Annotated in this window: 111 protein-coding genes, 1 tRNA gene, 1 pseudogene and 1 riboswitch (1 of these 114 only partly in view); of the genes and pseudogenes, 62 read left to right on the forward strand and 51 right to left on the reverse strand. The window is 70.9% G+C overall.

What is annotated here, in order from left to right; genetic code table 11:
- The 10 genes and pseudogenes from OP04_RS36020 to OP04_RS48740 all read left to right on the forward strand — a co-directional run.
- Positions 1–302: the end of an SAF domain-containing protein gene (locus OP04_RS36020; RefSeq protein ID WP_033344420.1), read on the forward strand. 373 nt of this gene lie to the left of the window's left edge; the window shows 302 of its 675 coding nt (coding positions 374–675); its start codon lies off the left edge, out of view; it ends in the stop codon at positions 300–302.
- A gap of 2 nt (positions 303–304) precedes the next feature.
- Positions 305–1,072: pseudogene (locus tag OP04_RS52370) on the forward strand (ParA family protein); the annotation flags it as partial.
- A gap of 445 nt (positions 1,073–1,517) precedes the next feature.
- Positions 1,518–3,074: a CpaF family protein gene (locus tag OP04_RS36030; protein ID WP_033344421.1), complete on the forward strand. Its 1,557-nt coding sequence runs from the start codon at positions 1,518–1,520 to the stop codon at positions 3,072–3,074.
- 31 nt (positions 3,075–3,105) lie between these two features.
- Positions 3,106–4,014: a type II secretion system F family protein gene (locus OP04_RS36035; RefSeq protein ID WP_033344422.1), complete on the forward strand. Its 909-nt coding sequence runs from the start codon at positions 3,106–3,108 to the stop codon at positions 4,012–4,014.
- Complete coding sequence (locus OP04_RS36040) at positions 4,011–4,901, forward strand: type II secretion system F family protein (protein WP_033344423.1); 891 nt, start codon at positions 4,011–4,013, stop codon at positions 4,899–4,901. Before OP04_RS36035 ends, OP04_RS36040 begins: the two co-directional genes overlap by 4 nt.
- A gap of 27 nt (positions 4,902–4,928) precedes the next feature.
- Positions 4,929–5,144 carry a hypothetical protein gene (locus OP04_RS36045; protein ID WP_051799616.1) on the forward strand — a complete coding sequence of 72 codons (216 nt, stop codon included), beginning with the start codon at positions 4,929–4,931 and terminating at the stop codon, positions 5,142–5,144.
- Between the two features lie 9 nt (positions 5,145–5,153).
- Positions 5,154–5,591 (forward strand): TadE family protein, encoded by a 438-nt coding sequence (locus tag OP04_RS36050; RefSeq protein WP_033344424.1) that lies wholly within the window; start codon positions 5,154–5,156, stop codon positions 5,589–5,591.
- Positions 5,591–6,034 (forward strand): TadE/TadG family type IV pilus assembly protein, encoded by a 444-nt coding sequence (locus OP04_RS36055; RefSeq protein WP_033344425.1) that lies wholly within the window; start codon positions 5,591–5,593, stop codon positions 6,032–6,034. The genes OP04_RS36050 and OP04_RS36055 overlap by 1 nt, the downstream gene beginning before the upstream one ends.
- Positions 6,031–6,462 (forward strand): pilus assembly protein TadG-related protein, encoded by a 432-nt coding sequence (locus OP04_RS36060; protein ID WP_033344426.1) that lies wholly within the window; start codon positions 6,031–6,033, stop codon positions 6,460–6,462. The genes OP04_RS36055 and OP04_RS36060 overlap by 4 nt, the downstream gene beginning before the upstream one ends.
- Positions 6,463–6,492: 30 nt before the next feature.
- The gene (locus OP04_RS48740; RefSeq protein ID WP_051799617.1) at positions 6,493–7,878 is read left to right on the forward strand and encodes a LysM peptidoglycan-binding domain-containing protein; all 1,386 of its coding nucleotides are present in this window, start codon (positions 6,493–6,495) and stop codon (positions 7,876–7,878) included.
- 276 nt (positions 7,879–8,154) lie between these two features.
- On the opposite strand, the gene OP04_RS36070 is transcribed toward OP04_RS48740, so the two are convergent.
- Positions 8,155–9,735 carry a hypothetical protein gene (locus tag OP04_RS36070; protein ID WP_033344427.1) on the reverse strand — a complete coding sequence of 527 codons (1,581 nt, stop codon included), beginning with the start codon at positions 9,733–9,735 and terminating at the stop codon, positions 8,155–8,157.
- A gap of 12 nt (positions 9,736–9,747) precedes the next feature.
- Positions 9,748–10,344, reverse strand: coding sequence for a hypothetical protein (locus OP04_RS36075; protein WP_033344428.1), 597 nt, complete (start codon positions 10,342–10,344; stop codon positions 9,748–9,750).
- Positions 10,345–10,596: 252 nt separating this feature from the next.
- Here OP04_RS36075 and OP04_RS36080 point away from each other — a divergent pair, with 252 nt between their 5' ends.
- From OP04_RS36080 to OP04_RS36095, 4 genes are read left to right on the forward strand one after another with little or no spacing between them, the layout of a single operon-like run.
- Positions 10,597–13,263 (forward strand): nitrate- and nitrite sensing domain-containing protein, encoded by a 2,667-nt coding sequence (locus OP04_RS36080; protein WP_051799618.1) that lies wholly within the window; start codon positions 10,597–10,599, stop codon positions 13,261–13,263.
- 12 nt (positions 13,264–13,275) lie between these two features.
- Complete coding sequence (locus OP04_RS36085) at positions 13,276–13,686, forward strand: roadblock/LC7 domain-containing protein (protein ID WP_033344574.1); 411 nt, start codon at positions 13,276–13,278, stop codon at positions 13,684–13,686.
- Between the two features lie 10 nt (positions 13,687–13,696).
- Entirely contained in the window at positions 13,697–14,080 is a 384-nt protein-coding gene (locus OP04_RS36090) for a DUF742 domain-containing protein (protein ID WP_033344429.1), read from the forward strand.
- On the forward strand, positions 14,061–14,660 hold the full coding sequence (locus OP04_RS36095; protein WP_033344430.1) for a GTP-binding protein: 600 nt from the start codon (positions 14,061–14,063) through the stop codon (positions 14,658–14,660). The genes OP04_RS36090 and OP04_RS36095 overlap by 20 nt, the downstream gene beginning before the upstream one ends.
- Here the strand turns inward: OP04_RS36095 and OP04_RS36100 are convergent.
- Complete coding sequence (locus tag OP04_RS36100) at positions 14,635–16,218, reverse strand: BTAD domain-containing putative transcriptional regulator (protein WP_051799619.1); 1,584 nt, start codon at positions 16,216–16,218, stop codon at positions 14,635–14,637. The two genes, OP04_RS36095 and OP04_RS36100, sit on opposite strands and share 26 nt — an antisense overlap.
- Before the next feature lie 174 nt (positions 16,219–16,392).
- Between OP04_RS36100 and OP04_RS36105 the strand changes: the two genes are divergently transcribed.
- Positions 16,393–17,178, forward strand: a complete 786-nt coding sequence (locus OP04_RS36105; RefSeq protein WP_033344431.1) for a hypothetical protein — start codon at positions 16,393–16,395, stop codon at positions 17,176–17,178.
- Positions 17,179–17,305: 127 nt separating this feature from the next.
- Complete coding sequence (locus OP04_RS36110; RefSeq protein WP_157240830.1) at positions 17,306–18,169, forward strand: hypothetical protein; 864 nt, start codon at positions 17,306–17,308, stop codon at positions 18,167–18,169.
- Here the strand turns inward: OP04_RS36110 and OP04_RS36115 are convergent.
- The 4 genes from OP04_RS36115 to OP04_RS36130 are packed head-to-tail and all read right to left on the reverse strand — an operon-like array spanning position 18,153 to position 21,529.
- Positions 18,153–18,761, reverse strand: coding sequence for a LutC/YkgG family protein (locus OP04_RS36115; protein ID WP_085067047.1), 609 nt, complete (start codon positions 18,759–18,761; stop codon positions 18,153–18,155). The two genes, OP04_RS36110 and OP04_RS36115, sit on opposite strands and share 17 nt — an antisense overlap.
- Positions 18,758–20,161 (reverse strand): LutB/LldF family L-lactate oxidation iron-sulfur protein, encoded by a 1,404-nt coding sequence (locus OP04_RS36120; protein WP_033344433.1) that lies wholly within the window; start codon positions 20,159–20,161, stop codon positions 18,758–18,760. The genes OP04_RS36115 and OP04_RS36120 overlap by 4 nt, the downstream gene beginning before the upstream one ends.
- Positions 20,158–20,889 carry a (Fe-S)-binding protein gene (locus tag OP04_RS36125; RefSeq protein ID WP_033344434.1) on the reverse strand — a complete coding sequence of 244 codons (732 nt, stop codon included), beginning with the start codon at positions 20,887–20,889 and terminating at the stop codon, positions 20,158–20,160. Before OP04_RS36125 ends, OP04_RS36120 begins: the two co-directional genes overlap by 4 nt.
- A gap of 4 nt (positions 20,890–20,893) precedes the next feature.
- On the reverse strand, positions 20,894–21,529 hold the full coding sequence (locus tag OP04_RS36130) for a GntR family transcriptional regulator (RefSeq protein ID WP_033344577.1): 636 nt from the start codon (positions 21,527–21,529) through the stop codon (positions 20,894–20,896).
- A 73-nt stretch (positions 21,530–21,602) separates the two neighbouring features.
- Here OP04_RS36130 and OP04_RS36135 point away from each other — a divergent pair, with 73 nt between their 5' ends.
- The 5 genes from OP04_RS36135 to OP04_RS54985 all read left to right on the forward strand — a co-directional run bounded on the left by OP04_RS36135 (position 21,603) and on the right by OP04_RS54985 (position 28,480).
- Positions 21,603–22,601 carry an aldo/keto reductase gene (locus OP04_RS36135; RefSeq protein ID WP_033344435.1) on the forward strand — a complete coding sequence of 333 codons (999 nt, stop codon included), beginning with the start codon at positions 21,603–21,605 and terminating at the stop codon, positions 22,599–22,601.
- 89 nt (positions 22,602–22,690) lie between these two features.
- Positions 22,691–23,752 carry a lactonase family protein gene (locus OP04_RS36140; protein WP_157240832.1) on the forward strand — a complete coding sequence of 354 codons (1,062 nt, stop codon included), beginning with the start codon at positions 22,691–22,693 and terminating at the stop codon, positions 23,750–23,752.
- Positions 23,753–24,047: 295 nt separating this feature from the next.
- On the forward strand, positions 24,048–25,748 hold the full coding sequence (locus tag OP04_RS36145) for a substrate-binding domain-containing protein (protein ID WP_033344437.1): 1,701 nt from the start codon (positions 24,048–24,050) through the stop codon (positions 25,746–25,748).
- Positions 25,749–25,877: 129 nt separating this feature from the next.
- A complete protein-coding gene (locus OP04_RS36150) occupies positions 25,878–27,365 on the forward strand; it encodes a sugar transferase (protein ID WP_033344438.1) in 1,488 nt (495 codons plus the stop codon).
- 977 nt (positions 27,366–28,342) lie between these two features.
- Entirely contained in the window at positions 28,343–28,480 is a 138-nt protein-coding gene (locus OP04_RS54985; RefSeq protein ID WP_198154106.1) for a hypothetical protein, read from the forward strand.
- 293 nt (positions 28,481–28,773) lie between these two features.
- Here the strand turns inward: OP04_RS54985 and OP04_RS36155 are convergent, their stop codons facing one another.
- Together OP04_RS36155 and OP04_RS36160 are read right to left on the reverse strand one after the other, a co-directional pair.
- Positions 28,774–29,286 carry a MarR family winged helix-turn-helix transcriptional regulator gene (locus OP04_RS36155; protein WP_085067048.1) on the reverse strand — a complete coding sequence of 171 codons (513 nt, stop codon included), beginning with the start codon at positions 29,284–29,286 and terminating at the stop codon, positions 28,774–28,776.
- A 38-nt stretch (positions 29,287–29,324) separates the two neighbouring features.
- The gene (locus OP04_RS36160) at positions 29,325–30,536 is read right to left on the reverse strand and encodes an ROK family transcriptional regulator (RefSeq protein ID WP_232323870.1); all 1,212 of its coding nucleotides are present in this window, start codon (positions 30,534–30,536) and stop codon (positions 29,325–29,327) included.
- Between the two features lie 75 nt (positions 30,537–30,611).
- Here OP04_RS36160 and xylA point away from each other — a divergent pair, with 75 nt between their 5' ends.
- Together xylA and xylB are read left to right on the forward strand one after the other, a co-directional pair.
- Positions 30,612–31,799 carry a xylose isomerase gene (gene xylA, locus OP04_RS36165; RefSeq protein ID WP_033344439.1) on the forward strand — a complete coding sequence of 396 codons (1,188 nt, stop codon included), beginning with the start codon at positions 30,612–30,614 and terminating at the stop codon, positions 31,797–31,799.
- 3 nt (positions 31,800–31,802) lie between these two features.
- Positions 31,803–33,191 carry a xylulokinase gene (gene xylB, locus OP04_RS36170; protein ID WP_033344440.1) on the forward strand — a complete coding sequence of 463 codons (1,389 nt, stop codon included), beginning with the start codon at positions 31,803–31,805 and terminating at the stop codon, positions 33,189–33,191.
- Positions 33,192–33,241: 50 nt separating this feature from the next.
- Here the strand turns inward: xylB and OP04_RS36175 are convergent, their stop codons facing one another.
- Positions 33,242–33,442 (reverse strand): DUF397 domain-containing protein, encoded by a 201-nt coding sequence (locus tag OP04_RS36175; protein WP_033344441.1) that lies wholly within the window; start codon positions 33,440–33,442, stop codon positions 33,242–33,244.
- An 89-nt stretch (positions 33,443–33,531) separates the two neighbouring features.
- Positions 33,532–34,389 carry a helix-turn-helix domain-containing protein gene (locus OP04_RS36180; protein WP_033344442.1) on the reverse strand — a complete coding sequence of 286 codons (858 nt, stop codon included), beginning with the start codon at positions 34,387–34,389 and terminating at the stop codon, positions 33,532–33,534.
- Between the two features lie 161 nt (positions 34,390–34,550).
- Between OP04_RS36180 and OP04_RS36185 the strand changes: the two genes are divergently transcribed.
- The gene (locus OP04_RS36185; RefSeq protein WP_033344443.1) at positions 34,551–35,123 is read left to right on the forward strand and encodes a GNAT family N-acetyltransferase; all 573 of its coding nucleotides are present in this window, start codon (positions 34,551–34,553) and stop codon (positions 35,121–35,123) included.
- A gap of 121 nt (positions 35,124–35,244) precedes the next feature.
- Entirely contained in the window at positions 35,245–36,672 is a 1,428-nt protein-coding gene (locus OP04_RS36190; RefSeq protein ID WP_051799621.1) for an MFS transporter, read from the forward strand.
- 52 nt (positions 36,673–36,724) lie between these two features.
- On the opposite strand, the gene OP04_RS36195 is transcribed toward OP04_RS36190, so the two are convergent.
- From OP04_RS36195 to OP04_RS36215, 5 genes are all read right to left on the reverse strand, one after another.
- Positions 36,725–38,374: a glycoside hydrolase family 13 protein gene (locus OP04_RS36195; protein WP_033344444.1), complete on the reverse strand. Its 1,650-nt coding sequence runs from the start codon at positions 38,372–38,374 to the stop codon at positions 36,725–36,727.
- Positions 38,371–39,414, reverse strand: coding sequence for a LacI family DNA-binding transcriptional regulator (locus tag OP04_RS36200; RefSeq protein WP_033344445.1), 1,044 nt, complete (start codon positions 39,412–39,414; stop codon positions 38,371–38,373). Before OP04_RS36200 ends, OP04_RS36195 begins: the two co-directional genes overlap by 4 nt.
- Before the next feature lie 81 nt (positions 39,415–39,495).
- Entirely contained in the window at positions 39,496–40,461 is a 966-nt protein-coding gene (locus OP04_RS36205; protein WP_033344446.1) for a carbohydrate ABC transporter permease, read from the reverse strand.
- A 1-nt stretch (position 40,462) separates the two neighbouring features.
- Entirely contained in the window at positions 40,463–41,518 is a 1,056-nt protein-coding gene (locus OP04_RS36210) for a carbohydrate ABC transporter permease (protein ID WP_033344447.1), read from the reverse strand.
- Positions 41,519–41,622: 104 nt separating this feature from the next.
- A complete protein-coding gene (locus OP04_RS36215; protein ID WP_033344448.1) occupies positions 41,623–42,963 on the reverse strand; it encodes an ABC transporter substrate-binding protein in 1,341 nt (446 codons plus the stop codon).
- A gap of 263 nt (positions 42,964–43,226) precedes the next feature.
- On the opposite strand from OP04_RS36215, the gene OP04_RS36220 reads away from it, so the two are divergent.
- Both OP04_RS36220 and OP04_RS36225 read left to right on the forward strand, forming a co-directional pair.
- Complete coding sequence (locus OP04_RS36220) at positions 43,227–43,958, forward strand: HD domain-containing protein (protein ID WP_033344449.1); 732 nt, start codon at positions 43,227–43,229, stop codon at positions 43,956–43,958.
- A gap of 29 nt (positions 43,959–43,987) precedes the next feature.
- Positions 43,988–44,482 (forward strand): TspO/MBR family protein, encoded by a 495-nt coding sequence (locus OP04_RS36225; RefSeq protein WP_033344450.1) that lies wholly within the window; start codon positions 43,988–43,990, stop codon positions 44,480–44,482.
- Between the two features lie 1,195 nt (positions 44,483–45,677).
- On the opposite strand, the gene OP04_RS36230 is transcribed toward OP04_RS36225, so the two are convergent.
- The 5 genes from OP04_RS36230 to OP04_RS36245 form a co-directional block, all read right to left on the reverse strand.
- Positions 45,678–46,577 (reverse strand): MHYT domain-containing protein, encoded by a 900-nt coding sequence (locus tag OP04_RS36230; RefSeq protein ID WP_063746773.1) that lies wholly within the window; start codon positions 46,575–46,577, stop codon positions 45,678–45,680.
- A gap of 274 nt (positions 46,578–46,851) precedes the next feature.
- Complete coding sequence (locus tag OP04_RS54990; RefSeq protein WP_198154107.1) at positions 46,852–47,004, reverse strand: GPGG-motif small membrane protein; 153 nt, start codon at positions 47,002–47,004, stop codon at positions 46,852–46,854.
- A gap of 93 nt (positions 47,005–47,097) precedes the next feature.
- A complete protein-coding gene (locus OP04_RS36235) occupies positions 47,098–47,853 on the reverse strand; it encodes a metallophosphoesterase family protein (RefSeq protein WP_033344451.1) in 756 nt (251 codons plus the stop codon).
- Positions 47,850–48,119 carry a hypothetical protein gene (locus OP04_RS36240; protein ID WP_033344452.1) on the reverse strand — a complete coding sequence of 90 codons (270 nt, stop codon included), beginning with the start codon at positions 48,117–48,119 and terminating at the stop codon, positions 47,850–47,852. The genes OP04_RS36235 and OP04_RS36240 overlap by 4 nt, the downstream gene beginning before the upstream one ends.
- Positions 48,120–48,127: 8 nt before the next feature.
- Positions 48,128–48,742, reverse strand: coding sequence for a nucleotidyltransferase family protein (locus OP04_RS36245; protein ID WP_051799622.1), 615 nt, complete (start codon positions 48,740–48,742; stop codon positions 48,128–48,130).
- A gap of 256 nt (positions 48,743–48,998) precedes the next feature.
- On the opposite strand from OP04_RS36245, the gene OP04_RS36250 reads away from it, so the two are divergent.
- The 4 genes from OP04_RS36250 (at position 48,999) to OP04_RS36265 (ending at position 53,011) form a co-directional block, all read left to right on the forward strand.
- Positions 48,999–49,700, forward strand: a complete 702-nt coding sequence (locus OP04_RS36250) for a dTMP kinase (RefSeq protein ID WP_085067050.1) — start codon at positions 48,999–49,001, stop codon at positions 49,698–49,700.
- 150 nt (positions 49,701–49,850) lie between these two features.
- The gene (locus OP04_RS36255; RefSeq protein WP_033344453.1) at positions 49,851–50,750 is read left to right on the forward strand and encodes a MurR/RpiR family transcriptional regulator; all 900 of its coding nucleotides are present in this window, start codon (positions 49,851–49,853) and stop codon (positions 50,748–50,750) included.
- 512 nt (positions 50,751–51,262) lie between these two features.
- Entirely contained in the window at positions 51,263–52,204 is a 942-nt protein-coding gene (locus OP04_RS36260; RefSeq protein ID WP_408606822.1) for a sigma-70 family RNA polymerase sigma factor, read from the forward strand.
- A 186-nt stretch (positions 52,205–52,390) separates the two neighbouring features.
- Positions 52,391–53,011 carry a DUF6642 family protein gene (locus tag OP04_RS36265; RefSeq protein WP_033344455.1) on the forward strand — a complete coding sequence of 207 codons (621 nt, stop codon included), beginning with the start codon at positions 52,391–52,393 and terminating at the stop codon, positions 53,009–53,011.
- Positions 53,012–53,067: 56 nt separating this feature from the next.
- Here the strand turns inward: OP04_RS36265 and OP04_RS36270 are convergent, their stop codons facing one another.
- Positions 53,068–54,087: a C40 family peptidase gene (locus tag OP04_RS36270; protein WP_033344456.1), complete on the reverse strand. Its 1,020-nt coding sequence runs from the start codon at positions 54,085–54,087 to the stop codon at positions 53,068–53,070.
- Between the two features lie 9 nt (positions 54,088–54,096).
- Positions 54,097–54,236, reverse strand: a riboswitch (cyclic di-AMP (ydaO/yuaA leader).
- A 750-nt stretch (positions 54,237–54,986) separates the two neighbouring features.
- On the opposite strand from OP04_RS36270, the gene OP04_RS36275 reads away from it, so the two are divergent.
- Positions 54,987–55,460, forward strand: a complete 474-nt coding sequence (locus OP04_RS36275) for a DUF6232 family protein (protein ID WP_051799623.1) — start codon at positions 54,987–54,989, stop codon at positions 55,458–55,460.
- A gap of 131 nt (positions 55,461–55,591) precedes the next feature.
- Here OP04_RS36275 and OP04_RS36280 read toward each other — a convergent pair whose 3' ends face one another.
- Together OP04_RS36280 and OP04_RS36285 are read right to left on the reverse strand one after the other, a co-directional pair.
- Complete coding sequence (locus tag OP04_RS36280; protein ID WP_033344458.1) at positions 55,592–56,413, reverse strand: helix-turn-helix domain-containing protein; 822 nt, start codon at positions 56,411–56,413, stop codon at positions 55,592–55,594.
- A gap of 125 nt (positions 56,414–56,538) precedes the next feature.
- Positions 56,539–57,405: a helix-turn-helix domain-containing protein gene (locus OP04_RS36285; protein WP_033344459.1), complete on the reverse strand. Its 867-nt coding sequence runs from the start codon at positions 57,403–57,405 to the stop codon at positions 56,539–56,541.
- A gap of 586 nt (positions 57,406–57,991) precedes the next feature.
- On the opposite strand from OP04_RS36285, the gene OP04_RS36290 reads away from it, so the two are divergent.
- Positions 57,992–58,189, forward strand: coding sequence for a DUF397 domain-containing protein (locus OP04_RS36290; protein WP_033344460.1), 198 nt, complete (start codon positions 57,992–57,994; stop codon positions 58,187–58,189).
- Positions 58,190–58,265: 76 nt separating this feature from the next.
- Here the strand turns inward: OP04_RS36290 and OP04_RS36295 are convergent, their stop codons facing one another.
- Both OP04_RS36295 and OP04_RS56010 read right to left on the reverse strand, forming a co-directional pair.
- Positions 58,266–58,613 (reverse strand): DUF3817 domain-containing protein, encoded by a 348-nt coding sequence (locus tag OP04_RS36295; protein WP_033344461.1) that lies wholly within the window; start codon positions 58,611–58,613, stop codon positions 58,266–58,268.
- Between the two features lie 46 nt (positions 58,614–58,659).
- A complete protein-coding gene (locus OP04_RS56010; protein WP_051799624.1) occupies positions 58,660–59,025 on the reverse strand; it encodes a hypothetical protein in 366 nt (121 codons plus the stop codon).
- Positions 59,026–59,122: 97 nt separating this feature from the next.
- Here OP04_RS56010 and OP04_RS36305 point away from each other — a divergent pair, with 97 nt between their 5' ends.
- The 4 genes from OP04_RS36305 (at position 59,123) to OP04_RS36320 (ending at position 61,917) form a co-directional block, all read left to right on the forward strand.
- Positions 59,123–59,863, forward strand: coding sequence for a MerR family transcriptional regulator (locus OP04_RS36305; protein ID WP_033344462.1), 741 nt, complete (start codon positions 59,123–59,125; stop codon positions 59,861–59,863).
- A 157-nt stretch (positions 59,864–60,020) separates the two neighbouring features.
- On the forward strand, positions 60,021–60,314 hold the full coding sequence (locus tag OP04_RS36310) for a DUF6158 family protein (RefSeq protein WP_033344585.1): 294 nt from the start codon (positions 60,021–60,023) through the stop codon (positions 60,312–60,314).
- A 377-nt stretch (positions 60,315–60,691) separates the two neighbouring features.
- On the forward strand, positions 60,692–61,003 hold the full coding sequence (locus OP04_RS36315) for an STAS domain-containing protein (protein ID WP_051799625.1): 312 nt from the start codon (positions 60,692–60,694) through the stop codon (positions 61,001–61,003).
- Positions 61,003–61,917 (forward strand): anti-sigma factor RsbA family regulatory protein, encoded by a 915-nt coding sequence (locus OP04_RS36320; RefSeq protein ID WP_033344464.1) that lies wholly within the window; start codon positions 61,003–61,005, stop codon positions 61,915–61,917. The genes OP04_RS36315 and OP04_RS36320 overlap by 1 nt, the downstream gene beginning before the upstream one ends.
- A gap of 66 nt (positions 61,918–61,983) precedes the next feature.
- Here OP04_RS36320 and OP04_RS36325 read toward each other — a convergent pair whose 3' ends face one another.
- The gene (locus tag OP04_RS36325) at positions 61,984–63,060 is read right to left on the reverse strand and encodes a 3-deoxy-7-phosphoheptulonate synthase (RefSeq protein WP_033344465.1); all 1,077 of its coding nucleotides are present in this window, start codon (positions 63,058–63,060) and stop codon (positions 61,984–61,986) included.
- Between the two features lie 283 nt (positions 63,061–63,343).
- On the opposite strand from OP04_RS36325, the gene OP04_RS36330 reads away from it, so the two are divergent.
- Positions 63,344–63,532, forward strand: coding sequence for a hypothetical protein (locus tag OP04_RS36330; RefSeq protein ID WP_033344466.1), 189 nt, complete (start codon positions 63,344–63,346; stop codon positions 63,530–63,532).
- 294 nt (positions 63,533–63,826) lie between these two features.
- On the opposite strand, the gene OP04_RS36335 is transcribed toward OP04_RS36330, so the two are convergent.
- A complete protein-coding gene (locus OP04_RS36335; protein WP_033344467.1) occupies positions 63,827–64,456 on the reverse strand; it encodes an MBL fold metallo-hydrolase in 630 nt (209 codons plus the stop codon).
- The gene (locus tag OP04_RS36340) at positions 64,456–65,544 is read right to left on the reverse strand and encodes an S-(hydroxymethyl)mycothiol dehydrogenase (protein WP_033344468.1); all 1,089 of its coding nucleotides are present in this window, start codon (positions 65,542–65,544) and stop codon (positions 64,456–64,458) included. The genes OP04_RS36335 and OP04_RS36340 overlap by 1 nt, the downstream gene beginning before the upstream one ends.
- Before the next feature lie 123 nt (positions 65,545–65,667).
- Between OP04_RS36340 and OP04_RS56595 the strand changes: the two genes are divergently transcribed.
- The 4 genes from OP04_RS56595 (at position 65,668) to OP04_RS36360 (ending at position 69,032) form a co-directional block, all read left to right on the forward strand.
- Positions 65,668–66,669: an ABC transporter ATP-binding protein gene (locus OP04_RS56595; protein WP_033344469.1), complete on the forward strand. Its 1,002-nt coding sequence runs from the start codon at positions 65,668–65,670 to the stop codon at positions 66,667–66,669.
- A 62-nt stretch (positions 66,670–66,731) separates the two neighbouring features.
- Entirely contained in the window at positions 66,732–67,463 is a 732-nt protein-coding gene (locus OP04_RS36350; protein ID WP_063746777.1) for an ABC transporter permease, read from the forward strand.
- Between the two features lie 55 nt (positions 67,464–67,518).
- On the forward strand, positions 67,519–68,256 hold the full coding sequence (locus tag OP04_RS36355) for an ABC transporter permease (protein WP_063746779.1): 738 nt from the start codon (positions 67,519–67,521) through the stop codon (positions 68,254–68,256).
- A gap of 50 nt (positions 68,257–68,306) precedes the next feature.
- On the forward strand, positions 68,307–69,032 hold the full coding sequence (locus OP04_RS36360) for a GAF and ANTAR domain-containing protein (RefSeq protein WP_033344471.1): 726 nt from the start codon (positions 68,307–68,309) through the stop codon (positions 69,030–69,032).
- 102 nt (positions 69,033–69,134) lie between these two features.
- On the opposite strand, the gene OP04_RS36365 is transcribed toward OP04_RS36360, so the two are convergent.
- From OP04_RS36365 to OP04_RS36415, 11 genes are all read right to left on the reverse strand, one after another.
- Positions 69,135–69,431: an antibiotic biosynthesis monooxygenase family protein gene (locus OP04_RS36365; RefSeq protein ID WP_033344472.1), complete on the reverse strand. Its 297-nt coding sequence runs from the start codon at positions 69,429–69,431 to the stop codon at positions 69,135–69,137.
- 127 nt (positions 69,432–69,558) lie between these two features.
- Positions 69,559–70,305: a DUF998 domain-containing protein gene (locus OP04_RS36370; protein WP_232323871.1), complete on the reverse strand. Its 747-nt coding sequence runs from the start codon at positions 70,303–70,305 to the stop codon at positions 69,559–69,561.
- A 711-nt stretch (positions 70,306–71,016) separates the two neighbouring features.
- On the reverse strand, positions 71,017–72,663 hold the full coding sequence (locus tag OP04_RS36375; RefSeq protein ID WP_051799630.1) for an MDR family MFS transporter: 1,647 nt from the start codon (positions 72,661–72,663) through the stop codon (positions 71,017–71,019).
- Positions 72,664–72,763: 100 nt separating this feature from the next.
- Positions 72,764–73,612, reverse strand: a complete 849-nt coding sequence (locus tag OP04_RS36380; RefSeq protein WP_033344473.1) for a sigma-70 family RNA polymerase sigma factor — start codon at positions 73,610–73,612, stop codon at positions 72,764–72,766.
- Positions 73,613–74,107: 495 nt separating this feature from the next.
- On the reverse strand, positions 74,108–74,707 hold the full coding sequence (locus OP04_RS36385) for a class I SAM-dependent methyltransferase (RefSeq protein WP_033344474.1): 600 nt from the start codon (positions 74,705–74,707) through the stop codon (positions 74,108–74,110).
- A 78-nt stretch (positions 74,708–74,785) separates the two neighbouring features.
- Complete coding sequence (locus OP04_RS36390) at positions 74,786–76,252, reverse strand: MFS transporter (protein ID WP_033344475.1); 1,467 nt, start codon at positions 76,250–76,252, stop codon at positions 74,786–74,788.
- Positions 76,253–76,263: 11 nt separating this feature from the next.
- A complete protein-coding gene (locus OP04_RS36395) occupies positions 76,264–76,974 on the reverse strand; it encodes a YqeB family protein (protein ID WP_033344476.1) in 711 nt (236 codons plus the stop codon).
- A gap of 160 nt (positions 76,975–77,134) precedes the next feature.
- The gene (locus OP04_RS36400; RefSeq protein WP_033344477.1) at positions 77,135–77,548 is read right to left on the reverse strand and encodes a PIN domain nuclease; all 414 of its coding nucleotides are present in this window, start codon (positions 77,546–77,548) and stop codon (positions 77,135–77,137) included.
- Positions 77,539–77,757 carry a type II toxin-antitoxin system VapB family antitoxin gene (gene vapB, locus OP04_RS36405; protein WP_033344478.1) on the reverse strand — a complete coding sequence of 73 codons (219 nt, stop codon included), beginning with the start codon at positions 77,755–77,757 and terminating at the stop codon, positions 77,539–77,541. Before vapB ends, OP04_RS36400 begins: the two co-directional genes overlap by 10 nt.
- Before the next feature lie 27 nt (positions 77,758–77,784).
- Complete coding sequence (locus OP04_RS36410) at positions 77,785–79,560, reverse strand: DEAD/DEAH box helicase family protein (protein ID WP_051799631.1); 1,776 nt, start codon at positions 79,558–79,560, stop codon at positions 77,785–77,787.
- On the reverse strand, positions 79,561–81,441 hold the full coding sequence (locus tag OP04_RS36415) for a site-specific DNA-methyltransferase (RefSeq protein ID WP_033344479.1): 1,881 nt from the start codon (positions 81,439–81,441) through the stop codon (positions 79,561–79,563). It lies immediately after the preceding gene.
- Between the two features lie 116 nt (positions 81,442–81,557).
- On the opposite strand from OP04_RS36415, the gene OP04_RS36420 reads away from it, so the two are divergent.
- The 4 genes from OP04_RS36420 (at position 81,558) to OP04_RS36435 (ending at position 83,604) form a co-directional block, all read left to right on the forward strand.
- Entirely contained in the window at positions 81,558–81,833 is a 276-nt protein-coding gene (locus OP04_RS36420) for an SCO0607 family lipoprotein (RefSeq protein WP_033344480.1), read from the forward strand.
- 103 nt (positions 81,834–81,936) lie between these two features.
- Positions 81,937–82,359 (forward strand): nuclear transport factor 2 family protein, encoded by a 423-nt coding sequence (locus OP04_RS36425; RefSeq protein ID WP_033344481.1) that lies wholly within the window; start codon positions 81,937–81,939, stop codon positions 82,357–82,359.
- 46 nt (positions 82,360–82,405) lie between these two features.
- Positions 82,406–83,329, forward strand: coding sequence for a helix-turn-helix domain-containing protein (locus OP04_RS36430; RefSeq protein WP_033344482.1), 924 nt, complete (start codon positions 82,406–82,408; stop codon positions 83,327–83,329).
- A 95-nt stretch (positions 83,330–83,424) separates the two neighbouring features.
- Positions 83,425–83,604: a hypothetical protein gene (locus OP04_RS36435; protein WP_033344483.1), complete on the forward strand. Its 180-nt coding sequence runs from the start codon at positions 83,425–83,427 to the stop codon at positions 83,602–83,604.
- Positions 83,605–83,749: 145 nt separating this feature from the next.
- On the opposite strand, the gene OP04_RS36440 is transcribed toward OP04_RS36435, so the two are convergent.
- From OP04_RS36440 to ssb, 3 genes are all read right to left on the reverse strand, one after another.
- Positions 83,750–85,294, reverse strand: a complete 1,545-nt coding sequence (locus OP04_RS36440; RefSeq protein WP_033344484.1) for a cobyric acid synthase — start codon at positions 85,292–85,294, stop codon at positions 83,750–83,752.
- A 160-nt stretch (positions 85,295–85,454) separates the two neighbouring features.
- Positions 85,455–86,432 (reverse strand): cobalamin biosynthesis protein, encoded by a 978-nt coding sequence (locus OP04_RS36445; RefSeq protein ID WP_051799658.1) that lies wholly within the window; start codon positions 86,430–86,432, stop codon positions 85,455–85,457.
- Positions 86,433–86,904: 472 nt separating this feature from the next.
- Entirely contained in the window at positions 86,905–87,510 is a 606-nt protein-coding gene (ssb, locus tag OP04_RS52375; RefSeq protein WP_085067053.1) for a single-stranded DNA-binding protein, read from the reverse strand.
- Between the two features lie 138 nt (positions 87,511–87,648).
- Between ssb and OP04_RS36455 the strand changes: the two genes are divergently transcribed.
- Positions 87,649–88,713, forward strand: coding sequence for an alpha/beta hydrolase (locus OP04_RS36455; RefSeq protein ID WP_033344485.1), 1,065 nt, complete (start codon positions 87,649–87,651; stop codon positions 88,711–88,713).
- 555 nt (positions 88,714–89,268) lie between these two features.
- Positions 89,269–89,345, forward strand: a tRNA-Arg gene (locus OP04_RS36465).
- On the opposite strand, the gene OP04_RS36470 is transcribed toward OP04_RS36465, so the two are convergent.
- Together OP04_RS36470 and OP04_RS36475 are read right to left on the reverse strand one after the other, a co-directional pair.
- Positions 89,346–89,654 (reverse strand): transcriptional regulator, encoded by a 309-nt coding sequence (locus OP04_RS36470; protein WP_033344487.1) that lies wholly within the window; start codon positions 89,652–89,654, stop codon positions 89,346–89,348. It lies immediately after the preceding tRNA gene.
- Positions 89,651–90,130 (reverse strand): hypothetical protein, encoded by a 480-nt coding sequence (locus OP04_RS36475; RefSeq protein WP_033344488.1) that lies wholly within the window; start codon positions 90,128–90,130, stop codon positions 89,651–89,653. The genes OP04_RS36470 and OP04_RS36475 overlap by 4 nt, the downstream gene beginning before the upstream one ends.
- A 389-nt stretch (positions 90,131–90,519) precedes the next feature.
- On the opposite strand from OP04_RS36475, the gene OP04_RS36480 reads away from it, so the two are divergent.
- The 5 genes from OP04_RS36480 (at position 90,520) to OP04_RS36500 (ending at position 95,550) form a co-directional block, all read left to right on the forward strand.
- The gene (locus OP04_RS36480) at positions 90,520–91,182 is read left to right on the forward strand and encodes a YceI family protein (protein ID WP_033344489.1); all 663 of its coding nucleotides are present in this window, start codon (positions 90,520–90,522) and stop codon (positions 91,180–91,182) included.
- A 100-nt stretch (positions 91,183–91,282) separates the two neighbouring features.
- Complete coding sequence (locus tag OP04_RS36485) at positions 91,283–92,389, forward strand: M48 family metallopeptidase (protein ID WP_033344490.1); 1,107 nt, start codon at positions 91,283–91,285, stop codon at positions 92,387–92,389.
- 9 nt (positions 92,390–92,398) lie between these two features.
- Positions 92,399–93,763 (forward strand): dipeptidase, encoded by a 1,365-nt coding sequence (locus tag OP04_RS36490; RefSeq protein ID WP_033344491.1) that lies wholly within the window; start codon positions 92,399–92,401, stop codon positions 93,761–93,763.
- An 18-nt stretch (positions 93,764–93,781) separates the two neighbouring features.
- Complete coding sequence (locus tag OP04_RS36495; RefSeq protein WP_033344492.1) at positions 93,782–93,991, forward strand: hypothetical protein; 210 nt, start codon at positions 93,782–93,784, stop codon at positions 93,989–93,991.
- Between the two features lie 29 nt (positions 93,992–94,020).
- Entirely contained in the window at positions 94,021–95,550 is a 1,530-nt protein-coding gene (locus OP04_RS36500) for an ATP-dependent DNA ligase (RefSeq protein ID WP_033344493.1), read from the forward strand.
- A gap of 223 nt (positions 95,551–95,773) precedes the next feature.
- On the opposite strand, the gene OP04_RS36505 is transcribed toward OP04_RS36500, so the two are convergent.
- Positions 95,774–96,595, reverse strand: a complete 822-nt coding sequence (locus tag OP04_RS36505) for an SURF1 family cytochrome oxidase biogenesis protein (protein ID WP_051799633.1) — start codon at positions 96,593–96,595, stop codon at positions 95,774–95,776.
- Positions 96,596–96,748: 153 nt separating this feature from the next.
- Here OP04_RS36505 and OP04_RS36510 point away from each other — a divergent pair, with 153 nt between their 5' ends.
- The gene (locus OP04_RS36510) at positions 96,749–97,318 is read left to right on the forward strand and encodes a GNAT family N-acetyltransferase (protein ID WP_157240838.1); all 570 of its coding nucleotides are present in this window, start codon (positions 96,749–96,751) and stop codon (positions 97,316–97,318) included.
- A 513-nt stretch (positions 97,319–97,831) separates the two neighbouring features.
- Here the strand turns inward: OP04_RS36510 and OP04_RS36515 are convergent.
- Entirely contained in the window at positions 97,832–100,048 is a 2,217-nt protein-coding gene (locus tag OP04_RS36515) for a transglycosylase domain-containing protein (protein WP_232323872.1), read from the reverse strand.
- 106 nt (positions 100,049–100,154) lie between these two features.
- Here OP04_RS36515 and cobC point away from each other — a divergent pair, with 106 nt between their 5' ends.
- The 5 genes from cobC (at position 100,155) to OP04_RS36540 (ending at position 105,162) form a co-directional block, all read left to right on the forward strand.
- Positions 100,155–101,234 carry an Rv2231c family pyridoxal phosphate-dependent protein CobC gene (gene cobC, locus OP04_RS36520; RefSeq protein ID WP_051799635.1) on the forward strand — a complete coding sequence of 360 codons (1,080 nt, stop codon included), beginning with the start codon at positions 100,155–100,157 and terminating at the stop codon, positions 101,232–101,234.
- A gap of 3 nt (positions 101,235–101,237) precedes the next feature.
- Positions 101,238–102,296: a nicotinate-nucleotide--dimethylbenzimidazole phosphoribosyltransferase gene (cobT, locus tag OP04_RS36525; RefSeq protein WP_033344496.1), complete on the forward strand. Its 1,059-nt coding sequence runs from the start codon at positions 101,238–101,240 to the stop codon at positions 102,294–102,296.
- Positions 102,293–103,552 carry a uroporphyrinogen-III C-methyltransferase gene (gene cobA, locus OP04_RS36530; RefSeq protein WP_033344497.1) on the forward strand — a complete coding sequence of 420 codons (1,260 nt, stop codon included), beginning with the start codon at positions 102,293–102,295 and terminating at the stop codon, positions 103,550–103,552. Before cobT ends, cobA begins: the two co-directional genes overlap by 4 nt.
- A gap of 315 nt (positions 103,553–103,867) precedes the next feature.
- On the forward strand, positions 103,868–104,722 hold the full coding sequence (locus tag OP04_RS36535; RefSeq protein ID WP_157240840.1) for a hypothetical protein: 855 nt from the start codon (positions 103,868–103,870) through the stop codon (positions 104,720–104,722).
- On the forward strand, positions 104,707–105,162 hold the full coding sequence (locus OP04_RS36540; RefSeq protein WP_198154108.1) for a GNAT family N-acetyltransferase: 456 nt from the start codon (positions 104,707–104,709) through the stop codon (positions 105,160–105,162). Before OP04_RS36535 ends, OP04_RS36540 begins: the two co-directional genes overlap by 16 nt.
- Positions 105,163–105,265: 103 nt before the next feature.
- Here the strand turns inward: OP04_RS36540 and otsB are convergent, their stop codons facing one another.
- From otsB to OP04_RS36560, 4 genes are all read right to left on the reverse strand, one after another.
- A complete protein-coding gene (otsB, locus tag OP04_RS36545) occupies positions 105,266–107,872 on the reverse strand; it encodes a trehalose-phosphatase (protein WP_033344500.1) in 2,607 nt (868 codons plus the stop codon).
- Entirely contained in the window at positions 107,869–109,263 is a 1,395-nt protein-coding gene (locus OP04_RS36550) for an alpha,alpha-trehalose-phosphate synthase (UDP-forming) (RefSeq protein ID WP_033344501.1), read from the reverse strand. The genes otsB and OP04_RS36550 overlap by 4 nt, the downstream gene beginning before the upstream one ends.
- A gap of 160 nt (positions 109,264–109,423) precedes the next feature.
- The gene (locus OP04_RS36555) at positions 109,424–109,810 is read right to left on the reverse strand and encodes a hypothetical protein (RefSeq protein WP_033344502.1); all 387 of its coding nucleotides are present in this window, start codon (positions 109,808–109,810) and stop codon (positions 109,424–109,426) included.
- Positions 109,807–110,103, reverse strand: coding sequence for a hypothetical protein (locus OP04_RS36560; protein WP_051799636.1), 297 nt, complete (start codon positions 110,101–110,103; stop codon positions 109,807–109,809). The genes OP04_RS36555 and OP04_RS36560 overlap by 4 nt, the downstream gene beginning before the upstream one ends.
- 164 nt (positions 110,104–110,267) lie before the next feature.
- On the opposite strand from OP04_RS36560, the gene ettA reads away from it, so the two are divergent.
- From ettA to OP04_RS36575, 3 genes are all read left to right on the forward strand, one after another.
- Positions 110,268–111,944, forward strand: a complete 1,677-nt coding sequence (ettA, locus tag OP04_RS36565) for an energy-dependent translational throttle protein EttA (RefSeq protein WP_033344503.1) — start codon at positions 110,268–110,270, stop codon at positions 111,942–111,944.
- 100 nt (positions 111,945–112,044) lie between these two features.
- Entirely contained in the window at positions 112,045–112,458 is a 414-nt protein-coding gene (locus OP04_RS36570) for an acyl-CoA thioesterase (RefSeq protein ID WP_051799659.1), read from the forward strand.
- A complete protein-coding gene (locus tag OP04_RS36575) occupies positions 112,455–113,129 on the forward strand; it encodes a hypothetical protein (protein ID WP_033344505.1) in 675 nt (224 codons plus the stop codon). Before OP04_RS36570 ends, OP04_RS36575 begins: the two co-directional genes overlap by 4 nt.
- Positions 113,130–113,242 lie beyond the last annotated feature (113 nt).

Consider the following 113,242-nt stretch of genomic DNA (forward strand, 5'->3'; position numbering starts at 1 on the left):
TGCTCGGCCCCGGACAGCAGCAGGTCGCGCTCGGCCTCGCGCCGCAGGAGATCCCGGCCCGCGCGCTGCGCCCCGGCGACAAGGTGCTGCTGGTCGGCGCGCCGGCCAAACAGGACGCCGCGCCCAGCGAGGCCACCCGGTTCCAGGGCGTCGTCGTGGACACCGTCACGCCGACCGACACCCAGGTCGTCACCAGCGACATGACCGTCGTGTACGTGTCGCTGGCCGAGAAGGACGCGGCAGCCGTCGTCCTGCTGCACGCGCAACAGCGGATCTCGGTCGTGCTGCAGAGCGGATCCTGATCGTGGCGATCATCGCGTTCGTCTCGCCCAAGGGCTCGCCCGGCGTGACCACCACGGCCCTGGCCTGCACGCTCTCCTGGCACAGCCGTGTGGTGCTGGCCGAGTGCGACCCGGCCGGCGGCTCGCTGATGGCCGGGTACCTGGGCGGCGCGCTCGAAGGCCCGCGCGGCATCGGTGAGCTGGCCGTCTCCGAGCTGCGCGACGGTCGCCTGGAACAGGACTTCTGGGGTCAGCTCGTGGACCTGGACGCGCCGAAGCGGCAGCGCCTGCTGCTGCCCGGCCTGGCCAACCCGGGTCAGGCCGGCAGCGTGACGCCGCTCTGGGGCCGGTTCGCGGAGTTCTTCACCCGCCTGGAGCACGAGAACCCCGGCTTCGACGTGCTGGCCGACTGCGGCCGCCTGCACGTGGCGAACCCGCCGTGGCCGATCCTGCGCGCCGCGTCCGCGGTCCTGGTGGTCACGTCCGCGCGGCTGCCGGACCTGTCGAACGCGGCCGCCACCATCGAGGCGATCAGCCGGGACCTGCGCGACAACGGCGTGCCGCCGGGCACGGTGCGGCTCGTGGTGGTCGGCGGCGGGCACGGCAAGGGCGAGATCAGCCGCGCGCTCGGCGTGCCGATCGCGGCGCACCTGCCGATCGACCGGCAGACCGCACAGGTGCTCAGCTACGGGGGTACGGTCCGGGGGCGCCGGCCGCTGATGCGGGCCGCGGCGGCGCTGGAGATGCCGGTGCGGTCCATGGTGGACCGTCGCCGGGCGCGGACGACCTGGAACACGATGGCGGCACCGCAGCCGCCGGCGTTCGTGCCGCAGCAGCCGCAGCATCCTCAGCACGCACCGGCGCAACACGCATCCGGGCAGCACCCGCAGCCCCAGCACACGCAGACCCAGCACCTGCCGGTGCAGCAGCCGCTTCAGCACGCGCCGGTCCAGCACATGCCGCCTCCGCCACCCGTGCCGCAGCACGTGCCGGCCGGGCAGCAGCACGTGCCGGCCGCACAGCAGCACGGGCCGGCCGCACAGCCGCCTCAGCACGCGCAGGCCGCACCGTCCGCCACGCCGTCCGCGTCGCCGGCGCCGCAGCAGGCGCAGGTGCCGCAGCAGGCGCAGCGCGTGCCGGCCGCGCCGTCACAGACGCCGCAACAGGCGTCCCACCTGCCGCCACCGCCGCCGGTTCCGCCCGCCTCGAACGGGCCGATCACGGAGGAGCTGCCGCGTGCGGTTTGAGCCGCTGTCCCAGGACCCCCGCCACCAGCAGCCGGTCAACGGTCATCCGCCCGCGCCGCCGGCCAACGGCGCGCCCCCGGCGTTCCCGGCGCAGGCGTTCAACATCGCGCCGCAGCCGGCCGGCAGCACGATGGCGCCGCCGTCCGCGCCCGAGGTCGCGCGCCGCGACTACTCCGTGGTCAAGGAGCTGCGCCGGCGGCTCAGCGAGCGGATCACCACGCTCGAGCGCGGCCAGCACCTCACGCCCGAGCAGGAGCGCCGCGAACGGGACCAGCTCGCGATCGCGGTCGTCGCGGAGTACGCGGACGCGCAGCGCCGCACCGGCACGCCGATCTCCGCCACCGACGAGCGCGTGCTGCTCGACCTGGTCACCGCGGAGATGGTCGGGCTCGGGCGGCTGCAGCGGCTGCTCACCGACCCCACCATCGAGGAGGTGCACGTGCTCGGCTGCGACCGGGTGCGGATCACCCGGCGCGGTGGTGGCGTGGACTGGGGCGAGCCGATCGCGGACAGCGACGAGGAGATGATCGAGACCATCCAGGCCGCGGCACGCCGGGCCGGTGCCACCGAGCGGTCGCTGTCCACCTCGAAGCCCACGCTCGACCTGCAGCTCCCGGACGGCAGCCGCCTCGCCGCGGTGTACCTGGTCAGCCGCCGGCCGTACGCGGTGATCCGCCGGCACAACACGCTGGACGTGACGCTCGACGACATCGCCGGCACCCGCGCGGACCTGGACGAGATGGTCGATCCGCTCCTGCGCGACTTCCTCCGCGCGTCGATGCGCGCCGGCCTGAACATCATGGTCGCCGGGCTGGCCGGCGCCGGGAAGACCACGGTCATCCGCGCGCTGATGCGGGAGATCGCGCCGGACGAGCCGTTCGTGCTGCTGGAGGAGAGCCGCGAACTGCTGCCCGCGAAGGACGAGAACGGCTACCACCGGGCCGTGATGAGCTTCGAGGCCCGGGAGGGGCACGGCGAGCGCGGCCCGGACGGGCGGCCGGCCGGCGAGGTGACGATCGCGGACCTGATCCCGCTGTCGCTGCGGATGGGCGTGCTGCGGATCATCGTCGGCGAGGTCCGGTCCCGGGAGATCGTCCCGATGCTGCAGGCCATGACCACCAGCCGCGGCTCGATGTGCACGATCCACGCGCGTACGTCCAGCGGCGTGCTGGAACGCATCATCGAGCTGGCACTCTCCCACGGTCGCGAGATGACCGTGGAGATGGCCCGCCGGATGGCCGGCAACGCGCTGGACCTGATCGTCTACGTGACCATCGAGGACGAGACCGCGATCGGCGGCCGCAAGCACCGCTTCGTCTCGCACGTCGAAGAGGTGATCGGCATGGGCGAGGGCGGCCGGCTCTCCACGACCACGGTCTTCGGGCCGGGCCGGGACGGCCGCGCGATCCCGATGCACCTGCCGGAACGGGTCCGTGAGCAGCTGATGCGCGTCGGCTACGACCCGCGCATGCTCAGCCGCTACATCGACGCGAAGGTCGGCGCCTGGCGTCGCCCGCGGATCAGTCTGCTGAGGCCGGCGGCATGAGCGAGATGGTGCGGCCGGGAGAGGGGCACGCATGAATCAGGGCGCGAGCCTCCCGCTGATCGCGGCACTGGCCGGTGCCGCCATCGTCGGCGGCCTGATCCTGGCCGTGGTGGCGCTCTTCGGCCGCCCCGGGCCGTCCGGCCCCGACTCCCCGCTCACGGTGCGGCTGCGGCAGATCTGGAACGGCGGCGACCCGAGCGCGTCCGGCCGCCGGCGGCACCGCGCGCTGATCGTCGCCGCGTTCGCCTGCGGCGCGCTCGGCTGGCTGCTCACCGGTCTGCCGGTGATCGGCGTACTGGTCGGCATCGCGATCCCGGGCGCGCCGTGGCTGTTCACGGTCGGCCGGGCGGAGCAGCGCGGCATCGCCCGTGTCGAGGCGCTCGGTGAGTGGACCCGCCGCCTCAAGGACGTCTCCAACATCGGTCAGGGCCTCCAGCAGGCGATCGTCAGCACCGCCGCCACCGCGCCGGAGACGATCAACGATGAGGTGCGCACGCTCGCCTCCCGCCTGCGTGCCGGCGAGAACGCGCGGGACTCGCTGCTGCTCTTCGCGGACGAGATGGGCGACCCGGTCGCGGACCAGGTCGTCGCCGCGCTGATCCTGCACCTCACGGACCGCGGCGAGCGGCTCAGCGACGTGCTGGCCGCGATCGCGGCCGGTGCCGCCGCGGACGTCGCCACCCGGCGCGAGGTGGAGGCGAAACGTACCCAGCCACGGTTCGCGGTCCGCTTCCTGACCGCGGTCACGCTGGCCGTGCTCCTGCTCGGGCTGTTCAACCCGCAGTACATGAAGCCGTACGCGTCGCCGCTCGGCCAGATCATCATGGCCTCGCTCGGCGCGGTGTTCGTGGCGCTGCTCGCCTGGGTCCGCGGCATGAGCCTGCCGCCGCCGGTGCCGCGCTTCCTCAACCCGCCGCGCACCGAGGAGGCGATCCGGTGAACGCGCCGTTCGGTCTCCTCCTCAACACGGATCTGGCGATCGCGGTCGCCGGTGGCGCGGCGGTCGGCGTCGGCGTGTTCCTGTTCGTCCGCGAGCTGATGCCGGCCACGCCCGCGCTCGGCCCGGCGCTGCGCCGGCTGCACCAGCAGCGGCAGACCACGGGAGACGAGCGCCGGCGCCGGCGTCGTCTCGACTGGCTCGGCGGCCTGGCGCGCTGGCTGCGCCCGCCGCAGCAGGAGCTCGACCTGCTCGGCCGTACGCCGGAGCAGTACGCGCTCTCCATCGTGCTGTCCGCCCTGTTCGGCCTGGTCGCGCCGATCGTGGCGGTCACCATCATGTCCGCGGCCGGCATCCGGCTCCCGTTCGCGGTGCCGGTCTTCGCCGGTCTGCTGCTCGCGGCCGCCGCGGCCTGGGTGGCCCACCAGGACGTGCTGACCAAGGCCGTGCGGGCGCGCCGCGAGTTCAGCCGGGCCGTCTGCACCTATCTGGACCTGGTCGCGCTGCAGATCTCCGCCGCGCACGGCCCGGTCCAGTCCCTCGAACAGGCCGCCGAGATCTGCGACGGCTGGGTGTTCGACCGTATCCGGGAGTCGCTGCACATCGCACAGCTGCAGATGCGCTCCCCCTGGGAGGAACTGCGTGAGCTCTCCGAACGCATCGGCGTGCCCGAGCTGGGCGACGTCGGCGCGATCATGCAGTCCTCCGGCACCGAGGGCGCGCAGGTGCACGACACCCTGCGCAGCCGGGCCGACGCCCTGCGCGACCAGATCCGGACCGAGGCGCTGGCCCGTGCCGAGGGCGTCACCAGCCGGCTCGACATCCCCGGTGCCCTGCTCGTCTTCGTCCTGCTCGGCTTCGTTCTCTACCCGTTCATGGCCCGGGTCTGACCATCATCCACGAAGGGAGGCCGCACCATGGCCTTACTGCTGAACGTCTATGTCGCCGTCACCACCCGGCTGGCGAGCCTCAACCGCCCGGAGAACCGGGACCGCGGCGACGGACCGGTGCCCACCGTGATCATCATCGCCGGCATGGCCGTGCTCGCCGTCGCGGTCCTGGCCTGGGCCTACGCGGAGGCCGACGCTTTCATGGACCACGAGACGGGCGTCGTTCCGCCCGTGCCCAACTAGTCGGTGCCGATGACGGGACACGCCATCTCACGCCGCGCACGGTCTGCCGGAGACCGTGCGCGGCCGGCGCCCGCCCGCCGCGCGGACCGCGGCGCCTCGCCGGTCGAGCTGGCCATCCTGATGCCGGTCGTGCTCTTCATGCTGTTCGGCGCCATCCAGATCGCGGCGGTCTACATGGCCCGCGCGACCGCGCTCGCCGCGGCACAGGAGGCGGTCACGGCCGAGCGCATGTTCCAGGCCGAGGACGGCTCCGGGAAGACCCGCGCCGAGGCGTTCATCAAGACCGCGGGCGACTGGCTCACCCCGAAGCAGATCCTGGTGACCGAGACGCCGGACCAGGTGACCTGCGTGGTCAGCGGCACCGCGCTCTCGGTCATCCCCGGCTGGAACATCACGGTCACCCAGTCCGCGGCCGGTCCGGTCGAGCGCTTCACCCCGGACCCGTGATGGCCCGCCGTGCCGACCGCGGGTCGGTCTCCGTCGAGGTCGCGATCCTCACGCCGGCGTTCATCGCGCTGATCGTGACCGCGTTCGTGGTCGGACGCACCGGCACCGCGGCCAACGCGGTCGACCTGGCCGCCCACGACGCGGCCCGTGCCGCCTCCATCTCCCGCAACGCCGTCACGGCCGACGCCGCCGCGCGGGCCGCGGCCGGGAAGGCGCTCGCCAACGAGGACGTGACCTGCACCAACAGCAACTACATCAGCTACGGCACGCCGAACTCGCTGACCCTGGCGTTCAACCGGAACGTCGGGGAGCCCGCCTCCGTGACCGTGACCGTGACCTGTGTGATCTCGTTCGCGGACCTCGGCTTCCCGGGCGTGCCCGGCGACCGGACCATCCAGGCCCGCTACGAGTCCGTGCTCGACACGTACCGGAGCAGATCATGATCCGCGCGGACCGCGACCGGGGACGGGTCAGCATCTTCCTGGCGATCGCGCTGTTCGCCGTGCTCGTGATCATCGGGCTGTCCTTCGACGCGGCCGGGCGGGTCCGCACGCTGCAACGCGCGAACAACCTGGCGGCGGAGGCGGCCCGCGCCGGCGGCCAGCAGATCGACGTCGAGCGGGCGATGCGCGACGGCGTCGCGGTCGTGGACATGACCGCGGCCTCCACGGCCGCGGTCGACTACCTGCAGCGGGCCGGCGTGGCGGGCAACGCGAAATGGGTCACCCAGGGTGACGGCTGCGAGCTCGTCACGCGCTGCCTGCGGGTCGAGGTGGAGATGACGTACGACATGGTGATGTTGCCCATCTTCGGCTTTCCCGAGCAGGTCACGGTCGCCGGCAGCGCCACCGCGGAACTCAGGACCAACTAGGACCGACCCACGAGAGAAGGGCGACGGGGCATGACGAGCACATACGTCTCCGTACCGCGGAGAATCGGAAGGATCGCGACCGGGCTGGCCGGGCTCGCGCTGCTCGTCGGCCTGCTGGGCGGCGCGCCGATCGCGCTGTACCTGGTCGCCGGGAACCCGCTCCCGGACCACCTGCCCACGTTCGGCGAGGCGGTCTCGACGCTGACCAGCCCGGACGACGGGCAGCTGTTCCTGCGCGCGCTCGCGCTCGTCGGCTGGCTCGGCTGGCTGACGTTCGCGCTGTCCGTGCTGATCGAGCTGGTGGCGCTGGTGCTGCGCGTGCCGGCGCCGCACCTGCCCGGCATGCGCACCCAGCAGCGGATGGCGACCGCGCTCATCGCGTCCGTCACGCTCATCGTCTCCACCGGCGCCGCGGCGTCCGCGTCCGCGCTCGGGCTCGGGCAGACCACCGGGTACGCGATGACGCCGGCCGGCGCGCCCAGCATCGGCATTCCGGGCGACACGCCGTTGCACGTGGGCTACCAGAGCCAGGCGCCGACGTACACGGCCGGATTCGGGGCTGCCCCGGCCCGGCCGGCGCCCGCGCTCGTCGACGCTTCCCAGAACAACACCTGGGATCAAGGGCCCTGGAGCGGTACGCCCGGGAGCGACCCGACGCACGCGGCGACCGGCGGCGGGGGCGGTCAGGCCGCGGTGCCCGGACCGGTCACGGAGGCGCGGGCCGGCGAGCCGGTCTACCGGGTGGAGCAGGACGACTACCTGGGCTCCATCGCGGACCGTTACCTCGGCGACTTCGAGCGCTACCCGGAGCTGGCCGAGCTGAACAACATCGGCGACCCGGACCTGATCAAGGCCGGCGACTTCCTGAAGATGCCGGAGAGCGCCGAGGACCGAGGGGTACGCGAGCACGCCACCGGCCTGGTCGACGCGCCGCCCCCGGCCGCGGCCACGCCGCCGTCCCACCCGGGCGAGGTCGAGCCGGCCCCGAGCAACACGCCGGCGCCGAGCAACTCGGCCCCGAGCACGCCGACGCCGAGCACGTCCGCGCCCGGTTCCACGGCGCCCGGTTCCACGGCGCCCGGTGCTCCCGCGCCTGGTGCTTCCGCGCCCGGCTCCTCGGCACCGGGTTCCGCAGCACCGGGCTCCGCGGCGCCCGGTGCGGCCACGCCCGCGCCCGCTCCCTCGTCGTCGTCCGGGGCGGCCGCGCCGGGTGCACACGGGACGCAGCCGCCCGCGCCGCACCACGGTGAGGACCCGCTCGGCGGCCTGAACGGCGCGAAGGGCCTGGACGGCAACGACCGCGGCCCGCTCCCGCTCGCGGTCTCCGCGGTACTCGCCGCGGCCGCGGTCGTGGGCGCCCAGGTGGGCGCGCTGTTCGGCCTCCGCGACCGTCGCCGCCGCCCGAGCCGCCACTGATCCGCGGCGGTGCCCGTCGCCGTCGCTGATCCGGGGCGTGCGGCGCGGGCGCCGAGCTGCGGCTGTGCGGCGTCGCCCGAGCCGCTGCTGATCCGCGGCGGTGCCGGTCGCCGTCGCTGATCCGGGGCGTGCGGCGCGGGCAGGATCCGTTAGGTGCCGCCCGCGCCGCCACCGGCCCGCAGAGGCGTCTGCCGGCGCTACCGATTCACACACGCGAACGCGGCCGTCCCGCATCGGGACGGCCGCGGATGGTGCGGGGGAGTGAAGGGTCGGAAGTCAGAGGCCGAGGATCCGGTCCAGGAAGTCGCGCTGGCGGCGGACCAGCACCCGCAGCTGCTCGGTGTCGCCGCCGGAGGTCGTGCCGCCCAGCGCCTCACGCTGCTCGGTGACCGCCGCGTTGAGCGCGGTGACCACCTCGTCGATCAGCGTGCCCGCGTCGGACGCGGCCTGCGCCGGGTCGTCCACGAAGCGCAGCTGGACCTCGCGCCACCGGTCGCGGAAGTCGGTCGCCGTCTCCTCGCGGAAGAACGCGGCCAGCGCCGGCTGCTCCGGCACGTCGCCGGGCAGCAGCTCGACCGGCTCGTCCGTGGTGGCGGGCGCCTCGGCCTCACCGGCCGGGGCCGGGACCGGCTCGATCGGCACCGCGGCCGTGGTGGTGGGCGTGAGCGGCTCGCCGTCGACCGCCACCCGCTCGCTGTCCGGGTGACCGTCGCGGTCACGGTCCTTCGTCGCGGCACCGGCCGCGGCGGCTCCGGCGGCCGCACCGGCGGCGACGCCCAGCGCGGTGGTCTCGTCGACGTGCGTCGTCACAGGCTCTCCCTCGGCGGAGTCGTCGTCCTCGATGTCCTCCGCGCGGAGCGGCTTGTCCTCGTCCACCGGCGCGGCCACGTCGGCGTCCGTGCTGTCCTCGGCCGCGTCGGAGGTGTCCACGACGGTCGTGGAGCCGTCGGTGTCCTCGGGCGTGCCGAACCCCTCGGTGTCCTCGGGCGTGCCAGAGGTGTCCACGACGGTCGCGGAGTCGTCAAGGTCGTCGGCCGATCCGAACCCCTCGGTGCCCTCAGCGGTCCCGAAGCCCTCGGTTGCGGAGCCGTCGTCGTCGGCCCGGTGCGCGGGTCCGAAGCCCTCGACGGTCTCGCCCCCGGCCGACTGGCCGGCCTCGACGGTCTCGCCCTCGTCCTCGGCCCGGAGCGGCTTGTCCTCCTCCGCCTCGGTGGAGTCCGCGTCCGCGTCGGCGGAGTCCGAGTCCACGCCGGTCGTGTCGGAGTCCGTGACGACCGCGTCCGGATCCGCCACCACCGTGTCCGAGTCCGCGCTGGTCGCGTCCGTCTCCGTGCCGGTCGTGTCCGCGGTGTCGGAGCCGGTGTCGGAGTCCGTGCCGGCCGGTCCGAAGCCCTCGGCCGTCTCGGCCCGGAGCGGCTTGCCGTCCTCGTCGAGCTCCTCCGGGGAATCCGGCACCGAGGCCGTACCCACGGCGGTGGTGTCGTCGTCCTCGCGATGTGCGGCCTGCTCCGAGGCGGCCACCGCCCCGCCCACCGTCGCCGCGCCGAACGCGGTCTCCTGCGGTACCGGCTCCACGACCACCGGCTCGTCCGGCACCACGTCCGCGTCGACCGGCTCGCCGGTCCGGGCCGCACTGTCGTCCTCGTCCGGCCGCGGCTCCGCGTCGTTCACGCCGTCCCGGTCCGCATCGGCGTCGTCGAACCCGGTGGAGATGTGCGGGCTGTCCGCGGCGTCCGGTCCGCGGTCGGTGTCGTTCTCGTCGGAGGCGCGCGGGGCCGGCACCGGCTCCGCCCGTACCGTGTCGTCGTCGTTGGTGTCGTCAGGCTTCGAGTGCGACTCGCTCTGGAAGAAACGCATGGGGAGGTCTCCTCACCGGTGGCTGGTGTGGGTGTTCTCGGAGGAGCTTGCGGGAGATGCCGGCGGCACGGGATCGGCGCCGAGGAGCTCACCGAAGAGTGCGCGGTAGTGCACGAGCGCCTTGCGGAGCTGCTCGGTGCTGGCCTCACCACGGGCGCTGGCGACGCTGATCTCGTGCGCGTCCCGATAGTGGCCGAGCGTGTTCGCGTGCTCGACCGAGAGGTGGCTGAGCTGCTCTTCGTAGTTCTCCGTAGGGTATCCGCGTTCGGCCACCAGCTGGGTCACAAGTTCATCAGCTTCCGCGACCGCCTGGACGGGCGAGTCGATGAACGTGGCCTGGATCCGCTCCCATTCGGTCGTGTAGCGGGTGCGGGATTCCGCGCTGATCGGGTTCAGCGTGAGTTCGGCGTGGCGGCGCTCGCGTTCGAGCAGTTCCTTCTCGGCCGCGTCCTTGCTGCCCGCCTCCGCGAGCGTGCGGTCGTATTCGGGCCCGAAGCGTTCCTGGAGTCGCTGCTGACCTCGACGGCGGCCGTAGAGGACGGCTGCGGCGGCGACGGCCAGCACGATGACGGCGATGACGATGAGGACGACGATCTGCGTACCGGACATGGGGGTTCCTCCTTCACCGCAGCTAATGCCCGGTGGATGGTGATCGCCAATCCAGGTTCGCGGGGTTTCTTCACGAGTCCGCGAGTGAGCCGCGCCGGTCCTTGATCACAACCGGTCAGCGGGCCGTGTCGCATTCCCTGTCCGTCTACTCAGGTTCCGGGTGAGGTAGTGCACACGGCGCCGATTACGTATCCTGCCCAGCGGGGAAGACGCCGTGTCGGCCCTGCCGATCGGCTCAGCGGACGAGGTCTGATGAATATCCGGAACTGGTCAATCCGATCGAAGATCATCGCGTTGGTCTCGGTGCCGCTCGTCGCGCTGACCGCGCTCTGGGCCTTTGCCACCGTGCTGACCGTCGGTCCCGCGACGGTGCTGCTGGCCTCGCAGGACGTGCTGGACCAGGTCGGCCGGCCCGGCGAGGAGCTGGCGGCCGAGTTGCAGCAGGAGCGTCGGCTGTCGCTGATCTATCTGGCCGGCAACGCGAGCACGCCCACCGCGCGACAGGACAACGTGGCGCTGACCACGCAGCGCGCGCGGACGGACGAGGCGATGGCCGAGTTCCGCCGGCGCTCGGTGGACCACGCGGACATCGGCGACGAGCTCGACCGCCGTCTGGAGACCGTCTACACGTCGCTGGACGCGATCCCGCAGCAGCGCGCGTTCATCGATTCGCGTGACGTGGACAAGCCGGGTGCGCTGCGCTTCTACAGCGACGTGATCGGCAAGATGTTCATGGTCTTCGACCTTCTCAGCCGGTACGACGACCCGGTGCTGAGCCGCCGGGCCGGCGCGATGGCCCAGCTCGGCCAGGCTCGCGAGGTGCTCGGCCAGGTCGACGCGCTGGTGGCCGGCGCCTCGACCGCGGGCAAGTTCCAGATCAGTGAACACGGTCAATTGGTGCAAATCATCGGTACGTACAGGTACCTCTACGCCACCGCCGTGCTGGATCTCGACGCCGAGACGCGGGCGCGCTACAACCTGTTGATCCAATCGCCGGTCTTCGAGCGCCTGGAAAGCATGGAGAACACGCTCATCACGTCCGGCGCGGACAACAAGACCGTGCCGATCGGGCTGATCCAGTGGACCCGCACGCACGAGCAGGTCTCGCTGCAGCTGCGCAACTTCGAGCAGTTCACCTCGGACCGGGTCGCCGAGGCCGCGGTGCCGCTCGCGGTCCGCATCCTCGGCATGCTCGGCGCGGCCGGCCTGCTCGGCCTGGCCGCGATGGTGCTGTCGCTGGTCATCTCCGTCCGGGTCGGCCGGTCGCTGATCCGGCGGCTCTCCGACCTGCACGACGCCGCCACCGACCTCGCCGGGAAACGGCTGCCCGACGTCGTCGGCCGGCTGCGCCGCGGCGAGGAGGTCGACGTGGAGGCGGAGACGCCGAGGCTGGAGTTCGGCACCGACGAGATCGGCCAGCTCGGCAACGCGTTCTCCGAGGTCCAGGTCACGGCCGTGCAGGCCGCGGTCGACGAGGCGGCGCTGCGCCGCGGCCTCAACGACGTCTTCCTCAACATCGCGCGGCGCAGCCAGACGCTGCTGCACCGCCAGCTCGCGCTGCTGGACCGGATGGAGCGCCGCGTCACCGACCCGGACGAGCTCGGCGACCTGTTCAAGGTCGACCACATGGCCACCCGCATGCGGCGCCACGCGGAGGATCTGGTGATCCTCGCGGGCGCGGTCCCGGGCCGTGGCTGGCGCAACCCGGTTCCGATGATCGACGTGGTGCGCGGCGCGGTCTCCGAGGTCGAGGACTACGCGCGGGTCGACATCGACGTGGCGGACGACATCGCGGTCGTCGGCCGCGCGGTCGGCGACGTGATCCACCTGCTCGCCGAGCTGATCGAGAACGGCACGTCGTTCTCGCCGCCGCACACCCGGGTCCGGGTCGGCGGCCAGACCGTGCCGAACGGCTACGCGATCGAGGTCGAGGACCGCGGTCTCGGCATGACGCCCGAGGAGCTGGCGGACGCGAACCGCCGCCTGGCCGAGCCGCCGGACTTCGACCCGGCCAACAGCGCCCGTCTCGGCCTGTTCGTGGTCGCGCAGCTCGGCGCGCGGCACCAGATCCAGGTCAGCCTGCGCGTGTCGCCGTACGGCGGCGTGACCGCGGTGCTGCTGGTCCCGAGCGAGCTGGTCTCCCGCGTCGAGCCCGCGCTGCCCCGGTTCGCGGTGGCCCAGCCGGCCGGCCCGAACGGCCGCGCCACGAACACGGTGGCCACCCGCCCGGCCGCGCCGCGGGAGCTGGAGGCCGCGCCCGCGTCCGCCGAGCCCGCGCGCAAGGGCAAGCCGGCGGGTGAGACGATCGGCACGGTCGTGGTCGATGGGATGGAGTTGCCGGGCCGCCGCTCGACCAAGCGGCGAAAGCAGGCCACCCCGGTTACGTCCGCCACATCGGACACGGACAATAGACCCACAGAGGACGGCGAGGACGCGCCGACGCTCGCCATACCGCAGCGCCCGCAATCCGCGGTCCAGGCGCCGGGGCAGACGACGGCGGACGCGGAGCCGGGGGACGACCCGGAGGAGACCACCACCATGGACGGCCTGCCCAAGCGCGTTCGTCAGGCAAATCTGGCGCCGCAGCTCCGCCCCGGGCGGCAGGAGACCGCGCCGGTCGTGCCCGAGGCGGCGCCGCGCTCGCCGGACCAGGCGCGCAGTCTGATGTCCGCGTTGCAGGCGGGCACCAACCGGGGCCGCCGGGCCGCGGAGGCGATGATGGCCGGTCAGCCGGTGCCGGAGCAGCGGGCCGAGTCCGCGCGCGGCACCGCGACGCCGCCGTCCGGGGCCGTGCTGTCCCCGCCGCCGGAAGCCAGGATCCCGTCGGCAGGTTCGCCGACAACCGTTCAATCCGCGGCGGCCGCCGACGTGTCGGCGGACAGTGCCACGGAGCACCGAGATGCAGACAGGGACGCATAAGTGGCACAGCAGATGACCTCCAACGCCAACCTCAGCTGGCTCCTCGACGACCTGATCGACCGGGTCCCGACGGCGCACCAGGCTGTGGTGCTCTCCTCCGACGGCCTGCTCATGGGCGCGTCGAGGAACCTGAGCAGGGAGGACGCGGAGCACCTGTCCGCGATGGCGGCCGGCTTCCAGAGCCTCGCCAAGGGCGCCAGCCGCCACTTCGGCGCCGGACCGGTCCGGCAGACCATCATCGAGATGGAGACCGCGTACCTGTTCGTCACCTCGGCCGGCGCCGGAGCCTGCCTCGCCGTGCTCGCGGCGTCGGACTCCGACATCGGACTGATCGCGTATGAGATGGCCATGCTCGTCACCCGGGTGGGGCAGAACATGAGCGCCACCCAACGAACCCCGGGGGTGCGCACTGATGCGGGATAGACCACCGGACATGCCCAGTCGGCCGGAGGATCCGGAGATGCACTGGATGGACGACGACGCGGGCCCGGTGGTCCGCGCCTACGCGGTGACCGGCGGCCGGGTCCGGCCCGTCGCCGGCGGGTTCGACCTGGTGGCGTTCGTCGTCGCCAGGTCGGGGGAAGAGGGGCTGCCCGCCCATCTGAGCCCGGAGCAGCGCGCCATCATCGCGGCCTCGGCGGAGCCGCTCTCCGTGGCCGAGGTGGCCGCGAAGCTGAACCTCGCGCTCGGCGTGATCCGCGTCCTCCTCGGCGACCTGCTGGCCGCCGACCTCATCTCCATGTACGAGCCGCCCGCGGCGCGCCGGCATGACGAAGACATCCTCAAGGCGGTTGTTAATGGACTCCGTGCTCTTTGACGAGCGGCCGGCCGTGCCGACCGCTCTGAAGATCCTGATCGCGGGCGGCTTCGGCGCCGGCAAGACCACGCTGGTCGGTTCCGTCAGCGAGGTCCGCCCGTTGCAGACCGAGGAGGTGCTCACCGGCATGGGGCTGGACGTGGACGACACGTTCGGCGTCGAGCAGAAGGGCACCACCACGGTCGCGATGGACTTCGGCCGCATCTCGATCAGCGAGGACCTGCAGATCTACCTGTTCGGCACGCCCGGCCAGGACCGTTTCTGGTTCCTCTGGGACGAGCTGGCGTTCGGCGCGCTCGGGGCGGTCGTGCTCGCGGACACCCGCCGCCTCGCGGACTGCTTCCCGTCGGTGGACTACTTCGAGCAGCGCGGCACGCCGTTCGTGGTCGCGGTCAACATGTTCGAGGGGCACAGCCAGATCACCGAGGCCGCGTTGCGGACCGCGCTCGACCTGGACCCGGACGTGCCGATCGTGCTCTGCGACGCGCGGGACCGCCGGTCCGGCAAGAGCGTGCTGATCGCGCTGGTGGAGTACGTCGCGGAGCGCCGCGGCCTCAGCCTTGCGGGAGTGCCGTCCTGACCTCGGCCTCGTAGGCCGCGGCCCGTACCCCGCCGAAGACCAGCAGCTGCCCGAGCGGGTAGGCGCGGTGCGGCTGCAACGCGCCGCGCGCCACCAGGTCGTGCAGGCCGTTGAACGGGCCGCCGCGGGCCCGCTCCACGGCGAGGTTCCGGGCCATCGTGGCGGTCACGCCGGGCAGCGTGACCATCAGCCCCTCCGGCACCGCGTTGATGTCCACCAGGCCGCCGTCGTCGAACCAGCGGAACAGGTCCGGCCGGCCGATGCCCAGCTCCACCGCGATGTCCGGCCGGAACGTGAGGATCTGGCGCGCCTGCTGCCGGCGCGCCTCACGCAGCGCCTCCGGCCCGAGCCCGGCATCACCCTGGATGCCGGGCCGGTTGCGGGGGAACAGCGCCAGCAGTGCCGCGTGCCCGGTGCCGACGAACAGCGGCACGATCAGGCCGACGACCAGCACCGTGTCCCAGCTGTTGAAGGGCTCGTTCTCGCCGCTGATCAGCTCGGAGTCGGCGAGGATCCACATGGTCAGCGTCAGCGCGCCGTAGACGATGCCGGCGAACGTGTGCACCAGGCTGCGCCGGATCAGGCCCAGCGCGCCGACGATCGCCCAGGCGAACACGCCGGCCGTGACCAGCGAGGTGCCGCCGGCCAGGAGCGCCATCACCCAGGACTTCCGGGTGAAGTCCGGCTGCTGCGCGGCCGCGATGAACGGCGCGACCGCGGGCGGCGGAGACGGCACCGCGGGCGGCGCGGGGGAGGACGGGGGGACCGGCACGGCCGCCGTCTCGACCACCGGCCCGAGCGTCGGGTCCGACCGCAGGATGCGCCGGTGCAGATCCTGCAGCCGCTCGCCCGGCTCCACGCCGAACTCGTCGTTGAGATAGTCCCGCGCCTCGCGGAACGCGGTCAGCGCCTCCGCCTGCCGCCCCTGCCGGTAGAACGCCAGCAGCAGCGCGCAGCGCAGTTCCTCCCGCGCCGGGAACTCCTCGATCACCCGGACCAGCTCCGCGCCGAGCGACGCGTGCAGGCCGAGCGCCAGCTCCGCCTCGGCCAGCAGCTCCCAGGCGGCGCCGCGCGCGTCGTCCAGCCGCCGCCGCTCGGTCTCGAACACGCGGCCGCCCAGCCCGGCCAGCGCCTCGCCGCGCCAGAGCCGGAGCGCGCCGCGCAGCCCGGAGGCCGCGGCCGCGAAGTCGTTCGCCGCGACGTGGGCGCGCGCGGCCCGTACCGCCGAGTCGAAGGTGTCGGTGTCCAGCGCGCCGGACGGGACGTGCAGCCGGTATCCGGCGCCGTCCAGCGTCAGCACCGTGCTGGGGGAGCGGGGCGAGCGGTCCGGCTCCAGCGCGCGGCGGAGCCCGGCGATGTGCTTCTGCACCACGTTCGCGCCGTTCTCCGGCGGGTCGTCGGCCCACACCGTGTCGACGATCGCGGTGGCGGAGACCGGCCGGTTCGCGTTCAGCAGCAGCAGCGCGAGCACCGCCCGCTGCTTCGCGGGGCCGAGATCGATCTCCGTGTCGCCCGCCGAGGCCGTCAACGGGCCCAGAACCGCGTACCGCACCTCCATCGTCGCGTCTCCTCCCCAGGTTCGCGCAGGCGACTCTAGCAGGCGATATCTGTGGGATGGCAGTCGATCGGCAGCGCCCGCGGCGGCTCGGCAGCGGTCCGGCAGCGCCGCTGTGGACGGTATTGGCACACGGCGCCGCTCCGGACGCCGTGACCTCGCAGAGAGCTGTTCGCCATGTCTTCTGTTGCACTCAAGTCCGGTCTCGCGCTCCTTGCCATCGCGGGTCTGACGACCGGCTGCGCCATCGCGGTCGAGGACGATGCCGCGACCACCCCGGCGCAGACTCCCGCGGAGATCGTCGCCAAGTCGGCGCCCGGGGCGACCACCACTCCCTTCTCGTTCACGATCACCGGCCTGGACACGGAGGGCGACGCGCAGGACATCAAGGGCGTGTCCAGCCCGACGACGAAGAGCTACGACCTGACCGCCACGTACGTCGCGGACGAGGAGGGCCTGACCTCGACGATGCAGTTCCGGGTCGTCGACCAGTCCGCCTGGGTGAAGATGAAGTTCTCCGGCCTCGAGGGCATGCCGGAGATGCCGGACAAGTGGGTCGTCGTGGACCCGTCGCAGGCCGCCGCGGACGACTCGATGCCCAAGGGCTGGACAGACGCGGACGCGGACCCGACCGGCACGGACGTGCTGGTCGACGCCGTGATCGACGTGACGGAGACCGGCACCGGCACCTACTCCGGCACGCTGGACCTGACCAAGGCCGAGGCCGCGGACGTCGTGGACCTCACGAAGGCCGGTGACACGGTCAAGGCCGTGCCGTTCACCGCGACCGTCGACGACTCCGGCCGGCTGACCGCGATCACGCTGAAGGTGCCCGCGATCGGCGAGGTCGCCGCGTTCGACTACAAGGTCACCTTCACCTACGACGGGGCCAAGACGATCGAGGCGCCGGTCGCGGCCGAGGTCACCGAGGCCCCGGAGTCGCTCAAGGACCTGCTCTCCTAACACACCGATCGACCGGATCGGCCGGTCCTGACCGGCGTCGCGCGGCAAGTTCAACGGGGGTCGCGCGGCGCCGGTCAGGGCCTTTCACATTCAAAATCATCAGTGGGTACGTCCGAGGAGCGCCATCGTGGCCCAGTCCCGCCGCCACTCCCCGGATCGTCCGTCCTACCGGGTCGTGACCGCCCGCGCGGTCGGCCCGTTCCCCACCGACCCGGACGCGCTCTACGACCTGCTCGACGCGCTCGGCGACGATCCGTTCCCCGCCGGCGCGGTAATCCTCCCGACCGGCCGGGGCGCCCACTACCTGCGCGTCCAGGCCGCCCGCGCCGGCGGGTTCACGGTCGAGTGGCGGGCGCCGGGGCGCACCCCCGGACCGAGGCGGGTCACCGGCGCCGACCTGCTCGCGGTGCACCAGGCCGTGCTGTGCTGCCTCACCACCCGTACCCCCTGGTCGCCGTTGCTCTCAGATCTTCAGGACAGCGCGGCGGACGTGATCCGGGCGCGGGACTACGCACCGACCGGCCTGTCGATCGCCACCGCGCTGCGTGATCAGGCCCGTCGCGGCGATCCGGGCCCGCTGCTCTGGGACGGCCGCCCGGTCACGATCACGGACACCTGGGACGACGTGCCGGTCCGCGGCACGCTCGTGCTGCGCGCGGAACCGCCACCCGGCCCGTTCCGGCACGGCGTGGCGCTGTCCGCGGCCGGCGGCGCGCTGACCTGCGGACCGGCCACTTCGGGCCCGGAGCTGATCCTGTGGCCGGCCGGCGCGGCGCTGACCGTCGACTACCTGGCCCCGGACCGCCGCCTGCACGTCACGAACGTCTACGAGGTCGCGGACCGGGTGACCGACCGCGCGGCCGAGAACGCGGCCATGCACGTGGAGCGCACGGGCGCGTTCCGGCGGCGCTACCGCTGCAACCACGCGGCCACGACGCCGCCGGCCTTCGCCGACCTGGTCTTCGACGTGGAGTTCAACGCGTCGCGATGACCACGTCCAGCCGGCGCGGGCCGTGCACGCCCTCGACGCGGTTGAGCTCGATGTCGCTGGTCGCGGACGGCCCGGAGATGAGCGTGAGCGGCCGGGACGGGTCCGCGAGCCGGGCCAGCGCGGCCGGCACGCCACCGGCGATCTGATCGGTCCAGACCACGCAGACGTGATGGTCCGGCACCAGGCTGAGCACGCGGCGGCCCTGGTCCGGCGCGGCGTCCAGGATCAGCGTGCCGGTGGCCGCGATCGCGACCGCGCACCCGGTGACCACGGTGACGCCGGCCGCGTCCAGCGTGCCGACGGAGACGGGTGCGTCCGCGCTGTCCCGCACGACCGGACCGGTGAACCACTCCGGTGGCAGGCCCGGCGGGACCACCACCGTGGCCGACGACGCGACCAGCGCGCCCAGCACCTCGGCCAGCGACGCGGCGGAGGCCCGGTGCACGCCCGCCTTGTAGTCGACGAGCCGGTCCACCAGCACCTCGACCACGTCGATGCCGGCCACGTCCGGCAGGTAGTCGCGCGGCACGGTCACCGGCGCGGACGGCCGGTGCGCCCGGACCCGGGCCAGGATCTCCTCGCGTGCGTTCATCGCTTGGCCCACCATTCCCGGAAGCTCTCCTTCGGCGGCAGCGGCAGGTCGCGGCTGACCGTCCATGCGGACGCCGGCCACGGCAGCCGGCGCAGTGGTCCCCGTCCGCGCAGCGGTGCGCTGCCCCGGCGGGCGGCCCGGAGCGCGGCGGCGTACCGGCGGCGGTCCCGCATGATCCAGGAGATCGAGGCGAACGCGGCGTGCTCCGCGCGCGACTTCGGCCCCTTCTGCCGCAGATGGACCAAGACCTCGGGGATGTTGATCCGCACCGGGCAGGCGTCGAAGCAGGCGCCGCAGAGCGTGGACGCGTACGGCAGCGTCTTGTTGGCGCCGTCGCCGGTCATCTGCGGGGACAGGATCGCGCCGATCGGGCCGGGGTAGACCGACCCGTACGCGTGCCCGCCCACCCGCTCGTAGACCGGGCACACGTTCAGGCAGGCGGAGCAGCGGATGCACCGCAGCGCCTGCCGGCCCACCTCGTCGGAGAGCGTGGCCGTACGCCCGTTGTCGATCAGCACGATGTGCGTGGTCTGCGGCCCGTCCCCGGGCGTGACGCCGGTCCACATCGACGTGTACGGGTTCATCCGCTCGCCGGTCGACGACCGCGGCAGCAGTTGCAGGAAGACGTCGAGCGACGAGAAGTCCGGCAGGATCTTCTCGATGCCGACCACGGAGATCAGCGTCTGCGGCAGTGTCAGGCACATCCGCCCGTTGCCCTCGGACTCGACGACGACCAGCGTGCCGGTGTCCGCGATCGCGAAGTTCGCCCCGGAGATGCCGACCGTCGCGGTCAGGAACTTCGCCCGCAGGTGCTTACGGGCGGCCTCGGCGAGCGCGCGCGGCTCGTCGGTCAGCCCTCTCGTGACACCGGGCATCTTGGACAGGAAGATCTCCCGGATCTGGCTGCGGTTGTAGTGGATGGCCGGGACCAGGATGTGCGACGGCGTGTCCTCGGCGAGCTGCACGATCAGCTCCGCGAGGTCGGTCTCGGTGGCCGCGATCCCGGCCGCCTCCAGCGCCTCGTTGAGCCCGATCTCCTGCGTCGCCATCGACTTGACCTTGACGACCTCGCGGGCCGCGGTCTCCTTCACCAGCGCGGTGACGATCTCGCACGCCTCCGCGGAGTCGCGCGCCCAGTGCACGACCGCGCCGGCCTTGGTCGCGGCCTCCTCGAACCGTTCCAGCAGCTCGGGCAGGCGGGCGAGCACGTCGTCCTTGATCGCGGCGCCGGACAGTCGCAGCTGCTCCCAGTCGTCGACCTCACCGACCACGCGCAGCCGCTTGTCCCGGATCGTGTGCGTGGCGCGCCGCAGGTTCGTCCGCAGCTGCGCATCGTCGAGTTCGAGTCGCGCCGCGTCCGGGAACGGCTTCAGCGCGACGATGTTGCCGGTGCCGTTCATGAGGCGCTCCCGGTGCTGGCGAGGATCTCGGCGTAGTGGATCGGCCTGGCCGTCGCGGCGCGCCGGGACAGCCCGCCACCGATGTGCATCAGGCAGGAGTTGTCCGCGGCCACCACGTATTCCGCGCCGGTGTCCTCGACCGCGCCGCACTTGTCCGCCAGCATCGCGGACGAGACGCCGGCGTTCTTCAGCGCGAACGTGCCCCCGAACCCGCAGCACTCCTGGGCGCCTTCGAGCGGTCTCAGCTCAAGCCCTTGCACTCCTCGCAGCAGCGAGAGCGGCTTGTCGCCCAGGCGCAGCATCCGCAGCCCGTGACAGGTCGGGTGATACGTCACGGTGTGCGGGAAGACCGCGCCCACATCGGTCACGCCCAGCACGTCGACCAGCAGCTCCGCGAGCTCGTAGGTGCGCGGCGCGATCGCGGCCACGCCCGCTTCAAGATCAGGATCACCGAGAGCCAGCCGGGGGTACGAGTCGCGCACCATCGCCACGCACGAGCCGGACGGCGCCACCACCGCGTCGTAGTCCGCGAACGTCTCGACGAACCCGCGCACCATCGGCATCGCCTCCGCCCGGTACCCGCTGTTCGCGTGCATCTGCCCGCAGCAGGTCTGCGCCTCCGGGAAGTCGACGGTGTGCCCGAGCCGCTCCAGCACGGACACCACGGCCTTGCCGGTGCCCGGGAACATCAGGTCGTTCACGCAGGTGATGAAGAGCGCTATCCGCACGGCGTCAGCTCCGGAAGTAGGTCAGGTGCCGCTCGCGGGCGGCGGTGATGTGGTGCCGCATCGCCTCGGCGGCCGCGGGACCGTCGCCGGCCGCGATCGCGTCGACGATCAGGTGGTGCTCGGCCGCGCTCGTCCCGTAGTGGCTCTGCGGGAAGTTGAGCCGGAACAGGTGCAGGTGCGAACGGAGCCGGACGATCGCGTCGCGCAGCATCCCGTTGCCGGACAGTTCCGCGATCCGGTGGTGGAATCGCGCGTCCTGCGCCGTGAACGCCGCGATCCCGCGGAAACCCGGCGCGTCCGGCGAGGCGGGCAGGTCGGCCTCGGTGCGCAGCTCCTCGTCGTAGGCGGCCTTCGCGGCCGCGACCGGCTCCAGCAACAGCCGCATCTCGACCAGCTCCTCGAACTCCGCGCGGCTGAGCAGCGGCGACGCGGTGTAGCCGGCGAGCGGCCGCTTGCGCACCAGCCCGTCGGACTCCAGCCGTGCCAGCGCCTCGCGGACCGGCGTGGGCGAGACCTCCAGCTGCCGGGCCAGCCCGTCGATGCTGATCTTCTCGCCCGGCGCCACCGCGTGATCCATGATCAGCGTCTGCACCGAGGTGTAGACGTCATCGGTGAGCGTGAGTCTCCTGACGGGCCGCATCAGCACCTAATCTGTGTGAGGGGGAACACTTAGCGGCAGATCCTATAGGATCTACGGTGCGAAGGAGAAGGGCATGAACCCGACGTCCCGCGTCCGGCTCGGCGGCAGCGACGTCCTGGTCACCCGGCTCGGCCTCGGCCTCGCCCCGATCGGCGGGCTCTATGCGCCGGTCGGCGACGACACCGCGAGGGCCGTCATCGACCGCGCCTGGGACCGCGGCATCCGCCTGTTCGACACCGCCCCGCTCTACGGCCACGGCGTCTCCGAGCGGCGTACCGGCGCCGCGCTCCGGGACCGGCCGCGCGCGCAGCTGGTGCTCTCCACCAAGGCCGGCCGCCTGCTCGTACCCGGTGATGCCTCTGATCAACAGGGTTTCTGGGCCGAACTGCCGGACGGCGTGACCACCCGCTTCGACTTCTCCGCCGGCGCGATCCGCCGGTCCGTCGCGGAGAGCCTGCGCCGCCTCGGCCTGGACCGCATCGACCTGCTCCACCTGCACGACCCCGACGACCACTACCTGCCCGCGCTGCACGAGGCGCTGCCGGCCATGGCGGAGCTGCGCAAGTCCGGCACCGTCGGCGCGATCAGCATCGGGATGAACCAGGCGCCGATGCTCGCCGGCCTGATCCGCGCGATGGGCGAGCCCGGCGTGGACGCCGTGATGGTGGCCGGCCGCTACACGCTGCTCGACCAGTCCGCGCTCGACGACCTGCTGCCGCTCGCGGCCCACCGCGGCATCTCCGTGCTGGCCGCGGCGCCGTACAACTCCGGCCTGCTCGCCGACCCGCAGCCGGGCGCGCGTTTCGACTACACGCCCGTGGGACGCGACCTGCTCGACCGGGCACTCGAGATCAAGAACATCTGCCGGGGGTACGACGTGCCGTTGCGCGCCGCCGCGGTCCAGTTCGCGTTCGGCCACCCGGCGGTCGCGGCCGTGGTCTGCGGCGCCCGCACCCCGGAGGAGGTCGATGACAACGTGGACCTGACCGCGCTGCCGATCCCGTCCGAGCTGTGGACCACGCTCAAACGTGAGGGCCTGCTCCCCGCCCACGTCCCCGTCCCGGCAGCCTGACCCGGGATCGGAGCGACACGAATGACGTCCCGATCACCCGGCCGCGGGCCTCCGGGCGGGCGCGTTCGCGGCGACTCTGGTTTCATCGGATCATGAGCGACGGCGAACTCGTATTCATCGGCTCCTACACCGCGGAGGCCGGCGGCCGGGGCGAGGGCATCTACGTGTCCCGACGTGACCCGCGCACCGGCGAGCTCTCCGCGCCGCGCCTGGCCGCCGCCACCCCGTCCCCCTCGTTCCTCGCCCGGCACCCCCGCCTCCCCGTGCTCTACGCGGCCGGCGAGCTGACCGAGGGCCAGGTCACCGCCTGGGCGATCGCGGAGGACGGCGACCTGACGCTGCTCGGCACGCAGCCCACCGGCGGCGAGCACCCCTGCCACCTCGCGGTCACCGCGGACGGCGCGCATCTGGTCACCGCGAACTACGGCAGCGGCAGCGTCTCCGTCCACCCGCTGGACCTGCTCGGCGTGCCCGGTGCGCGGGCCGACCTGCGGCAGCACGCCGGCTCGGGACCGGTGGCGGACCGCCAGGAGGGGCCGCACGCGCACATGGCCACGCCGGACCCGGACGGCGACCGCGTCTGGGTGGTCGACCTGGGGCTGGACACGCTGTTCGCGTACACACTGGACCCCTCGACCGGCACGCTGGAGCCGCCGGCCACGCCGTTCCGCACCCGTCCCGGCACCGGCCCCCGGCACCTGGCCCGCGCGGACGGCCGCCTCTACGTCACGGGCGAGCTGGACGGCTCGATCACCGGCTACACCGCGGCCGCGGACGGCGCGCTGACCGAGCTTGGACGATCGCGGATCACGGACGCGGACGGCCCCGTGCATGCGTCCGAGATCGGCGTCCGGGCGGACGGACATTTTGCATATGTTGCGAACCGCGGACCCGACACCATTGCCGTATTCACGCTCGACACCGCCTCCGGAGCGCCCGAGTTCGCCGGTGAGGCGCCGTCCGGAGGCGAGTGGCCGCGCCATTTCGCCATCATGCCGAGCGTCGATCCGGAGGGCCCGGAGTTCCTCTATGTGGCGAATGAGAGATCGGACACCGTGATCACGTTCCGCCTCGACCCGGAGACCGGAATTCCGGCGCCCGGTGGTCCGGTGCTGGGCGTGGGCACGCCCACGTGCATTCTTCGTGCTTGATCCCGCTATATCGGACAATGCGAGGTGTCCGATTTAGCCAGCGATCAGCGTCATAGGGTCTGGACGGCAACCTTAAAGCTTTCCTAAACTACTGTGCCGGTCTAACCGATTTTGCCGACTCGCGGGAACTGGTCAATTACGAAGAGTAGTTGCGCTGCCATAGATCGGTTTCGTCTCCGTAACTTTCGACCGAACGTCTGTGGCGTTAGGCGTCGAACGTGCGGAGTATTGGCATGTGCCAGGCCGCCATAGAATGTCCAGCAGCTTTCGCGGAGCCGGTGCCATCGCTGCGGCGATGGCCGTCGTCGCCGTGATCTCCGGCTCCTACCTCGGTTACCGACAGCTGTCGCAACCCAGCTGTACGGGGTCGGTGCCGCTGGTCATCGCGGCCGCACCCGAGATCGTCGCGCCGATCAAGGCCGCCGCCGACACGAAGATGGCGGCCGGTGCCGCCGTCGACGGCAAGTGCCTCGAGGTCACGGTGAATGCGGCGGAGCCGGTCGAGATCGCGGCCGCGATCGCCACCAAGCACGCCACCCAGCTGACCGGCGTCGGCCAGGGCAGCGGCACCACCGTGCTCCCCGACGTCTGGGTGCCGGACTCGTCGACCTGGCTGCAGCGCCTCAAGCAGGCCGCGCCCGGGTTCTCGCCGCTCAACGCGCAGTCCGTCGCCACCAGCCCGGTCGTCGTCGCGATGCCGGAGCCGATCGCGAAGACCACGGTCGGCTGGCCGGACAAGAAGCTGCAGTGGACCGACCTGCTCGCGGCCATGACCAGCAGCGACTCCGCGCTCAAGCCCGGCATCGTGGACCCGGCGCTCGACGCGTCCGGCCTGTCCGGCCTGCTCGCGCTCGGCCAGGCCGCCGGCAGCGGCAACGACGCGGCCCGGGTCGGCGTGCTGCGCACGCTCGCGCTGAACAGGTCCAACCTCCGCGCCGACCTGGTGGCGAAGTTCCCGAAGTCCGGCGACCCCGCCGCGCTGGCCAACGGCGTGGGCCTGGCCGCGCTCTCCGAGGAGGACGTGATCGCGTACAACGCGACCAAGCCCCCGGTGTCGCTGGCCGCGCTCTACGTCGAGCCCGCCGCGGTCGCGCTGGACTACCCGTTCGCCGTCATGCCCGAGGCGGACGCGGCCCGTGGCAACGCCGCCGACCTGCTCTTCGGCGAGCTGGCGCAGAGCGGGGCCTACCGTGACGCGCTGGGCCGGGCCGGCCTGCGCGGCTCCGACGGCGCTCCCGGCGGCGGCTTCGCGGCCCCGACCGGCGCGCCCAGCCCGGCCTCGATCGCCGCATCCGCGCCGGCCAGCAGCGGCGGCGCGGCGGCCAACGGCCTGGATGCCACCGCGATCGGCCGCGCGCTCGCCAGCTGGACCGCGATCACCTCGCCCGGCCGCATGCTGGTGGTCTTCGACGTCTCCGGCTCGATGCTCGGCACCGTGCCCACCGCGGGCGGCAAGACCCGCAACCAGGTGATGGTCGAGGCCGCAGGCCGCGGTCTGGCCCTGCTCGACAACGAGTGGTGGGTCGGCGTCTGGGTCTTCTCCACCGAGCTGAACGGGCAGCGCGACTACCGCGAGCTGGTCCCGGTCGGCCAGCTCACCAAACAGAAGGACGCGTTGCAGGCCTCGCTCGGCCAGGTCCGCCCGGTCGAGGGCGGCGCCACCGGCCTCTACGACACCGTGCTCGCGTCCTACCTGGAGGTCCAGGAGGGCTACCAGGCTGACAAGGTCAACTCGGTCGTGCTCTTCACCGACGGGCAGAACGAGGACGCGAACAGCATCAGCCGGGAAGACCTGATCAAGCAGCTCAAGGAGAAGGCCGACCCCAAGCGGCCGATCCGGGTGATCCTCGTCGGCATCGGCAACGAGGTCAACAAGGAGGAGCTGGAGAGCGTGGCCGAGGCGGGTGGCGGCGGTGCCTACGTCGCCCAGGACCCGGCGAAGATCGACGAGATCTTCCTCCAGGCGATCGCCTCCCGGGCCGCCACCGTCGGCTGAGCCCGGCCATCGGCCGTCCGGCCAGCCAAAATTCCCCCGGAAGGCGGAACTGACGCCTTCCGGGCGCGGATATTCTGCCACCGGCCCCACTGACGATCATGGGCCGGCAACAACGGGTGGGGAGGGTCGATGACGTCTGCAACGCTCACGCCGGCGCCCGAACAACGGCGACCGGACATCCCACGGGACACCACCGTCTCCGCTCTCCGCATCCGGCAGCGCCACTACGTCCGTACCCTCGTGATCGTCGACGCCGTCGTGGTCGCGGTGGCCGTGCTGGCCGGCTTCGTCGGGCGCTTCTACGACACGCCCGTCGTCGGCGTCGAGGTGCCCTACTTCGTCATCCTCCCGGTGCTCGCCGTCGTCTGGCTCCTCACGCTCAAGGGCCTGCGCTGCTACGACGACCGCGTACTCGGCTACGGCGCGGACGAATACCGCCGGATCTTCTCCGCCAGCGCGCGCGTCGCCGGCGGCGTGGCCATCGCCGGGTACCTCATCGACATCGGCGTCGCCCGCGGCTTCCTGGCCATCTCGTTCGCGCTCGGCACCGCGCTGCTCATCCTCGCCCGCTGGCTGGCCCGCAAGCGCCTGCACCGGCTCCGCGGCAAGGGCCGCGGCTGGTCCCGGCGCGTGCTGGTGGTCGGCGACGCCCCGCACGTGCTCGAACTCGTCCACACGCTGCGCCGCGAGCCCTACGCCGGCTACCACGTCGTCGGCGCCTGCATCCCCGACGCGCTCCTGGCCCCGGTGCCGCAGCGCCTCGGCGACGTACCCGTGGTCGGCTCGTTCCGCACCATCCTGGACGCCGTCGCGGCCACCGGCGTCGACACGGTCGCGGTCACCGCCTCCGGCGAACTCACCGCCGGCCGCCTCCGCCGCCTCGGCTGGCAGCTCGAAGGCACCGACGTCGACCTGGTCCTGGCCCCCGCGCTCACCGACGTGGCCGGCCCGCGCATCCACACCCGCCCCGTCGCCGGCCTGCCGCTCATCCACGTCGAGGCCCCGGAGTTCCGCGGCGCCCGCAAGGTGGTCAAGGCCTTCGTCGACCGCAGCATCGCGTTGCTGGTCACGCTGGTCGCGCTGCCGGTGATGGCCGCCATCGCCATCGCCATCAAGATAGACAGCCGCGGCCCGGTCATCTTTCGGCAAACCCGCGTCGGCATGGACAGCAAGGAATTCGGCGTCTTCAAGTTCCGCACCATGGTCACGAACGCGGACGCGCTCCTCGCCGACCTCCAGGCCAAGAACGAGACCGACGGCCTGATGTTCAAGATGCGCAACGACCCGCGCGTCACCCGGGTGGGCCGCTTCCTCCGCAAGTGGTCCCTCGACGAGGTGCCCCAGCTCTTCAACGTCCTGCTGGGCCACATGAGCCTGGTCGGCCCCCGGCCGCCCCTGCCCTCCGAGGTGGCGCGCTACGACGGCGACCTCGCACGCCGCCTGCTGGTCAAGCCCGGAATGACCGGCCTGTGGCAGGTCAGCGGCCGCTCCGACCTCTCCTGGGAGGACGGCGTCCGCCTCGACCTCTTCTACGTCGAGAACTGGTCCCTCGCCGCCGACCTCACCATCCTCTGGAAGACGCTCGGCGCCGTGGTCCGCTCCCGCGGCGCCTACTGAGCTACCGCGTCATCTTTCCCGCTTCCGCTGCGGGCCAGGCTGTTTGCTCCCGCGGGCGCTCTGCTGACCTGGGGCCGAGCCCCAGACCCCACGATCCTGATCTTCCCGCTTCCGGTGTGGTGGCGGCCCGCATGCTCCCGCGGGCGCTCTGCTCACCTGGGGCCGAGCCCCAGACCCCACGACCACAATCTTCCCGCTTCCAGCGTGGTTGCGGGTCCGCATGCTCCCGCGGGCCAACCTCCGACGTGCCGAAGACTCCGCTGGCGCTCCGCTTCGGCCCGCCGATCGGAGCCGGTTCCGCCGTGGTCACCGTGAGCCCTGTCTCGATCAGCCGGGCGCTGGCGCGCCCGAAATTTCATGTTATTGGTCGCTCTGGGTGTTCTGGTTGCGCTTTTGCCTCCGGCGGGCCTCCGGCGGGCCTCCGGCGGGCCTCCGGCGGGCCTCCGGCGGGCCTCCGGCGGGAGCCTCCGACACCGGGGCGGCGGAAAGGCAATTTCAACGGCGAGGCCCCAGATCCCGGGTGGTGGGGTTTCGTGCGGCCTGTCTGCCCCGTCTGCCGTCGACCCGGGACAAGCCGAGCAGATCATCGGCAGGGCCGCCGGCTTTGGTCTGTCGTGCGGCGGCTTCATGGTTCTTGCGTTTGGGTGGTCGCCTTGGGTTGATTGGCTGCGGTTCGCGGGTGGTCCGGTTTTGAGGGTTGCGTCGGGCGGTCCGGCGCCGGTCAGCGTCGTGGTCGGGTTCAGGCTTGCGTGACGCGGTTTGCTGCCGGTGCGTTGGCGGCGGCCCTGCCGATGATCTGCTCCCCTGCGGGCGGGTCGACGGCATACGGGGCAGCCAGGCGGTCACCACTGTGGGTGCTTGCGCATAAAGGACAAAAGACCCGCCCGCAGGCGGGCGAAAAGTGTCTCAAGATCCTTCCGACTGTCATGGCTCTTTGCTTGGCCGAGTAACAGCCATGACGGTCGGAAGGATCCTCGATGGCGGCAGAGGGCTGTCTGGATCGTGGTTACCGGGGCGCTTCGCGCCCGAAATTTCGGCATATTGCGACAACGGGGCGCTGGCTGATGATCGTTGTTGCGCTCACTGTTCTTTCGGGGGCGCTGAAAGAGCAGTGAGCGCAACAACGATCTTGGGGTCGTCGCCGCCGAGCTCTCGGCGTCAGGCTGCGGCGCCGCTGCGGGCCGCTATTTGCCCCGATTCGGACGTTAGGTGTTCCTGAGCCGTAGTTCGCGCCGGAGCTCGGGTTCTGTTCCGAAGGCAGGAGCGGTCAGCTATCGGCACGCTATGCAGCGCTATTTCGGGAAATTTCGGGCACGGCGCCAGGGGTGATGGTGGGCGCTGACGCTGGCCGGCAGAAGGGGAGCGGGGCAGGAAGTCCCGGGCGGGGAGCGGCGGAGGAGTAAGAGGGTCAGGCGGTACGGACCGCGGGGCTGGCTTCCTCGGCGGGGCGGGCGGCGGTGCTGAAGGCCAGCAGCCCGGCGAGCAGGGCGGCGCGGGACGCCGGGGGCATGCGGGAGAGGACGCCGCTGAGCTGGTCCCGGCGTTCGGCGCGGACCTCGTCGAGGAGCGAGCGGCCCGCGGACGTGAGGATGAGGGCGATCTCGCGCCGGTCGGCGCGGCCCGGCTCGCGTTCGAGCATGCCCGCGGCGACGAGCCGGTCGCAGAGGCGGCTGGCCGAGGAGAGGATCATGCCGAGGTTTCCGGCGAGGCCGCCCAGGTTGATGCCCTCGTCCTGTTCCACGACGAGAAGGGCCCGCAGCTGCGAGCCCGAGAGGCGGTTGGTGGCCTTTTCCCGAGCGGTGTCCCACACACCCAGCAGCGCTTCGGCCGCCTCATCGATCGCGGCGGCGTCGGCGGTGACGGCGGCGGTCGCGGGGGCGACGGTGGGATCCGGCCGGTTTGGCCCATGCTGTACGGCCATCGTCCGCCGAGACTACCCCCGCCATGTATGCCGTGTCTCTATGCCTTACCGGGTGAAGCGGGGACCAGCCAGGCGGCGGGCTCCTCGTGCACCGCGCGGATGACGGCTCCGGCCGCGCCGACGACCGCGGCGTTGCTGCCGAGACCGGCGGGACGGACCCGGACGGGTGACCAGGCGGCGGTCAGCACCCGGTCCGCGATCTGGGCTTCGATGCCGGGGCGGAGCCACGGGGTGAGCGGCGCGTAGATGCCACCGAGCACGACCGTGTCCACGTCCAGCAGGTTGATCACGCCGGCGATGGTGACGCCGAGCGCGTCGGCCGCGGTGGACAGCCGGGCGAGCGTGGCAGGATCCCCCCGCTCGGCCGCGGACACGAGATCGGCGACCGAGGCACCCGGGGAGACGGCCGAGGCGCCCGACGAGAGCAGCGCCTCCTGGCCGGCGTACTGCTCCAGGCAGCCGTGGGCGCCGCACCGGCAGGCGGGACCGTCCGGGTGGACCGCGACGTGGCCGAGCTCGCCGCTCCAGCCGCGCGCGCCGCGGAACAGGCTGCCGTGCAGCACGATGCCGGCGCCGATGCCGATCTCGCCGGAGACGTAGAGGAAGTCGGCGGAGCCGGGCGAGCCGTGATGGAGTTCGCCGAGCGCGGCCAGGTTGGCCTCGTTCTCCACGGTGAGCGGGCCGGGCGTGAAGCCGGAGGCGTCGACGTCGCGCCAGCCCAGGTTCGGCGCGAGGCGGATCGTGCCGTCCGGGGAGACCAGGCCGGGGACGGCGACGGCCGTACCCACGATGGTCAGTCCTTGATCTTCGGCGGCGAGGACCGCGCGGGACGCGAGCGCGGCGGCCGAGGCCAGCACGGTGGCCGGGTCGACGCCGCGCCGGTCGCCGGGCTGGATCTCCCGGTGGCGGACCGCGCCGGCCAGGTCGAGCACGCACGCGGCCAGGTAGTCGACGTTGATCTCGAGGCCGAGTCCGGCGGGGCCGTCCGCGTCGTTGAGCACGAGTCCGACGCCGGGCCGGCCGGCGCCGCTGCGGGGCGCGGGGGAGACCTCGCGCAACAGCCTGCCGGAGACGAGATCGTCGACGAGAGTGGAGACCGTGGCACGGGTCAGGCCGGTGGCGGCCGCGATGTCCGCGCGGGACTGCGGGCTCACCAGCGCAACCTGCCCCAGCACCAGCCGCAGGTTGTGCTGGCGCAGGCTGGCCTGCCGCACCGGGACGTCCGCACTGAGAGAGATCCCGAAAATCACGGGGTTGACAATGCCACACGCCGCTCAAATAATTCAACCGTTAAACAAATCGTGGATGTTACGTGGAGGTATCCCATGGCCGCTAAGCCCACTCCCGCGGACAGGTTCACGTTCGGCCTCTGGACCATCGGCTGGACGGCCCGCGACCCCTTCGGTGAGGCCACGCGTGAGCCGCTGGACGCGGTCGAGGCGGTGCACAAGCTCGCGGAGCTGGGTGCCTACGGCATCACGTTCCACGACGACGACCTGATCCCGTTCGGCGCGGAGACGGCCGTCCGGGACGAGCAGATCAGTCGTTTCAAGAAGGCGCTGGACGAGACCGGCCTCAAGGTCCCGATGGTGACGACGAACCTGTTCACCCACCCGGTGTTCAAGGACGGCGGCTTCACCAGCAACGACCGTTCCGTGCGGCGTTTCGCGCTGCGCAAGGTGCTGCGCAACATCGACCTCGCCGCCGAGCTGGGGGCGAACACGTTCGTGCTCTGGGGCGGTCGCGAGGGCGCGGAATACGACCTGGCCAAGGACATTCGTGCCGCGCTGGAGCGCTACAAGGAGGGCATGAACCTCCTCACGCAGTACGTGACGGACAAGGGTTACGACATCCGCTTCGCCATCGAGCCGAAGCCGAACGAGCCCCGTGGCGACATCCTGCTCCCGACCGTCGGTCACGCGCTCGCGTTCATCGGTGAGCTGGACAAGCCGGAGCTGGTCGGCCTCAACCCCGAGGTGGGCCACGAGCAGATGGCCGGGCTCAACTTCGCGCACGGCATCGCGCAGGCGCTCTGGCACGGCAAGCTGTTCCACATCGACCTCAACGGCCAGCGCGGCATCAAGTACGACCAGGACCTGGTCTTCGGCCACGGCGACCTGCTCAACGCGTTCGCACTGGTCGACCTGCTGGAGAACGGCGCGCCCGGCGGCGGCGAGGCCTACTCCGGCCCGCGTCACTTCGACTACAAGCCGAGCCGCACCGAGGACTACGACGGCGTGTGGGCCTCCGCCGCGGCGAACATGCGGACCTACCTGCTGCTCAAGGAGCGCGCCGCCGCGTTCCGTGCGGACCCGGAGGTCCAGGAGGCGCTGGCCGCCAGCGGCGTCGCGGAGCTTCAGAAGAACACCCTCGACGCCGGCGAGACCCTCGCGGACCTGCTGGCCGACCGGGGCAGCTTCGAGGAGTACGACGTGGACGCCGCCGCCCGCCGCGGCTTCGGCTTCGTCCGCCTCAACCAGCTCGCGGTCGAGCACGTCCTCGGGGCGCGATAACCGATGCCACTCGTCGCCGGGGTCGACTCCTCGACCCAGTCATGCAAGGTCGTGATCCGGGACGCGGAGACCGGCGAGCTCGTCCGGGAGGGCCGCGCGGCCCACCCGGACGGCACCGAGGTCCACCCGGACGCGTGGTGGAGCGCGCTGCGGGAGGCGTCCGCGCAGGCCGGCGGCCTGGACGACGTGGCCGCATTGAGTGTGGGCGGCCAGCAGCACGGCATGGTCACGCTGGACGACAACGGTGAGATCGTCCGCCCCGCGCTGCTGTGGAACGACACCCGTTCCGCCGGAGCCGCCGAAGACCTGATCCAAGAGCTCGGGGGTACGCAAGCGTGGTCCGACGCGGTCGGCCTGGTCCCGGTCGCCTCGTTCACGGTCACGAAGCTGCGCTGGCTGGCCGACGCCGAGCCGGGGAACGCGGACCGTACCGCCGCGGTCTGCCTGCCGCACGACTGGCTGACCTGGAAGCTGGCCGGCAGCCTCGGCCTGGACGGCCTGCGCACGGATCGCAGTGATGCCAGCGGCACCGGTTACTGGTCCGCCGCGACCGGCGAGTACCGGACCGATCTGCTCGAGATGGCGTTCCGGAGAAGGCCGATCGTCCCCACCGTGCTCGGTCCGGCCGAGGCCGCCGGCGTCACCGGCAACGCGCAACTCGCCCCCGGTGCCGGGGACAACGCCGCCGCCGCGTTCGGCGCCGGCGCACAGCCCGGCGACGTGCTGGTCTCCATCGGCACGTCCGGCACCGTCTTCTCCGTCGCGGACACGCCCGCGAACGACCCCAGCGGCATCGTCGCCGGTTTCGCGGACGTGACCGGCCGCTTCCTGCCGCTGGTCTGCACGCTGAACGCGGCCCGCGTGCTCACCACGGCCGCGGCCATGCTCGGCGTGTCCGTGGAGCGGTTGTCGGATCTCGCGCTGGAGGCACCGTCCGGCGCGGACGGCCTGGTGCTGGTGCCCTACCTGGAGGGTGAGCGCACGCCGAACAAGCCGCACGCGTCCGGCGCCGTGCACGGCCTGACGCTGCGCACCGGCACGCCTGCCCACCTGGCCCGCGCGGCCGTGGAGGGCATGCTGTGCGCGCTCGCGGACGGCCTGGACGCGCTGGTCGCCCAGGGCGCCACGGTCAACCGGGTGATCCTGGTCGGCGGCGGCGCCCGCTCCGAGGCGGTACGCCGGATCGCGCCCGAGGTCTTCGGCCTGCCGGTCGTGGTCCCGCCCCCGGGGGAGTACGTGGCCGACGGCGCCGCCCGTCAGGCCGCCTGGCTCGCGCTCGGCACCGCCCCGGCCTGGCGGCCGAAGGACACCCGGGAGTACGACGGCGCGCCCGTCCCCGCGATCCGTGCGCGGTACGCCGAGGCCCGCGAGCTGACCGTGGACCGCGGGTAGCGCCAGCACGAGAAAGGGCCCGCCGGTCGGCGGGCCCTTTCCTGCAAAAGTCAGTTGGTCCGGATCAGATCGCTGGTGAGGAAGGTCCGCCAGCTCTCCGGGGCGAACGTCAGCATGGGTCCCTGAGTGTCCTTCGAGTCGCGCACCCCGACGACGTCGTCGCCGAGCTGGGCGAACTCCACACACTGTCCCTGGCCGTTACTGCGGCTGCTCTTACGCCACGTGGCCTCGGACGGATACGGCGCAGCCATTGTGCGCCCTCCTACTCTGTTGATCTCGCCGACGTTGTGCTGTGAAGCCGGACAGAGATCAACAGAGGTCGCCCGCAGCCAGGCAGTCTTCACCTGGGAGCGAACGCGTCCGCCTTCACACTGAGTAGTTTAACGCTGTCCACCGGGGATAGCGCAATCGCTCTCATATGGTCATATGCCGTGGCATGCGTAGCCACGTGCTCGGGACTGTCCAAAAGCAACGCGCCGGAGAGATTCTCCAGGTAGACCACGGTGGGATCGCCGGGGTCGGCGAATTCCATAATGGTGAAACCCACCCCCATCCCGGCATACGGCCCCTGCCCGAACGGTAGGACCTGAATGGTGACGTTGGGTAACTGGCTGGTGTCCACGAGATGCCGAAGTTGCGCGGCCATCACGTCGGGTCCGCCGATGACGCGCTCCGTGACGGACTCGTCCAGGATGAGCCACAGTTTCGGCGGTGCCTCCCGGCGCAGGATCGCCTGCCGGGCCATCCGGAGCTCCAGGCGCTCGTCTATCCGCTCGGCCGAGTCCTCCGGGAACTCCGCGGCGATCACGGCGCGCGCGTACTCCGGCGTCTGCAGCAGGCCGGTCACCAGTTGGATGTCGACGATCTGGAAGCCGTCCGCCTCGTTCTCGAACGCGACGTACCCGGCGAACCACTGTGGCATCGAGCCGGAGTAGTCCACCCACCAGCCGTGCTCACGTGCGTCGCGGGCCAGTTGCACCAGCGCGGTGCGCACCTCGGGGGTCACGCCGTAGACACGTAGCAGGGTGCCGACCGTGCGCGGCTGGACGCGGATCTGTGCGGTCTCGATCCGGGAGAGCGTGGACTTGCTGACCTTCGCCTCGGCAGCGGCCTGTTCGATGGTCAGGTCCGCCGCCTCCCGCAGCCGCCGCAGCTCGGATGCGAGCCGGCGCCGCCGCACCGTCGGATGGGTTCCCATACGGCTGAGTGTCGCTGATGCAGGTCATGACCAGGTAACCGGCTCCCGGAAATTCAGGGAAGATCCAGCCATGGAAGTTGCTCCATAGTGGGAGTTGCATCGCGCGTTTAAGGATGCGAATCTACGAACGGTCGAGTGAGCATCGCGGGGAGGCAGGTGGAGTGCGCCCGACGATCACGAGGGCCGATCCGTCCGACGCACACTGGGCGGCCGACCTGACCGCCCGCGCCTTCGAGGGCCTCGCGCCGATGGTCTGGCTGGTCCCGCCGAGACACCGGCGCCGTGCGATTCTCACCGATCTCGTCCGGTTCTATGTGGATGCCGCGCTGGAGATCGGCGAGGTTTTCCGCTCCGAGAGCAGGGATGCGGTCGCGGTGTGGCTGCCGGGCGACGGCGACCACATCGACGTCACGCTGGGCATCGAGTTCGCGGACCGGTTCCGGCACGTCGGCGAACTGCTCGCGGCGCACCGTCCGGCAGCGCCGCACCACTATCTCGCGTTCATGGCCGTGGAGCGCAACCGGCGCGGCGAGGGCCTGGGCGGCGCGCTGCTGCGGGCCGGGCACGCGCGGCTGGACGCGGAGGGCCTCCCGGCGTACCTCGTCTCCGGCAATCCCGCGGCCCGGGATCTCTACGCGCGGCACGGCTACGTCGCGGACCGCCCGATCCTGCTCCCGGACGGCGCGCCGTTCTGGCCGATGTGGCGCCCGGCCGAGGCCAAAGACCCGGCATGAGCGAAAACTGAAGTACCCTCCCGGATGAGCAATTTTCCACCTGGCGAGCAGGCGAACGCCGGGGTCGGGGTCGGCGGGACGCGCGCACACGGGTTGGGACCACGTTGAAAAAGGCTCAGTCATGAGGGGCGGCGGCGGGCGGGTGCACCGCTCGTACAGCGTGGTGGTCTTCGTCGTGCTCGCCTCGCTGGACAACGTGGTCATCGGGCTCACCCCGCCGCTCTACGGCCGGATCGGCGACGGGCTCGGCGTCGGCCGTGGCGCGATCGCCGGCGTCATCTCGATGACGTACCTGGTCAGCGCCGTCGCCTCGGTCATCTGGGCCTACAGTGGCGACCGCACCGACCGCAAGCGCCTGCTGATGTCCGGCACGCTGGTCTGGGCCGCCGGCACCGCGGGCACCGCGCTCTCCGCCGACTTCGTCATGTTCGTGATCGCGCAGCTGACCGCCGCGGCCGGGCTCGGCGCCGTCTCCTCGGTCGGCTTCTCCGTGGTCACCGACCTGATCACGCCGCGCCGTCGTGGCCTGGTGATGGCGTTCTTCGGCCTGGCCCAGGGCATCGGCTCGCTCAGCGGCACGCTGCTCGGCGGCCTGCTCGGCAACGCGGACTGGCGGCGCCCGTTCGCGGTGCTGACCGTGGCCGGGCTGGTCGCGACCGTGGCCTATCTGTTCACCTACGACATCCGCCGTGGGGAGAGCGAGCCGGAGCTGGCCGAAGCGGCCGACTACGACTACCGCATCTCCCGCCGCGACCTGCCCCGCATCCTCGGCAACCGGTCCAACGTCTGGCTGGTCGCACAGGGGTTCACCGCGCAGATCGCGTTCGGCTCGCTGGTCTGGCTGCCGGTGCTGTTCACCGAGCGGGCGCGCCACCAAGGCTACGACGACAGCACCGCGGTCGTGGTCGGCACGATCTTCACCACGTTGTTCCAGCTCGGCGGCGCGCTGTCGATCATCGGCGGCGTGCTCGGCGACCGCCTGCAACGCCGCAACCCGCGCGGCCGTGCGCTGGTCGCGGCCGTCGGCGTGCTCGGTGCGCTGCCGTTCTACGGGATCCTGTTCTACGTGCCGATGAAGATCGACGTGCCGAACGGCGGGTCCAGCGGCCAGGTGGTCGGCGCGGTGCTGGCCAGCGTGGTCAGCGAGCCCACGGTGGCGTTGAGCCTGCTCACCGCGTTCACCGCGCTCGCGTTCACGTCCGCCAACTCGCCGAACTGGTTCGCGCTGATCGGCGACGTCAACCTGCCCGAGCACCGTGGCACGGTCTACAGCATCGGCAACCTGGTCAACAGCCTCGGCCGCGCCGGTGGCAACGCGCTGATCGGCGTGGCCGCGAAGGCGCTGTCCGGCGCGTTCCCGCCACCGCTCAACTACGCGGCCGGGCTCGCGCTGTTCCAGCTCTTCTTCGTGCCGACCGGCGTCATGTACTGGCTGGCGTCCCGCACGGCGCCGCACGACATCAAGGCCGTGCACGACACGCTGCTGGAAAGAGCAAACCAAGATCAAGATCAAGAATCAGCCGAGGGTACGGCCCGAGCGCCGGCCTGACCGGCCGGGCCCACGCCGTACCCCCTCAAGATCTTGATCTTTCAAAGCCCGGTCAGGCGCGCAGCCAGACCGTCACGTCCGACGGCACCACGCCCGCCGTCTCCAGCGGGTGGCTGGTCAGGACGACCTCGGCGCCCTCCGGCAGCGTGACCTCGTCCGGCCCGAAGTTGGTCAGCACCCGCACGCCGCCGTTCGTGAACGACAGCACCGAGTTGCCCGTCGAGTCGTGCCAGATCAGCTCGCCGCTGCCCAGGCCCAGCTCACGCCGCCGGCGCAGCGTCTCCCGGTAGAGCTCGTAGGTGCTGCCCGCGACGCCGCGCTGCCGGTCGAGCGCGTACTCCGCCCACAGCCGCGGCTGCGGCAGCCAGCTGGCGTCCGTCGGCCCGAAGCCGTAGGACGGCGCATCCGCCTCCCACGGGATCGGCACCCGGCAGCCGTCGCGGCCGCGGCGCTCGTGCGAGGACCGCTCCCACGTCGGGTCCTGCCGCGCCTCGTCCGGCATGGTCATGTGCTCCGGCAGGCCCAGTTCCTCGCCCTGGTAGAGGTAGGCGCCGCCGGGCAGGCTCAGCATCAGCAGCGTGGCCGCCCGGCCGCGGCGCAGGCCCAGCACCGGGTCCGGCTGCGCGTCGCCGATGCCGATGCCGTCCGGGCGCGGCGTGCCGACCGGCAGGCCCAGCCGGGACGCGTGCCGCAGCACGTCGTGGTTGGACAGCACCCAGGTGGTCGGCGCGCCCACCGAGTCGTTCGCGGCCAGCGAGCGGGAGATCACCGAGTGCTGGTCCGGCGCGGTCCAGTGCGCCTCCAGGTACTCGAAGTTGAACGCCTGGTGCATCTCGTCCGGCCGCACGTAGGCCGCCAGCCGCTCGGCCGGCTGCACCCACGCCTCCGCGACCAGGATGCGCTCGCCCTCGTACTCGTCGAGGACCGCGCGCCACTGCCGGTAGACCTCGTGCACCTCGTCCTGGTCCCACATCGGCGCGCGGCGTCCCTCGACGCCGTCGCCGGTGGCGCCGTGGATCGGGTACTCCCAGTTCGCCAGGTCCCGCTGCTTGATCAGGCCGTGCGCGACGTCCACCCGGAACCCGTCCACGCCCCGGTCCAGCCAGAACCGCAGCGTGGTCACGAAGTCCGCCCGGATCTCCGGGTTGTCCCAGTTCAGGTCCGGCTGCGCCGGGTCGAACAGGTGCAGGTACCACTGGCCCGGCGTGCCGTCCGGCTCGGTGATCCGCTGCCAGGCCGAGCCGCCGAACACGGCGGACCAGTCGTTCGGCGGCTCGTCGCCGTTCGCGCCCTTGCCGTCCCGGAAGACGTACCGGTTGCGCGCGGGGCTGCCTTTCTCCGCGACCAGCGCTTCCTGGAACCACGCGTGCGCGCTGGAGGTGTGGTTCGGCACCAGGTCCACGATCAGCTTCAGGCCGCGCGAGTGCGCCTCGCCGATCAGCTTGTCCGCGTCCTCCAGCTGCCCGAAGATCGGGTCCACATTGCGGTAGTCGGCCACGTCGTACCCGGCGTCCGCCTGCGGCGACGGGTAGAACGGGGACAGCCAGAGCGCGTCCACGCCCAGCTCGACCAGGTGGTCCAGCCGGCCGGTGATGCCGGGCAGGTCGCCCAGGCCGTCACCGTCGCTGTCCGCCCAGGACCGCGGATAGACCTGGTAGATGACGGCGTGCCGCCACCACTCGCTGCCTTTGTGCGTGTTCAGGGTCTCTCTCCATCCTCAGAGGTGATCTCCGGTCCAAGTGTGCGGGGCGGCGGTGCCGTCGACTCACGAATGGTGAGGTGTGTCGGCAGCAGCACATCGCCCTGCGGCCCGGTCGGCGACAGCAGCGTCTCCACCGCACGGCGGCCCTGCTCCGCGGCCGGCTGGGCGACCGTGGTCAGCCCGACCGCGGGCGCCAGGTCGTGGTCGTCGATCCCGATCAGGCTCACGTCCTCCGGTACCCGCAGCCCGTGCCGGCGCAACGTGGTCAGCGCGCCCATCGCGGCCTCGTCGCAGATCGCGTAGATCGCGGTGAACGGGACACCGCGGCGCAACAGCTCCTCCGCCGCGGCCGCGCCACCGGCCAGGTCCAGCGCGCCTTCCACCTCCAGCGCCGGGTCCGGCACGATCCCGGCGTGCCGCAGCGCCTCGTGGTAACCCCGCTGCCGGTCCACGTGCGCGGTGAGCGCCAGCTCGTCCGAGGACTTGCCGCAGATCCGGGCGATCCGGGTGTGGCCCAGCCCGATCAGGTGCCCGACCGCGTCGCGCGCCGCGGCCACGTCGTCTATCCGCACGCTCGGCCAGCCCGGCACCGGCGTGCCGGAGCTGACCGTCACGCCCGGCAGCTCCAGCCGGCTCACGGCCGCGAAGTCGTCCGGCTGCAGCGGCATCGAGATCATCATGATCGCGTCCACGCGCTGCCGGAGCGCGCCGGTGCGCAGCAGCTTCAGCCTCGCCTGCTCGCTGCCGCCGAGGTTGAACAGCAGCACGTCGTACCCGGCCTCGTGCAGGCTGTGCTCCGCGGCCTCCACCACCGTGGAGAAGAACCAGCGGGTGATCCTCGGGACCACCACCCCCACGCAGCCGGTACGGCCCCCGGCCAGCCGCGACGCGCTGGGCGAGGCGATGTAGCCCAGCCGGGTCGCGGCCTCCAGCACCCGTTGCCGGGTCGCCTCGGAGACCATCGGCAGTCCGCGCAGGGCCCGGGAGACGGTGGCGGTGGAGACCCCGGCCTCCCGGGCCACGTCGTCGATTCTGATCACGTCGTCACCTTCGCGCTCTCACCATGACGGCCGGCCGCTTCTGCCCGCGGCCGGCCGTCATGTTCGCTCTGGTTGTGGTTTCTATCCCTTGACGCTGCCGGCCAGAAGTCCTCGGACGAAGTACCGCTGGAGGGACAGGAACACGATCAGGGGGACCACCATCGAGACGAACGCGCCGGACGTCAGCCGTTGCCACTCGTTGCCGCGGGTGCCGGCCAGCTCCGCCAGGCGCACGGTCATCGGCTGGGTGTCCCGTCCGCCGCCGCTGGCGAAGATCAGCGCCACCAGCAGGTCGTTCCAGACCCAGAGGAACTGGAAGATGCCGTACGACGCGAGCGCCGGCGTGATCAGCGGCAGCACGATGCTGCGGAAGATCTTCGGGTGGTTCGCACCGTCGACGCGGGCCGCCTCCATGATGTCCCGCGGCAGCTCCGAGATGAAGTTGTGCAGCAGGTACACGCCGAACGGCAGTGCGAAGCAGGTGTGCGCGAACCACACCTGGATGAACAGCCCGGTGTCGGACAGCCCCCAGGCCGGCGTCAGCTGGATGCCGAAGATCTCCGTGCCCTGGGAGAAGAAGCGCAGCAGCGGGACCAGCGCCATCTGCAGCGGCACGATCTGCAGCGCGAAGATCATGATGTAGACCCAGTCGCGGCCCTTGAAGTCGATCCAGGCCAGCGCGTACGCGGCCAGCGAACAGATCGCCATCGGGAACAGCACGGCCGGGATCGTGATCACCAGCGAGTTGATGAAGTAGCCGGCCAGCTGCCCGGAGCTGGCGCTGCCGCCGAACAGCACCTCGTTGTAGTTCTCCAGCGTCAGCTGCGGGTCGGAGAAGAACGTCCACCAGCCGGTGGTCTTGATGTCGTTCGCCGGCCGGAACGAGCTGATCAGCAGTCCGAACGTGGGGATCGTCCAGAACAGCGCGATCACGATCGCGATCACGGTGGCGACGCGGCTGGAGAGCTTCTGCCGGACGCGTCCGGCGGCGGTGCTCTTCTTCTGGAGGGGCGGGACCACCGCGGCGGGCGGATTGGTTGTCGTCATGTCAGGCCTCCGACCGCTGCTTGCGGATGTTCCGGATCTGGAAGATCACGATCGGGATCACCAGGACGAAGAGGAAGACGGCCAGCGCGGAGCCGTGGCCGGTCTCGCCGTACCGGAAGGACTGGTTATACATCTCGTTCGCGATGACGCTGGTCTCGTAGTTGCCGTTCGTCATGGTGCGCACGATGTCGAACACCTTCAGCGTGCCGATCGTGATCGTGATGACCACGACGATCACCGCCGGCCGGATCGCCGGCAGCGTGACCCGCCAGAACATCTGCCACGCGTTCGTGCCGTCGATGCGGGCCGCCTCCACGATCTCGGCCGGGATGGCCTTGATCGCGGCGGAGAGGATCACCATGGCGAAGCCGGCCTGGATCCAGATCAGGATCACGATCAGCAGCAGCGTGTTCAGCTTGTAGCCCTGCTCCAGCAGCCACTGCTGCGGCTCGCCGCCGAGCCAGACCACGATCTGATTCAGCAGGCCGATCTGCTCCTGGTCGCCGGACCGGTACGCGTACACGAACTTCCAGATGATGCTGGCGCCGACGAACGAGATCGCCATCGGCAGGAAGATCAGCGCCTTGGCCACGGCCTCGCCGCGCGCCTTGTCCACCATGATCGCGTAGAGCAGGCCGATCGCGGTGGCCAGCGTCGGCACCACGAGCACCCAGATCAACGTGTTGAAGAGCACCTGGCGGATGTCCGGCTGCGCGAACATCCAGGTGTAGTTGTCGAAGCCGGCCCACTCGCTGCTGTCCTTGTTCCTGAACGACAGCAGCGTGGTGCGGATCGCCGGGAAGATCAGGCCGATCGCCAGCAGCAGCACCGCCGGCAGCAGGAAGCCGAGGGCCAGCCAGCCCTCCCGGCTGCGCCCGGCCTTGATCGGCGTGCCGGCCTCGACGGCCGCGGCCAGCCGGACCGTCCTGCGTTCCGCCAGCTTGGTCGGGATCACGTCGAGGACCAGCAGCAGGCCGCCGACCAGCACCACGAATGCGATCAGGCCGCCGCCCAACATCAGGAACTTGTCGGCGTGATCGGCGAGGTCGAAGTTCATCACCGCTCCCCAGAGCTCACCCGGCCGTCTCTCACGGCGGGGTATTCCTTTGCTTGGATATGCGTCCGGCCCGGACGATGGTCGTCCGGGCCGGAACAGGTGCCCTACTTGGGCCAGGAGCCCTCGATGTACGTGAGGGTGCTCGCGGTGTCCTTGCCGTTGATCCAGTCGACCATGCCCTTCCAGAACGTGCCCGCGCCGACCGAAGCCGGCATCAGGTCCGAACCGTCGAAGCGGAACACGGTCGTGGAGTCCTGCAGGATGCCCACGGAGAGCTTGTCGATCGGGTTCTGGACGTTGTTGATGTCCAGCTTCTTGTTCGCCGAGACCCAGTTGCCGAGCTTGCCCCGGGCGTTGGCGTGCTCGCCACTGGCCAGGTACGTCTGCACGGCCTGGACCTCGGGCCGGTCCGTGAACGCGACGGTGAACTCACCGGCGCCCAGGATCGGCTTGCCGCCCGCGGCGTCGACCGCCGGGAAGTAGAAGGCGTAGACGTCGCCGTCCTCGGCCACCTTCGTGCCCTCGGGCCACTGGTTCGCGTAGAACGAGGCCTGACGGTGCAGCGCGCACTTGCCCTCGAGGATCGGCAGGCCACCCTCCTGGAACGCGGTCGTCGAGATCGACTTCGAGTCGCCGAAGCCACCGTTGACGTACTTGTCGTTCTTCAGGATGGAGCCGGCCTTGTCGACCGCCTCCGCGACCTTCGGGTCGTTGAACGGGATCTCGTGGTTGACCCACTGGTCGTAGACCTCGGGCGTCTGCGTGCGCAGCATGAGGTCTTCGATCCAGTCCGTGGCCGGCCAGCCGGTCGCGTCACCGGACTCGATGCCCGCGCACCACGGCTTCTCGCCGGCCGCCGCGATCTGGTCGCTCAGCGCGATCAGCTCGTCCCACGTGGTCGGGACCTTGTAGCCCTTCTCCGTGAACGTCTTCGGCGAGTACCACACGAAGGACTTCACGTTCGAGCCGAACGGGGCGCCGTACAGCTGGCCGCCGACCGTGGCGTACTTCAGCCAGTCCGCCGAGTAGTTCGCCTCGGCCATGGTCTTGGTCTCCGCGCCCACGGCCTTGAGCTTGCCCGCCTCGGCGAAGCGCGCGATCAGGCCAGGCTGCGGGATGAAGGCGATGTCCGGGGCGTTGCCGCCGTCCACGCGCACCTGCAGCTGCGCCTCGAACTCACCGCTGCCCTCGTACTTGATCGTGATGCCGGTGCACTCGGTGAACTCTGCCCAGGACTGCTCCAGCAGGTCAGCCTCGGTGTCACGGATCGAGGCGTACATCGACACCTCGGTGCCTTCGTGCTTGTACGCGTCGTAAACCGAGCAGTCGCCGGTAGCGGCGGCGTTGTCGTCGTCTCCACCGCCACCACACGCGGCGGCGGTGAGCACCAGCCCGAGAGCGCTGGCGACCGCGATGGCCTGGCGAGGTCCGGAAATGACCGCCATGCCGTCCTCCTTCCTAGCCGGCGGTTAAGGCCTCTAGCCCTTCGCCGGATCCCGTTTCTGTGGGCGTCCTCACATGTAAGCGCTTGCAGGATCTTTAGTCCAGCGGTCGGCAGAGCTTGATCGGTAACAATTCAGAAACCTGACCAGGCCGTCGACCGCTCTGAGGCACGAGTTCTATTCTCGTCGTAAACGAGCGTTTTCGTGGTGATTCGCACCGATACGGCGGCTACCCTGAGCAGGGAAAGTCGGGTATATGTGGCGCCATGCCCGCGGAGATCCTCAAGGACGAAATCCTGCGCACCATGCCACTGCACGCCATCACCGAGGTGTACGGCGAGCCCGGCCTGCGCCGGCGCTTCCTCTTCGAAATCCGCCGATTCCCGGACCCGTCGCGGGAGACGCTCACCGCCGCGCTCGACCTCGCCGCAGACCTGCACCGTGAGGACCGCCGCGTCCGCGAGCCGTACCTCAACCACCTGCTCCGGGTCGCGCTGCGGATCATGTGCTACTACCGCGTCGAGGACGTGGACGTGCTGGTCGCCGCGCTGCTCCACGACGCGGTCGAGGACCACCCGTGCGAACTGGCCGGCCTCCCCGTACCGCAGCCGCACGACGTCGCCACCGAGGCCGCGCTCGCGGAGGTCGCCCGCCGCTTCGGCACCCGCGTCGCCGACCTGGTCGCCTCCGTGACGAACCCGCAGTACGACCCGGACCAGGACCGCTACGAGCAGTACCGCGAGCACGTCGCCGAGAGCCTGGACCGCGACCCGTGGGCCCGCGTCATCAAGATCAGCGACTTCACCGACAACGGCGTCGGCATCATCCACACCACCGGCCCCAAGATGGCGTCCAGCGCCCGCAAGTACCGCCCGCTCGTCGCCACGTTCCGCGACCTGATCGCCCGCGACGACACGCCGCTCTCCCCCGAGTCGAAGTCCCACATCATGGACCAGCTCGACCTGGCCGAGGAACGATTCGCCGCCATCCTGGATTGACCCGCCCGCTCGCGGGAAACGCTGTGAGCATGTCCGCACTCAGCGCACGCACCCGCGCCCACCAAGGCCCCGGCCAGTGGCTCGCCCTCGCCGCCTTCGCGCTCGCCGCCTTCATCACGGCCGCGATCGGCGGCCTGGGCGTCCAGGGCACCGCCGCCGAGTACAACTCCCTGGCCCAGCCGTCCTGGGCGCCCCCGACCTGGCTCTTCGGCCCGGTCTGGACCGTCCTCTACGCGATGATCGCGCTGTCCGGCTGGCTCGTCTGGCGCCGTACCGGCTGGACCCCCGCGCTCACCGTCTTCGCCGGCCACCTCGTCCTGAACGCGATCTGGACCCCGATCTTCTTCGGCGCCGGCCGATACGGTCTCGCGCTCGCCGACATCGTCGCGCTCTGGCTCGCCATCGCCACCCTGATCGTGCTCTTCCGCCCCGTCTCCCGCCCCGCCACCCTCCTCCTGACCCCCTACCTCCTCTGGGTCACCTACGCCACCGCCCTCAACGCCGCCATCTGGCACCTCAACTGACCACCCCAGACAGACGCGGACCAAGCCCTCGCTCACGCGACGGCCTCGGCCCTGCCGTTCGGTGCCGGCCCGCCTGGGCGCAGTCGGCCGAGGGACGGCCGGCCCGGGTACAGCCGACCCCGGGCGCCGCAGCCACAGCCACAGCCGAGTCGACCCGTCCGGTCCTCCCGGACATCTGGATCACCCCCGAAGACGAAACCCAGAACCGAATCTTCCCGCTTCCAGCGTGGCCCAGCCCGCATGCTCCCGCGGGCAAACCTCCGGCGGGCCGAAGACTCCGCTGGCGCTCCGCTTCGGCCCGCCGTTCGGAGCCAGTTCCGCGTCACCAGGACAACCCTGGACTTGGGCGGCCCAGCACCTGAGCCGCCCAAGCCTTGTTGAGGCACCGGCGACTCAGGGCCCAGCGGGCGGCTCAGGCCCAGCGGGCGACTCAGACTCAGCGGGCGACTCAGGCCCAGTGGGTGACCCGGAGCCGGTGGGTGACCCAGGCTCTGCCGGGCGCTCCGCGCCCGAAGTATCACTATTCAAGGCCCGCGGCCTCGGTCTCAACGCTGCCTGTTCTGCCTCGATCGTCAAAAGGATCATTGAGTGCTGCAACGAAGGCGTCGGGCACCCTGTTTGACGCCTTCTTTGCAGCACTCAATGATCCTTTTCCAGCACGTGGTCCCGCACGCATCGAAGAACTTTCTCGCCGGGCTGCCTTATGCCGATATTTCGGGCACGGAGTGCTCGGGCTGCCCGTGTTGCTCGGGCTGCCCGCGCTGGAATCGGGGGTGCCCGTTCGTGCCTCGTTATGCGGGTTGAGCGATCTGCATCCGAAATTTCGGGAAATTAGGGGCTTCGCGCGCATTTTTGCTGGTCGGGGTGGGTGGGAACGCGGATCGGGAAGTGTGGCGCGTCGCCCGGCGCGAGAGCGGCGGGCGACGCGTGGGTTTGATCGTGTGACGCGGAACCGGCTCCGATGCGGCGTGCGGAGCGGAGGCGGAGCCCGCCGCGAGGTTTGCCCGCGGGAGCATGCGGGCTGGACCACGCCGGAAGCGGGAAAATGGCTTTGATCTTGATCTTGGCCAAGCTGGGCGGCAGAGTTCCCCGCCGTAGAGCGTCAGGGTTGACCCCGGGCGAGGTCACGCGCCTGAGGGTCGCGTCGCGCCGGAGGCGGAAGATCAAGATCTCGGGCCTGTCGGTGGGGGAGGGGTCAGGTGCGGGCGCGGCTGGCGCCGGCGGTGGCGGCGGCTGCGGCGGAGGAGGTGGCCAGGCGGTCGACGGCGGGGGCCGGTGGGATGACGGGGGCGGTCTCGCGCATGGACCAGGTGGCCTCGGCGTGGGCGGGCTTCGCGGGGAGCGTGAGTGCGCCGGCGGAGAACTCCTCCTGGGTCATCGCCTGGAGGCCGCTGAAGGCCATGCCGATCAGCGCGGCCGCGGCCATCAGCGTGATCGGGATGAGCAGCGTGTACGGGCTGAGACCCTCGACGTGGCCGCGGCCGTCGTTCCAGAGTTCGACACTCATCGCGGCCATGCCGGTGTAGTGCATGCCGGTGACCGCGACGCCCATGATGGCCGCGGCCGCGACGATCGGGCCCCAGCCCTTGATCGAGACGGTGAACCAGAGCGCGACGGTGGCGGCGACCACGGCGATCACGCAGGATGCGGCGACCAGTCCGGGGTCGTAGTGGATCTCGCCGGCCACGCGCATGCCGCGCATGCCGGTGTAGTGCATCGCGACCACGCCGGCGCCGGTGAGGACGCCGCCGGTGAGGATGCGCCGGACGGTACGCGGGCCGAAGCCGACCACGAACAGGCCGAAGCCGACCGTGCCCACGGCCATGGCGGCGCTGGCCAGCGTGAGTCCGATGTCGTAGCGGAGCGGGCTGGCGGGTACGTCGAAGCCGAGCATGGCCATGAAGTGCATGAGCCAGATGCCGGTGCCGCCGATCGCGAACGCGGCGATCATCAGCCAGCGGGCGCGGCGTCCGCGGGTGAGTGACTCGCGGGCGCGGACCGTGCAGGCGAGGCCCAGCAGTGAGCCGAGAAACGCCATCAGGAAGGAGACGATCGGGTTGAATGCCCCGTGCGTGAAATGGTGGACTTCGGCCATCGGCTGCTGGCACCTCGACAAATAAGACCCGATCGGACATCCGGGTCACTCGGCCGAGATTCAGTCACATCCCTGTGCGCGGGTATCGCACATTTCGTCCGTTCCGCCCGATGGGGGCAATTCACCGCATCGACGCTGGTCGCGCCCAAGATACGCGGGCAGGACGCCGGGGCCGCCGCTGCGGGACCGGTCAGTCGGGGGAGGACTCCGGTCCCGGTGCGCGACGACCCCGGGGGTACAGGATGGAGGGAAGGGGTTGGGACGATCGTGCGGCCTACGTGAAGATGCTGACGCCGCCGGGGCCGACCAGCAGGCCCACCACGATGAGGACGATTCCCCACAGAATCTGCCGCCGGACGAGGGAGACGACACCGGCGACCACGAGCACCACGGCCAGGACCCAAAGAAGCGTATCGAAAGCTGTCATGACAGCTGAGTACCCGACCGCCGAAATTCCAAAACCTGTTGTTGAGCAGCGAAAAGGCGGCCCGTGGGCCGCCCTTTCGGATAGATCGTTTTCTCAGCGCGCGGCAGCCGCCAATGTGGAGCCGGCGGTCTCCGAGTCATCGAGCAGGTGGTACACGCTGTACGCCGCCTTGATCACCGGGTGGGCCACGTTACGGACCCGGACGCCGCCGGGCGTGGTGCCCCGCTCGGTGCCGTGGTGCGCGTGCCCGTGCAGCGCCAGCGCGACGCCGGCCGAGTCGATCGCCTGTCCCAGCTGGTAGCAGCCGAGGAACGGATAGATCTCCAGCGGCTCGCCGACCAGCGTGTCCGGCACCGGCGCGTAGTGCGTCAACGCCACCTTCACGTCGCAGTCGAGCGCGCGCAGCGCCTCGCCCAGCGAGTCCGCGATCTTCTCGGTGGTGCCGACGAACGCCTTCATCTCCGGCTCGCCGAAATTGCTGGCGCACCGTCCCGCGAAGCCGCCGCCGAAGCCCTTCGCACCGGCCACGCCGAGTCGCACGCCGGCGATCTCCAGCACGGTCCCGGTGCCCTCCAGCACGGTGATGCCGGCGTCGGTGAGCACGCGGGTGACCGCGTCCGGTTGGTCGGACTGGTGGTCGTGATTACCCAGAACCGCGATCACGGGTACGCCCAGCCCGCCGAACTCGGTGGCGACGCAATGCGCCTCCTCCTCGGTGCCGTGCCGGGTCAGGTCGCCGGCCAGCAGCAGCACGTCCGCCTTGTCCGGCAGTTCGTCCAGCGCGGGCCGGTAGCGCCCGACCACGTCCTTGTCGATGTGCACGTCGCCGACGGCAGCGATCCGGATCACGACAGCTCCTCCGCCTCCGTGGGGGCGCCCGCCCGGGTCAGCCCGATGTCCACCTGCAGGTCGATGCCGGGGAACTGCTCCCGCACCAGCCGGACGATCTCCTCGCGGCGCTGGACGCTCTCCACGTCACCGCACAGGATCAGCGTGTGCCCCCGCCGGGAGACCGTGAGTCCCTGCTCGGAGATCCGGCCGTCCTCGGTCAGCAGGCGCTGGACCTCGGCCTCGACGTATTCGTCGACGGGCCGATTCGTATCGGTGTTCGTCACACTGCCTCCTATTGCGTTGCGGCGAGGCGGAGCGCGCCACGCTGTCCCGGCGTCTCCGGCTCGGTCTGCTCGGCCGCCACCACGTCGAGGCGGTCCAGGAGCACCAGGAACGCCTCCGCGTACGGCGAGTCCGCGGTCTCCTGGCGCACACGCACCCAGTCGATCTGCTCCCGCAGCGACCGGGCGACCGGCAGGCCGCGCGCGAAGTCGCAGTAGTGCTGGGAGAAGCTGAGCAGCTTGTGCACCATCAGCTGGGTCGCGGAGATGCACGGCATCTGGATCGCGTCCACCGGCCGGACCACGGAGTCGGCCAGCGTCTCGTCCGTCACCGGCGTCTCCACCGGCCGGAAGATCAGGTCCACCATCCGGCCGTCGTCGTAGACCTTGACCAGCCAGTCCTCCGGCGGCCGCTCGCTGGTGAAGCCCGCGGCCGTCAGCTCCTCGAGTGCGCGGTCCACGTCCTGTTCGCGAATCATGAAGTCGACGTCATGGTCACTGGAGTAGCCCCCGTGCGCGTACACCGCGAAGCTCCCGCCCAGGGCGAACGGCACGTCCGCCTGCTTGAAGATGGCGGCGACGCGCTTGAGGGTGCTGACCAGCCCGGCGTCCACCCGGTACGGCATGGCGATCTCCCGTCGGTGTGTGTCGGTGTCTTTCCCACCTACCCGAGGAGGGGCCACTTCACACCAGAGAAATGGGGCATAACGGTCGCCTCGCGTGCGCGCGCGGCGGACATGTGAGTCCGAAAGGACGAGCGAGTTCCAACCGAACAGATGAGCCAGAAGCCGCCCGATATGGATGCCTTAAGATGTGATATGGGGATATAATGTATTCTGGTTCACAGCTAAAAGATGCCTGGGCTCGCTACCGTTCTCGGGTATGGCGCCGATCATTGATCCCACACGCGACGACGACCCGGGTCCCGCCCCTCGATTCATCGCACTGATCGGCGTCGACGGCTCGGGCAAGACCACCCAGGCCCACCGCCTCGCGGACGCGCTCTCCGAGGCCGGCCTCCCCGCGTCGTACCTGCAGAATGCCGGTGGTCGCGCCTGGTTCGGCAAGCTCGGCCGGCACCTCGGCGGGCGGGACGCGCAGGGTCTCTTCGGCCGGCACGGCTGGCCGCTGGTCGAGTCCGTGCTCCGCTGGCTGGCGATCGCCCGCGCGCGGTTCCGGGCCCGCCGCTCGGGCCGCATCGCCGTGATGGACCGCTACAGCTACTGCCAGTACGCGAGCATTCGCACCCAGCTCGGCCAGGGCCGGATGTCCGAGCGGGTGGCCCGGTTCGCGTACCGGATGTTCCCGGCGCCGGACCTGACGCTGCTGCTGGTGGTCAGCCCCGGCCAGGCGTACCGGCGGATCGAGGCACGCGGCACCGACCACGAGACGATCGAGTACCTGACCAGGGCCTCCGCGGCGTACGCCTCACTGCCGGAGCACGCGTCCTTCGTGCTCATCGACGGCGACGGCACCGAGGACGAGGTGGCCGCCGCGATCCTGGCCCAGCTGCGCCCGTGGCTGCCGTCCCCGGTGCTGCCGCTGCCGCGCCCCGAGGCCGAGCCGGAGACCGCCGCCGCGTGACGCCGGTCATGCGTGACCTCCGCCACCCGGTCAGCGGCCGCTGACCGGGTGCTCACCCGAGGTCGCCCGTTCCGTTGAAGGTTTCCCCGCAACAGGCACCGTGGGGCAGGTTCCGTTGACGGGCACGAAGCGCCCAAAGAGACTCAGTCGGTGGTGAACTCGCCTGGGCTGATCGTGCACATCAACGCGCTTCTGCCCTCGCTGTCACCGGCGGAGCAGCGCGTCGCGCGCCTGGTCGTGGCGGACCCGGCGGACGCGGCCGGGCACACCATCACACACCTGGCCACCGCGGCGTCGACGTCCGAGGCCACGGTCATCCGGTTCTGCCGCTCGGTCGGCATCGCCGGCTACCCGCAGCTGCGCATCCGGCTCGCGGCCGAGGCGGCGGAGGCGGCCACGCGCGGGCGCCCCACGGACGACAGGGTGGCCGGCGGCGAGATCCCGCCGGACGCGGACCTGGCCCGGATCGTGGCCACCATCGCGTTCAACGAGGCGCGGGCCGTCGAGGAGACCGCGGCCCAACTCGACCTGGCCGCCTGCGAGCGGGTGGTGGACGCGGTGGACGCGGCCGGCCGGATCGAGGTCTACGGCACCGGGTCGAGTGGTTGTGCCGCGCTCGACCTGCAGCAGAAGCTGCACCGGATCGGCCGCAGCGTCGCCTACTGGCCGGATCCGCAGGCCGCGCTCGCCTCCACGTCGCTGCTCGCACCCGGCGACGTGGCGATCGGCATCTCGCACAGCGGGGCCAGCGCCGGCGTGCTGGACGTGCTGGCCCAGGCGCGCCTGCGCGGCGCGGTCACGGTCGCGCTGACGAACTTTCCCCGGTCGCCGCTCGCCGAGGCCGCGGATCTCGTGCTGACCACGGCGGCGCGGGAGACGACCTACCGCTCCGGCGCGCTCGCCGGACGCCTCGCGCAGCTGATGGTCATCGATTGCCTGTTCGTCGGCGTCGCTGTGCGTAACCGGAAACGGTCCGGTCAGGCGCTCGCGGCGGCCGATGAGGCGACCGCCACGTTGCGCGCTCCGGGCGGGCGCGGAAAGGGTCGCTGAGCTGCGACGATCTTGTCCTCGTGGGGGTGGCGGCGCACTGCCGGTCCGCCGGGAATGCCGTTGCGGACGCGAAGGTTCCCTGGTGAGCTGAACCCTCGGATCCCGTTTCCCGTATGTCTTGGGTGACAGGGATCGCAGAGGGCCAGTGAGCTGGGTCGCTGCGACTCAACTGTCCCGGATGGTGTGATTTGACGGGTCAAGGGTAAGCACCCGTTGAGCGCATCGACCGGCCGGTTTCACGCAGCATCCCCCATAACCAGCCGACACCTGATTTCAGGAACTACGCATCGCGCTCACAGCCAGAATTCAGGCACTCATGACAGTTTCGATCGTACGACGACGAGATTCCATCTGATTGCCGGAATCAGCCGCGGGCGTCCGCTGTTGTTGTAGTGGCTGAAGCACTGTGTTGGCGGCGCAGGGGTACTGCGGAGATTACCGGGGAGGGCCTGATGAATACAGGGACGGCCCGCAAGAAGGCAAATGGGGTCAACGAGGGGACCGTGGGCGACATGGAAAAAAGCATGGTGTTGCGAACGGATGAGGTTGCCGAGGAGCGCGACCTCGTCGGAGTCTACCTGCACGAGATCTCCCGGACACCTCTGCTCGACGCGGCGCGTGAGGTCGACCTTTCCAAGGCGATCGAGGCGGGCCTTTACGCCGAGCACCTGCTCGACGCCGAAGAGCTTCCGAAGGGCATCAGCCGCGAGGAGCTCGAGCGTGTGGTCGTCGACGGCGGCCGCGCGAAGGACGAGTTCATCCGCGCCAACCTGCGGCTCGTGGTCTCGATCGCCCGGCGCTACGTGCGCTCCGGCATGCCGATGCTCGACCTGATCCAGGAGGGCAACACCGGCCTGGTGCGCGCGGTCGAGAAGTTCGACTACGAGCGCGGCTACAAGTTCTCGACGTACGCCACGTGGTGGATCCGCCAGGCGATCAGCCGCGCCATCGCGCAGCAGGAGCGCACCGTGCGGCTGCCCGTCCACCTGGTGGAGGACGTCAACCGCATGCGCAACGTCACCCGTCAGCTCACCCGCGAGCTCGGCGCCGACCCGGAGCCGGCACAGATCGCGGCCTCGCTCGGCGTGACCGTGGAACGCGTCGGCGAGCTGATCCGCTGGTCGCAGGACACGGTGTCGCTGGACACCCCGGTCGGCGACGACGGCGACACCAACCTCGGCGACCTGGTCGCCGACTCGGACGCGCCCTCGCCGGAGGAGATCGTCCTCACCGGCCTGGAGCGTCAGCGCATCGATGGCCTGCTCAACCACCTCGACGACCGTTCCGCCGGCATCATGCGGGCACGCTACGGGCTGGAGGACGGCCGGGAGCACTCGCTGACCGAGGTGGCCTCGCGGTTCTCGCTCTCCCGTGAGCGCATCCGCCAGCTCGAGATCCAGGCGCTGGGACGGCTCCGCGAGCTGGCCCGCGCGGAGGGCCTGCAGGCGGCATAACGACGACACCCCGACACCCCTCGGCGGTACGACACGAACCGGCCGGTCCCGATCACGGGGCCGGCCGTTGCGTTCGTCACTGTGCACGCGGGGCGCCGCGCCGAGCACCGCTTCGGCGATGGGCACGGCGGCGCGGGGTGGGTAGGGTCGCCTGCGGGTACGAATCCACAGCTCGGGGGAGGCGATGTGGCGCGCGGCGGCATCTTCTGTGTCGAGGGGCAGTGGCACCGGGATCTCTACGAACGAGGCTCGGTCATCCCCACCCTGGAGCTGTTGGAGCGCCTGCGCCGGATCCGGTTCATCTACCGGGACGTGGCCACGCCCGAGGAGCTGAGCTACTTCCTGGACCGGTGGCTGCTGAAGCAGTACAGCGACTACCGGGTGGGCTTCTTCGCGATGCACGGCGAGCCGGGCCGGCTCTGCCTCACCGACAAGGCCACGGTCGAGCTGGACGACGTGGCGGAGCAGCTGGCCGGCCGGTGCCAGGACAAGCGGCTCTACTTCGGGTCCTGCTCGGTGCTGAAGGCCTCGGACGCCACGCTCCTGGACTTCCTGGACGTCTCCGGCGCCGCGATGGTGTGCGGCTACACGCGGGAGGTCGACTGGGTCGACTCGGCCGCGTTCGAGACCGTGCTGCTGGACGTGCTGGCCAACGGCGCGCTGGTGAACGCGGCGGAGAAGCGGATGGGCTCGGGCCCGTGGCGGGAGCTGGCGGCGTACCTGGGGTTCCGGATCGTCTACGCCAACGGGCGCACCTGGCGGCCCGGAACACGGCCCAGGGTGCCCGCACAGGCCACCGCGGCCTGAGGACATGAGAAAGGGCGGGGAGCGTGTGCTCCCCGCCCTTCGTCGTTCTCAGGTGCCTATCTGACCCGGCCGTACCCGTACGGCGGCATCATGTTCACCGGCGCGATCGAGACCACGTCACCCGGGGTGGGGGCGTGGATCACCTTGCCGTTGCCGATGTAGAGGCCGACGTGCGCCAGGCTGCGGTAGAAGACCGCGTCGCCGGGCTGGAGCTGGGACGCGGAGATGTGCGCCATCGCGTTCCACTGCATGGCCGCGTTGTGCGGCAGCGACTTGCCGGCGGTGGCCCACGCGGCCTTCACCAGTCCTGAGCAGTCGAAACCGCCGGGTCCTGCGGAACCGTAGATGTACGGCTTGCCGAGCTGGGCGTAGGCGAACTGCACCACGCCGCTCGAACCGGCCGGCGCGCTCGGCGCGTTGCCGCCGCCACCGGTGTTGCCGCCACCGCCGTTGTTCCCGCCGCCACCGGTGTTGTCGCCGGCCGGCGGCGTCGCCTCGGCCTGCTCGCGTCCGTAGGCGGCCTTGCGCATGGAGTACAGGTTCTTCAGGTCGCCCTCGATGCCGGCGGCCCGCTTGTTGATCTCGTCGCGTTGCGCCTGCTGCTTCTTCTCGGCGGCGTCGAGCTTCGCCTTCTCGTCCGCGTACTGCGTCGCGGTGGCGGTGAACGTGGCGACCTGGCTGTTGCGGGTCTCGGCGACCTGCTCCAGCACGCTCAGGCCGGTGACCAGGTCCTTGTTGTCCGAGAGCTCCAGCAGCGTGCCCGCGTCCCCGAACCGGCCGGACTTGTAGGCCCGGCTGGCCAGCTGGCCCACGACGAGCTGCGCGTCCTTGACCTGGCCTTCGAGCGCGGCGGTCTTCTCGGTGAGCTCCTTGGCCGCGGCCTGGGTGGCCTTCAGCTCTTCGTTGATCTTGTTGTAGGACTCGATCACGACCTCCAGCTCGACGGCGGCCTTGTCGATCCGGGTCGTGAGCTCGGCGCTGGAGGGGTCGGCGTGGGCGGCGGAGGTCGGGGCCAGGACGCCGACCGAGATGGCCGCCAGCGCGACGGTGCGCAGAATCGCACGCGTAGCTGACAACGGGGTGAGCCCTTCTTCCGTGCCGCCTACCGGGTTAGCTGACGGATTCGGGCCAGAAGGACGCCCTACCGCGCGAGCGCGGATTCACCCCGGGTGGGACTCGGTGGGTCCCCGGCTCGCCTTGACACCGCTCGCGGCCTGCCAGATGGGCCTGGCGTGGCCGGCGATCGGCGGGCTCGGGAGGGGTGGCGCAGGGGTGCACCACCGGTCCGGGAACCGGGCGATTCAGCGGCGCCGGGCTGGCGTCGACTCGGGGGGAGTGACTGTTGACCAGGTCCGGCGGGACCCACGGTAACGACCATTTCGGAGGATCGAAAGGGTGACCAGAGTCATTCGCGGGGTTTCGCCGGTTATTGGGCAAATATCGTGATAGCGGAGCGTTGTCGCTTGATTTCCCCGAGTGATCGCCGCGGGGAAACGTAACGCTCTGGGTCCGAAAAGACCGGAAAGCGAGTTTTTACGGAAGTGGGCCGGTCCACTTTGCGGACAAATGCGGTTGAAAGGTGCCGGATCTCGTGTGCCGACCGCGCTCTGACGGGTGGTTATCTGCCACCTGGCAGATTGCCCTCTTCCCATTAGTGGCGTGCGGTTGGGAGTATGGCGAGTGGGGAGGTCTCAGGGTTTTCCCGCAAGGGAGTGTCTGCGATTTTCTCCGGCGCGCGCTGAGCATCAAGCGGTTTCCGGTTCCTTTCCGGAGATCGGTTTCACCCCGGGGGCGGGGAAGTTTTCACGACGACGCGGTGTGGTGGCCGGCGGCAACCGGAACACCACCCGCGCTCGCCGTAAACGCCGCACTTGTCGTAAACAGAGAACCAACTCCAGAGAGCCGCAGGAGGACTCCGATGGAGAATAGCGCTCGTTACTCGCCGCGTTCAACCCGTCGCTATGCATCTCCCGGTGTGGCACCGACCAGCCGGGTCGCATTCGACGCCGCTGACGTGATCGTCACTCCGCAGTACTTCGAGGTCGGCGGCCGCCGGTGGCCGACCAGTGAGCTGGCCGGTCTGCGGACCGTGCGTGGACCGTTCGACCAGCTCACGGTGCGTGCCGTCGTCGCTTCCGGCGTGAGTCTGCTCGCGGTCTTCGCGGCGCTCAGCTTCGGCAACGGGATGCATGCGCTCGGTGCGGCGGCCTATGTCGTGATCGGTGCGGCCGCTTTCGTACCGATGCTGCTCGGTGTGGTCGGCAATCGGACCCGGCCGCGCGTGTTCGAGCTCTGGGGGGACTACCAGGGCATGAGTGTCCGGCTCTTCGTCAGCGACAGCGAACGACAGTACGGCCAGGTGTCGCGTGCACTGGTGCGCGCACAGGAGATGGCGAAGCTCGGCGGGGTTCGTGCGCCGGTGTCGTCGATCAATCCGTACGCCATGTAAGTCAACGCACCATGTCCGTGCCCTTGTGACAATTCCCAGCGGGGTGTGGCGGCACGACACGACCCCTTCATATAGCTCTTCCGACGATCGAGGGTGTGCTTCCCCGGGCGCGCCCTCGATCATCACTGTGTCTATTCCGGGTCGGCCACGATCTCCTTGATGCGGGCCAGCGACTCGTCCGGGTCCAGGGACTTGGCCCGCAGCTCACGGAAGATGTCGAGGTAGGGCGCGACCTCCTCGGGCCGGTCGATGACGTCGTCGGAGACCGCGTTCTCCACGTACATGACGTCCTCGTCCGGGTCGGGGAACTGGAGGATCGCGAACGGCGCCACCACCGGCGCCGGGCCCGCGCTGAACGGCAGCACCTGGATCGTGATGTGCGGCACCGCGCTGAGCGAGAGCAGATGGGTGAGCTCCTCCGGCAGCCGCGTCGGCGCGTGCGCGATCCGGTGCAGCACGGCCTCGTCGATGATCGCGGTGATCCGGGGCGGACGCGTCTTGTTCAGGATCTCCTCCTGCCGCCGCAGGCGCACGCCGATCCGGGTGTCGCGGTCGCCGGTCGGCAGCTCGGGCGCGCTGCGGGACGCGTAACCGGGGCTCTGCAGCAGCGTGGGCAGCGTGGTCGGCGCGAAGTAGAGCACCTCGATGCTCTCGTCCTCCAGCCCGATGTAGGCGTAGTACGACGGGTTCACCCGGTCGCGCAGCGTCGACCACCACGTGCGCAGCCGGGAGTTGCGGGCGAGCGAGAGCAGCTCCTCCACCCGGTCCGGCGCGGTGATGCCGTACAGCCCGGCGAGCGCGCGGGCGTCGATGGTGGAGATGCCGACCGTGCCGGTCTCGATCCGGATCACCTTCGACAGGGACCAGTCCATCGCCTTCGCCACGTCGCCACGGGTGCGGCCGGCGGCCTCACGCGCCTGCTTCAGCGCGTGGCTGAGCCGTCGCCGGCCCATCGAGGGGCCCTGCCCCGTCGAGGGGGCCTGGCGGGTGGCCGTCCGTTTCGCAGGTCGTGTGCCGTGGCCAGGGTCTTCGCTCTGCTCGTCTGTCATCGCGCAACCGCATCCGCTGATATGTGGGGTCAGGCCATCTCGGTGACCATTTTGTTGATCATGGCGAGCGACTCGCTGGGGTTGAGCGCGAGCTGCTGCAGTCGGGCGAAGGTCTGCCGGTAGGTCTCGACCTCCGCGGGGTGGTCGACCAGGGCGACGGTCGGCGTCGACTCGATGTAGACGACGTCCGGCGTGCCGGCCTCGAAGGAGAGCAGGTTGAACTGCCCGGTCGCGCCGTAGCTCTCCGCCGTGAACGGCAGGATCTGCAGCGTGACGTGGTCCTTCGCGCCGTCCTCGCGAAGCCGCTCCAGTTGGTCGCGGAGCACGCCGCTGCCGCCGATGTGCCGGTGCAGATTCGCCTCGTCGAGGATCACCTGCAGCGTGGGCGGGACGGGCCGGGAGAACAGCTCCTCCCGGCGGCGCATGCGCAGGCCGACGCGGGCGGCCACGTCCTCCTCCTCCACCTGGGAGGGGACGGCGGCGCTGATGTACGCCTTTGCATACGACTCCGTCTGGAGCAGGCCGGGCATGCCGATCGGCTGGAAGACACGCAGCGTAGCGGCCTCCGCCTCCAGCCCGACGTAGTCGTAGTAGGCGCGCTCGCGGTCGAAGATCTCCCGGTACTGCACCCACCAGCCGCGCTGGCGGGCCAGCCGGGCGAGGCCGAGCAGCTCCGTCACGGTCTCCGGATCGTCGATCCGGTAGTGCTGGAGCACGGCCTTCAGGTCATTGGTCGAGATCGAGACCGTGCCGGCCTCGATGCGGATCAATTTGGAGAGGGACCAGTCCATCGCCTCGGCGGCCTGCTCCTGGGTCAGGCCGGCCGCATCGCGTGCGGCGCGCAGCCGGGCCCGGAGTTGCCGCCGGCCGCCCGATGGGCCGTGGGCGGTGGACATGGCGCCTCCTTGCGCTCACGGGCACTCGCCCGCTGTGACGGCCGCTACTTTACGGCCGTCGGGGCCGTGCCATGTAAGGCACCGGCCGATCAGTGCCGGCCGGCGGACCTGATATTGCGACGCGCCTCTTCCGAGGTCGGCCCGGGTTCATGTGGAGTTCTTGATCTGCCGGGCTTTTCGATCCGGCAGGGTGCTGTGCGATGTGCCAGGTGGCAGATGGCCCCCTGTCAATGAGCCAATGACACAGAGGTTACTCGCGCATGGATACATATTCCAGGCCGGAAGGGTCGGGATCGGCCGTCACGCGAACGGGTGTGAACCAGATTGCGTGAGCTGGGCGTATTCGGCGGTAACCGTGCGACGGCCACGCCGTTTGTCACGGAGAGTGCGGGTAAGGGCGCGGGACTGGTCTTGGTCAGGGGCTTGGCGAGACGTTAGGCTCGCGCGGGCATCTGTCCGATCGCGTGTTCAACGCGCGGTTGGTCCCTTTTGCTCGAATCCAGCATTCATGAAGCAATTGTTCATTTAGTGCGATATTTTTCTATCGTGCGCGGCCAACGCTGCCCGCGCCGGACTGGAGTGACAAATGATCACGTCGACCGCGGATGCGATGGCGTGGCGGAAGAGCAGCCGCTGCGAGTCGCACACCTGCCTCGAGGTGTCCGAGGCGCCCGGCGGCCGCATGGCGGTTCGCAACTCGACCCGTCCGGAGCTGCGCATCAGCTTCGAAGGGCCGGCCTGGCAGGCCTTCGTCACCACGGTGCGTAGCGGAGATCTCGGCTAGAACCGGGCTCCTCGGAAACGAAACCGCCCGGCGAGCTGCTGCTCGGCCGGGCGGTCGTGTGTCACGGTCGCGTCGGTCAGCGCAGGTGCTCGATCACCGGGGCCTGCACCTGATCACCGGCGACGCGCTCGGCGGGGATCCAGCGCGTGGTCACCACCCGCTCCGCGTAGAAGGACAGGAACGGGATCGTGCCGGCCAGCATGACCAGCACCAGGCGCTTCGGCTGCCAGCCCGCACGGCGGCCCAGGTCGAACGCGGCGATCAGGTAGATCATGTAGAGGAAGCCGTGGCCGGGGCCGATGGTCTGCACCACGACCGGCTCGTGCCAGATGTACTTCAGCGGCATGCCGATCACCACGAGCAGGATCAGCACCACACCGACGACGTACGCGATCGTCCGATAGCGGATCAGCGCTCCGCGCACCGCTGCCTTCCCTTCGTCCGGCGGATGGCCGGGTAACTAGTCGCTGCTAGGGGTTCTCGGGCCGGTCGGCCGGGGACTGGGCGGGGCCGTAGGCGGAGCGGCCGGTGGCGCGCTGGACCGCGGCGGTGCGCACCGGACGTCGTACCCTCAGCTGCTGTTGATCTGGCTCTTCGGGGGTGGGCGCGGCGGGCGGGGGCCTGTCGCGGCGCAGCACGGCGCGGGCCTCGCGGGCCCAGAGGAAGATCACGAAGGCGGCGAAGACCGGCCACTCGAGCATGTAGCCCCAGCTGGACGGGTTGCCGCCGGCCTCGGCCCGGGACAGCTGCCACCAGCCCAGCAGGAGAAACGCGATCACGAGCAGCACCGTGGCCAGGTGGACCGCGATCCACCGCGGTGTCAGGAGCCGCTTCATGTCAGCGAGCGTACCGGGGCGTTCCGGCGTCTCCGACGCAGCGTCGTAGATAACGAAGCTTGCGGTTGACGCTACGTCAACTCGTAGCGTCGTTCCCGTGAGCTGGTCGACCGCGGAAGTGGCACGCCTCGCCGGGATCTCCTCCCGGACGCTGCGGCACTACGACGACATCGGACTGCTGCGTCCCGCCCGGGTGAGCTCGGGCGGGTTGCGGCACTACGAGCGGGAACAACTGCTCAGGCTGCAGCAGATCATGCTGCTGCGTGAGCTCGGCATGAACCTGGAGACGATCGGCGCCGTCGTCTCCGGCGAGGCCGACCGCGTCGGCCAGCTCCGTCGGCACCATCGGTGGCTGATCGAGGAACGTGACCGGTTCGACCGGCTCGCGGACACGGTCGAGGCCACCATCACCCAACTGGAAGGTGGGACGGAGATGAGCACGGAACAGCTCTTCGAGGGCTTCGACGCGGACCGGCAGGCCCGGTACGAGGCGGAGCTGATCGAGCGGTACGGCGAGGGCGCCGCCACCGCGATCGCGGATTCCAAGCATCGGACCGCGGGCAACCGGGCCGGCCTGCAGCAGGAGTGGGCCGGCATCGAGGACCGGCTGGTCGCGCTGCTCGGTGCCGCGCCGGAGTCCGCCGAGGTCCAGGCCGTGATCGCGGACCACTACCGGTGGATCAGCAAGCACTGGACGCCGGACCGCGAGTCGTACACCGGACTGGGACAGCTCTACGTCGACAGTCCGGACTTCCGGGCCCGGTTCGACGCGCGGGACCCCCGGCTGGCGCCGCTGCTGCGCGACGCCATCGCCGTATATGCGCAGGCCAGCCTGTAGAAGGGTTTGGCGGGGCGGTGAACGGGCAACCGTGGGGCACCGAGGAGAGGGGCATTCGATGACCGACTCAGTGCGCTACGGCGACGGCTCGCCGTCCGGGTCCGGCACCGCGTTCCACCCGAACCCGGACGTGCCACCGAGGCCGGAGCAGACGGCACTGCCCGATCCCGTGCCGGCCAGCCCCGAGCAGCGGGTCGACGAGTGGGACGGTGACCACCTGCGGCACCGGTCCGACGTCTTCGCGGAACCCGGCGTGGATCCGGCCGAACTGTCGGACGACGACCTGATCAGGGAGGTGGCGAGCCTGCACCGCACCCGGCTGGACACGCTCCGGCACGCGTCGGACGCGGCGCTCGCCACCCACCTGCGCCGTACCGCGGACCTGGAGACCGAGTACCTCACGCGGCACCCGGGCCGGGAGATCGACCCGCACCGCCTGCGGGACGGGTGAACTGTGATTCCTGATACATCGGCCTCAGGAACAGGGGCCGGTGGACGAAGGTTAGGTCAGGTGTCGGTGTGCTCAGTGTCCCCGGGCCTCACCATTAAGCCTTCGCGGAATACCGTTCGGCAGGAGCCGCGTCGCGCCACTCGCCGCGAGGCGACCGGCACACCGACACCCTTTCTCTCCACGCCCCGCCGGGCTTTCCCGGCGGGGCGTGTTGCTTTCGTGCCCGGCGGCGCTGTATCTGCGGTCGGGTCCGTACCTCATTGTTATGGGCGGGTTCGTCCTCCGTTGTGAGGGCGACGGACCGGTTGGGTGATATCGGCCAGGAGGTCCCGGCTTAGAGTCGCAGGCGTCGGGACGGGAAGAGGGTGGCACGGCAGATGGCGACGACCGGCTCGGGTGGTCTGCGGATCGAGTCGATCGGCGGAGGACTGCGACTGGTCGGGGTGGCGGATCTCGGGACGCGCGCGGTGCTCGACCGGGCGCTCGCCGGGGTGCCGGCAACGGCCGACCTGCACCTCGAGCTCGCTCAGCTCGCCTTCATCGACGTCGGCGGCGTGACCGCGCTGGTCGCGGCCGCCGGGCGCCTCGATGCCGGACGGCGGCTCGTGCTGCACGACCCGCCACCCGAACTGCTGCGCATCATCGACGTGATGTGGGGCCGGCCCAGAACAATCGAGGTGCACAGCTGATGACGTTCGCCCACCACGGGTTCCTCTACCGCGACGTGGGGGAGTACCTCGCGGGTACGCTGCCGTTCCTCACCGCCGGGCTCGACCTGGGCCGGCCGGTGCTGGTCGCGGTGCCACAACCGCGTCTCGACCTGCTGCGCGACCGGCTCGGCGCGCGGGCGGCACGGGTGCGGTTCCTGGACATGCGCGAGGCCGGACGCAACCCGCACCGGATCATCCCGTGGGTGCTGCGCGCCTTCACCGAGGAGCACGCGGGGCGGCCCGTGCGGATCGTCGGCGAGCCGATCTGGCCGGGCCGGGCGCCGGAGGAGATCCCCGGCTGCGTGCAGCACGAGGCGCTGATCAACGTGGCGATGGCGGACACGGACGCGGAGGTGCTCTGCCCGTACGACGCGGACGGCCTGCACCCGGGCGTGCTGATGTACGTGCGCCGCACGCACCCGACCATGCTCGAGGACGGCGAGGTGCGGACGACCGGCGGATACGCGGATCCGCTCGCCACCGTTGCGTTGCTCAACCAGCCACTGCCGGAGCCGGCCGGGCCGGTCGACGAGGTCGGGTTCGGCGTGGACACGCTCGGGGCGGCGCGGGCGCTGGCCGGGGCGCAGGCGCGGGCCGCCGGGCTGGCACCGGAGCGGGTCGTCGACCTGCAGCTGTCGGTGAACGAGATCGCGACCAACACGGTGGAGCACGGCGGCGCGGGCGGGACCGTGCGCGCGTGGTGGGACGGCGGGCGAGTGATCTGCGAGGTGCGCGGGCCCGGCGAGATCACGGACTGGATGGCGGGGCGGATCCGGCCGCCGGACTCCAGCCCGCGCGGGCGAGGGCTGCTGCTGGCGAACCGGTTGTGTGATCTGGTGCAGACGTACACGAGTCCGTCGTCGACGGTGACGAGGCTGCACATAAGAGCGTGAGCCGGGGCCGGTGGGCCCCGGGCAGCGCGTCAGTCGGCCATTTTGTGGCCTTGTGTGGGGGACTTGTCAGGCGACGGTTACCGCGGCGCGGCGTGCGGCGGCCGCGGTGGCCAGCGAGTCCAGCACGGACTCGGTCTGCTCCCAGCCCATGCAGCCGTCCGTTACCGACTGGCCGTAGGTCAGCTCACGCGTCGGGTCCAGATCCTGCCGGCCCGGCTCCAGGAAGGACTCCAGCATCACGCCGGAGATGCCCCGGTTGCCGGCCTTGAGCTGCTCCGCGATGTCCGCGGCCACGATCGGCTGGCGGCGGTGGTCCTTGCCGCTGTTCGCGTGACTGGCGTCGATGATCAGCCGCTCCGGCAGGTCGGCCTTGCGCAGCTGCGCCAGCGCGTTCCCGACCGAGGCGGCGTCGTAGTTCGGACCGTCGTTGCCGCCGCGCAGCACCAGGTGACAGTCCGCGTTGCCGCGGGTGTGCAGGATCGCCGGCGTGCCGGACATGGCGATGCCGGGGAACACGTGCGGCACACTGGCCGCGTTGATCGCGTCGATCGCGGTGCTGATCGCGCCGTCCGGACGGTTCTTCATGCCGATCGGCATCGAGAGGCCGGAGGACAGCTGGCGGTGCACCTGGCTCTCCACCGTTCGCGCGCCGATCGCGCCCCAGGCAACGGTGTCCGCGATGAACTGCGGCGTGATCGGGTCGAGGAACTCGCAGCCGACCGGCAGGCCCAGCTCCAGCACCTGCAGCAGCAGCTGGCGGGCGATGCGCAGGCCGGTGTTGACGTCGCCGGAACCGTCCAGCGCCGGGTCGTTGATCAGGCCCTTCCAGCCGACGGTCGAGCGCGGCTTCTCGAAGTAGACACGCATCACGATCAGCAGGTCGTCGGCGAGGCGCTCCGCGACCGGGCGCAGACGGCGGGCGTAATCGAGCGCGGCGACCGGGTCGTGCACGGAGCACGGGCCGACCACGACCAGCAGCCGATCGTCCTCGCCGTCCAGCACGCGGGCGACCGCACGGCGGCCCTCGATGACCCGGTCGGCCAGCTCGTCGCTCAGCGGCAGGTGGTGGTGGAGCAGGTCCGGCGTCATCAGCGGAACGACCTTGTCGATCCGCTGGTCCGTGACCCGTCGTGAGGACGTCATTGCAGGATTCCTTTCACCGGCCGATCCAGGGCCGGTGACCTGGAGAGCCGGGCAGCATTTGTGGCATGCGAAAAGGGCAGGGAAGAAGCTCCCTGCCCCGGCCGGCTCTCTGAAGGCTTGTGGTGACGTCAGACCATGGCTGAGTCACCGGCGCTCAGGGCCGGCCACCCAAACCAATAAAAGGACTTCGTCACGCCGGACACCTTACCGCGTTCCACGCCTCGCGTCTGCTGTCAGGGTCGTGATCGTGACTGAAAACGCTCCACGTGGGTACGGAGCGAGCATGAGTGATCGGGTGGAGAGCCGGGCGGCGTCGCTGTTGCCCGAGGAGCGCCGCGTCGGCAGCGACGACATCGAGGCGCAGGCAGAGGGCATCCTGCGGGAGTCGGACGAGCGGACGGCCGCATCGCCGGACGGCTCGGTGGAGCACCGCACGTCCGTCGAGGCCGCTTCCGAGGAGCCGCCGGACTAAAGGCCAGATCAAGATCTGGATTTTCCCGCTTTCGCGGTGGTCCGGACCGCATGCTCCCGCGGGCCGGCGGTTTTGCGTCTGGTCACGCCCAGAGCAGAAGACCCGTCGCGTGCCGACGCTGAGGGCAGGCCGCCGCGTGGTGCGCCCGTGGGGGTCTTCCGGACCACGGCGAATCCGCCGGCCCGCGGGAGCAACGCTGCCGGACCACCCACTGAGTGGGTGAATCCGGCTCTGGATCTGGATTTTCCCGGGCCGCGCGGGTGGTGAGTGGCCCGCGCGGCCCTGGTGGCGAGGTCAGTGGCCCCGGGTGATCCACTCGTCGAGGTGCGGGGATTCGGCGCCGATGGTGGTGCTGGCGCCGTGTCCGGTGTGGACGACGGTCTCCGGCGGCAGGGTGAGGATCTTGGCCTTCAGCGACTCGATGATGGTGTCGAAGCTGCTGAAGCTGCGGCCGGTGGCGCCGGGGCCGCCCTGGAAGAGCGTGTCGCCGGTGAAGACGACGCCGAGCGCGGGCACGTGGAAGCAGCAGGCGCCGGGCGCGTGGCCGGGCGTGTGCAGCACGTGCAGCGTGACGCCGCCGACCTCGATGGACTGACCGTCCGCGAGGGAGCCGCCGACTTGCGTGTCCGGGTGGGTGAGCTGCCAGACGGGCAGGTCGTCCGGGTGCAGCAGGATCGGCGCGCCGGTGGCCTCGGCCAGCTCGGGGGCCTTGCGCACGTGGTCGTCGTGCGCGTGGGTGGCCAGGATCGCCTTGACGGTGCGGCCGCCGACGGCCTCGAGGATCGCGTCGACGTCGTGCGGGGCGTCGACGACCACGCATTCGGTGTCGTCGCCGAGGACCCAGACGTTGTTGTCGACGTCGAAGGTCTGGCCGTCCAGGCTGAACGTGCCGGACGTGACCGTGTGGTCGATGCGCGCGGGCATCAGAAGATCACCACCGAGCGGAGCACGTCGCCGCGGTGCATCTTGGTGAACGCCTCCTCGATCTGCTCCAGGCCGATCTCCTCGGAGACGAACGCGTCCAGGTCCAGGCGGCCCTGGCGGTAGAGCTCGGTGAGCATCGGGAAGTCGCGCGTGGGCAGGCAGTCGCCGTACCAGCTGGACTTGAGCGCGCCGCCGCGGCCGAAGACGTCCAGCAGCGGGATCTCCGGGATCTTCATCTCGGGCGTGGGCACGCCGACCAGGACCACGGTGCCGGCCAGGTCGCGGGCGTAGAACGCCTGCTTCCAGGTCTCCGGGCGGCCGACCGCGTCGATCACCACGTCCGCACCGAACCCGCCGGTCAGCGCCTTGATCGCCTCGACCACGTCGCCCTCGCGCGCGTTGACCGTGTGGGTGGCGCCGAAGCCCTTGGCCCATTCCAGCTTCCGGTCGTCGGTGTCGACCGCGATGATCGTGGTCGCGCCGGCCAGCGCCGCGCCGGCCACCGCGCCGTCGCCCACGCCGCCGCAGCCGATCACCGCGACCGAGTCACCGCGCTGCACGTTGCCGGTGTTGATGGCGGCGCCGATGCCGGCCATCACGCCGCAGCCGAGCAGGCCGACCGCGGCCGGACGCGCGGCCGGGTCCACCTTCGTGCACTGGCCGGCCGCGACCAGCGTCTTCTCGATGAACGCGCCGATGCCGAGCGCGGGGGAGAGCTTCGTGCCGTCCTCCAGCGTCATCGGCTGCTTCGCGTTGTGGGTGGCGAAGCAGTACTGCGGCTTGCCCTTGCGGCAGGCCCGGCAGTCGCCGCAGACCGCACGCCAGTTCAGCACCACGAAGTCGCCGGGGGCGACCTCGGTGACGCCGGGTCCGACCGACTCGACCGTGCCGGCGGCCTCGTGGCCGAGCAGGAACGGGAACTCGTCGTTGATGCCGCCCTGCTTGTAGTGCAGGTCCGTGTGGCAGACCCCGCAGGTCTGGATCTTCACCACGGCCTCGCCCGGCCCGGGGTCCGGAACGATGATCGGCACGACCTCCACCGGGGCGTTCTTCGCTCGGGCGATAACCCCGCGAACTGTCTGGCTCACGCCGGCCTCCTTCGAGTTGTCATTTTTGCCGTCAATCCGTAACACAGCGATCTTGAAAAACGGGGGTTCTTCGGCCGATTTAATGGAGTCGACCGTCTCGTCCGGCTCTGCGAACATCGGTGCATGTCGCTGGTTGAGGTCACCGGACTGACCAAGGTCTTCCGCAGGCCGGTGAAGGATCCCGGCTTCCGCGGCGCGCTGCGGCACCTGGTGTCGCCCCGCTACCGGGACGTGACCGCGGTCGAGCGGGTGGACCTGCGCATCGAGCCCGGAGAGGCGGTCGCCTACGTCGGGCCGAACGGCGCCGGCAAGTCCACCACGGTGAAGCTGCTGACCGGCATCATCGTGCCGACGTCGGGCGAGGTGCGGGTGGCCGGCCTCTCCCCGCACCGGGACCGGATCGCGAACGCGCGGCAGGTCGGCGTGCTCTTCGGCCAGCGCAGTCAGCTCTGGTGGGACCTGCCGGTGCGCGAGTCGTTCACGCTGCTGCGGGACATGTACGGGGTGCCGGACTCGCTGTATCGCGCGCGGATGAAGCGGTTCGACGAGGTGCTCGACCTGGGCTCGATCCTGCCGGTCGTGGCCCGGAAGCTCTCGCTGGGCCAGCGCATGCGGGCGGACCTGGCGGCGGCGCTGCTGCACGGGCCGCGGATCGCGTACCTGGACGAGCCGACGATCGGGCTGGACATCGCGGTCCGGGACCGGGTGCGCGAGTTCCTGCGGCAGCTGCGCGACGAGGGGACCACCATCATGCTGACCACGCACGATCTCGGCGACATCGAGGACGTGTGCGAGCGGCTGGTGATCATCGACCGGGGACGGGTGATCTACGACGGGTCGCTGGCGGCGGTGAAGGACGACTTCGCCCGGGAGCGGCGGATCCACCTGCAGCTGGCCTCGCCGGTGCCGTTGGCTTCCCTGTCGGATCGGCTTCCGGACGCGGTCGTGGTGGCGGGGGACGAACCGGGCGAGTTCACCGTGACGGTGGATCGGTTCCGGCAGACCGCGGGGGCGGTGATCTCGGCGGTGCTGCCGTTGGCCGAGGTGGTGGAGCTGCGCATCGACGAGCCCGCGATCGAGGACGTGATCCGCAAGGTGTACGCGGGGGAGCTGAGGCTGGCGTGAGCTCCTATGTCGCTTATTTTGGGCTATTTCGGACGTCGGCGCGGACCGTGCTGGCGTACCGGATGTCGTTCTGGCTGGGGGTGCTCGGCGGCATCCTGCCGATGGTGTCGCTGTTCGCGATCTGGGGCGCGCTGCTTTCGGGCGAACGGTCGCTCGGCGGGCTGGACTGGGCGCAGATGCGGGCGTACCTGCTGGTCACGTTCGGGACCGGGTCGTTGCTGGCCGCGTACGGCGACTTCCGGATGGCGAACCGGATCCTGGACGGGCGGGTCGCGCTGGACCTGGTCAAGCCGGTCGACTACCAGCGGTCCCGATTCGCGGAGGCGCTCGGCGGCGTGGGCATGGAACTGCTCTCGGTCGGGCTGGTCACCTGCGGGGTGGTGATCATCACGGGGCCGGTGCTGGTGCCGCACGGTGTGCAGGCGCTGCTGTTCCTGGCGGCCATGGCGTCCGTCATTCCGCTCAAGTTCGGGATCATGTATCTGACCTGCACGCTCTGCTTCTACACGCAGAACTACGTGGGGCTGTTCTGGGCGCGGGAGACGATCTCGGCGCTGCTGTCCGGTGCGCTGGTGCCGATCGCGCTGCTGCCGGGGTGGTTGCAGGCGGTGTCCGGCGTGCTGCCGTTCGCCAGCGTGGTGTCGACGCCGGCGTTGATCTACGTGGGCGCGGTGTCCGGTTTCCACGCGGTGCAGCTGATCCTGGTGCAGGTGCTGTGGACCGTCGCACTGTGGTTCGCGGCGCGGCTGGCCTGGCGGTTCGCGATTCGGAGGCTGACGGTGCACGGTGGCTGAGATCTCGCGAATTTTATGGATTTATCGTCGCAGTCTGGGCGCGCATGTGCGCAGCATGATGGAGTACGAGGCGGACTTCTGGCTGCTCGTGCTGGCGGGACTGCTGCAGCAACTGGTCGGGCTGGCGTTCCTCGGGGCGGTGTTCGCGCAGGTCCAGGCGCTGCACGGGTGGACGTTCACGGAGGCGGTGCTGCTCTACGGGTTCGCGTCGTTCGTGTTCGGGATGTCGCCGCTGTTCTTCGACGGGCTGTGGCGTACGGCCTGGCTGGTCAATCAGGGTGACCTCGACTATGCGCTGGTCCGGCCGTACCCGGTGATGCTCCAGGTTTCCGGCTCTTATGTCGGGCTGCAGGGGGCCGGCGACGTGGTGGTCGCCACCTGCATGATCGGGTGGGCGCTCTCCCGCGCGGACATCTCCTGGTCGCCGCTCACCGTGCTGGTCGGGGCGGTGCTGCTGGTGAGCGCCGTCACCATCCGGGTCTCGGTCCTGGCCGCCAGCTGCGCGATCTCGTTCTGGCTGCAGGCGCCGCACTCCGGCTTCGCGTTCGCGATCAACCAGCTCGGGACGCTCGGCAGGTACCCGCTGACGATCTTCGGGGTGGCGTTGCGCGGCGTGCTGACCGTCGTGATCCCGTTCGCGTTCACGGCGTATTTTCCGGTCAGCTGGCTGCTCGACCCCGGGCGGTACTGGTGGGCCGCGATCGTGACGCCGCTGGTCGCCGCGTACAGCCTGATTCTCGGCGTGCGGATCTACCATCGGGGCGTCCGGCGGTACGAGAGCGCCGGCCACTGACTGATCAGTCGGACACTGCGCGGAACCGGTACCGCTGGTAGCGTGGCCGGGTGAATTTCCCCGTCGACGACGATGGAGGCCCGCATAGCGTCGAGCTGGTGGGCCTGCTGCACGAGCTCACCGCGATGCTGCTCGGCACCCACGAGATCGAACCCGCGCTCGCCGATCTGGCCCGCTTCACCGCGTTCGCGGTGCCCGGCGTGGCCCGCTGCTCCGTCATGCTGATCACCGAGGGCCGCGCCGCGATCTCGGCCGCCTCGGAGAGCAGTCGTCGCAAGATCGACGACGCGCAGCAGGTGGAAGCGGCCGGGCCGTCACTGGACGCGCTGCACACCCGGGAACCGGTCATCAGCGAGGATCTGACGGCCGACGAGCGCTGGCCGGGACTGCAGATGGCCGCGGTCGAGGCCGGGCTGCGGACCGCGATAGCGCTCCCGATCGACGTGCATCGGGACGCGGTGGGCGCGCTCACCGTCTACCTCGCGGAGCCGGGCGCGATCGGGCCGGACCGGATGGTCGCGGCGATGGCGATCGCGGGGCAGGCCGCGCTGCTGCTGGGCGAGGTGCTGCGGCGAGCCGCGGAGACGCCGGCGCCGGCCGCGGAGCCGTCCGATGCGACGGTCAACCACGCGGTGGGGCTGATCATGGCGCAGCGCGGGTGCGGGCCCGCCGAGGCGTTCGAGTTCATCGACGAGACCGCGACCCGGCTGGCGGTCAGCCCGCGCGTGGTGGCGGAACGACTGCTGGAGACGGCGCAGCGCCGGTCCGGCGGGTAGGTGCCCTGCGCGGCCGGCTCTGTGCGGCCGCCTTGTGCGGATTGCTTCGTGCGGCTTGTCTTCGTGCGGCTTGCTCTGTGTGGTGTCGTGTCGGGCGGGTGGTCAGGCGCTCTGGACGACCTCGAACTCGAGCAGGCTGGCGCCGCTCGCGACCGGGCGTGCGCGCTCGCCGGCGTGCGCGGCGCGGGCGGAACCCTGCGCCCAGGCCTGGTAGTCCTCCTCGCTCTCCCACTTCGTGTAGACGAAGTACCGCGACTCGCCGCTCACCGGTCGCAGCAGCTCGAAGCCGAGAAAGCCCTTGGAGCCCTCCACCGCGCCCTGCCGCGCGGCGAACCGCTTCTCCAGCTCCGGGCCCGCGCCTTCGGGAACATCGATCGCATTGATCTTCACAACAGCCATGCCCTAAACCCTAGAACCTTTGCTTTCCCATCACCGCCGCTGGTCACCCTGAGCGGCTCCCGCGGCAAACCTCGCGTCGGGCTCCGCCGGTGCTCCGCACGTCGCTCGGAGCCGGTCGCGTCGTTGCTCACGAAAACCCCGGGTGGTCGCCTTCAGCGGCCGGCCTTCTCGGCGTGGGGTCGCCGGCGCGGGTCGTGTGATACAGGAAGGCGCCGACGACGCAGATCCAGACGGGCATGGAGAGGCCGGCGACGCGTTCCATGCCGCCGACTCCCAGGCCGAGTCCTTGCTGGGCGATGAACAGTGCGCTGCCGGCGGTGCCGAGCGCGCCGAACACCAGCGTGAGCGGGCGCAGCCTGGACAAGAGCATGCCGGTTCGGGCGAATCCGGCCATGATCAGGCCGAGGTTCCCGCACGCGAAGATCAGGAGTGCGGCGAGCAGGTGGAGGTTCTCGTGGGTGTCGGCCGGGGCGACGCCTGCCAGGCCGAAACCGGCGGAACCGGCCAGCAGCATCCACCGGGCGGCGCGGCTCGTGCCTCCGGTGCCCCAGGCTCGCCGAGTGAGCAGGAGACCGGAGACAAGCAGGAGCGAGGTCGGCACGAAGGCGAGGTTCATCGCGTCGTGCCACGGCGAGCAGACGTATCGGGGCCGGGTCGTGTCCCAGACACCGCAGGTCACGTTGCCGAGATCGCTGATGTTGTTGGTGGCCCAGCTGAAGGCGGGATCGTGCCAGCCGAGCCCGACGACGACATTCGCGGCGAGAAATGTCGGTGCGGCGGCGACCAGACAGAGCGCGCCGGTACTGGTCAGGGCGGAAGATCGCATGAATCCGAGTAGATCAATCACGCTGAATTCCGGGCAATGACGCTGCACCCCCGCTCGCAGCTGGGCCCAGCCCTACCTCCGTCGACCCCGGTTCACGGAGCCGCCGGAGCCTGGCCGGGGGCCGTGCCAGTGACCCGGGACGAAATTTCGGGATAAAGGGGACCGAGGTTTGGCCGAGGTGTGCTTGCGGCTCTGTGGCGAACGGAGGGACCGCCGGATGCCGGTCGCTTCGAGGCGAACATGAGGAGAAGGTTATTGACATATGTGTATCCACATTCTGGGAAAGGATCATTGACTGTTGCGAAAAGGCGGTCAACGAGCGCTGTTGACCGCCTTTTCGCAACAGTCAATGATCCTTTGGCGATCGTGGCTGGAGCGGGCCGCCTGAGGACCAAGGCTGTAGGCCTTAAATGGTGATATTTCGGACGCGGAGCGTCCGGTCTGGCGCCGGCGTCCGGTCTGGCGCCGACATCCGGGACTGCCGGTGCCACGGGACTGCCGGCGTCCGGGACCGCCGGCTCCCGGGACCGCCGGCCTGCTGTGGGAATGGGCGGCGGTGGGTTTGGGGTGACCGGCGACGGGACTGGCTCCGAACGGCGGGCCGAAGCGGAGCGTTAGCGGAGTCTTCGGGGCGGCGGAGGTTTGCCCGCGGGAGCATGCGGGCTGCACCACGCCGGAAGCGGGAAAAGGATCTGGATCTGGGTCTGGATTTTGCGAAACGGGTGGTGCGTCAAGGGCGAGGTATGGGGTCCCAGGGTGTTAAAGCGCGCCGGCGGCGGCTTCGCGGTCCTCGGCGGCGCGGGCTGCGGCGGCGGAGCGGTTCTGGAGGGGGAGTTCGGGGAGGAAGAGGACTACGGCGAGGCCGGCGATCATGATGATGGCGGCGAGGAGGAAGACCAGGCTCATGGACTCGGAGAAGCCGACCTTGAAGGGGTGGGCCACGACGTCGCTGAGCGTGTTGATGAACGAGGTGTCGTTGAGGCCCTCGGTGGACTGGCCGGCCTGGAGCGCCTGGGCCTGGGTGGGATTGTCACGGAGCGCCTGCTGGAAGGCCGGGTCGGACTCGGCGGCGGTGAACGCGTCGCGGATCTTGCCGGGGACGGCGGCGAAGAGGACGGAGAGGAAGACGGCGGTGCCGAGCGTGCCGCCCATCTGGCGGAAGAACGTGACGGCGGACGTGGCGGTGCCGATCTCGCGCGGGGAGACCGCGTTCTGGACCGCGGTGACCATGGGCTGCATGTTGCCGCCGAGGCCGAGGCCCATCAGCAGCATGATCGCCATGACGGCGGGGAGCGGCGTGTCCGCGGTGATCAGCGAGAAGAGGAAGAGCGCGACCAGCATCAGCGTGGAGCCGATGATCGGGATGACGCGGTAGCGGCCGGTACGGAAGATGATCTGGCCGAAGACGATCGAGCCGGTCATGATGCCGAAGACGAACGGGATCATCTGCAGGCCCGCGACCATCGGGGTGGAGCCCTTCACGATCTGCAGGTAGAGCGGCACCATCATCAGGCCGCCGAACATGGCCATGCCGACGACGAAGCTGCTGGCCGCGCCGACGCCGAACGTGCGGATGCGGAACAGGCGGAGCGGGAGCAGCGCCTCGTCCTTGTACGCGCGTTCGGCCAGGATGAACGCGACCAGGCCGATGACGCCGACGACGTAGCAGCCGATCGCGCGCGTGGAGTCCCAGCCCCAGTCGCGGCCCTGTTCGGCGACGGTGAGCAGCGGGACCAGGCAGACGATCAGCGCGAGCGCGCCGGGCCAGTCGATGCGGTGGTCGGTGCGGTGGTGCGGCAGGTGCAGCACGCGGGCGACCACGACCATGGCGAGCAGGCCGAGCGGCACGTTGATGTAGAAGATGTAGCGCCAGCCGGCGATGCCGAGCAGGTCGTCCGCCTCCGCGAACAGGCCGCCGAGCACCGGGCCGAGCACGCTGGCGCTGCCGAAGACGGCCAGGAAGTAGCCCTGGTACTTGGCGCGCTCACGGGGCGGCACGATGTCGCCGATGATCGCCAGGGCCAGCGACATCAGGCCGCCGGCGCCGATGCCCTGGACCGCGCGGTACGCGGCCAGCTGGTACATGTTGTCGGCCAGGCCGCAGAGCATCGAGCCGACGACGAAGATGCCGATCGCGGCCAGGAAGAAGCGGCGGCGGCCGTAGATGTCGGAGAGCTTGCCGTACAGCGGCGTCGAGATCGTGGACGTGATCAGGAACGCGGTGGTGGCCCAGGCCTGCACGGAGAACCCGTGCAGGTCATCGGCGATGGTGCGGATCGCGGTGGCGACGATGGTCTGATCCAGCGCGGCCAGGAACATGCCCATCATCAGGCCCGCGAGGATGGTCATGATCTGCCGGTGGGTGAAGTCGCCTTCGCCCTCGGGGGTGGTGTCAGCGGAGCTCACGCGTACTCCTGGAGATCGAGTTGCTTGCACCATACACACGATTCACAGTGCGGTTCTTCTCGATTACCCCATGGTGTGAGCTGCTGTGGAGCCCGAATCGTCAGGCCGCCATCGGCAACCCCTGAGGGCTGGTCCGGGCCAGGCGGGTGCTCAGCGTGCCCTTTGTCCCGATCTGGGCGAAGTAGCTGGCGCGGCGGCGGGCCACACAGCCGTCCGGCCGACCGTTGCCGCTCACCTGGTCCGGGTCGAGGTGCGTGTTCAGGCCGTCCTTGAGCAGCATCAGCGCCTCCGCGCGCAGCTGGGAGATGCGCGACTCGGTGACGCCCAGCTCGGCCGCGATGACCGACATCGGCTCGTCGTTCAGGAAGTAGCGGGTGATCACGATGCGCAGCCGCTCGGGCAACGCCTCGATCGCGTTGTGCAGGTAGCCGATCCGCTCGCGGTGGACCAGCAGGTCCTCCGGGCCCATGGTCGGCTCCGTGACCATGTCCTCGGCGCTGCCGGTGGTGAAGCCCTGCAGCGAGAGCACGACCGCGCGCTGCACGTCGTCCTCGACCGAGCTGATCTCCGTGGCCGGGATCCCGAGGTGGGCGGCGAGTTCCGCGACCGAGGGGGTACGGCCGAGCGTGGCGGTCAGGTGCTGCCGGGCCACGTCGGTCTGCCGGGCCCGGGACCGGACCGAGCGGGACGCCCAGTCGAGGCCGCGCAGCTCGTCCAGCAGCGCGCCGCGGATCCGGGCGGCCGCGAACCGGTGGAACGGTATGCCACGCTCGACGTCGAACGCGCGGGCCGCGGTGACCAGCGCGGCCAGGCCGGCCGAGGTCAGGTCGTCGCGGTTGACGTGTGCCGGGACCCGGCCGAGCATCTCGCGGACCAGGTGGCCGACCAGAGGCATGTTCGCGCGGATCATGTCCTCACGGTCCCGGTCGCTCATCGGAATGCTGCTCATCGTGTGTTCCCCCTGCTGGTGTACCTCTCTGGCCAGGGAGAACTGTGAAATTCCACGGGTGCGAACAGGGTTGCGAACGGTTGCGATCCGGTTGTTCCCGCGAGTCTTCACTCAGGGGCGCGTTCCTGAGGGAAACGGGTAGGGCGTTCGCGTGACGGGCAGGCTGACGGCGTTCCGGGTGTGGATGACCCCGGATCTGCCGCTGGACGGCGCGGACCTGACCTCGCTCCGTAACTGCCGGAGGAGCGGGTGCACACGGCCTGCACGCTGGACACCGCGGTCCAGGAACTGATCTTCGCGGCCGGGCCGCTGCTCACCATCGCCGCGACCGCGCTCGGCGGCGGCCGGGGTGCTGATCGAGCGGGTGGGGTCGGCGGCGGCCGGGTTCGCGCCGGCAGCGGCGTCGGTGGCGATCGCGGTGCTGGTGGTGCCGGCCCGGCGGCCGTAACCGGGCGCGGCCGGCTACGGCCCCGGCGTCGTGCCCTGCGGGAACGCTCAGACGTTCGTGAGGACGCGGGAGCGGCGGGCGTAGTAGACGAAGGCGGGCGGGAGGTTGGCGGTGACCGTGCGGCCCAGCACGACCTCCTCGAAGGTGCGCTCGAGCATGGCGCGGAACCGGCGGGCCGCGGGCGTCCAGGCGGCCATCGTGTAGGCGAACGTGGTGAACGCGCCGGTCGGCGACATGGCGGCGTGGACGGCCTCGAGGATGGACCGCTGCGCGCTGAGCGGGAACGAGGCCCACGGCAGGCCGCTGATCACCACGTCGACGTGGTCGATGCCGCGCTCGGCCAGCAGCTGGGGGAGGTCGGCGGCGTTGCCGTTGATGACCTCGACGCCGGGGTGGCCGGCCGCGATCATGGTGGCGAGTGCCGGGTTGAGCTCGATGGCGAGGTGGCGGCCGCGGCCGGCCAGCTTCTCCTGGATGACCGTGGTGAACGCGCCGGTGCCGGGGCCGAGCTCGACCACGATCGGGTCACCGCTCTCCGGGATCGGCGCGACGATCGCCTCGCCGAGCCGGCGCGAGCTGGGTGCGATCGCCCCGGTGCGCGCGGGCGAGCGCAGGAACTCGCGCAGGAAGATGGAGGCGTTGCCCATCGATTGAACTCCCGAGGTCGGTACGTGCGTGTTCGGTGGGATTTTTCGCGCTGCACCGGCCGCCTGTCAAAGCGCCTGTCACCGCGGCTTCTCCGCCGGGTGCAGCGGTGTGTCGGCCAGCGCGCAGTGGGTCCGGACCGGTGTGTCGACGTGCCGGGGACGGCCCGGCACACCGGCGAACGCGATGACCGCACCGGCCGTCATCAGGCCGGCACAGATCCACATGGAGTAACGGTACGTGGGGTGCAGCGCGGCCGGGTCGGTCAGGCTGCCGGTGCCGATGCCGGCCGCGAGCGGCAGCACGGCCACGGACAGCAGGCCGGCCGCGCGGGCGACCGCGTTGTTGACGCCGCTGGCCACGCCCGCGTACCGGCGGTCGACCGAGCCGAGCGCGGTCGCGGTGAGCGGCGCCACGGTGGCGGAGAGGCCGAGGCCGAGGACGAGCACGGCGGGGAGCACGTCGCGCAGGTAGCTCGCGTCCGGGCCGACCCGCGCGAAGAGCAGCAGCGCGGCGGCGCAGATCAGCGGGCCGATCGTCATGGGCAGGCGCGGGCCGATACGTTCCGCGAGCGCGCCGGCCCGGGAGGAGAGCACCAGCATCATCGCGGTCAGCGGGAGCAGCGCCGTGCCGGCCGCGATCGGGCTGAAACCGGCCACGACCTGCAGGTTCAGCACGGTGAAGAGGAAGACGCCGCCGTTGGCCGCGTAGACCGCGAACGTGGCCAGGTTGGTGGCGGAGAACGCGCGCGAGGAGAAGACGGTCAGCGGCAGCATCGGGTGCGGGGAACGGCGCTCGACCAGCACGAATCCGGCCAGGCCGGCCAGGCCGAGCGCCAGCGTGCCGAGCACGACCGGGTGGGCGGCGCCGAGCGCGGGCCAGGCGGTGAAGCCGTAGGTGAGGCCGCCGAGCCCGACCGCGCCGACGATCGCGCCGGACAGGTCCAGGCCGCGCGGGGCGCCGTCGTCCCTGGTCTCGGGCACGTGACGGAGCGCGACCAGGACGACCAGCACGGCGAGCGGCACGTTGATCAGGAAGACCCAGCGCCAGCTCGCGGCCTCGACCAGCCAGCCGCCGAGGAACGGGCCGATCGCGCCGGCCACACCGCCGAGCCCGGACCAGGCGCCGATCGCCTTCGCCCGGTCCTCGCGCACGAACACGGCCTCCAGGATCGCCAGCGAACCGGGGGTGAGCAGCGCGCCGCCGATGCCCTGGAGCACGCGTGCGGCGATGAGCGTCTCCACGTTCGGCGCGAGGCCGCAGAGCAGCGACGCGAGCGCGAACCAGGCGACGCCGAGCACGAAGACGCTGCGCCGGCCGTAGCGGTCGCCGAGCGAACCGCCGAGCAGGATCAGCGACGCCAGGCTGAGCGTGTAGCCGTTCACGGTCCACTGCAGCGCGGCCGCGCCCGCGTCCAGCTCCGCGCCGAGGCGGGGGAGCGCGATGTTGACCACGGTGGCGTCGATCGAGGCCAGCCCGGAGCCGAGCACAGTGGCGAGGAGGACCCAGCGGCCTGCGGGGCGGCCGAGTCGGAGGTCCGCGTTCATCGGGGATCAAGCTACCGCGCGGTGTGCCGCCAGTGCTGCCGGTCCTTCTCGTCCTTGAGCGAGATGCCGATCCGGGACAGCTCCTGCCGCAGCGCGTCGGCCTCCTCGCGATCGTCCCGGCCGAGCGCGCGCTGACGCGCGTTGAGCAGCGCGTTCGCCCCGCGGGGGAGGCCGCCGGGCGCGTCGTCCTCGGGAAGACCCTCGACCCAGCGGCGGTACGAGGACGCGTACGGATCCCCGCCGGAGCGCCACGGGAGGCCGTGCGCGGTGAGCAGCGTCTCGATGCCGGGCCGGGGCGGGAGGTCACCGCGGACGCGCCACAGCTCGACGCCGTCGCGGCCAAGCACGACCAGCTCCTTGCCGGTCAGCCCGCCGGACTCCTCCACCCAGACCGTGCCGACCTCCGCGTGCCGGGCCCGCTTTGTCGTGTCGCCGCGGCGGACCACCAGCTCGTCCGCCTCCACGCCGATCACCACGTATCCCCAGAACGCGGACGCGGTCAGCGCCAGGCCGGCCAGCAGACCGGCGCCGACGAAGCCGATCAGCGCCCAGGGCTCGGGCCAGCCGGCGATCCAGCGGGCCAGGCCGAGCCAGGGGATCCACTCACGGTCGCTGATCCAGCCCCAGAAGTGGTGGAACAGCCAGCCGAGGCCGGCGCCGCCGAGCGGGAAGCCGGCGCAGACCAGCGCGAGGTCGGCGAACGAGCGTGGGGCCTTCTGCACGGGGTCCAGCCTGCCGGGTCCGGGGCGGCGGCGCGTCGGGCTTTGGTCGATCGGTGCGTATACCAAAGTCGACGGGCGGGCCGTCGGTCACGGAGCGGCGCGTCGGGCGGGTGGGGCGTACCCACGCGTGATTTTGATCTTTTAAAGGGGGCGTGGGTCGTCAGCCGATGACGAGACGCGCCACCGGCTGGCCGGTCAGCTCGGCGATGATCTCGAAATCCTTGTCGACGTGCAGGACCGTGCGGGCGGTCAGCTCGGCGGCGGCCGCGATGAGCAGGTCGGGAAGGCCCGGCCCGCGGTGGTGGCCGGAATCGGCGAGGAGTTTCTGCACCTCGATCGCGCGCCGCTCGATCGAGGGGGTGAGGTGCGCGATCGGCATCTGCGACAGCGGGGGCCGCTGGGATGCCAGCCGGAGGTCGGCTGCGGAGCGGGCCGAGTAGCCCACTTCGAGCAGCGTCACGGTGGTGATCTCCACCAGGCCCCGGTCGATCCGCGTGGCCCACTCGGCCGCGTCGCGGCTCCGGGCCAGGCGGACCAGCGCGGATTTGTCGATCAGCCAGAGTCCTACTGCCATGCCTCGTTCATCCGGTCATCGTCGGACAGGTCGGTGAAGGTCTGCTCGAACCACGCGAGATCGGCGAGCCGGGTCTGGCCCGAGCGTGAGACCGAGTTGGCAAGCGCGCGGCGGAGAAACTCGGTGCGGGAAATGCCGAGCTTGCCGGCGTCCGCGTCGATCGCGGCGACGATCTCGTCCGGCACATCGCGGATCAGGATGTCCGTCATGGTGTCACCTCCGGATATCGGACGATATCAAGGGAGGGGGTGCTCTGCCAGAGAGCGTTCGGTGGTGATGACGGCCGTGGCGGCGGTGAGGAAGGCGCGGGGGTCGTGGGCGAAGCCGGCGAAGACGGACGGGTGGAGCGCGGTGAGGATGGTGGCGAGCGTGCGGCGGGTCAGGCCGGTGCCGGTGGCGAGTTCGCCGAGCAGGTCGTGGGTGGTGGTGGCGCTCAGGCCGGGCTCGGCGTCGCGCGTGCCGGCCGCGGTGGTGATCGTGTAGCGGGGCGGTGCGGCGGGGAGGCGAGTGTTGAGCGCGGTCACGCAGGCGGTGATCAGGGCGGCGGAGTCGAGCGTGATCAGGGCCTTCTGCGGGACCTTTGTGCTCGGTCGGCGGGGTGAGCGTGCGTTGTGGACCTCGGGCGGGCGGGGGAACTCGCGCTGCAGGCCGGCCACGAAGTCGCGATAGGACTCCGGCGTGATCACGGTCAGCTCGTTGAGGGCGGGGTCGGTGAGGCGCTCGCCGTCCGGGCCGACCGCGAGACGCAGGCCCCGGCCGACCTCCTGACGGCGGGAGATCGTGCTGTCGCCGCGTTTGAGCATGCAGATGACGAACACGTTCGGGTTGTCCCAGCCCTCGCGCAGCGCGGAGTGCGAGAACAGGAACCGGACCGGCTCGTCCGGGGAGAGCAGCCGCTCGCGGTCGCGCAGGATCAGGTCGAACGCGTCCTCGTCGTCCGGCACGTCCGGATCCTGCATCCGGCCGGTGCGCCGGTCGATCGAGAAGTAGCCGCGGTGCACGTCGGCCGGGGTGCCGCTGCCGGTGGCCCGCGTGTACTCCTCCTCGAAGACGCGCGCGTAGTCGCCCTTGCCGTCCGCGCGCGCATAGTCGCGATAGCGCGCCACCGCGTCGATGAAGAAGAGCGACAACACCTTCACGCGGTACGGCCGCAGCCGCTCCTCCTGCTCCAGGTGCGCGCGCACGGCCTCGCGGATCTGCACGCGCCGTAACGCCTCCTCGCTGCTCGCCGCGGACGTCACGCCGTGCACGGCGATGCGTTTGACCAGCCCGCGCGCGTGGGCGTCGTGCGCGTCCAGGCGGTGGACCAGGTTCCGGGCGATGCGGTGCGTGGCGGAGTAGCGCAGGATCGCGGTCGGGCGGAACGAGGCCAGCGCACCGAGCGTGCGCCCGCCCTCCATCCGCTGCGGCTCGTCCAGGATCAGGACCGGGCGCACGCCGGCCAGCACGTCGATCGGGCGCCGGGACTGGAAGTCGTCACGCTCGGTGTGGATGCGCCGGCGGTCGGCCCCGGTGAACGACTGCATGTTGATGATCATGACGTTGATGCCGGGGTCGGACGCGAAGCTCTCCAGCCGGTGCAGGTGCCGGGAGCGGTAGGTGAAGAAGCGGGCCTTCCTGCCGTACGCGGCCATGAAGTGCTCGGCGGTCTGCGCGAACGAGCGGTCCACGCCCTCCCGGATCGCGATGCCAGGCACGACGATGACGAACTTCCCCCAGCCGTACCGCTGATGCAGCTCGAAGATGGTCTTGATGTAGGCGTAGGTCTTGCCGGTGCCGGTCTCCATCTCCACGTCCAGGTTGACCGGGCAGCCCGCGCTCGGGATCAGCGTGGCGTCGGCGGGCAGGCTCTGCCGGGACTGGACCGCGCGCACGTTCGCCAGCAGGCGGTCCGCGCCGATCCGCAACGGCGCGTTGGACGGGCCGGCCACGTGCGGCTGGCCGTCGAACGCGTCCACCACGGCGGCCACGGCCTCGGTCTGGTGCGGCTGGACCGCGTACCGCAGGCGCACTCAGAGCACCCGCAGGTCGATGCCGGGGCCGAGCAGGCGCTCCGCGTTGATCCGCAGCTCGTCGCCGGTGAACCCGGCATCGCGCAGCACCATCCTGGCCGGTCGTCGTCGTGCCGCCTCCGCGAACAGCTCCGGCGTGTAGGGCGGGTGGGTGTCCAGGCAGGCCAGCAGGTCACCGGCGGTGAAGGCGGCGTGACCGGCGATGTGATGGCGGTCGATGGGTTCGGCCGGGTCGACACCGAATCGGATCAGGACATCAAAAAGCAGATCTTCGCCGGTACGGCCGGGGAGCGCGCGGTCGGCGTCGTGTTCCAGGTCTTTTTGTCGTATTTCGTGCGGTTCGCGCCGTGCATCTTTCAGGCTCGGGAGGTCGAGACGGAGGCTGCGGAAACCGGTGTCCCCGGCCCAGGCCCTCTGCGCCTTGACCTCCGCGCCCGACCGCCTGATCCGCTCCCGGGCCAGGTCCGCGATGGTGTCGAAGCCGGGGCCGGGGTACGGCTCGGGGTATTGGACGAGCACGAAACGGCGGTTGCCGCCGTCGGCCGCGTTGGCCCGGAAGACCGCGTGCGCGGTGGTGGCGGAGCCGGCGAAGAAGTCCAGGACCAGCGCGTCGTCGTTCGCGGTGGTGAACGTGCGGATCAGGAACTCGATCAGGAAGACCGGCTTGGGGTAGGAGAACTCGATGCCCCAGCCGGCCAGCATCGCGCTGTTCTGCTTGGTGGTGCCCATGTTGCGCAGCACGGAGACGACGTGGCCGGCGTCCGGCGGCCGGTGCTTGGCGTAGTAGATCGCGCCGCGGTCGGTCAGGGCGAACGTGGTGGTGCGGCCCTTGGCGTCCTGGATCGGGGTGCAGCCGTTGGCGATGAAGAGTTCGAGCAGGTTGCGGCTGCTCCAACCGGACTTGAGTCTTGTCTGTTGGGTGGTTCGTCCGTTTTCTACGGTGATGGGGTCAAGAATTTTGGGGTATTTATCGTCTCTTGGCGCGATATATCCGTTGTCGAACCAGGCGGGGAAGCCCCGCGGCAGCGTGATCGTGGACTCCGGGTTGGCCGGGCCGTTCTTCGTGATCGAGTTCTCGATGCGCTCGTTGAAGAGCTTGCTCTCCTCCTCGATGTTCGGGTCGATGATCGCGGGACGGCCCAGCCGGGTCAGGTCGCGGGCGTAGGCGAGCACGTATTCGTGCACGCCCTTGATCGCGCTCTGCTGGTCGACGTTGCCCTCGTTGAGCCAGACGAACTGGGTCAGGAAGTTCGCCTCGCCGAAGATCTCGTCGCAGATCCGGCGCAGGTTCGCCTGCTCCACGTCGTTGATCGAGATGAGCAGCACGCCGTCCGGGCGCAGCAGCGTGCGGGCCAGCGTGAGGCGCTGGTACATCATCGACAGCCAGTTCGAGTGGAAGCGGCCGTCCGTGGCCAGATTGCCGACCAGGCCGGCCCGCGTGCGGTAGTCGTCGGCCCGCTCCCGGAACCGGTCAGGGTAGACGAACCGGTCGCTGCCGGTGTTGTACGGCGGATCGATGTAGATGACCTTGACCTTGCTCAGGTAGGTCTCCTGCAGCAACCGCAGCGCGTCCAGGTTGTCGCCCTCGATGAACAGGTTGCGGGTGCGGTCGAAGTCCTCGCTGACCGCCCGGTCCGGGCGCAGCGCCCGGACCGCGGGGCGGTTCGCGGCCAGCAGGGCGTCCCGCTTGCCCGGCCAGTCCAGGTGGAAACGCTCGCGCGGGCCCTCGACCAGGTACTCGCCCAGCTCGGTGCGTAACAGGTCCAGGTCGATCGCGGTCCTGGGCGTGCCGTCCGGGGACCGGACCTCGGTCACGCAGGCGGGGAAGAGCTCCGCGAGCAGCGCCACGTTCCGGGCGGTGCGATCTGGGGGCCTGGTCACGTCGGTCGAGCGTAGTCCGTTGAGGCCGGTGGGAATCCTGCTTTGAGCTGTCGGCTATGTGCCCGGCCGCCTGTTCACCGGTTGCCTCCTGCCACCGGACGACTAGCGTCGGGGGCATGAATACGCTCTCGCGTCTGCTGCCCGTCCTGGCGCTCACCGCGGCCGTCGCCGCGGGCTGTTCCGGCCAGGAGAAGATCTGCCGGGACGGGGAGTACCCGGTCAAGGCCGTGGACAGCACGACCGGGCGCACGTGCGTGGCGGACGACGAGCAGCCGCCCTCCGGATACGTCCGCTACCCGGAGGGCAAGGTCCCGGAGCACATCGGCGACGAGTGGGACACGTACTGGAGCACCCGGACGATCGACGCGAACGGGCTCGTGTCCGAGGCCTGACCGCAGGGGTGTACCGGCAGTGCCTGGAAAGGCGCGGCCTTCCAGGCGGTCCCGGGCCGGGGCGTAATGGGTGAGCCGCTACCGGCCTTTCGGAAGGATCACCATGACAACCACCACCAGCACTGACGTCGATGTCGTCCGTTCGCTCTACCGGGCGCTCAGCGCGGGCGACGCGGCCGGCGTCATCGCCCGGCTCGACCCGGACGTGATCGTCGACGAGCCGCGGGTGCTGCCGTACGGCGGTGAGAACCGTGGCCGGGACGTGTTCATCTCGTCGATCCTGGGCGCCATGATGAGCCACGCGGCCATCGAGATCACCGACTTCGACGTGTACGAGGGCGGAGCCGACGTGATCGGGCACCTGACCGGGGTGCTCACCGCGCACAGCACCGGCGAGAAGCTGCCGCTCACGATGATCGAGCAGCACGAGGTCTCGGACGGGGCCGTCCGCCGCATCGACGTCTACCTCAAGAACCCGGAAGACCTCGCCGCGTTCTACGCGCGGGCCGGCGCCGTATCGGTGTAATGCCAGACCCTGGTTCGTCCTGCCGCCGGCGATCTAGCCTTCGGGTATGACGCTGCAGCAGGACATCCGGGACTTCCTGACGTCGCGCCGCGCCCGGATCACCCCGGAGCGGGCCGGCCTGCCCGCGTACGGCGGCCGGCGCCGGGTCGCGGGGCTGCGTCGCGAGGAGGTCGCGCTGCTGGCCGGCGTGAGCGTCGACTACTACAACCGGGTCGAACGCGGCAACCTGCGCGGCGTGTCCGGGCCCGTGCTCGACGCGATCGCCCGGGTCCTGCACCTCGACGAGGCCGAGCACGCCTACCTGCACGACCTCGCCCGCACGGCGAACAGCACGCCGGTCACCCGACGTGGTGCCGTCTCCCGCGGTGGTGCCGTCTCCCGCCGTGGCGCTGTCTCCCGCACCGTGCGCCCCGGGCTGCGACGCCTGCTGGACGCGATGACCGAGGCCCCGGCCGCGGTCGTGAACGGCAGGATGGACATCCTGGCCGCCAACCGGCTCGGCCGTGCGCTCTACGCCGAGGTGCTCGACCACCGCGGGCTGCCGGGCAACCTCGCGCACTTCGGCTTCCTGAGCCCGCGCGGCCGGACGTTCTTCCCCGACTGGGAGCGGACCGCGGACGACTCCGTGGCGACGCTGCGCTCCGCCGCCGGCAGCAACCCCTACGACCGCGACCTGTCCGACCTCGTCGGCGAACTCTCCACCCGCAGCGACGAGTTCCGGACACGCTGGGCCGCCCACGACGTCCGCTTCCACCGCGTCGGCACGAAACGCTTCCAGCACGCGGTCGTCGGCGACCTCACGCTGTCCTACGAGACGATGGACCTCAGCGCGGACCCGGGCCTGGTCCTGCTGGCCTACACCGCCGAGGCCGGGTCCCCGTCCGGCGACGCGCTCCGCCTGCTCGCCAGCTGGGCGGCCACCCAGGAGCAGCAGGCCGCGGCCTCCGGCCAGGCGGCGGACAACGCCTGACCCGTGCGATCGGCGGTGCGCCGCACGCGTTGATCGCGCCGGGGCGAGGTGCCGGCGGGCGGCGAGAACCGGGGTGCCCGCGCTCATTCCTCCCGGTGGGACGGGCCCGCCTCGGCATCCTGCGCGACGCCGGCCCGGTGCTGCGCCGCCGTGCAGGCCGGGCGCCGGCCGGGCTCCGGCCGGGCGCCGACGGGCGATACGCCGCCGTCGCGCGCCGGGCTGCGGCGGTGCTCGGCGGGTTCCTGCGCGTGGGCGCCGGCACCATGCGGTGGTGAGGTCAGGCAGGGGGCACCGGTGCGGTCAGGCCGGGCCGCCGGTGTGGGGAGCCAGATCAGGGCCGCCGGTGTGGTCAGGCCGGGGTCGCCGGTGTGGTCAGGCCGGGTCGCCGGTGTGGGGGTCAGGCCGGGGCTGCCGGTGTGGTCAGGCAGGGGCGCCGGGTGGGATGAAGGGCAGGCCCGGGGGCGGGCCGGACTCGATGAGGCGCCAGAGAGCGTCGGTGTCCAGGTGTTCCTCCACGAGGTCGGCGAGGCGGTCGAGGCCGCGGGCGCGGGCGGCGGCGAAGGACGTGTCGGGGGAGACGGTGAAGCCGTGGCGTCCGGCCAGGCGGGCGGCCTCGGTGAGGAAGCGGCGGCGGAAGCCGTCGGACTCGAAGGCGCCGTGCCAGTGGGTGCCGAAGACCGGGCCCGCGATCGCACCCTCGGGGCGGCCGTCCGTGTAGCGCAGGAACGGCTCGGCACCGGCCGTGGAGACCTGGCCGTGGTGGATCTCGTAGCCGGAGACCGCCTCGGTGCCGAACGCGCTGCCGTGCGGCAGGCCGAGCGTCTTGCGCGGGGCGAACGTGATCTCGGTGGGCAGCAGGCCCAGGCCGGGAACGGTGCCGTCGCGGCTCTCCACGTCGTCGTGGATGGTGCGGGAGAGCATCTGGAAGCCGCCGCAGATGCCGAGCACCGGTTTGCCGGCGGCGGCGTGCGCGGTGACCGCGTCCGCGAGCCCGGTGTCGCGCAGCCAGCGCAGGTCGGAGACCGTGGACTTGGAGCCGGGGAGCACGACCAGGTCGGCGTCCAGCAGGTCCGCGGGGGTGCCGGTGAGCCGCACGCGCACGCCGGGCTCGGCGGCCAGGGCCTCGGCGTCGGTGGCGTTGGAGATGCGCGGCAGCCGGACGACGGCGATGCGCAGCCAGTCGCGGCCGACCGGCGGGGCAGGGCGGCCGAGCGTGCTGCCGTAGGCCAGCGAGTCCTCACCGTCGAGCCACAGGTCGTGGTCGTAGGGGAGCACGCCGTGCACGGGGCGGCCGGTCGCGTTGGTGATCATGTCGAGTCCGGGGCGGAGCAGGCCGGGATCGCCGCGGAACTTGTTGATGACGAAGCCGCTGAGCAGCGCCTGGTCCTCCGCGGAGAGCAGCGCGAGCGTGCCGAACAGCGCCGCGAACACACCACCCCGGTCGATGTCGCCGACCACGATCGCGGGCAGGTGCGCGCCGCGGGCGAGCCCCATGTTCACGAAGTCACCGGCCCGCAGGTTGATCTCGGCGGGGCTGCCCGCGCCCTCGCAGATCACCGCGTCGTACTCGGCCCGCAGCTCGGCCAGCGTCTCGAACACGGTCCCGGCGAGCCTGGGGCGCAGCGCGCGGTAGCTGCCGGCGCTCACCGTGTCGACCGCCTCGCCGAGCAGCACCACCTGGCTGTGCAGGTCACTGCCGGGCTTGAGCAGCACCGGGTTGAACCGGATGTCCGGCGCGATCCCGGCCGCGGCGGCCTGCATGGCCTGGGCCCGGCCGATCTCGCCGCCCCGCCCGTCCGGGCCGACGACCACGGCCGAGTTGTTCGACATGTTCTGCGCCTTGAACGGCGCCACCCGCACGCCTCGCCGCGCCAGCCACCGGCAGATCCCGGCCGTGAGCACGCTCTTCCCGGCATCCGACGTGGTCCCGGCGACCAGCAGCCCGCCGGCCTGCCGGCCGCTCATCGCGTGCCCTCCGTCCCGGCGACAGCCTGCGCCGCGAAGGCTCGTGCGTCGAGCGGCGGTGCGTCGAGCGGTGGGGTGCCGAGCGAGCGTGTGCCGATCGGTCGTGCGGTGGGCGCCGTGACCATGGCGGTTGCGGCGGCTGGCGGGCTGGCGGAACGGTTCATCGGGGGCTCCTCGCGCGTGCGGCCGTGGCGCGGCGGGCCTTGACGGCGGTGGACAGGCGGTAGGCGGCGGCCAGGGTGGCGGCGGCCAGGCCGACCGCGCCGGAGAGGCGGGCGGCGCGGGCGATGTCGGGGGCCAGCGGGGGAGCGCCGTCGCCCAGGTGGGGGCGGGTCTCGGCGCGGCCGAAATAGACGTTGCGGCCGCCGAGACGCACGCCGAGCGCGCCGGCCATGGAGGACTCGCACTGGCCGGCGTTGGGGCTGGGGTGGCGGTGGCCGTCGCGGAGCCAGATGCGCAGCGCCCGGGACGGGCTGCCACCGGCCACCGGTGCGAGCGCGACCGCGAGCGCGGCGGTCAGACGGGACGGGATCAGGTTGAGCGCGTCGTCCAGCCGGGCGGCGGCCGTGCCGAACCGGGCGTAGCGCGGGGAACGGTGGCCGACCATCGCATCCAGCGTGTTCGCGGCGCGGTAGCCGAGCAGGCCGGGCAGCCCGGCGACGGCGCCCCAGAACAGCGGGGCGACGATCGCGTCCGAGGTGTTCTCGGCGACGGACTCGACGGTGGCCCGGGACAGTTCCGGCTCGTCCAGCGCGGACGGGTCGCGTCCGCACAGGTGGCCGAGCCGGCCGCGTGCGGCCTCGATGTCGTCACGGTCCAGCGCGCCGGCCATGGTGTGCGCCTCGGCCCGCAGCGTGCGCGCGCCCAGCACGGTCCAGGTGGCGGCCGCCACGGCCACGGCGCGCAGCACGGGTTGCCGGCGGGTCAGCCCGGCGACCACGACGCCGGCCAGCACGGGCGCGCCGACCGCGATCGCGGCGAAACGTGCGCCGGACGCCCGGTCGGGTGCGTAGACCCGCTTCTCCAGCGCGGATGCGGCCGTGCCGAAACCGGCCACCGGGTGCAGGCGGCGCGGGTCGCCGAAGAGCGCGTCCAATCCGTAGCCGGCGAGCAGCCCGACCGCCTCCGCGGCCCTCAGCCGTGCGGCCGACACCGGTCGCCGCGCACGGGCCGCGTCCGTCGGCACGCCGCGGTCCGTCGGCACGCCGCGGTCCGTCGGCACGCCGCGGTCCGTCTGCGGGCCGCGGATCGTTCGCGGGCTGAGGACCGTTCGCGGGCTGTGGGCCGGCGCCGCACGCCGTTCACGCGATCGGAAGTCTGCTCTTGTTGGCACCGGATCACCTCCGCCGGGCAGCCTAGCCACCGCCGGGTCGTGGCCTCCGCACGAGGCCGATCTTGGGAATTCCGGCCTCCGCGACGGGGCCGGTCATGAGGGAAGCCACCCACCGGCCGATGGGCGGGCCTGCGGGGTAGGCCTCGGCCGGGTACCGGCCGATGGGTGGCGGACCCACCGCCGCGCCTGCCGGGGTTCGCGGCGGTGGGGGTCTCCAGCGGTTGCCGATCTCAGCGGCTGCCCGGCTCGTGTCTGCCCGGCTCAGTGATCGCCCGGCTCAGCGGCTGCCGGTGAGGGCGGCCGTGTCGTCGAGCTCGTCCAGCGCGGTGCCGAGATCCTCGCCGGCCAGCGGGTCGTCCGGGCGGTCGAGCGGCGAGGCCGGCGGCTCGTAGTCGAAGTCGCCGTCCGCGTGCTGTTGCTGCTCGTCGAGCCCGCCCGGTGTGAACGGCTCGGTGGCCTCGCCGCGGATGTGATCGTCGCCGAGGCCGTCCGCGATCTCGCCGGTAGCCGCGCCGCCGGGCCGCGTGCGCTTGAACGTGCCCTGCCCGCGGTTCAGATCGTGGCCGACGGAGACGGCCTCCAACTCGTACTGCACACGGTGGTTGCCGTCCGGGTCGATCCAGTCGCGGGTGTAGAGCCGGCCGATCACGATGACGGGGTCGCCGGTCATCACGCAGGCGGCCACGTTCTCCGCCAGGCGGCGCCAGCAGGTGACCCGCACCCGCAGATGGTTGCCGTCGATCCACTGGCCGGTCTCGCGGTCCATCTTGCGGGCGGTGGAGGCCACCTTGAAGTGGGCGACCACCGCCTTCGTGCTCTCGGTGCGGCGCCACTCGGGTGCGGTCAGCACGTTGCCGACCACGGTGACGTAGGTGTCGAACATGGGACCCCCTTGCTCGGATGTGAGGGGTCCAGACTTCCGCCGAGGACACCCGCAGAACCGGGCCTGTGGACAGAGAATCCGCCTGTGGACAACCATTCGGACAGCCGGATGATCTGTTACGGGGGTAGGGTCGCTGACGTGGAGACTGACGTCCTCGGTGAGCCCTATGAGCGCCGCACGATCGACCTCGGGAACGACGACGAGGGCCCGGTCGTCGCCACACTGGTACGCCGTCGCAGCGACAACCCGGACGGCCGGGCCGTGCTCTACGTGCACGGGTTCGTCGACTACTTCTTCCAGACCCACCTGGCCGAGTTCTTCACGGACCGGGGCTGGGACTTCTACGCCCTCGACCTGCGCAAGTACGGCCGGAGCCTGCTCCCGCACCAGACGCCCAACTTCTGCCGCAGCATCGACGACTACTTCCCGGAGCTGGACGAGGCGACCCGGATCATCCGCGAGGAGGACGGGCACGATCGTCTGCTGGTCGCGGCGCACTCCACGGGCGGGCTCGTGGCCTCGCTGTGGGCGGACGCACGTCGTACCCGCGGATGGGTTGATGCCCTGTTCTTGAACAGCCCGTTCTTCGATCTGAACATGTCGTGGGTGATGCGCCGCCCGCTGCTGTCCGTGCTGTGCCGGGCCACGCGTAACCGCCCCTACGGCATGCTGCCGCAGGGGCTCAACCAGGTGTACGGCGAGAGCATCCACGCGGACCACCGTGGCGAGTGGGACTACAACCTGGAGTGGAAGCCGCTGGCCGGGTTCCCGGTGCGTTTCGGCTGGCTGAACGCGATCCGGGACGCGCAGGCGCGGCTACGGCACGGGCTGAACGTGGACGTGCCGATCCTGCTGGCCTGCTCCGCGCGCAGCTACCGCGGCGGGAAGTGGGCCGAGGACGCCCGGCTGGCCGACGCGGTGCTCAACGTCGAGCACATGGCGAAGTGGGCGTCCCACCTGGGCGGTCACATCACGGTGGTGCGCTTCGACGGCGGCCTGCACGACCTGACGCTCTCCGGGCCGGAGGTGCGCGACCGCGTCTTCACTGAGGTTGATCGATGGGCTCAGGTGTACGTGTCGGCACCGGCTCAGGCTCCGGAAGATCGAGTTCCGGGAGGAGGATCTCCGCTTCCCGAGGCTGATCCGCAGCCGCAGGAAGCGGCGTCCAGCTCCCCGCGCGCCACACCAGCAGATCCTGCATGAGCAGCTGGGTGCCGCCGGCGAAGAACATCCGCCCGACCGCGCGCCGCGTCTTCTCCAGGCCCGGCGCCGACCCGGAGCCGGTGACGATCACCACATCGCGGGCGGGCACGCCGATGACCAGCTCGCCCGGCACCTGCTCGGCCAGATCGTTCCAGAACTCCTCGACCAGCAGCACGGTCGACTCCAGGCCCTCGAACGAGAGCATCAGCGACGGCGGCTGGCCGTGGATGCGCACCTGGGACATCGCCTGGTAGAGCGTCTCCTCGGCCTGGCGCTTGACGGTGCGCCGGCTGACCCGCATCTTCTCCAGGTCGGGCCAGGTCACCATCTGCTCGCCGAACGGCGGACCGAAGCTGTACCCGACCGCGAGGCCGGGGATGAACCGGTCAAGCACCCAATCCGGGTGAAACTCCGCTTCCCGGGCGGAGATCAGGATTGGAAAATAGGTCGTACTCGTCACCTGCACGCTCGAAAATCTAGTATGTGCTCGCACGGTGATCCATGCCCCCTTCCACGGGGGCCCGGCCACCGGCGGTAATCTGCACGTGCTGACGCGCGCTCGTAGCTCAGTTGGATAGAGCAGTGGACTTCTAATCCACCGGTCGCAGGTTCGAGTCCTGCCGGGCGCACCACTACTGCGGTGTTGCCTCGGCGCGGGCCAGCAGCTCCCGCAGTGCGGCGACGTGGTCGCGGATCGCGGTCCGGCCGGCGTCGGTCAGGGAAAGCCAGGTCCGCGGGCGCCGCCCGATGCTTCCCTTGCGCAATCTCAGATATCCGGCCCTCTCCAGCGCGGTGGCCAGCTTGGAGAGCACCGAGTCGCTGATGCCGGCCGCCTCCCGCGCGACGCCGAACTCCATCTCCTCCGCCCCGGCCAGCACGGCCATGATGGCGAGCCGGGTGGTGGTATTGATGATCGGATCCAGCTCCGGCGCAGCGGTCATCGGGGCTCCCGGGCCAGTCGATCGGCGTAGCGGCCCGCGAGACGACGCGCGGCGACGCCGACGATCGTCATCATGAGAACCGCGTAGAGCAGACCGGCGGTGGCGAACGGGACCTGCGCGCCCGCATCACGCAACGCCAGACCGGCGAGGCTCGCGAGGGTGAAGACCGCCACGTGCAGCGCGAAGAACGCGGTGACGACGCCGGCCCCGTAACCGGTCCAGCGCGGGCGGGCCTGCCACTCCCACCGGGAGTAGACGGTCCAGATCGCGCAGATCACCATGGGTAGCGGGAAACGCAGGATCGCGCCGATTCCCCAGAGCGACGGCGGGATGTCGAAACTCGCGCCGAGGGCGATCGCTAGCAGGCCGGTGACCAGGAGATATCGGCTCGGGTCGCGCGGGCGGACAGCGTCGGCGCCCCGCCGCACACCGCGATCGACCGTGCGCAGGGCGGCGGCGGCCTCTTCGCCTGTCATTCCACTCATGGAAACCCCTTTCCATGTAGAAAGTACATGCGGGTCGGCCGGACAGGCAAGCGCGCGGCGCCCTGGTGTTTCGCGGACGTGGCCATCTGATTCGCGCCCGTCGCGGCCGCTACGGCGTGACGCCGACGGAATTCGTGCGTGTTCGTCCGCTCAGTGATTGAGAGGCGACGCTCTGTCCGAGAATGTCGGGGATCTCTCAGTGAATTCATGGCAACGCGTTACTTGCCGCAATTCGCCGACCCTTGCATGAATGCCACATTTAACCGCCATCCGGGGCGGAAATCAGGACAAGGCGGGCGGCGGGTTGCTGTGGTCTAATCGGACGAAAGGTCACGGAGAGTCGTGATAAGGCAAAAGCAATTCAGGGGGTACGCGGAGCGATGTCAGATCGCCCGACGCGGGAATGGAATGGCCTGATCATTCCGTCGCCCGGCATCTACGACCTGGACGAGGGCCACAAGCGGATCGGCTTCCACACGATGCACATGATGGTCAGCCCGGTGCGCGGTGAGTTCGCCAAGGGGCAGGCCAGAATCATCGTGGCGGAGGATCCGCTGCAATCGAGTGTGACCGCCGTCATTCAGGCGAACAGCATCGACACCACCAATCCGGAACGGGACGCGCATCTGTCCAGCGCCGATTTCCTGGACGTCGAGTCGTTTCCGGCGCTGGAGTTCCGCAGCACCGGTGTGAAATACCAGGAGGCGGACGAGTCCATCTTCCTGTGGGCGAATCTGCGGCGGAACAAGATCTCGCGGCGCGCGGTGGACATGCCGGAGCCGGCGGGCAAGCGGCCGGGGAAGTTCGTGCTCAGCGGCGATCTGCGGATCAGGAGCGTCACGCAGCCGGTGGAGCTGACCGTGGAGTTCGGCGGGGCGCGGCGCGATCCGTACGGGCGGGACATCGTGGGTTTCAGTGCGCACACCGAGATCGACCGGGAGGACTTCGGGCTGGTCTGGAACGTGGCGCTGGAGAGCGGCGGCGTGCTGGTGGGGAAGAAGGTCCGGATCGAGATCGCCGGCGAGGCGATCCGCCAGCAGTGATCGGGACCCTAGGGGAGAACTCAGGGTGAGCGTTCCTGGACGTGGTTTGACGGGCTGAGGCACGATCGCAGGGAAGTTCGGCGATTCTGGGGAGCGTGAGATGACGTCCGACAGCACAGGCGGCACACCGGCGCGACGGAGGGTGACGCTCACCGGCATCAGCTCACGTGCCTGGGAACACCCGGCCGACCGGGGCGCGCTGACCGCGCTCCGCGAGCTGCGCGGTTTCGACGACGTGGTGAAGGCCTTCTTCGGCATGTGGAACGAGCGCGGTTTCCGCCTTTCGTACCTGGCCGGCGGCATCCGCGTCGACCACCGGCAGTACCCGTCGGTCTACGCGCGTTATGCCGAGGCCGGCGCCGCGCTCGACATCCCGGAGCTGCCGGAGCTCTACGTCGAGCAGAACCCGATGATCGGCGGCAAGGCCATCGGCCTGGACAAGCCGTTCATCGTGATCACCACGGGCGCGGTCCAGCAGCTCGACGAGGACGAGCTGCGCACGCTGCTCGGCCACGAGCTGGGTCACGTGCGCAGCGGCCACGCGGTCTACAAGACGATCATGATGGTGCTGACGCGCTGGGCGACGAACGTGGCCTGGCTGCCGATCGGCGCGATCGCGCTCCGGGCGATCATCGCGGCGATGTACGAGTGGTGGCGCAAGGCCGAGCTCTCCGCCGACCGGGCCGGTCTGCTCGCCGGTCAGGACCCGGCCGCGGCGCTGCGCCTGCTGATGAAGCTCGCGGGCGGCGGCGATCTGAGCCAGATCGACACCACCGCGTTCCTGGAGCAGGCCGCGGAATATCAGGGCGGCGGCGACCTGCGCGACAGCCTGCACAAGCTGAAGATGACGGCCTGGAGCAGCCACCCGGTGCCGGTCGCCCGCGCGGCTGACCTGCGCGCGTGGGTCGACTCCGGCGCCTACGCCCGGATTCTCGGCGGCGACTTCCCGCACCGGGACACGGACGGCGACGCGAAGGTCACCGAGGCCGCGAAGGAAGCGGCCGACTCGTACCGGGAGACGTTCGCCAACTCGCCCGACCCGCTGGTCACGCTGGCCCGTCGGCTCAGCGGCGGCGCGGCCGACATCGGCGAGTGGGCCGGCAGTCAGGCGGGCAAGGCGCGCGACTGGGCGAGCACGGCGGCGGACTCCGCGGCCCGTGCCGCCCGCCGTCGTCCGGGGACGAACGGAAGCGCTGAAGACCAGTAGATTGGTCTCATGACGGATTTGATCATGGATGAGGTGGCGCTCCGGGCGGCGATCCTGCGGGAGATGCCGGGCGTGCGTGCCGACCTCGAACGGCTCGTCCGGATCCCCGGGATCGCCTTCGAGGGCTTCGACTTCTCGCACGTGGAGCGCTCGGCCGACGCGGTCGCCGAGCTGCTCCGCGGCGAGGGCCTGGAGACCCGGATCGTGCGCGCGGGCGGGCAGCCCGCCGTGATCGGGACCAGGCCGGCCCCGCCCGGCGCGCCGACCGTGCTGCTCTACGCGCACCACGACGTGCAGCCGATCGGCGACCGGAGCATGTGGGAGAGCGACCCGTTCGAGCCGGTCGAGCGCGACGGCCGGCTCTACGGCCGCGGCGCCGCGGACGACAAGGCCGGCGTGATGGCGCACATCGCGGCGCTCCGGGCGTACGGTGACGCGCTCCCGGTCGGCGTGGTGCTTTTCATCGAGGGCGAGGAGGAGTACGGCTCCGAGTCGCTGGACGCGCTGCTCGAGGCGCACCGCGACGAGCTCTCCGCCGACGTGATCGTGATCGCCGACTCGGCGAACTGGGACGTCGGCGTCCCCGCGCTGACCACCTCGCTGCGCGGCATCGTCAACGCGTTCGTCGAGGTCCGCACGCTGCACAGCGCGGTCCACAGCGGCATGTTCGGCGGCATCGCGCCGGACGCGCTGACCACGCTGGTCAAGCTGCTCGGCACGCTGCACACCGAGACCGGCGAGGTCGCGGTGGAGGGCCTGGCCGGCCGCGCGGCCTCAGAGCTCGACTACCCGGAGGACCGGCTGCGCGCCGAGGCCGGGATGCTCGACGGCGTGCAGTTCATCGGCACGGACCGGCTCACCGACCGGATGTGGACCAAGCCGGCACTGTCCATCCTCGGCATCGACGCGCCGCCCACCGCCGAGGCGCCGAACGCGCTGGTCCCGTCCGCGAAGGCAAAGCTCAACCTGCGGCTGGCGCCGGGCGACGACCCGAAGACCGCGTACACCGCGCTGAGGTCGCACCTGGAGAAGCATGCGCCGTGGGGCGCGCAGGTCACGGTCACGCTGGAGCAGGACGGCTCGCCGTCCGTCATCGACGCGACCGGCCCGGCGTTCGACGCGGCGCGCGACGCGTTCCGCACCGCGTGGGACGGCGCGGAGCCGGTGGACGTCGGCATCGGCGGGTCGATCCCGTTCATCGCCACGTTCCAGGAGCTGTTCCCGCAGGCCGCGATCCTGGTCACCGGCGTGGAGGACCCGCACTCCAAGGCACACGGTCCGAACGAGAGCCTGCACCTGGGCGAGTTCGCGCGCGCGTGCCTCGCGGAGGCGCTGCTGCTGTCGACTGTGGCGAAAGCACTCCACAAGGGCTGAATGCGCTAGTGTTCGTACATGAGTACGAATGATGTGATCGCGCGGCTGGACGCCGCCGTGAGCGCGCTGGGGGACGTGGACGTCTCCGGGTGGGACGACACCGTTCTCGCCGAGCACCTGAACGACCTGTCCGCCGCGCTGGTCGCAGTGGACGGTCAGCTCGCCCGCCTCGCCGAGGCGATCCGCACCCGGGGCCTGCAGATCGTCGAGCCTCCCATTGCCGCATAAATGTCCGAGGTGGCTGCCAGGATGGACCCGTGAGGTTCATTGATCTGGCAGCCACCTCTTCCGCGGTAGCGGCGACCTCGGCACGCAAGGCGAAGATCGAGCTGCTGGCCGAGGCACTGCGCCGGCTCGACCCCGGCGAGGTCACGGCCGGCGCCGCCTACCTCGCGGGTGAGCTGCGGCAACGACAGACCGGCGTCGGCTGGGCGGGCCTGCGCGACCTGCCCGCCCCCGCCGCCGAGCCCACGCTGACCGTCGGCGCGGTCGACGCCGCCGTCACGGAGCTCTCCGCCGTCTCCGGCACCGGCTCCCAGGCCCGGCGGCGCGCGCTGGTCGGCGCGCTCTTCGCCGCCGCCACCGCGGAGGAACAGCGATTGCTGGCCGGACTGTTCAGCGGCGAACTGCGCCAGGGCGCCCAGGCCGGCATACTCGCGGACGCGATCGCCAAGGCCGCGGACGTGCCCGCGCCGGCCGTGCGCCGTGCGCTGCTGCTCAGCGGCGACCTGAAGACCGTGGCCGAGGCCGCGCTGCACGGTGGCGCGGCCGCGCTCGCCGCGTTCGCGCTGCACGTCGGGCGGCCGCTCGCGCCGATGCTGGCCCAGAGCGCGCCCACGGTGGAGGCGGCGCTGGAGAGCACCGGCTCACCCGCGATGGTCGACGTGAAGCTGGACGGCATCCGCATCCAGGTGCATCGTTCCGGCACGGACGTCGCGGTCTTCACCCGGAGCCTGGACGACATCACCGCACGCGTACCCGAGGTGGTCGACGCGGTCCGGGTGCTGCCGCCCGGCGATCTGGTGCTGGACGGCGAGGCGATCGCGCTGGACGCGACCGGGCGGCCGCGCCCGTTCCAGGAGACGTCCGCCCGCGCGGCCACCCGCGCGGGCGGCACCGTGTCCGCGACCGGGACCGTCCTCACGCCGTACTTCTTCGATCTCCTGCACCACGAAGGCACCGACCTGCTCGACGCGCCCGGCACCACGCGCTGGGCCGCGCTCGCGGACACGCTGCCGCCGGAGCTGATCGTCGGACGCGCGCTGACCGAGACGCCGGAGCACGGCGCCGAGCTGTTCGCGACCGCGATCCGCGCCGGTCAGGAAGGCGTGGTGATCAAGTCGCCGGACGCGCCCTACGACTCCGGCCGCCGCGGTGGCGCCTGGGTCAAGGTCAAGCCCCGCCACACGCTGGACCTGGTCGTGCTCGCGGTCGAGTGGGGCAGCGGCCGCCGCAAGGGCTGGCTGTCCAACCTGCACCTGGGCGCGCGCGACGACGTGAACGGCGGCTTCGTCATGCTCGGCAAGACCTTCAAGGGCCTCACCGACGAGCTGCTGCGCTGGCAGACCGAACGCTTCCTCGCCCTGGCCGTCGACCGCGGCGACTGGGTCGTCACGGTCCGCCCCGAACAGGTCGTCGAGATCGCGTTCGACGGCGTCCAGACCAGCTCCCGCTACCCCGGCGGCGTGGCCCTGCGCTTCGCCCGCGTCCTCCGCTACCGCGACGACAAGCCCGCCGCCGAGGCCGACACCATCACCGCGGTCCGCGCCATCCACACCGGCGCCTGAGTTTGCCCGGGGGCGACCCCAGACCCCGAGCCCGCTGGCGCGACGGCCGGGCCCGCGCCTCGCCGCCGGTATTCGCGTCGGCCGGGAGGCGACAACCCAGATCAAGATCTCATTCATTTCCCGCTTCCGGCGTGGTCCGGCAGCGTGATCCTGTTTCATGAGATTCCGGGCGCGGAGCGTCCGTGGGAGGACCGGGGCGCTCGGCGCCGGTAAACGGTGTCTCCTAGCCGCGCTCGGCGATGACGCGGGCGTAGTGTTCCGCCTCCTCGGCGAGGAGGCGGGCGTCGGGGGTGGTGGGGCCCTGGGCCTCGCGGCGGGCCAGCCAGACGAAACCGGCCAGCGCGAGGGCGGCGAAGAGCCACCACTGGACGGCGTAGCCGCCGTTCTGCCAGGAGTTCTCGTGGCGGGGCTCGATCTGGGAGAACGCGGCGTCGTTGGCCGGCTGCTGCTCGGTGAGCAGCACATATGCGCCGTAGACGGGGTAGGGGAGCTCCGGCGCGAGCGTCGGCAGGCCGATGCGGCGGGTCTCCAGGCGGCCGTCCCGGCGTTCGAGCGCGCCGGCCTTGCTCTCCGAGAAATGGATCTTGCCGATGACGGTGACGGTGCCGGTCGGCGCGGGCGGGACCTGCGGGCGGGCCAGCGCGCCACCGTCCGCCGGCGGGATCCAGCCGCGGTCGACCAGGACGGCCGTGCCGTCGCTCAGGACCAGCGGCGTGACGATCTCAAAACCGACCTGACCATCGACGGTACGGCTGCGCGCCAGGATCTCGTTCGCCGAGTCGTAGCGGCCGGTGACGGTGATCCGGGTCCACTCCACGTCCGTGGCGGGCGCGTCGCCGGCCGTGCCGGTCCGCGTGGGCCGGGCCAGCGCGGAGGCGAGCGGGACCGGGGCGATGCTGTCCGCCCGGTCGATCCGGTTGTTGATCGCGGTGCGTTCCTGATAGCGGCTCAGCTGCCAGTTGCCCAGCATGACCATGACCACGGCCGCGGCGACCGCCAGCGCGAGGTAGCCCAGCCAGCGAGGGGTGAACAGGAACCGGTACACATCTCGCAGGCTACTCGCGGGTGATACCGCGGTTCCTGGCGGTGGTGATCTGTCGTTTATCGGCTCTTTCGAGGACCCAAAGCCGACTATTTCCGGTGAAAGGTCTCGGATAACCCGGGAAAAGCGTCGTACCCGGCCGGTATGGTCTGGCGCGTGAGTGTCCTTGTGGCGGTGCGCACGTTCCCGGCGTTGACCGTCTCCACCCCGCGACTCGTGGTCCGCGCGCTGACCCGCGACGACGCCAAGGAGATCGCCCCCGTCTTCAGTGACCGGACGACCCGGCGCTGGCTCCCGTTCGGCGAGGAGCTCGCGCCGATAAACGGGCTGGACTGGTGCACCGACGACGCGCAGGAGCGGCGCGACAGCGGCGCCGGCGACCACCTCGGCATCGTCCGCCGCGAGGACGACCGGCTGATCGGCAGCCTCTGGACCAAGCGCACCGACTGGGCGGGCCGCGTCACCGAGCTGTGCGTCGCGCTCGCGCCGGAAGCCCGCGGCTTCGGCCTGGCCGCGGAGGCGGTCATCGCGGTCTCGTTCGCCCTGATCATGGAGCACGGCTTCCAGCGCCTCGAGTTCCGCGTCGCCCCCGGCAACGTCGCGGCCCGCCGCGTCGCGGAGAAGGCCGGCTTCAGCTACGAGGGTGTCCTCCGCAACGCCGGCGACGTCCAGGGCGCCCGCGCCGACCTCGAGATCTGGTCCCTGGTCGCCGCCGACCTCCGCTGAGACCCGGCTCCTGCCGCACGGCCGGATCCGCCGTGCGGCGTTTCTGCGCGGGTCCGTTTTTCCTTTGCGCCTGCGGAGTCAAGCACGGTCGCCGGACCGCTAAATGACGATATTTCGGGCGCGGAGCGCCCGGACCGATCTGTGGCCGCGGGCCGCTGGCGGGGCATTGGGTGCCGTGCGGGGCCGGCCCCGCAGTTAGAGGCTGGCGGCGGGCGCTGGTTGCCGTTGCCGTGTGGGCCGGACTCGTGGTCGCGGGTCGGCGGTGGGCAGTGTGGGAGCCATGTCGCGCGGGCTGGTCCTGTGGTGGTGAGCCGGCGGCCGATGACGAAAGTCGGCGGCGCGCGGAGGTTTTCCGGGACCAGCGACGGGACCGGCTCCGATCGGGGGTCGGAAGCGGAGCGCCAGCGGAGTCTTCCGATCCCCGGAGGTTTGCCCGCGGGAGCATGCGGACCGCAACCACGCCGGAAGCGGGAAGATGATCTGGGTTTGGCTTCTCGGACCGAGGTCAGGGGGTCAGTTTCGTCGGCGGTAGGAGCGGTAGTCGTAGTAGCGGTAGTTGCGGTTGTCGGTGTATTCGCCGCGGGTCAGCTTCTTGGACGGCGGCGAGAACTTCTGGACGGGCTGGTCCTGGACGGCGTCGCGGAGGGTTTCGGCGACCGTGACGCGGGGCTTGTAGCCGTTCTGGTCGCCGACGCGGTGCTGGGGGTTGTCGGGGTCGGAGAGGAACGCGGCCACGGCGAGCTGCGGGACGTATCCGATGAACCAGGACGCCTGGTAGTTGTCGGTGGTGCCGGTCTTGCCGGCGACCTGCCGCTTGACGGTGCGCTTGACGTCGGGGGCGGTGGACCATTCGCCGCAGCGGCCGCTCTCCGAGGCGCGGGTGGTGCACATGGCGGCCTCGGTCGCGGCGCGGGCCACGTCCGCGGGGACGGCCTGGTGGCAGCGGGGGTCGGCGACGTTGATCTGCTTGCCGTCGACCGCGCGGGTGGCCTCGGTGCCGTCGGGCGCGGTGACGGAGGTGACCGGGAGCGGCTCGCAGTACTTCCCGTCCGCGGCGACGGTGGCGAACGCGTTCGCCATCTCCAGCGGGGTGGTGTCCGCGACGCCGAGCGTGAACGCGCCCCAGCCGCGGGCCCGGTCGGGGGAGGCCTGGATGCGGTCGATCTCGGTACGCCAGCGGAGCCCGAGCCGCTCGGCCATCTTCACCGCCTTCTGCGCGCCGACCTTCTGCTCCAGCTGCACGAAGTAGGTGTTCACGGACTGGCCGAAGCCGGTCCACATGTTCTTCCGGCCGGTCTGTGTCGGGCTGGCGTTGCGCACGCACCATTTGGTGCCGCACTCGCGGACGTTCCAGTCCGCGGCGTACTTCGTGCGGAGCTTCTGTGGTGAGTAGTAGCTGGTGGACAGCGGCAGGCCGTCCTCCAGCGCGGCCAGCATGGTGAACATCTTGAACGTGGAGCCTGCCTGGTATCCGGGCATGTCGCCGCCGCCGAGCAGCGGGTTCACCGTGTTGGGGTAGTTGCCGAGGATGCCGGCCCGGCGTTGCCGCGCGTCGCTGTGCCGGCCGTTGTGCTTCTGGTCGAGCGAGTAGACCCGGTTGACGGCCATGGCGCGGACGTGGCCGGTGCCGGGCTCGACCGCGACCGTGCCGAGCGCGAAGCGGCTGTCCGTCTTCTCCTTCGCCAGCACGTGCTTCTGCGCGTTCGCCTGGACGGCCGGGTCGAGCGTGGTGATCACCTTGTAGCCGCCGCGCCGCAGCCTGTCCAGCCGCGCGGCCGGGTCCGCGCCGAACGCCTCCTGCTGCATCCACCAGTTCTTGAAGTAGTCGCAGAAGTAGCCCCAGTCGTTGGTGGCCTGGGCGACGGAGACGCAGTCGTTCGGCGGGTTGGTCAGCTGGAGCGAGATCGGCTCGGCCTTGACGGTGCGGGCCTCGGCCGTGGTGATGAAGCCGGCCTCGGCCATCCGGTCGATCACGTAGTTGCGGCGTTCGGTGGCCGCGTGCTGGTCGCTGCCGGCGGGGTCGTACGCGGAGGGCGCCTTGACCAGCCCGGCGAGCGTCGCGGCCTCGGCCACGGTCAGGTCGTTCGCAGTCTTGGAGAAGAAGACCTCGGAGGCGGCGGCGATGCCGTACGCGCGGTGCCCGAAGTAGGCGGAGTTGAGGTAGCCCTCCAGGATCTGCTCCTTGGACATTCGTTTCTCCACCTCCATCGCCAGGCTCATCTCGCGCAGCTTGCGGGCGGTGGTCTGCTCGGTCGCGGCGAGCGCCTCGGTGGGGGAGTCGGCGCCGTCGCGCAGCGCCATCCGGACGTACTGCATGGTCAGCGTGGAGGCACCCTGGGAGACGCCGCCGGCGCGCTGGTTCGCGACGAACGCGCGTGCCGCGCCCTTCATGTCGACGCCGTTGTGCTCGTAGAAGCGGGAGTCCTCGGCCGCGATGATCGCGTGCTGGACGTTCTGCGCGACGTCGGCGATCGCGACCGGCTTGCGGTGCTCCTCGTAGAACATGGTGAGCAGCGTCGTGCCGTCGGAGGCGTAGACGTAGCTGGTCTGGGCGCTGGGCGGCACGGTGAGCTCGCGGGGGAGTTCGCGCACCTTCTGGATGCCGACCTTGGCACCGAGACCGGCGAGCGCGGCCAGTGGGTACGCCATGCCGGCCACGATCACGCCGACGATGATCCCGGTCCGGAGAAGGGCCGCGAGCCGGCTGATCGTCGAGGTGTCACGCTCCATACGCCAAAAGTAGGACATATTCGCTTATCTGAGGGCGGAAAGGACTGAACCGCTTCTCACATCTCGTCTGGCGGTCTGTGAGGGCGCGGGAGGGGTCCCGCATGCTGTGGTGGACCGAAGCAGGCGAGCGAAGGGCGGGAGTGTGCTGGAGGAGCTGGGGCACCACGGTGACGCGGAGGTGGCACCGGGACTGGTCGATCTGGCGGTGAACGTCCGTCGCGACCCGATGCCCGACTGGCTGTCCGGACCGATCCTGGCGTCGTTGTCCGGGCTCGCGGCGTACCCGGACCCCGGTCCGGCGACCGCGGCGATCGCGGCACGGCACCGGCGACCGCCGGAGGAGGTGCTGCTCACGGCCGGTGCGGCGCAGGGGTTCGTGCTGCTGGCCCAGGCGCTGCGCGGGGCGCGCTGCCCGGTGGTGGTGCATCCGCAGTTCACCGAGCCGGAGGCGGCGCTGCGCAGCGCCGGTCACGATGTGCGGCGGGTGATCCTGACCGGGGACTTCCGGCTCGGGTCCGCGCCGGTTCCGGACGAGGCCGACCTGGTCTTCATCGGCAACCCGACCAACCCGACCTCGGTGCTGCACCCGGCGGCGGAGATCGCGGCACTGGCCGCGGCCGGGCGGGTGCTGGTCGTCGACGAGGCGTTCGCGGACAGCGCCCACCGGGACGGGCTCGACCGGGAGCCGGAGTCGCTGGCCGAGCGGCGTGACCTGCCGGGTCTCGTGGTGGTCCGCAGCCTCACCAAGACCTGGGGGCTCGCGGGGCTGCGCGTCGGCTACCTGCTCGGTCCGGCGGAACTGATCGCGCGCTGCCGGGCCGTGCAGCCGCTGTGGCCGGTCTCCACGCCCGCGCTCGCGGCCGCGGAGGCGTGCGCCTCACCCGTGGCCGTCGCCACCGAACGGGAGATCGCCGCGCGCCTGGCAGACGAACGGGGATACCTTGTCCGCCGGCTGCGCGCGCTGCCGGGCGTCACCGTGCCGGGCGAGCCGGAGAGCGCGTTCGTGCTGGTCACAATGGACGGCGCGGACAAGCTGCGGCTGGCGCTGCGGGAGGCGGGCTTCGCGGTGCGGCGCGGCGACACGTTTCCGGGGCTGGGCGCGGACTACGTACGCGTCGCGGTGCGAGACACTGCGACCACTGACCGTTTCGCCGACGCACTCGGCGGACTGCTGGAAAGAGGCTGACCCATGCGGGACACGCTCGCGGCCATCCGGGCGCTGGACATCCGTCCCCTGGACGAGGAGGCCATGGCGGCCGCCCGGTCGCTGCACGGACGGCTGACCAAGCCCGCCGGGTCGCTCGGCGCGCTGGAGGACCTCTCCGTGCGGCTGGCCGGTCTCGCCCGCGCCTGTCCGCCACCGCTGCCCTCGCCGGCCGCGGTCGCGATCTTCGCGGGCGACCACGGCGTCCACGCCCAGGGCGTCACGCCGTGGCCGCAGGAGGTCACCGTGCAGATGGTGGCGAACTTCCTGGCCGGCGGCGCCGTGATCAACGCGTTCGCGCGGGAGACCGGCGCGGACGTGCACGTGGTCGACGTCGGCATCGCGGCCGAGCTCGACCCCGCGCCCGGCCTGATCTCCGCCAAGATCCGTCCCGGCACGGCGGACCTCGCGACCGGGCCGGCCATGACGCACGACGAGGCACTGGCCGCAATCGACGCCGGCCTCACGGTGGCGGCTCAACTGATCGACGGCGGCGCGAAGATCCTGGTCGCGGGCGACATGGGGATCGCGAACACCACGCCGGCCGCGGCCCTGATCGCGGCACTGACCGGGCGTGACCCGGCGGAGGTCACCGGCCGGGGCACCGGCATCAACGACTACACCTTCGAGCTCAAGATCGCGGTGGTACGGAATGCGCTGCGCCGCCTGCCCGGCGACGCGGACGTGCTGCGGGTGCTGGCGGAGGTCGGCGGGCTGGAGCACGCGGCGATCGCCGGGTTCATGCTGGGGGCGGCCGCGCACGGCGTACCCCTGGTGGTGGACGGCGTGAACGCCGCGGCCGGTGCGCTGATCGCGGCCGCGCTGCACCCCGACGTGGCCGGCGCGCTGATCGCCGGTCACCGGTCCGTCGAGCCGGGCGCCACCGCGGCACTTGCCCACCTGGGCCTCGAACCCCTCATCGACCTCGGCATGCGGCTCGGCGAAGGGACCGGCGCGGTGCTCGCGCTGCCGATCGTCTCCGGCGCCGTCCGCGTGCTGCACGAGGTCGCCACCTTCGACTCCGCCGGAGTGTCCGAGAAGTGACCGAACTCTATCCCCTCGCGCTGCGCCTGACCGGCCGCAAGGTCCTGGTCGTCGGCGGCGGCGCGGTCGCCACCCGCCGCGTTCCCGCGCTGCTGTCCGCCGGTGCCCGCGTGCTGCTCGTCTCCCCGCACCTCACGCCCGCGCTGCAGTCGCTGGCCGACGCGGGCCGGATCACCTGGGCCGCCCGCCGTTTCGAGGCCGCGGACGTCGACGACGCCTGGCTGGTCCAGGTGGCGGTGAACGACGCCGCGGCGGCCGCCGAGGTCAGCGTGGCCGCGGAGGAGCGCCGCGTCTTCTGCGTCCGCGCGGACGACCGGGCGGCCGCGACCGCGTGGACGCCCGCGGTCACCCGGCACGGCGCGGTCACCGTGGCCGTCACCGGCGGCGGCGACCCGCACCGCGCCCAGGTCGTCCGCGACGCGATCCGCGACGGACTGGCCGACGGCACGCTGCCCGGCTGCCACGTGCCGGACGCGCCCGCCGGGTTCTCCGGTGCCGCACCCGAGACCGCGGCCGCGCCCGGCCGGGTCGTGCTGGTCGGCGCCGGCCCCGGCGACCCCGAGCTGATCACGGTGAAGGGGCGGCGGCTGCTCGCGGCCGCGGACGTCGTGGTCGCGGACCGGCTGGTCCCGGGCCTGCTGCTGGACGAGCTGCGCCCCGAGGTGGAACTGGTCGACGCCTCCAAGATCCCCTACGGCCCCGCGAAGGCGCAGGAGGAGATCAACCGGATCATCGTGGACCGGGCGCGCGCGGGCGCGTTCGTGGTGCGGCTCAAGGGTGGCGACCCCTACGTCTTCGGCCGCGGGGGCGAGGAGGCGATCGCCTGCGCCGAGGCCGGCGTACCGGTCACCGTGGTCCCCGGCGTGACCAGCTCGATCGCGGCGCCCGCCGTGGCCGGCATCCCGGTCACGCACCGTGGGGTGGCGCACGAGTTCACCGTGGTCTCCGGCCACGTCGCCCCGGACGACCCGACCTCGCTGGTCGACTGGCCGTCGCTGGGCGGCATGCGCGGCACGGTGGTGATCCTGATGGGCCTGAAGAACCTCCCGAAGATCGCCGCCACCCTGATGGCCCACGGCCGCTCCCCGTCCACCCCCGCCGCCGTCGTCCAGGAGGGCACCACCGGCGAACAGCGCGTCGTCCGCGCCGCCCTCGGCGACGTCGTCGAGAAGACCGCCGCCGCCGGCATCCGCCCACCCGCCATCGTCGTCGTCGGCGACGTGGTGGACGCGCTCTCCTCGGTCCCGGTCGCCTGACCCGCCGCGTGGCCGGTGTTCCGGCCACGCGGCGTCTCCCGGAGCACCGGCCAGGTGTGCCGGGCCCCGGCAGATGTCGTGCTCGTCCCGACTCCCGCGGCAAACGGGAATCGCGACTCGCCGGCCCGCGATCAATTCGCATTCAAGATCGACGAAATTGTCGCCATGAAGATCGAAATAAGTCTTGTGGCGAACTGGCATGCTTGTGCCTGTAGCGCCTCAGGCTCTACAACGGACATAGGGCGCATATAGCGTCGCTGGCATTCGGCGGGACGGTGTACCGTACTCGCCGTATTGCAGTGTCACGCGGGAAGCATGCCGATCGGATCCTGGACGGGGATTGTCATGATCGTTGCAATTGGGGTCGTTCTGGCGATCGTGGCCGGTCTGATGTCTTATCTGTTGCCGGACGTCAAGTCGATAGTCAGTTTCGTGGCAGGGCTTCAGGTGACCATGCTGGCCGTGCAGATCGAATATCTCGTCCGCCAGAACGGGCAGACCAAGAGCATCATCCACCAGCTGTCCCTCACCGAGGCGGTGAGCCGCATAGCGTGGATGCCTCGGCTCGTGAAGGGCATGGCGGAGTCGATCGAGAAGATCGAGCAGAGGTTTCCCGACAGCCCGGCGATGGTGGCGGCCCGCAAGCTGATCGAGGACAGTGATCGAGGTCTGAAGCAATTGGAGCGCGGTCACATAGTTCATGACTACGAGGACATCAGCATACTTCTGGACCAGGCTCCGAGGACGCGGAGGAGCATTCGCGCCACCAGTCTTCAGGAGGTTGACCTCGCCTGGTGGATGTCGCCCTTGGGGAAGAAGTACTGGAGCCTGCTGAAGGCCGCCATTGATCGGGGTGTGCATGTCGAGCGGATTTTCATCTACACCGAGTGGACTGATGCCCTGAACGGTTTGGCGGAGGATCAGCATGCCTCCGGGGTGCACGTATTCAAGGTCCGGAAGGAGGACATACCGCCTGATTTGCAGATCGACATGATAGTTTGGGACGAGACATGCGCATACCGGGCGGTGCTCACGAATAACAGCGGCGGGCATCGCAACTCTTTCACCCTGGATCTCGGGGAGATTCAGGACATGATCATGACTTACAACAGGGTCTACAGCCTCGCTACCCACCTCAAGGGAGACGAATCGTCGTGCATCCTGCATTGAAGATTCGCTGCGCCGATTCCAGTGATCTGGCGAACGTCACCGCGCTCGAAGAGAGTCTGTTCGGCTATCTGAGCTACCCGTTCTATCTTTTTCGGCAGGTTCATGAGGCCTATCGTTCGACTTTCTACGTGGCCGAGGACGCCGGCGGCATCGTCGGATACGTCATCGCCATTCCTGCCGAGGACGGCATCACCGGGTGGTTCTGGTCGGTGGGAGTGCACGCGGACCACGTGCGGAAGGGCATCGGGCAAGGCCTTGTCGAGCACACGCTCAGGGGAATGCGATCGTCCGGCATCAAGCAGGCCTTCCTGAGTGTCGATCCAGGAAATTCTGCCGCGATCGCGCTTTACACCAAGGTGGGATTCCGGGTGGCGAGGACGGAGATCGACTACCTCGGTCCGGGGGAGGATCGCCTCATCATGGAAGTGGCGATCTCCTGAGCTGTCGTGGCAACCGGCGGAAACGACCGGAGACTCACAGAGTCCGGCCGCCGCGAGTGACCCGCGGCGGCCGGTGGAGCCTGGTGAAACGGTTAAACGGTCGTCACGCCGGGGTGAGGACGTTGTTGAGGAGCAGGGCGCAGCGGACCAGGCCGAGGTGGCTGTAGGCCTGCGGGTGGTTGCCCAGTCCGCGTTCGGCCATCGGGTCGTACTGCTCGGGGAGCAGGCCGGTCGGGCCGGCCGTGTCCAGCATCTGCGTGAACAGCTCTTCCGCGTCGGCACGGCGGCCGGTGCGGAGGTAGGCCTCGATGAGCCAGGCCGTGCAGATGTGGAAGCCGCCCTCGCGGCCCGGGAGGCCGTCGTCCCAGCGGTAGCGGTAGACGACCGGGCCGGAGCGCAGGTCGGCCTCGATCTTGAGGACCGTGGCGAGGAAGCGCGGGTCGTCGTCCGGGAGCAGGCCGGAGAGGCCGATCCAGAGCGATGACGCGTCCATGTCCTCGTCGCCGTAGGCCACCGAGTAGGCGCCGACGCCCTCGTGCCAGCCGTGCTCGAGCACGTCCGCCCCGATGGTGTCGCGGAGCGCGGCCCAGGCGGACGACGAGCGGCCGTTGCCGTGCCGCTCGACCATCTTGACCGCGCGGTCGACCGTCATCCAGCACATGACCTTGGAGAACACGTGGTGGCGCGGGGCTAGGCGGGCTTCCCAGATGCCGTGGTCGGGCTCGTGCCAGCGGCGCTCGACGGCCTGGACCATCGAGTCGAGCAGGCCCCACTCCTCGTCGCGGACCGAGCCGCGCGCGTCGGCGACGGCCGCGATCAGGTCCGCGACCGGGCCGAAGATGTCCAGCTGGAGCTGGTGGTTGGCCAGGTTGCCGACGCGCACCGGGCGAGAGCCGGCGTAACCGGGCAGCGTGTCGATGACCGCCTCGGCGCCGAGCTCGTAGCCCTCGATGGTGTAGAGCGGGTGGAGCCGCTCGGGGTGGCCACCGCTGCGCTCCACGCACCCGTCGACCCAGCGCAGGAACGCCTCGGCCTCGGTGAGCGAGCCCAGGTCGACCAGCGCGCGGGCGGTCATGGCGGCGTCGCGCAGCCAGCAGTAGCGGTAGTCCCAGTTCCGGACGCCGCCGACCTCCTCGGGCAGCGACGTGGTCGCCGCGGCCAGGATCGAGCCGGTGGCCTCGTGGGTGAGACCGCGCATGGTGAGCGCGCTGCGCAGCACCAGGTCCCGGGCGACGGTGGGCAGCTTCAGGCCGCCTGCCCACTCGCGCCAGGGGCGTTCCGCGTTCTCCTGCCGGGTGCGGGCGACGATGCCGCTGTGGCCGAGGTCGTGCGACCCGAACCGCAGCTCCAGCGTGACCTCGCCGCCGGCCGCGGTCAGGTCGACCAGCGCGCGTGCGGTGTCCCGGTCGCCGTCGGACTCGACCTCCCACGTGACGCCGGGGGAGTAGAGCGCGACCGGCTCGTTGGAGCCGAGCACCAGCAGGCCGTCGCCGGTCGGCTGGAGCTGCACCGCGACCTGGCCGAACTCGGGACGCGGCGCGAACTCGAGCCGCACCTTGCCGTGCCCGGAGAGCACGCGGATGAGCGTCGAGTCCGCGGTCGCGACCGTCAGCTCGGTGGTCTCGTCCTCGTGCACGCTGGTGTCCAGCCAGTCCGTGACGGTCAGCCCGGACCAGCGGGTCTCGACCGTCATGGTGCCGGGCCGGTAGCGCTGGCCGAGCGGGATGCCGCCGCGCTCCGGCGAGACCGAGAAGAAGCCGGCCGGGTTGCCGCCGAGCAGGTCAGCGAAGATCGCGGACGCGTCCGGACGGGGGTGGCACAGCCAGGTGACCTTGGCTTCCGGCGTGATCAGCGCGACCGTGCGCCGGTTGGAGAGCATCGAGTGGCGCTCGATCGGCACCGCGTGCTCGCCGAAGAGCCAGTTCCGCCGGGTCTGGAGCACGAGCGCGAGCAGGCGCGCGGCCTCGATCGGCTCGGCGACGCGGAATCCGGCCTTGGTGCCGCCGTCACCGATCTTGATGCCGACGTCCGGGCCCTGGAGCGTGCCGAATGCGTCCTCGTCCGTCACGTCGTCGCCGATGTAGAGCACGGCGCTGGCGGAGAGCTGGCTGCGCAGCTGGTCGATCGCGGAGCCCTTGTGCGTGGTGACGACGGAGAGCTCCAGCACCTCCTTGCCGCGCTTGACGTAGACGCCGGGCCAGGACGCGGGACCGGCCTCGATCGCGTCCACCACCTGGCGGGCCACGATCGGCTCGGCGCCGCGGTAGTGCACCGCGATGCTGGCCGGCTTGGCCTCCAGCCGCACGCCGGCCCGTCCGCCGACGATGCCGCGGATCTCCATCTGCAGCCGGGTGCGGATCTCGATCAGCTCCGGGTCGAGCCGCTCCAGGAAGCCGACGTCGAACTCGGAGCCGTGGCTGCCGACGAGGTGGACCTCGCTGGGCAGCCGGGAGAGCGTCGCCAGGTCGCGCAGCGCGCGGCCGGACACGACCGCCACGGTGGTCTGCGGCAGCGCGGCGAGCGCGCGGATCGCGGCGACCGACTCCGGCAGCGGCACCGCGCGGGAGTGGTCCTCCACGATCGGGGCGAGCGTGCCGTCGTAGTCGCAGGCGACCAGCAGGTTGGGGACGCGGGCGATGCGGCCGATGGCGGCGCGCAGCTCCGGATCGATCTGAGCACCCCGGAGGTCGAGGTCGAGCGGGGACGTCACGCCGCCTCCGGAACGCCGAGCTCGTTCAGGAACGAGCGGGCCCAGTGATCGACGTCGTGGGCGCGCAGGTGCCGCTGCATGACGCGCATGCGACGCCGGGCCTCGGCAGGCTCGATGTGCGCGGCGCGCAGCAGCACCTCCTTGACGCCCTCGGGGTCGTGCGGGTTGCACAGAAACGCTTGACGCAGCTCGGTCGCGGCACCCGCGAACTCGCTGAGCACCAACGCGCCGCCGGTGTCGGCGCGCGTGGCGACGTACTCCTTGGCCACCAGATTCATTCCGTCTCGCAGAGGGGTCACCATCATGACGTCGGCCGCGCTGTAGAGCGCGGCCAATTCACTGCGACTGTACGACTGGTGGAGATAGTGGACCGCGGGCACGCCCACCCGTCCGAATTCGCCGTTGATGCGCCCGACCTCACGCTCAACCTTGACCCTGAGCGCCTGGTAGTGCTCGACGCGCTCCCGGCTCGGCGTGGCCACCTGGACCATCACCGCGTCCGGAACTGTCAGCTTTCCGTCAGCGAGCAGTTCGCGGAACGCCTTCAGCCGGAGTTCGATGCCCTTGGTGTAGTCGAGCCGGTCCACGCCCAGGATGACGGTCTTGGGGTTGCCCAGCTCGCCGCGGATCTCCTTGGCGCGGGCCTGGATGCCGGGGTCGGCCGCCATCCGCTCCATCTCGGCCACGTCGATCGAGATCGGGAACGCGCCGGCCTTCACCTGGCGTCCGTCGACGTGGATCATCTGGCCCTCGTAGCGCAGGCCGAGCAGGTGCCGGGCCAGACGGACGAAGTTCTGCGCGGCGAGCCGCTGCTGGAAGCCGATCAGGTCCGCGCCGAGCAGACCGCGCAGGATCTCGGTGCGGAACGGCATCTGCATGAACAGCTCGATCGGCGGGAACGGGATGTGCAGGAAGAAACCGATCTTCAGGTCCGGCCGCAGCTCGCGCAGCATGGCCGGGACCAGCTGCAGCTGATAGTCCTGCACCCAGACGGTGGCACCCTCGGCGGCGACCTCGGCCGCGGCCTCCGCGAAGCGCTGGTTGACGGTCCGGTAGGTCTCGCGCCAGCTCCGCTTGTACGCCGGCGTCTCGACCGCGTCGTGATAGAGCGGCCAGATCGTCGCGTTCGACTGGCCCTCGTAGTACCGCTCGAGCTCGACTGCGCTCAGCGGCACGGGATGGATGTTTATGCCCTCCAGCTCGAAGGGATCGGGCGCGTCGCCGGTGCCACCGGCCCAGCCGATCCAGGTGCCGCGCTCGCGCACGAGCACGGGGTGGAGGGCGGTGACCAGTCCGCCAGGGCTCGGCCGCCACTGGCGCCCCTCCGGGGTGGTCACCTCATCCACGGGCAGGCGGTTGGCGACAACGACGAAGGAACTACGCTCGGCCACGTTCCGTACACCTCCGGTGTAATGCGGGGTCCCGGCTGAGAGCCTACTGTCCGGTCGTTGACAGCCGGTGTCGCCGGTCGCACCGTGAAATGCCACCCCGCGAGGCAACCCAAACGCGCAGGTGACACGACCAACATCAAGATCTTTTCACGGGTACGCCTCAGAGCTCGATGATCGGCCACTCCTTCGGCAGGACCTGGTGGATCAGATCGGCATGCGCGCTCATGATCGGCACGATGGGCCGGGCGGCTGCCTCCATTGCGGTCTGCGCAAGATCCATGGTCTTTAGCATCCGGCTCCAGCCACCCATGATGGCGCACATGTTCAGCTCGACCGGTGCGACGACGGTTTGTGGCAGCGTGGAGAGAACGTCGAGGTAGTGCCACTGCTCACTGTCCGCCTCGCGATACGCCTGACTGAGGCAGAGCGCCGGGACGACTACCTCCAGGCCTTGATCGGCCGTCTTGGCGATGCGTTCGCCGACGAACTCTGAACCGGCGGTATAGGAAAGGATGGCGCTGGTGTCGAGCACCAGGCCGGCGGTCATCCGGCGCGCCGGGCGTTTACCGCAGCCTGCTGACGATTGATCTCGTCGCGCAGGGCTTCAGCCTGGGAGCGCAGCTCGGGCGTGATGCGCTGCTGCATCTCGTCGAACTGGCGGCCTGCTGCTGCTATGCCCTCTTCGTCGAGCTGAAACCCAAGCCCGCGGAGTGCGTTTCGGGTTCGCTCGCCAGCCATCCGGTAACGGACGGCTGAGGTGATGAAAGCCGAGACGTTCGGCTCCTGTTCAAGGCGAGCGGCTACGTCGTCGGGGACGCTGATCGCGAGCTTCTTGGTCATACTCGCAAGCTAGCGAGTGATACCAGTGCTGGCAAGGCCTCGACAGGGTGGTGTGCGGGATGCCCACCCGACCTGTCAGGATTGACACTGTTGTCTGCTGCCCTCGGCAGAGCCGCGGCGAGGCCGCCGGAATTCTCATCACTGACTCGGAGGTAGGGCGCACCGTGGCCCAGTACATCTACGTCCTGGAAAAGGCGCGTAAGGCGCACGGCGACAAGGTCGTGCTCGACAACGTGACGCTGAGCTTCCTGCCCGGTGCCAAGATCGGTGTGGTCGGCCCGAACGGCGCCGGTAAGTCCAGCCTGCTGAAGATCATGGCCGGGCTCGACCGGCCGAGCAACGGCGAGGCCCGCCTGATGCCCGGCTACACCGTCGGCATGCTGGCGCAGGAGCCGCCGCTGAACGACGAGAAGACCGTCCTCGGCAACATCGAGGAGGCGGTCGCCGCGACCAAGGAGAAGCTCGCCCGCTTCAACGCGATCGCCGAGGAGATGGCGACGAACTACACGGACGAGCTGATGGAGGAGATGGGCAAGCTCCAGGAGGAGCTGGACCACGCGGACGCGTGGGACATCGACGCCCAGCTCCAGCTCGCCATGGACGCGCTGCGCTGCCCGCCGGCCGACGCGGACGTCACCCAGCTCTCCGGTGGTGAGCGCCGCCGCGTCGCGCTGTGCAAGCTGCTGCTCGAGGCGCCCGACCTGCTGCTGCTCGACGAGCCCACCAACCACCTGGACGCGGAGAGCGTGCACTGGCTGGAGCAGCACCTGTCGAAGTACGCCGGCACCGTCCTGGCCATCACCCACGACCGGTACTTCCTGGACAACGTGGCCGGCTGGATCCTGGAGCTGGACCGCGGCCGGGCGATCGGTTACGAGGGCAACTACTCGACGTACCTGGAGAAGAAGGCCGCGCGCCTCTCGGTCGAGGGCCGCAAGGACGCGAAGATGCGCAAGCGCCTCTCCGAGGAACTGGAGTGGGTCCGGTCGAACGCGAAGGCGCGCCAGACCAAGTCCCGTTCCCGCCTCGACCGGTACGAGGAGATGGCCGCCGAGGCGGAGAAGACCCGCAAGCTCGACTTCGAGGAGATCCAGATCCCGCCGGGCCCGCGCCTGGGCAACACGGTGATCGAGGTCAACGGCCTGACCAAGGGCTTCGACGGCCGGACGCTGATCGACAACCTGTCGTTCTCGCTGCCGCGCAACGGCATCGTCGGCATCATCGGCCCGAACGGCGTCGGCAAGACCACGCTGTTCAAGACGATCGTCGGTCTGGAGCAGCCGGATTCCGGCGAGGTCAAGGTCGGCGAGACGGTCAAGCTCTCCTACGTCGACCAGAACCGGTCCGGCCTGGACGGCGACAAGTCGCTCTGGGAGGTCGTCTCCGACGGCCTGGACCACATGATGGTCGGCAAGGTCGAGATGCCGTCCCGTGCCTACGTGGCCGCGTTCGGCTTCAAGGGCCCGGACCAGCAGAAGGCCACGAAGATCCTCTCCGGTGGTGAGCGGAACCGGTTGAACCTCGCGCTGACGCTGAAGATCGGCGGCAACGTGATCCTGCTCGACGAGCCGACCAACGACCTCGACGTCGAGACGCTCTCCAGCCTGGAGAACGCGCTGCTGGAGTTCCCCGGTTGCGCCGTGGTCATCTCCCACGACCGGATGTTCCTGGACCGCGTGTCCACCCACATCCTCGCCTGGGAGGGCGACGACGAGAACCCGGCGAAGTGGTTCTGGTTCGAGGGCAACTTCGACGCCTACGAGAAGAACAAGATCGACCGGCTCGGCGCCGACGCCGCCCGTCCGCACGCGGTGACCTACCGCAAGCTGACCCGCGACTGAGACCGGCCTTCGAGGGCGCCCGGCCGATGCCGGGCGCCCTCTCCATAGAACGGGGTACCGCGTGCGCTACGTCCATCACTGCGCGCTCCGCTGGTCGGACATGGACTCGTACGGCCACGTCAACAACACGCGCTTCCTGACGCTCTACGAGGAGGCCCGGGTCGCGCTCATCTACGCCCTGGCCGCGGAGCGCGGCGGCCCGTCCCTGGTGGACGACGGTGTGGTGATCTCCCGCCACGAGATCGACTACGTGCGCCCGGTGGTCTACCGCACCGACGCCTCCCTGGCCCCGCCCCCGCCGCCGCACGTGCGCATCGAGCTGTGGATCGAGAACATCCGCGGCGCGCAGTTCACCGTGGTCTACGAGCTGTTCGACGGGGATCTGCTGGCCAGCCGCGCGCGTACCGTGTGCGTGCTCTTCGATCTGGCCGGTCAGCGCCCGCGGCGGATGACACCCCACGAGCGGGAGTTCCTCAGCCGGTACGACCCGGCCGTGGACGGGGCGCGGACATGAGCGCGCCGGTGGCGAGCCACGGCGTGACCGGCGCGCAGGACGCGGGCGCGTTCCTGGTGCGCCTGACCCGGCTGGACCCGTCCGCGGTGGTGCGGCTCCGGTCGTACCGTGGCCGCACTGATCTCTGGGCCATGCTCCCGTGGAACGTGATGGTGACCCGGACCGTCGACGGCGACGGCCCCGGCGACGCCACGGTCGCGGCCGCGGATCTGCTGCACCAGCTGGCCCGCGGTGCCCGGTCGCTGCCGGTGCGCCGGGACTCGGACTGGCGGTGGGGCCTGCCGCCGGACGGCGCCCGGTCGGTGGAGCGGCTGCCGGTGGCCGAGCTGCGACGGGTGGCCGAGGCCGCGGCCGGTGCGCTGCGCGACGCGACCGAGAACGGCGTCGGCGGGCAGCCGGTGGGGGAGCGGGCGCTGCGCGACGCGCTGCTCGATCATGTGGCAATCGTGGTCACAACGGACACCACGCAGCGTATCGAAATATCTCAACGTCTTGTCCAGGGTGTTACGCGCATGGGCTTCCTGGGTGGACGGCCGTCACCGGTGGAGTCCGATGTGCACGTCCGGCTCGCCGGGCGGTGGGTCGGATTGGCCGCGCCCTACGGTGCGGCCTGGCTTCCGGCCGTCAGTCAGCTCGGCCTGCGACCGGCTACTCCTCATACGTTCGGATGATGTCCGATGGTCCGTTCGGTTTTGTGCGGGCGTTGGGGGGATGACCTCAGGCGGCGATCCGGGTAGCGTCGGGCCTCGGGTCCCACGCAACGTAGGCGGCCGGATCCGCTGGG

It is taken from the genome of Catenuloplanes japonicus (assembly GCF_000717135.1).
Lineage (GTDB): Bacteria > Actinomycetota > Actinomycetes > Mycobacteriales > Micromonosporaceae > Catenuloplanes > Catenuloplanes japonicus.

Coding starts and splice junctions, on each gene's coding strand:
- OP04_RS36105 (WP_033344431.1), top strand. CDS start 16,393: ATGTCTTCTGTTGCACTCAAGTCCGGTCTCGCGCTCCTTGCCATCGCG.
- OP04_RS36250 (WP_085067050.1), top strand. CDS start 48,999: ATGGCGCCGATCATTGATCCCACACGCGACGACGACCCGGGTCCCGCC.
- OP04_RS36365 (WP_033344472.1), bottom strand. CDS start 69,431: ATGGCTGTTGTGAAGATCAATGCGATCGATGTTCCCGAAGGCGCGGGC.
- OP04_RS36070 (WP_033344427.1), bottom strand. CDS start 9,735: ATGCGTTTCTTCCAGAGCGAGTCGCACTCGAAGCCTGACGACACCAAC.
- OP04_RS56595 (WP_033344469.1), top strand. CDS start 65,668: ATGTCGCTGGTTGAGGTCACCGGACTGACCAAGGTCTTCCGCAGGCCG.
- OP04_RS36335 (WP_033344467.1), bottom strand. CDS start 64,456: ATGCCCGCGCGCATCGACCACACGGTCACGTCCGGCACGTTCAGCCTG.
- OP04_RS36495 (WP_033344492.1), top strand. CDS start 93,782: ATGAGTACGAATGATGTGATCGCGCGGCTGGACGCCGCCGTGAGCGCG.
- OP04_RS36045 (WP_051799616.1), top strand. CDS start 4,929: ATGGCCTTACTGCTGAACGTCTATGTCGCCGTCACCACCCGGCTGGCG.
- OP04_RS36230 (WP_063746773.1), bottom strand. CDS start 46,577: ATGGCCGAAGTCCACCATTTCACGCACGGGGCATTCAACCCGATCGTC.
- OP04_RS36325 (WP_033344465.1), bottom strand. CDS start 63,060: ATGACGTCCTCACGACGGGTCACGGACCAGCGGATCGACAAGGTCGTT.
- OP04_RS36470 (WP_033344487.1), bottom strand. CDS start 89,654: ATGACCGCTGCGCCGGAGCTGGATCCGATCATCAATACCACCACCCGG.
- OP04_RS36055 (WP_033344425.1), top strand. CDS start 5,591: ATGGCCCGCCGTGCCGACCGCGGGTCGGTCTCCGTCGAGGTCGCGATC.
- OP04_RS36245 (WP_051799622.1), bottom strand. CDS start 48,742: ATGCCGTACCGGGTGGACGCCGGGCTGGTCAGCACCCTCAAGCGCGTC.
- OP04_RS36150 (WP_033344438.1), top strand. CDS start 25,878: ATGACGTCTGCAACGCTCACGCCGGCGCCCGAACAACGGCGACCGGAC.
- OP04_RS36440 (WP_033344484.1), bottom strand. CDS start 85,294: ATGAGCGGCCGGCAGGCCGGCGGGCTGCTGGTCGCCGGGACCACGTCG.
- OP04_RS36215 (WP_033344448.1), bottom strand. CDS start 42,963: ATGGCGGTCATTTCCGGACCTCGCCAGGCCATCGCGGTCGCCAGCGCT.
- OP04_RS36180 (WP_033344442.1), bottom strand. CDS start 34,389: ATGGGAACCCATCCGACGGTGCGGCGGCGCCGGCTCGCATCCGAGCTG.
- OP04_RS36145 (WP_033344437.1), top strand. CDS start 24,048: ATGGCCGTCGTCGCCGTGATCTCCGGCTCCTACCTCGGTTACCGACAG.
- OP04_RS36570 (WP_051799659.1), top strand. CDS start 112,045: ATGGACTCGTACGGCCACGTCAACAACACGCGCTTCCTGACGCTCTAC.
- OP04_RS36315 (WP_051799625.1), top strand. CDS start 60,692: ATGGCGACGACCGGCTCGGGTGGTCTGCGGATCGAGTCGATCGGCGGA.
- OP04_RS36075 (WP_033344428.1), bottom strand. CDS start 10,344: ATGTCCGGTACGCAGATCGTCGTCCTCATCGTCATCGCCGTCATCGTG.
- OP04_RS36080 (WP_051799618.1), top strand. CDS start 10,597: ATGAATATCCGGAACTGGTCAATCCGATCGAAGATCATCGCGTTGGTC.
- OP04_RS36430 (WP_033344482.1), top strand. CDS start 82,406: ATGACGCTGCAGCAGGACATCCGGGACTTCCTGACGTCGCGCCGCGCC.
- OP04_RS36400 (WP_033344477.1), bottom strand. CDS start 77,548: ATGGCAGTAGGACTCTGGCTGATCGACAAATCCGCGCTGGTCCGCCTG.
- OP04_RS36130 (WP_033344577.1), bottom strand. CDS start 21,529: ATGCGGCCCGTCAGGAGACTCACGCTCACCGATGACGTCTACACCTCG.
- OP04_RS36290 (WP_033344460.1), top strand. CDS start 57,992: ATGATCACGTCGACCGCGGATGCGATGGCGTGGCGGAAGAGCAGCCGC.
- OP04_RS36535 (WP_157240840.1), top strand. CDS start 103,868: ATGCCGATCGGATCCTGGACGGGGATTGTCATGATCGTTGCAATTGGG.
- OP04_RS36155 (WP_085067048.1), bottom strand. CDS start 29,286: ATGGCCGTACAGCATGGGCCAAACCGGCCGGATCCCACCGTCGCCCCC.
- OP04_RS36480 (WP_033344489.1), top strand. CDS start 90,520: ATGTCAGATCGCCCGACGCGGGAATGGAATGGCCTGATCATTCCGTCG.
- OP04_RS36385 (WP_033344474.1), bottom strand. CDS start 74,707: ATGGGCAACGCCTCCATCTTCCTGCGCGAGTTCCTGCGCTCGCCCGCG.
- OP04_RS36515 (WP_232323872.1), bottom strand. CDS start 100,048: ATGGAGCGTGACACCTCGACGATCAGCCGGCTCGCGGCCCTTCTCCGG.
- OP04_RS36280 (WP_033344458.1), bottom strand. CDS start 56,413: ATGGGCCGGCGACGGCTCAGCCACGCGCTGAAGCAGGCGCGTGAGGCC.
- OP04_RS36320 (WP_033344464.1), top strand. CDS start 61,003: ATGACGTTCGCCCACCACGGGTTCCTCTACCGCGACGTGGGGGAGTAC.
- OP04_RS36120 (WP_033344433.1), bottom strand. CDS start 20,161: ATGAACGGCACCGGCAACATCGTCGCGCTGAAGCCGTTCCCGGACGCG.
- OP04_RS36355 (WP_063746779.1), top strand. CDS start 67,519: ATGATGGAGTACGAGGCGGACTTCTGGCTGCTCGTGCTGGCGGGACTG.
- xylA (WP_033344439.1), top strand. CDS start 30,612: ATGGCCGCTAAGCCCACTCCCGCGGACAGGTTCACGTTCGGCCTCTGG.
- OP04_RS36035 (WP_033344422.1), top strand. CDS start 3,106: ATGAATCAGGGCGCGAGCCTCCCGCTGATCGCGGCACTGGCCGGTGCC.
- OP04_RS36115 (WP_085067047.1), bottom strand. CDS start 18,761: ATGAACGCACGCGAGGAGATCCTGGCCCGGGTCCGGGCGCACCGGCCG.
- OP04_RS36135 (WP_033344435.1), top strand. CDS start 21,603: ATGAACCCGACGTCCCGCGTCCGGCTCGGCGGCAGCGACGTCCTGGTC.
- OP04_RS36555 (WP_033344502.1), bottom strand. CDS start 109,810: ATGACCGCCGGCCTGGTGCTCGACACCAGCGCCATCCTTTCCTATACC.
- OP04_RS36060 (WP_033344426.1), top strand. CDS start 6,031: ATGATCCGCGCGGACCGCGACCGGGGACGGGTCAGCATCTTCCTGGCG.
- OP04_RS36210 (WP_033344447.1), bottom strand. CDS start 41,518: ATGAACTTCGACCTCGCCGATCACGCCGACAAGTTCCTGATGTTGGGC.
- OP04_RS36175 (WP_033344441.1), bottom strand. CDS start 33,442: ATGGCTGCGCCGTATCCGTCCGAGGCCACGTGGCGTAAGAGCAGCCGC.
- OP04_RS36100 (WP_051799619.1), bottom strand. CDS start 16,218: ATGGAGGTGCGGTACGCGGTTCTGGGCCCGTTGACGGCCTCGGCGGGC.
- OP04_RS36560 (WP_051799636.1), bottom strand. CDS start 110,103: ATGACCAAGAAGCTCGCGATCAGCGTCCCCGACGACGTAGCCGCTCGC.
- OP04_RS36390 (WP_033344475.1), bottom strand. CDS start 76,252: ATGAACGCGGACCTCCGACTCGGCCGCCCCGCAGGCCGCTGGGTCCTC.
- OP04_RS36330 (WP_033344466.1), top strand. CDS start 63,344: ATGAGTGATCGGGTGGAGAGCCGGGCGGCGTCGCTGTTGCCCGAGGAG.
- OP04_RS36490 (WP_033344491.1), top strand. CDS start 92,399: ATGACGGATTTGATCATGGATGAGGTGGCGCTCCGGGCGGCGATCCTG.
- OP04_RS54985 (WP_198154106.1), top strand. CDS start 28,343: ATGGCGGCAGAGGGCTGTCTGGATCGTGGTTACCGGGGCGCTTCGCGC.
- OP04_RS36350 (WP_063746777.1), top strand. CDS start 66,732: ATGTCGTTCTGGCTGGGGGTGCTCGGCGGCATCCTGCCGATGGTGTCG.
- OP04_RS36090 (WP_033344429.1), top strand. CDS start 13,697: ATGCCCAGTCGGCCGGAGGATCCGGAGATGCACTGGATGGACGACGAC.
- OP04_RS36475 (WP_033344488.1), bottom strand. CDS start 90,130: ATGACAGGCGAAGAGGCCGCCGCCGCCCTGCGCACGGTCGATCGCGGT.
- OP04_RS36205 (WP_033344446.1), bottom strand. CDS start 40,461: ATGACGACAACCAATCCGCCCGCCGCGGTGGTCCCGCCCCTCCAGAAG.
- OP04_RS36220 (WP_033344449.1), top strand. CDS start 43,227: ATGCCCGCGGAGATCCTCAAGGACGAAATCCTGCGCACCATGCCACTG.
- xylB (WP_033344440.1), top strand. CDS start 31,803: ATGCCACTCGTCGCCGGGGTCGACTCCTCGACCCAGTCATGCAAGGTC.
- OP04_RS56010 (WP_051799624.1), bottom strand. CDS start 59,025: ATGAAGCGGCTCCTGACACCGCGGTGGATCGCGGTCCACCTGGCCACG.
- OP04_RS36260 (WP_408606822.1), top strand. CDS start 51,263: ATGGAAAAAAGCATGGTGTTGCGAACGGATGAGGTTGCCGAGGAGCGC.
- cobT (WP_033344496.1), top strand. CDS start 101,238: ATGCGGGACACGCTCGCGGCCATCCGGGCGCTGGACATCCGTCCCCTG.
- ssb (WP_085067053.1), bottom strand. CDS start 87,510: ATGTTCGACACCTACGTCACCGTGGTCGGCAACGTGCTGACCGCACCC.
- OP04_RS36050 (WP_033344424.1), top strand. CDS start 5,154: ATGACGGGACACGCCATCTCACGCCGCGCACGGTCTGCCGGAGACCGT.
- OP04_RS36420 (WP_033344480.1), top strand. CDS start 81,558: ATGAATACGCTCTCGCGTCTGCTGCCCGTCCTGGCGCTCACCGCGGCC.
- OP04_RS36095 (WP_033344430.1), top strand. CDS start 14,061: ATGGACTCCGTGCTCTTTGACGAGCGGCCGGCCGTGCCGACCGCTCTG.
- OP04_RS54990 (WP_198154107.1), bottom strand. CDS start 47,004: ATGACAGCTTTCGATACGCTTCTTTGGGTCCTGGCCGTGGTGCTCGTG.
- OP04_RS36190 (WP_051799621.1), top strand. CDS start 35,245: ATGAGGGGCGGCGGCGGGCGGGTGCACCGCTCGTACAGCGTGGTGGTC.
- OP04_RS48740 (WP_051799617.1), top strand. CDS start 6,493: ATGACGAGCACATACGTCTCCGTACCGCGGAGAATCGGAAGGATCGCG.
- OP04_RS36285 (WP_033344459.1), bottom strand. CDS start 57,405: ATGTCCACCGCCCACGGCCCATCGGGCGGCCGGCGGCAACTCCGGGCC.
- OP04_RS36425 (WP_033344481.1), top strand. CDS start 81,937: ATGACAACCACCACCAGCACTGACGTCGATGTCGTCCGTTCGCTCTAC.
- OP04_RS36085 (WP_033344574.1), top strand. CDS start 13,276: ATGACCTCCAACGCCAACCTCAGCTGGCTCCTCGACGACCTGATCGAC.
- OP04_RS36225 (WP_033344450.1), top strand. CDS start 43,988: ATGTCCGCACTCAGCGCACGCACCCGCGCCCACCAAGGCCCCGGCCAG.
- vapB (WP_033344478.1), bottom strand. CDS start 77,757: ATGACGGACATCCTGATCCGCGATGTGCCGGACGAGATCGTCGCCGCG.
- OP04_RS36575 (WP_033344505.1), top strand. CDS start 112,455: ATGAGCGCGCCGGTGGCGAGCCACGGCGTGACCGGCGCGCAGGACGCG.
- OP04_RS36485 (WP_033344490.1), top strand. CDS start 91,283: ATGACGTCCGACAGCACAGGCGGCACACCGGCGCGACGGAGGGTGACG.
- OP04_RS36380 (WP_033344473.1), bottom strand. CDS start 73,612: ATGAGCAGCATTCCGATGAGCGACCGGGACCGTGAGGACATGATCCGC.